This is a genomic window from Streptomyces sp. NBC_00286 (genome assembly GCF_036173125.1).
Taxonomy (GTDB): domain Bacteria; phylum Actinomycetota; class Actinomycetes; order Streptomycetales; family Streptomycetaceae; genus Streptomyces.
The window spans coordinates 9541212-9653707 of sequence record NZ_CP108054.1 but is presented as its reverse complement, the minus strand read 5'-3'; the positions used below and the strand labels follow the sequence as shown (position 1 = coordinate 9653707).

At 69.6% G+C, this 112496-nt stretch carries 105 protein-coding genes and 1 pseudogene (2 of these 106 cut by a window edge); 67 read left to right on the top strand and 39 right to left on the bottom strand.

Annotated elements, in window-relative coordinates; genetic code table 11:
- The 9 genes from OHT21_RS43580 to ligD form a co-directional block, all read left to right on the top strand.
- A protein-coding gene (locus OHT21_RS43580) for a hypothetical protein (protein ID WP_328773775.1) crosses the window boundary here: on the top strand, positions 1-574 show its 3' portion. It extends 20 nt beyond the left edge of the window; only the last 574 of its 594 coding nucleotides appear in the window; the start codon falls outside the window, past its left edge; the stop codon is at positions 572-574.
- A complete protein-coding gene (locus tag OHT21_RS43575) occupies positions 571-711 on the top strand; it encodes a hypothetical protein (protein ID WP_165344169.1) in 141 nt (46 codons plus the stop codon). The genes OHT21_RS43580 and OHT21_RS43575 overlap by 4 nt, the downstream gene beginning before the upstream one ends.
- On the top strand, positions 708-1688 hold the full coding sequence (locus OHT21_RS43570) for an aldo/keto reductase (RefSeq protein ID WP_328773774.1): 981 nt from the start codon (positions 708-710) through the stop codon (positions 1686-1688). Before OHT21_RS43575 ends, OHT21_RS43570 begins: the two co-directional genes overlap by 4 nt.
- Before the next feature lie 57 nt (positions 1689-1745).
- Positions 1746-2525 (top strand): HpcH/HpaI aldolase family protein, encoded by a 780-nt coding sequence (locus OHT21_RS43565; RefSeq protein ID WP_328773773.1) that lies wholly within the window; start codon positions 1746-1748, stop codon positions 2523-2525.
- Positions 2525-3715 carry a sialidase family protein gene (locus OHT21_RS43560; protein WP_328773772.1) on the top strand — a complete coding sequence of 397 codons (1191 nt, stop codon included), beginning with the start codon at positions 2525-2527 and terminating at the stop codon, positions 3713-3715. The genes OHT21_RS43565 and OHT21_RS43560 overlap by 1 nt, the downstream gene beginning before the upstream one ends.
- Positions 3712-4710: a phosphoglycerate dehydrogenase gene (locus tag OHT21_RS43555; protein WP_328773771.1), complete on the top strand. Its 999-nt coding sequence runs from the start codon at positions 3712-3714 to the stop codon at positions 4708-4710. The genes OHT21_RS43560 and OHT21_RS43555 overlap by 4 nt, the downstream gene beginning before the upstream one ends.
- Before the next feature lie 87 nt (positions 4711-4797).
- Positions 4798-6228, top strand: coding sequence for an Nramp family divalent metal transporter (locus OHT21_RS43550; protein WP_328773770.1), 1431 nt, complete (start codon positions 4798-4800; stop codon positions 6226-6228).
- Between the two features lie 84 nt (positions 6229-6312).
- On the top strand, positions 6313-6948 hold the full coding sequence (locus OHT21_RS43545) for a DNA polymerase ligase N-terminal domain-containing protein (RefSeq protein ID WP_328773769.1): 636 nt from the start codon (positions 6313-6315) through the stop codon (positions 6946-6948).
- Between the two features lie 6 nt (positions 6949-6954).
- The gene (gene ligD, locus OHT21_RS43540) at positions 6955-7989 is read left to right on the top strand and encodes a non-homologous end-joining DNA ligase (RefSeq protein ID WP_328773768.1); all 1035 of its coding nucleotides are present in this window, start codon (positions 6955-6957) and stop codon (positions 7987-7989) included.
- Between the two features lie 12 nt (positions 7990-8001).
- On the opposite strand, the gene OHT21_RS43535 is transcribed toward ligD, so the two are convergent.
- The 3 genes from OHT21_RS43535 to OHT21_RS43525 all read right to left on the bottom strand — a co-directional run bounded on the left by OHT21_RS43535 (position 8002) and on the right by OHT21_RS43525 (position 10091).
- Entirely contained in the window at positions 8002-9465 is a 1464-nt protein-coding gene (locus OHT21_RS43535) for an aminotransferase class I/II-fold pyridoxal phosphate-dependent enzyme (RefSeq protein ID WP_328773767.1), read from the bottom strand.
- Positions 9466-9520: 55 nt separating this feature from the next.
- A complete protein-coding gene (locus OHT21_RS43530; RefSeq protein ID WP_328773766.1) occupies positions 9521-9721 on the bottom strand; it encodes a hypothetical protein in 201 nt (66 codons plus the stop codon).
- A gap of 187 nt (positions 9722-9908) precedes the next feature.
- Complete coding sequence (locus OHT21_RS43525; protein WP_328773765.1) at positions 9909-10091, bottom strand: CsbD family protein; 183 nt, start codon at positions 10089-10091, stop codon at positions 9909-9911.
- Positions 10092-10340: 249 nt separating this feature from the next.
- On the opposite strand from OHT21_RS43525, the gene OHT21_RS43520 reads away from it, so the two are divergent.
- Complete coding sequence (locus tag OHT21_RS43520) at positions 10341-10670, top strand: ANTAR domain-containing protein (RefSeq protein ID WP_328773764.1); 330 nt, start codon at positions 10341-10343, stop codon at positions 10668-10670.
- Between the two features lie 286 nt (positions 10671-10956).
- On the opposite strand, the gene OHT21_RS43515 is transcribed toward OHT21_RS43520, so the two are convergent.
- Positions 10957-11754, bottom strand: a complete 798-nt coding sequence (locus OHT21_RS43515) for an RNA polymerase sigma factor SigF (RefSeq protein WP_328773763.1) — start codon at positions 11752-11754, stop codon at positions 10957-10959.
- Positions 11755-12104: 350 nt separating this feature from the next.
- Here OHT21_RS43515 and OHT21_RS43510 point away from each other — a divergent pair, with 350 nt between their 5' ends.
- From OHT21_RS43510 to OHT21_RS43500, 3 genes are all read left to right on the top strand, one after another.
- Positions 12105-12464, top strand: a complete 360-nt coding sequence (locus OHT21_RS43510) for a DUF6479 family protein (RefSeq protein WP_328773762.1) — start codon at positions 12105-12107, stop codon at positions 12462-12464.
- A gap of 46 nt (positions 12465-12510) precedes the next feature.
- Complete coding sequence (locus OHT21_RS43505; RefSeq protein ID WP_328773761.1) at positions 12511-12861, top strand: hypothetical protein; 351 nt, start codon at positions 12511-12513, stop codon at positions 12859-12861.
- A 68-nt stretch (positions 12862-12929) separates the two neighbouring features.
- Positions 12930-13556 (top strand): alpha-ketoglutarate-dependent dioxygenase AlkB, encoded by a 627-nt coding sequence (locus OHT21_RS43500; RefSeq protein ID WP_328773760.1) that lies wholly within the window; start codon positions 12930-12932, stop codon positions 13554-13556.
- Positions 13557-13592: 36 nt separating this feature from the next.
- On the opposite strand, the gene chvE is transcribed toward OHT21_RS43500, so the two are convergent.
- From chvE to OHT21_RS43485, 3 genes are all read right to left on the bottom strand, one after another.
- Positions 13593-14681 (bottom strand): multiple monosaccharide ABC transporter substrate-binding protein, encoded by a 1089-nt coding sequence (gene chvE, locus OHT21_RS43495; RefSeq protein WP_328773759.1) that lies wholly within the window; start codon positions 14679-14681, stop codon positions 13593-13595.
- Positions 14682-15066: 385 nt separating this feature from the next.
- Positions 15067-15855, bottom strand: a complete 789-nt coding sequence (locus tag OHT21_RS43490; RefSeq protein ID WP_328773758.1) for an aminoglycoside adenylyltransferase family protein — start codon at positions 15853-15855, stop codon at positions 15067-15069.
- Between the two features lie 181 nt (positions 15856-16036).
- Complete coding sequence (locus OHT21_RS43485; protein WP_328773757.1) at positions 16037-17281, bottom strand: FAD-dependent monooxygenase; 1245 nt, start codon at positions 17279-17281, stop codon at positions 16037-16039.
- Between the two features lie 188 nt (positions 17282-17469).
- Here OHT21_RS43485 and OHT21_RS43480 point away from each other — a divergent pair, with 188 nt between their 5' ends.
- The 3 genes from OHT21_RS43480 to OHT21_RS43470 all read left to right on the top strand — a co-directional run bounded on the left by OHT21_RS43480 (position 17470) and on the right by OHT21_RS43470 (position 20678).
- Entirely contained in the window at positions 17470-17745 is a 276-nt protein-coding gene (locus tag OHT21_RS43480) for a YkvA family protein (RefSeq protein ID WP_328774446.1), read from the top strand.
- Between the two features lie 212 nt (positions 17746-17957).
- Positions 17958-19520, top strand: a complete 1563-nt coding sequence (locus tag OHT21_RS43475; RefSeq protein WP_328773756.1) for a CAP domain-containing protein — start codon at positions 17958-17960, stop codon at positions 19518-19520.
- Positions 19521-19673: 153 nt separating this feature from the next.
- The gene (locus OHT21_RS43470) at positions 19674-20678 is read left to right on the top strand and encodes a cation diffusion facilitator family transporter (protein WP_328773755.1); all 1005 of its coding nucleotides are present in this window, start codon (positions 19674-19676) and stop codon (positions 20676-20678) included.
- A 19-nt stretch (positions 20679-20697) separates the two neighbouring features.
- Here OHT21_RS43470 and OHT21_RS43465 read toward each other — a convergent pair whose 3' ends face one another.
- Positions 20698-21129, bottom strand: coding sequence for a hypothetical protein (locus tag OHT21_RS43465; RefSeq protein ID WP_328773754.1), 432 nt, complete (start codon positions 21127-21129; stop codon positions 20698-20700).
- Between the two features lie 154 nt (positions 21130-21283).
- Between OHT21_RS43465 and OHT21_RS43460 the strand changes: the two genes are divergently transcribed.
- Entirely contained in the window at positions 21284-21718 is a 435-nt protein-coding gene (locus OHT21_RS43460) for a helix-turn-helix domain-containing protein (protein WP_328773753.1), read from the top strand.
- Positions 21719-21738: 20 nt separating this feature from the next.
- Here the strand turns inward: OHT21_RS43460 and OHT21_RS43455 are convergent, their stop codons facing one another.
- Positions 21739-22344, bottom strand: coding sequence for a ClpP family protease (locus OHT21_RS43455; RefSeq protein ID WP_328773752.1), 606 nt, complete (start codon positions 22342-22344; stop codon positions 21739-21741).
- Between the two features lies 1 nt (position 22345).
- The gene (locus OHT21_RS43450) at positions 22346-23017 is read right to left on the bottom strand and encodes a ClpP family protease (RefSeq protein WP_328773751.1); all 672 of its coding nucleotides are present in this window, start codon (positions 23015-23017) and stop codon (positions 22346-22348) included.
- Between the two features lie 288 nt (positions 23018-23305).
- On the opposite strand from OHT21_RS43450, the gene OHT21_RS43445 reads away from it, so the two are divergent.
- Genes OHT21_RS43445 through OHT21_RS43435 form a run of 3 tightly spaced genes read left to right on the top strand, consistent with a single transcriptional unit; the run spans position 23306 to position 26377 of the window.
- Positions 23306-24652 (top strand): extracellular solute-binding protein, encoded by a 1347-nt coding sequence (locus OHT21_RS43445; RefSeq protein WP_328773750.1) that lies wholly within the window; start codon positions 23306-23308, stop codon positions 24650-24652.
- A complete protein-coding gene (locus OHT21_RS43440) occupies positions 24642-25541 on the top strand; it encodes a carbohydrate ABC transporter permease (protein ID WP_328773749.1) in 900 nt (299 codons plus the stop codon). The genes OHT21_RS43445 and OHT21_RS43440 overlap by 11 nt, the downstream gene beginning before the upstream one ends.
- Positions 25538-26377 carry a carbohydrate ABC transporter permease gene (locus tag OHT21_RS43435; protein ID WP_328773748.1) on the top strand — a complete coding sequence of 280 codons (840 nt, stop codon included), beginning with the start codon at positions 25538-25540 and terminating at the stop codon, positions 26375-26377. Before OHT21_RS43440 ends, OHT21_RS43435 begins: the two co-directional genes overlap by 4 nt.
- Before the next feature lie 48 nt (positions 26378-26425).
- On the opposite strand, the gene OHT21_RS43430 is transcribed toward OHT21_RS43435, so the two are convergent.
- Both OHT21_RS43430 and OHT21_RS43425 read right to left on the bottom strand, forming a co-directional pair.
- Positions 26426-26713, bottom strand: a complete 288-nt coding sequence (locus OHT21_RS43430; RefSeq protein ID WP_328774472.1) for a hypothetical protein — start codon at positions 26711-26713, stop codon at positions 26426-26428.
- Positions 26714-26804: 91 nt separating this feature from the next.
- A complete protein-coding gene (locus tag OHT21_RS43425; RefSeq protein WP_328773747.1) occupies positions 26805-27965 on the bottom strand; it encodes an ROK family transcriptional regulator in 1161 nt (386 codons plus the stop codon).
- Between the two features lie 174 nt (positions 27966-28139).
- Between OHT21_RS43425 and OHT21_RS43420 the strand changes: the two genes are divergently transcribed.
- Genes OHT21_RS43420 through OHT21_RS43405 form a run of 4 tightly spaced genes read left to right on the top strand, consistent with a single transcriptional unit; the run spans position 28140 to position 32624 of the window.
- Complete coding sequence (locus OHT21_RS43420) at positions 28140-29093, top strand: carbohydrate ABC transporter permease (protein ID WP_328773746.1); 954 nt, start codon at positions 28140-28142, stop codon at positions 29091-29093.
- 18 nt (positions 29094-29111) lie between these two features.
- Entirely contained in the window at positions 29112-30032 is a 921-nt protein-coding gene (locus tag OHT21_RS43415; RefSeq protein WP_328773745.1) for a carbohydrate ABC transporter permease, read from the top strand.
- A gap of 10 nt (positions 30033-30042) precedes the next feature.
- On the top strand, positions 30043-31395 hold the full coding sequence (locus OHT21_RS43410; protein ID WP_328773744.1) for an ABC transporter substrate-binding protein: 1353 nt from the start codon (positions 30043-30045) through the stop codon (positions 31393-31395).
- Positions 31396-31421: 26 nt separating this feature from the next.
- Positions 31422-32624, top strand: coding sequence for a Gfo/Idh/MocA family protein (locus tag OHT21_RS43405; RefSeq protein WP_328773743.1), 1203 nt, complete (start codon positions 31422-31424; stop codon positions 32622-32624).
- Between the two features lie 55 nt (positions 32625-32679).
- Here OHT21_RS43405 and OHT21_RS43400 read toward each other — a convergent pair whose 3' ends face one another.
- A complete protein-coding gene (locus tag OHT21_RS43400) occupies positions 32680-33375 on the bottom strand; it encodes a L,D-transpeptidase family protein (RefSeq protein WP_328773742.1) in 696 nt (231 codons plus the stop codon).
- A gap of 246 nt (positions 33376-33621) precedes the next feature.
- Between OHT21_RS43400 and OHT21_RS43395 the strand changes: the two genes are divergently transcribed.
- The 3 genes from OHT21_RS43395 to OHT21_RS43385 all read left to right on the top strand — a co-directional run bounded on the left by OHT21_RS43395 (position 33622) and on the right by OHT21_RS43385 (position 36776).
- Positions 33622-34602, top strand: a complete 981-nt coding sequence (locus tag OHT21_RS43395; RefSeq protein WP_328773741.1) for an alpha/beta hydrolase — start codon at positions 33622-33624, stop codon at positions 34600-34602.
- An 81-nt stretch (positions 34603-34683) separates the two neighbouring features.
- Entirely contained in the window at positions 34684-35727 is a 1044-nt protein-coding gene (locus OHT21_RS43390; protein WP_328773740.1) for a helix-turn-helix domain-containing protein, read from the top strand.
- A gap of 95 nt (positions 35728-35822) precedes the next feature.
- On the top strand, positions 35823-36776 hold the full coding sequence (locus tag OHT21_RS43385) for an SGNH/GDSL hydrolase family protein (RefSeq protein ID WP_328773739.1): 954 nt from the start codon (positions 35823-35825) through the stop codon (positions 36774-36776).
- Positions 36777-36889: 113 nt separating this feature from the next.
- Here the strand turns inward: OHT21_RS43385 and OHT21_RS43380 are convergent, their stop codons facing one another.
- Complete coding sequence (locus OHT21_RS43380; RefSeq protein WP_328773738.1) at positions 36890-40543, bottom strand: LamG-like jellyroll fold domain-containing protein; 3654 nt, start codon at positions 40541-40543, stop codon at positions 36890-36892.
- A gap of 352 nt (positions 40544-40895) precedes the next feature.
- Here OHT21_RS43380 and OHT21_RS43375 point away from each other — a divergent pair, with 352 nt between their 5' ends.
- The gene (locus tag OHT21_RS43375) at positions 40896-41855 is read left to right on the top strand and encodes an MHYT domain-containing protein (protein WP_328773737.1); all 960 of its coding nucleotides are present in this window, start codon (positions 40896-40898) and stop codon (positions 41853-41855) included.
- 136 nt (positions 41856-41991) lie between these two features.
- Here the strand turns inward: OHT21_RS43375 and OHT21_RS43370 are convergent, their stop codons facing one another.
- The gene (locus tag OHT21_RS43370) at positions 41992-42474 is read right to left on the bottom strand and encodes a VOC family protein (RefSeq protein ID WP_328773736.1); all 483 of its coding nucleotides are present in this window, start codon (positions 42472-42474) and stop codon (positions 41992-41994) included.
- Positions 42475-43337: 863 nt separating this feature from the next.
- Here OHT21_RS43370 and OHT21_RS44875 point away from each other — a divergent pair.
- Both OHT21_RS44875 and OHT21_RS44870 read left to right on the top strand, forming a co-directional pair.
- Positions 43338-43832, top strand: a pseudogene (locus OHT21_RS44875) (transposase family protein); the annotation flags it as partial.
- 24 nt (positions 43833-43856) lie between these two features.
- The gene (locus tag OHT21_RS44870) at positions 43857-44147 is read left to right on the top strand and encodes a transposase (protein WP_443050702.1); all 291 of its coding nucleotides are present in this window, start codon (positions 43857-43859) and stop codon (positions 44145-44147) included.
- A 114-nt stretch (positions 44148-44261) separates the two neighbouring features.
- Here the strand turns inward: OHT21_RS44870 and OHT21_RS43360 are convergent, their stop codons facing one another.
- Complete coding sequence (locus OHT21_RS43360) at positions 44262-44801, bottom strand: TetR/AcrR family transcriptional regulator (RefSeq protein ID WP_328773734.1); 540 nt, start codon at positions 44799-44801, stop codon at positions 44262-44264.
- A gap of 171 nt (positions 44802-44972) precedes the next feature.
- On the opposite strand from OHT21_RS43360, the gene OHT21_RS43355 reads away from it, so the two are divergent.
- Positions 44973-45371 (top strand): PPOX class F420-dependent oxidoreductase, encoded by a 399-nt coding sequence (locus OHT21_RS43355; protein WP_328773733.1) that lies wholly within the window; start codon positions 44973-44975, stop codon positions 45369-45371.
- Between the two features lie 28 nt (positions 45372-45399).
- Positions 45400-46245: an SDR family NAD(P)-dependent oxidoreductase gene (locus OHT21_RS43350; protein ID WP_328773732.1), complete on the top strand. Its 846-nt coding sequence runs from the start codon at positions 45400-45402 to the stop codon at positions 46243-46245.
- A 122-nt stretch (positions 46246-46367) separates the two neighbouring features.
- Here OHT21_RS43350 and OHT21_RS43345 read toward each other — a convergent pair whose 3' ends face one another.
- Positions 46368-47648 (bottom strand): DUF6777 domain-containing protein, encoded by a 1281-nt coding sequence (locus OHT21_RS43345; RefSeq protein WP_328773731.1) that lies wholly within the window; start codon positions 47646-47648, stop codon positions 46368-46370.
- A 161-nt stretch (positions 47649-47809) separates the two neighbouring features.
- On the opposite strand from OHT21_RS43345, the gene OHT21_RS43340 reads away from it, so the two are divergent.
- From OHT21_RS43340 to OHT21_RS43330, 3 genes are read left to right on the top strand one after another with little or no spacing between them, the layout of a single operon-like run.
- Positions 47810-49090 carry a streptophobe family protein gene (locus OHT21_RS43340; RefSeq protein WP_328773730.1) on the top strand — a complete coding sequence of 427 codons (1281 nt, stop codon included), beginning with the start codon at positions 47810-47812 and terminating at the stop codon, positions 49088-49090.
- Positions 49091-49120: 30 nt separating this feature from the next.
- On the top strand, positions 49121-49819 hold the full coding sequence (locus tag OHT21_RS43335) for a class I SAM-dependent methyltransferase (protein ID WP_328773729.1): 699 nt from the start codon (positions 49121-49123) through the stop codon (positions 49817-49819).
- A 41-nt stretch (positions 49820-49860) separates the two neighbouring features.
- Positions 49861-50352, top strand: a complete 492-nt coding sequence (locus tag OHT21_RS43330) for a carboxymuconolactone decarboxylase family protein (protein ID WP_328773728.1) — start codon at positions 49861-49863, stop codon at positions 50350-50352.
- A gap of 150 nt (positions 50353-50502) precedes the next feature.
- Here OHT21_RS43330 and OHT21_RS43325 read toward each other — a convergent pair whose 3' ends face one another.
- From OHT21_RS43325 to mgrA, 11 genes are all read right to left on the bottom strand, one after another.
- Positions 50503-51297, bottom strand: coding sequence for an aminotransferase class IV (locus tag OHT21_RS43325; protein WP_328773727.1), 795 nt, complete (start codon positions 51295-51297; stop codon positions 50503-50505).
- A gap of 46 nt (positions 51298-51343) precedes the next feature.
- Positions 51344-52522 (bottom strand): FAD-dependent monooxygenase, encoded by a 1179-nt coding sequence (locus OHT21_RS43320; RefSeq protein ID WP_328773726.1) that lies wholly within the window; start codon positions 52520-52522, stop codon positions 51344-51346.
- Positions 52519-54087, bottom strand: coding sequence for a class I adenylate-forming enzyme family protein (locus OHT21_RS43315; protein ID WP_328773725.1), 1569 nt, complete (start codon positions 54085-54087; stop codon positions 52519-52521). The genes OHT21_RS43320 and OHT21_RS43315 overlap by 4 nt, the downstream gene beginning before the upstream one ends.
- Before the next feature lie 59 nt (positions 54088-54146).
- Positions 54147-55721, bottom strand: a complete 1575-nt coding sequence (locus OHT21_RS43310; protein ID WP_328773724.1) for an AMP-binding protein — start codon at positions 55719-55721, stop codon at positions 54147-54149.
- Positions 55718-57838, bottom strand: a complete 2121-nt coding sequence (gene pabB / locus OHT21_RS43305) for an aminodeoxychorismate synthase component I (protein ID WP_328773723.1) — start codon at positions 57836-57838, stop codon at positions 55718-55720. The genes OHT21_RS43310 and pabB overlap by 4 nt, the downstream gene beginning before the upstream one ends.
- Before the next feature lie 28 nt (positions 57839-57866).
- Positions 57867-58448 (bottom strand): antibiotic biosynthesis monooxygenase, encoded by a 582-nt coding sequence (locus OHT21_RS43300; RefSeq protein ID WP_328773722.1) that lies wholly within the window; start codon positions 58446-58448, stop codon positions 57867-57869.
- Positions 58449-58693: 245 nt separating this feature from the next.
- Positions 58694-59692: a serine/threonine-protein kinase gene (locus tag OHT21_RS43295; RefSeq protein WP_328773721.1), complete on the bottom strand. Its 999-nt coding sequence runs from the start codon at positions 59690-59692 to the stop codon at positions 58694-58696.
- On the bottom strand, positions 59692-61275 hold the full coding sequence (locus OHT21_RS43290; protein WP_328773720.1) for a hypothetical protein: 1584 nt from the start codon (positions 61273-61275) through the stop codon (positions 59692-59694). The genes OHT21_RS43295 and OHT21_RS43290 overlap by 1 nt, the downstream gene beginning before the upstream one ends.
- 5 nt (positions 61276-61280) lie before the next feature.
- The gene (locus tag OHT21_RS43285) at positions 61281-63623 is read right to left on the bottom strand and encodes an ABC transporter ATP-binding protein/permease (RefSeq protein ID WP_328773719.1); all 2343 of its coding nucleotides are present in this window, start codon (positions 63621-63623) and stop codon (positions 61281-61283) included.
- Positions 63624-63740: 117 nt separating this feature from the next.
- Positions 63741-64151, bottom strand: a complete 411-nt coding sequence (locus tag OHT21_RS43280) for a hypothetical protein (RefSeq protein ID WP_328773718.1) — start codon at positions 64149-64151, stop codon at positions 63741-63743.
- Between the two features lie 279 nt (positions 64152-64430).
- Positions 64431-65420, bottom strand: coding sequence for an L-glyceraldehyde 3-phosphate reductase (mgrA, locus tag OHT21_RS43275; RefSeq protein ID WP_328773717.1), 990 nt, complete (start codon positions 65418-65420; stop codon positions 64431-64433).
- A 120-nt stretch (positions 65421-65540) separates the two neighbouring features.
- On the opposite strand from mgrA, the gene OHT21_RS43270 reads away from it, so the two are divergent.
- Positions 65541-66440, top strand: a complete 900-nt coding sequence (locus OHT21_RS43270) for a LysR family transcriptional regulator (protein ID WP_328773716.1) — start codon at positions 65541-65543, stop codon at positions 66438-66440.
- 86 nt (positions 66441-66526) lie between these two features.
- A complete protein-coding gene (locus tag OHT21_RS43265) occupies positions 66527-67237 on the top strand; it encodes a dienelactone hydrolase family protein (RefSeq protein ID WP_328773715.1) in 711 nt (236 codons plus the stop codon).
- 6 nt (positions 67238-67243) lie between these two features.
- Here the strand turns inward: OHT21_RS43265 and OHT21_RS43260 are convergent, their stop codons facing one another.
- The 3 genes from OHT21_RS43260 to OHT21_RS43250 form a co-directional block, all read right to left on the bottom strand.
- On the bottom strand, positions 67244-68617 hold the full coding sequence (locus tag OHT21_RS43260) for a PI-PLC domain-containing protein (RefSeq protein WP_328773714.1): 1374 nt from the start codon (positions 68615-68617) through the stop codon (positions 67244-67246).
- 151 nt (positions 68618-68768) lie between these two features.
- Positions 68769-70334 carry a CocE/NonD family hydrolase gene (locus OHT21_RS43255; RefSeq protein ID WP_328773713.1) on the bottom strand — a complete coding sequence of 522 codons (1566 nt, stop codon included), beginning with the start codon at positions 70332-70334 and terminating at the stop codon, positions 68769-68771.
- Positions 70335-70370: 36 nt separating this feature from the next.
- Positions 70371-71729 (bottom strand): CitMHS family transporter, encoded by a 1359-nt coding sequence (locus OHT21_RS43250; RefSeq protein ID WP_328773712.1) that lies wholly within the window; start codon positions 71727-71729, stop codon positions 70371-70373.
- Between the two features lie 176 nt (positions 71730-71905).
- On the opposite strand from OHT21_RS43250, the gene OHT21_RS43245 reads away from it, so the two are divergent.
- From OHT21_RS43245 to OHT21_RS43225, 5 genes are all read left to right on the top strand, one after another.
- On the top strand, positions 71906-72832 hold the full coding sequence (locus OHT21_RS43245; RefSeq protein ID WP_328773711.1) for a LysR family transcriptional regulator: 927 nt from the start codon (positions 71906-71908) through the stop codon (positions 72830-72832).
- Between the two features lie 289 nt (positions 72833-73121).
- Positions 73122-74321, top strand: coding sequence for a CaiB/BaiF CoA transferase family protein (locus OHT21_RS43240; RefSeq protein WP_328773710.1), 1200 nt, complete (start codon positions 73122-73124; stop codon positions 74319-74321).
- 46 nt (positions 74322-74367) lie between these two features.
- A complete protein-coding gene (locus OHT21_RS43235) occupies positions 74368-75300 on the top strand; it encodes an HpcH/HpaI aldolase/citrate lyase family protein (RefSeq protein ID WP_328773709.1) in 933 nt (310 codons plus the stop codon).
- A gap of 81 nt (positions 75301-75381) precedes the next feature.
- A complete protein-coding gene (locus OHT21_RS43230) occupies positions 75382-77100 on the top strand; it encodes an IlvD/Edd family dehydratase (RefSeq protein ID WP_328773708.1) in 1719 nt (572 codons plus the stop codon).
- Between the two features lie 65 nt (positions 77101-77165).
- On the top strand, positions 77166-78011 hold the full coding sequence (locus OHT21_RS43225) for an aldo/keto reductase (RefSeq protein ID WP_328773707.1): 846 nt from the start codon (positions 77166-77168) through the stop codon (positions 78009-78011).
- A 34-nt stretch (positions 78012-78045) separates the two neighbouring features.
- Here the strand turns inward: OHT21_RS43225 and OHT21_RS43220 are convergent, their stop codons facing one another.
- Positions 78046-78384, bottom strand: a complete 339-nt coding sequence (locus OHT21_RS43220; protein ID WP_328773706.1) for a VOC family protein — start codon at positions 78382-78384, stop codon at positions 78046-78048.
- A gap of 375 nt (positions 78385-78759) precedes the next feature.
- On the opposite strand from OHT21_RS43220, the gene OHT21_RS43215 reads away from it, so the two are divergent.
- The 11 genes from OHT21_RS43215 to OHT21_RS43165 all read left to right on the top strand — a co-directional run bounded on the left by OHT21_RS43215 (position 78760) and on the right by OHT21_RS43165 (position 93433).
- The gene (locus OHT21_RS43215) at positions 78760-79812 is read left to right on the top strand and encodes a LacI family DNA-binding transcriptional regulator (RefSeq protein ID WP_328773705.1); all 1053 of its coding nucleotides are present in this window, start codon (positions 78760-78762) and stop codon (positions 79810-79812) included.
- Positions 79809-80840 (top strand): Gfo/Idh/MocA family protein, encoded by a 1032-nt coding sequence (locus OHT21_RS43210; protein ID WP_328773704.1) that lies wholly within the window; start codon positions 79809-79811, stop codon positions 80838-80840. The genes OHT21_RS43215 and OHT21_RS43210 overlap by 4 nt, the downstream gene beginning before the upstream one ends.
- Before the next feature lie 45 nt (positions 80841-80885).
- Positions 80886-82496, top strand: coding sequence for an acyl CoA:acetate/3-ketoacid CoA transferase (locus OHT21_RS43205; RefSeq protein WP_328773703.1), 1611 nt, complete (start codon positions 80886-80888; stop codon positions 82494-82496).
- Positions 82493-84892 (top strand): GMC family oxidoreductase, encoded by a 2400-nt coding sequence (locus OHT21_RS43200; RefSeq protein ID WP_328773702.1) that lies wholly within the window; start codon positions 82493-82495, stop codon positions 84890-84892. The genes OHT21_RS43205 and OHT21_RS43200 overlap by 4 nt, the downstream gene beginning before the upstream one ends.
- Entirely contained in the window at positions 84889-85686 is a 798-nt protein-coding gene (locus OHT21_RS43195) for an enoyl-CoA hydratase/isomerase family protein (protein WP_328773701.1), read from the top strand. Before OHT21_RS43200 ends, OHT21_RS43195 begins: the two co-directional genes overlap by 4 nt.
- A gap of 51 nt (positions 85687-85737) precedes the next feature.
- A complete protein-coding gene (locus tag OHT21_RS43190) occupies positions 85738-87234 on the top strand; it encodes an aldehyde dehydrogenase family protein (RefSeq protein WP_328773700.1) in 1497 nt (498 codons plus the stop codon).
- Position 87235: 1 nt separating this feature from the next.
- Positions 87236-88408, top strand: a complete 1173-nt coding sequence (locus tag OHT21_RS43185) for a glycoside hydrolase family 88 protein (protein WP_328773699.1) — start codon at positions 87236-87238, stop codon at positions 88406-88408.
- Positions 88409-88486: 78 nt separating this feature from the next.
- On the top strand, positions 88487-89773 hold the full coding sequence (locus tag OHT21_RS43180; protein ID WP_328773698.1) for an ABC transporter substrate-binding protein: 1287 nt from the start codon (positions 88487-88489) through the stop codon (positions 89771-89773).
- A 137-nt stretch (positions 89774-89910) separates the two neighbouring features.
- Positions 89911-90945, top strand: a complete 1035-nt coding sequence (locus OHT21_RS43175; RefSeq protein ID WP_328773697.1) for a carbohydrate ABC transporter permease — start codon at positions 89911-89913, stop codon at positions 90943-90945.
- Entirely contained in the window at positions 90942-91805 is an 864-nt protein-coding gene (locus OHT21_RS43170; RefSeq protein WP_328773696.1) for a carbohydrate ABC transporter permease, read from the top strand. Before OHT21_RS43175 ends, OHT21_RS43170 begins: the two co-directional genes overlap by 4 nt.
- Positions 91806-91816: 11 nt before the next feature.
- Positions 91817-93433 carry a GMC family oxidoreductase gene (locus tag OHT21_RS43165; protein WP_328773695.1) on the top strand — a complete coding sequence of 539 codons (1617 nt, stop codon included), beginning with the start codon at positions 91817-91819 and terminating at the stop codon, positions 93431-93433.
- A gap of 370 nt (positions 93434-93803) precedes the next feature.
- Here OHT21_RS43165 and OHT21_RS43160 read toward each other — a convergent pair whose 3' ends face one another.
- Positions 93804-95276 (bottom strand): beta-1,6-galactanase, encoded by a 1473-nt coding sequence (locus OHT21_RS43160; RefSeq protein WP_328773694.1) that lies wholly within the window; start codon positions 95274-95276, stop codon positions 93804-93806.
- A gap of 79 nt (positions 95277-95355) precedes the next feature.
- Between OHT21_RS43160 and OHT21_RS43155 the strand changes: the two genes are divergently transcribed.
- Positions 95356-95643, top strand: a complete 288-nt coding sequence (locus tag OHT21_RS43155) for a hypothetical protein (protein WP_328773693.1) — start codon at positions 95356-95358, stop codon at positions 95641-95643.
- Between the two features lie 135 nt (positions 95644-95778).
- A complete protein-coding gene (locus OHT21_RS43150) occupies positions 95779-96801 on the top strand; it encodes a TerC family protein (RefSeq protein ID WP_328773692.1) in 1023 nt (340 codons plus the stop codon).
- A 52-nt stretch (positions 96802-96853) separates the two neighbouring features.
- Here OHT21_RS43150 and OHT21_RS43145 read toward each other — a convergent pair whose 3' ends face one another.
- Complete coding sequence (locus OHT21_RS43145; protein WP_328773691.1) at positions 96854-97306, bottom strand: MarR family winged helix-turn-helix transcriptional regulator; 453 nt, start codon at positions 97304-97306, stop codon at positions 96854-96856.
- A gap of 366 nt (positions 97307-97672) precedes the next feature.
- On the opposite strand from OHT21_RS43145, the gene urtA reads away from it, so the two are divergent.
- The 5 genes from urtA to urtE all read left to right on the top strand — a co-directional run bounded on the left by urtA (position 97673) and on the right by urtE (position 102489).
- Complete coding sequence (gene urtA, locus OHT21_RS43140; protein WP_328774445.1) at positions 97673-98896, top strand: urea ABC transporter substrate-binding protein; 1224 nt, start codon at positions 97673-97675, stop codon at positions 98894-98896.
- Between the two features lie 98 nt (positions 98897-98994).
- Positions 98995-99891 carry an urea ABC transporter permease subunit UrtB gene (urtB, locus tag OHT21_RS43135; RefSeq protein ID WP_328773690.1) on the top strand — a complete coding sequence of 299 codons (897 nt, stop codon included), beginning with the start codon at positions 98995-98997 and terminating at the stop codon, positions 99889-99891.
- Between the two features lie 29 nt (positions 99892-99920).
- A complete protein-coding gene (gene urtC / locus OHT21_RS43130) occupies positions 99921-101015 on the top strand; it encodes an urea ABC transporter permease subunit UrtC (protein ID WP_328774444.1) in 1095 nt (364 codons plus the stop codon).
- The gene (gene urtD, locus OHT21_RS43125) at positions 101012-101797 is read left to right on the top strand and encodes an urea ABC transporter ATP-binding protein UrtD (protein ID WP_328773689.1); all 786 of its coding nucleotides are present in this window, start codon (positions 101012-101014) and stop codon (positions 101795-101797) included. The genes urtC and urtD overlap by 4 nt, the downstream gene beginning before the upstream one ends.
- Positions 101797-102489 carry an urea ABC transporter ATP-binding subunit UrtE gene (urtE, locus tag OHT21_RS43120; RefSeq protein WP_328773688.1) on the top strand — a complete coding sequence of 231 codons (693 nt, stop codon included), beginning with the start codon at positions 101797-101799 and terminating at the stop codon, positions 102487-102489. Before urtD ends, urtE begins: the two co-directional genes overlap by 1 nt.
- On the opposite strand, the gene OHT21_RS43115 is transcribed toward urtE, so the two are convergent.
- The gene (locus tag OHT21_RS43115; RefSeq protein ID WP_328773687.1) at positions 102479-103666 is read right to left on the bottom strand and encodes an RNA polymerase sigma factor; all 1188 of its coding nucleotides are present in this window, start codon (positions 103664-103666) and stop codon (positions 102479-102481) included. The two genes, urtE and OHT21_RS43115, sit on opposite strands and share 11 nt — an antisense overlap.
- Positions 103663-104016: a YciI family protein gene (locus OHT21_RS43110; protein WP_328773686.1), complete on the bottom strand. Its 354-nt coding sequence runs from the start codon at positions 104014-104016 to the stop codon at positions 103663-103665. Before OHT21_RS43110 ends, OHT21_RS43115 begins: the two co-directional genes overlap by 4 nt.
- A gap of 98 nt (positions 104017-104114) precedes the next feature.
- Between OHT21_RS43110 and OHT21_RS43105 the strand changes: the two genes are divergently transcribed.
- A complete protein-coding gene (locus OHT21_RS43105; RefSeq protein WP_328773685.1) occupies positions 104115-105158 on the top strand; it encodes an acyl-CoA dehydrogenase family protein in 1044 nt (347 codons plus the stop codon).
- On the opposite strand, the gene OHT21_RS43100 is transcribed toward OHT21_RS43105, so the two are convergent.
- Entirely contained in the window at positions 105142-105567 is a 426-nt protein-coding gene (locus OHT21_RS43100) for a hydrolase (RefSeq protein WP_328773684.1), read from the bottom strand. The genes OHT21_RS43105 and OHT21_RS43100 overlap by 17 nt on opposite strands.
- A 132-nt stretch (positions 105568-105699) precedes the next feature.
- Between OHT21_RS43100 and OHT21_RS43095 the strand changes: the two genes are divergently transcribed.
- A complete protein-coding gene (locus tag OHT21_RS43095; protein ID WP_328773683.1) occupies positions 105700-106152 on the top strand; it encodes an SPW repeat protein in 453 nt (150 codons plus the stop codon).
- A gap of 82 nt (positions 106153-106234) precedes the next feature.
- On the opposite strand, the gene OHT21_RS43090 is transcribed toward OHT21_RS43095, so the two are convergent.
- Entirely contained in the window at positions 106235-107002 is a 768-nt protein-coding gene (locus tag OHT21_RS43090) for an ArsR/SmtB family transcription factor (protein WP_328773682.1), read from the bottom strand.
- 117 nt (positions 107003-107119) lie between these two features.
- Between OHT21_RS43090 and OHT21_RS43085 the strand changes: the two genes are divergently transcribed.
- From OHT21_RS43085 to OHT21_RS43075, 3 genes are all read left to right on the top strand, one after another.
- Entirely contained in the window at positions 107120-107686 is a 567-nt protein-coding gene (locus OHT21_RS43085; protein WP_328773681.1) for a GNAT family N-acetyltransferase, read from the top strand.
- A 71-nt stretch (positions 107687-107757) separates the two neighbouring features.
- On the top strand, positions 107758-108021 hold the full coding sequence (locus tag OHT21_RS43080) for a GlsB/YeaQ/YmgE family stress response membrane protein (RefSeq protein WP_328773680.1): 264 nt from the start codon (positions 107758-107760) through the stop codon (positions 108019-108021).
- Positions 108022-108151: 130 nt separating this feature from the next.
- Positions 108152-109033 carry a GNAT family N-acetyltransferase gene (locus OHT21_RS43075; RefSeq protein ID WP_328773679.1) on the top strand — a complete coding sequence of 294 codons (882 nt, stop codon included), beginning with the start codon at positions 108152-108154 and terminating at the stop codon, positions 109031-109033.
- Positions 109034-109057: 24 nt separating this feature from the next.
- Here OHT21_RS43075 and OHT21_RS43070 read toward each other — a convergent pair whose 3' ends face one another.
- Entirely contained in the window at positions 109058-109837 is a 780-nt protein-coding gene (locus OHT21_RS43070) for a GNAT family N-acetyltransferase (protein ID WP_328773678.1), read from the bottom strand.
- Positions 109838-110037: 200 nt separating this feature from the next.
- On the opposite strand from OHT21_RS43070, the gene OHT21_RS43065 reads away from it, so the two are divergent.
- Both OHT21_RS43065 and OHT21_RS43060 read left to right on the top strand, forming a co-directional pair.
- Positions 110038-111186, top strand: coding sequence for an acyltransferase family protein (locus tag OHT21_RS43065; RefSeq protein WP_443050582.1), 1149 nt, complete (start codon positions 110038-110040; stop codon positions 111184-111186).
- A gap of 129 nt (positions 111187-111315) precedes the next feature.
- A protein-coding gene (locus OHT21_RS43060) for an alpha/beta hydrolase (RefSeq protein ID WP_328773677.1) crosses the window boundary here: on the top strand, positions 111316-112496 show its 5' portion. Its footprint extends 427 nt past the window's final position; 1181 of the gene's 1608 nt are visible here — the first part of the coding sequence; the start codon lies at positions 111316-111318; its stop codon lies beyond the right edge, outside the window.

Here is a 112496-nt window from a genome sequence, read left to right as displayed (position 1 = left end):
TCGTGTCCCCCCGCCGAGTCAGCCCCGCCGCCGCACCGTGCTGCGCTGGGGCGCCCTCGGCGGTGCGAGTGTCGCCCTCGGTCCGCTGTCCGCCTGCGCCGGACCCACCGGTGCGCCCGGGCCCGGCACCCTCACCCTCGGTCTGAACCGCTCCCTGGTGAGTCTCGACAACAAGCTGAACCAGTTCGAGGCGTCGGTGACCGTGCAGCGCGCCGTACGGCAGGCGCTCACCCGCATCGGCCCGGACCTGGAGCCCCAACTCGTCCTGGCCGACCGGTTCGAGATGACCGGGCCCACCGCGTGGACGGTGCGGCTGCGCGAGGGCGTGTGCTACGCGGACGGCAGCCCGGTCACCGTCGAGGACGTGTCCACGGCGCTGACCGGTACGACCGAGGAGGCCCGCGGCGTGGTACCGCTCGCCCGTTTCGGCGAATCGGGCTCCGCACAGCAGATCGTCGAGCGCCCCGCCGAGCCGTATACCCGTGAACTCCTCGCCGCCGTGCCCCGTGTGGGTACGTGGGACGAGGACAGCGACGGCCGGACCGAGCCCGTCGCGGAGGAGGCGGCGTCGTGACCGAACTCCCCACCACCACAAGGCCGGTACTCCTCTCCGTAGAGGACCTCGTCGTCGAGTACGCCACTTCAAGCGGCCCCTTCCGAGCCGTCGACCACGTCAACTTCTCCGCCGCCCCGGAAGGAACTCCCACGTGACCACCGGCATCACCGTGCCGAACATCCCCGTACCGCTCTCCCGGCTGGTACTCGGCACCATGACCTTCGGCGACACCGTCGACGCCTCCTCGGCGGCCGACATGCTCGATGCCGCGCTCGACGCGGGCATCACCGGCGTGGACACGGCCAACGGCTACGCGGGCGGCGAGAGCGAACGCATCCTCGCCGGACTGCTCCCGGGCCGCCGCGACCGCATCGTCCTGGCGACCAAGGCCGGTATCCCCCACCCCGACCAGGGCGACCACGCCCCGCTCTCCGCGGCCGGTCTGCGCGCCGCGCTGGAGGGCAGCCTCAAGCGCCTGGGCACCGACTCGGTCGACCTCTTCTACCTCCACCAGCCGGACCGCGCGACACCACTGGCCGAAACCCTCACCGCCGTCGCCGAGTTCGTGGCCGAGGGAAAGGTCCGCGCCCTCGGGGTCTCCAACTACGCGGCCTGGCAGATTTCCCAACTCATCAGCACCGCCGATGAGTTGGGAGCACCACGGCCGGTCATCGCCCAGCAGATGCACAACCTCCTCGCCCGCCGCATTGAGGAGGAGTACGTCGAGTACGCCGCGGTCACCGGCCTGCGCACCATGGTCTACAACCCGCTCGGCGGCGGCCTCCTCACCGGCCGCCACCGCTTCGAACGTCCCCCGGAATCGGGCAGGTTCGGCGACTCCAAGGTCGCTGAGATGTACCGCCGACGCTATTGGGACGAGCGCCTCTTCACCGCGGTGGAGCAGCTCTCCACCGTCGCGGAGTCCGCCGGCATTCCCCTCACGGACCTGGCCCTCCGCTGGCTTCTGGACCGCGACTCGACCGACGCCCTGCTCCTGGGCGGCTCCAGCACCGCCCATCTACTGGCCAACATCGCGGCCGCCGCCAACGGCCCCCTGCCCCCCGACGTCACAGCGGCCTGCGACGAGATCGGCAAGGCGCTACGCGGCCCCATGCCCGCATACAACCGCTGACAACCCGCACTCGGCGACGACCCCAACCGAGTCCGCCCACCCCCGGAGGCCACCCCCATGACCCCCACCACCTTCGCGACAGCGATACGCGCACGCGACCCGCTGGTCGGCTACTGGTCCGTCCTGGACTCCCCCGTCTCGACGGAACGAATAGCCCGCCTCGGCTACGACTATGTGGCCCTGGACGCCCAGCACGGCCTGATCGACTACGCGGGCGTACTCGCCTCGCTCACCGCCATAGACACCAAGGGCTCAACCGCCATAGGGCTGGTACGAGTTGAGGCCAACGACCCCATGCCCATCGGTAAGGCACTCGACGCAGGCGCGGCCGGCGTCATCGTCCCGCTCATCGACACCGCAGAGGACGCCGCCGCCGCGGTGGCGGCCGTACGCTACCCGCCGCTCGGCAAGCGCTCGTACGGCCCGATGCGCTCGGCCCTGCGCATCGGCCCCGACCCTGCCGACGCGCACGCCCAGACCGTGGTGCTGGCGATGATCGAAACCGCCGAGGGCCTCAAGAACGTAGAAGAGATCTGCGGCACCGACGGCGTCGACGGTGTCTACATCGGCCCCTCCGACCTGCGTATCGCGCTGGGCGGCGCCAGCTCCACCGACCCAAGGGTCGCGGACGAGTTCGAGGCGGCACTCGCCACCGTGCGCGAGGCCGCGGCCGCCGCCGGGATCGCCGCCGGTATCCACAACGCGGACGGCGCGACGGCCGCAAAGCGGCTCACCGAGGGCTTCACGTACGTCACAGTCGCGAGCGACCTGGTCCACCTGGAGCAGGTCGCCTACCGCCACCTCACCGCCGTACGCGCGACAGAGCAGGTCCAGTGATGCCGGGCCCGGCCGTCGCCGATGGCGTCGTACGCCCGCACCTCACCGAGACGGGCCGCTTCGAGTCATGGCTGTCCGCACCGGCGGTGCAGAACCATGCCGCCAATCTCACCGTGTTACCCGACGGTGAGCTGGGCTGTGTCTGGTTCGGAGGCACGCAGGAAGGCGTGGCGGACATCTCGGTGTGGTTCTCGCGGCTGCCCGCGGGCGGGGACACCTGGTCCCGGCCGGAGCGGCTCTCCCACGACGACACCCGGTCCGAGCAGAACCCGCTGCTGTTCACCGACCCGTCCGGCGACTGGTGGCTGCTGCACACCGCACAGCGGGCCGGGCGCCAGGACACCGCCGAGGTACGGCTGCGCGTCAGCCAGGACGAGGGAAAGACGTGGGGCCCTTCCCGCGTGCTGTTCGACGGCGGGGTCTTCATACGCCAGCCGGTGACCGTCCTCCCCTCTGGCCGCCGCCTTTTGCCCGTGTTCCGCTGCGTGGCCGCGCCGGGCGAGCGGTGGTCGGGCGACCGGGACTCCAGCTCGGTGATGGTCAGCGACGACGAGGGCGTGAGCTGGCGCGAGGTCGCGGTGCCGGGCTCGACCGGCCTCGTGCACATGAACGTCCGTCCGCTGCCGGACGGTTCGCTCCTTGCCCTGTTCCGCAGCCGCCGGGCCGACGCCGTGTACCGGAGCGTGTCGTACGACTACGGGGAGAGCTGGGCAGAGCCGCACCCACTGGACCTGCCGAACAACAACTCCTCGATCCAGTACGTCCCGTTGGCCGACGGCCGTCTCGCGCTGGTCCACAACCACAGCAGCGCGGCGGACGCCGTCGCCCGCCGTGTCTCGCTGTACGACGAGATCGACGACGACGGGCTGAGCGGGGACCACCGGCGGAACGGAGACGCGCCCGCCCCAGCTCCGACGACCGGAGCCGCCTTCTGGGGCGCCCCGCGCGCGCCGCTCACCCTCTCCGTCTCCTCGGACGGCGGTCTGACCTGGCCGGTGCGCCGCGACCTGGAGACCGGTGACGGCCACTGCCTCACCGACAACTCCCGCGACGGCCACAACCGCGAGCTGTCCTACCCGTCCGTCGTCCAGACCCCGGATGGCGCCCTGCACATCGCCTTCACTCACCATCGCCGGACGATCAAGTACCTCCGTCTGAGGCCCACTTGGGCGGACCGGGAGATCGCATGACCACCACATCCGTGAACAACACACCACTCGAGACGCCGACCTCCATGACCACGACCCTCATCACCACGCCCACCTTCTCCCGCTACTCCCCCGAGCCCTGGCAGATCCTGGAGCGGGCCGACGCGGGCCCCCTGCGCCCGTACGAGGACGAGGCACTGCCCGCCCACGAACTCCTCAAGCGGATCCCCGACATCGACGCCCTGATCGTCGGCATGGACCAGGTCACCGCCGAAGTCATCGACGCGGCGGACCGTCTCAAGGTCATCGCCAAGCACGGTGTCGGCGTGGACACCATCGACCTCGAGGCCGCACAGGCCCGCGGCATCCCCGTGGTGTGCGCGCCCGGCAGCAACTCCCGGGCGGTCGCCGAGTTCACCCTCGGTCTGATCCTGGACGCCACGCGCCGTATCACCGAGGCCAACCGGCGGCTGGTGGACGGGGAGTGGCCCAAGCTGTTCGGGCCCGAACTCGCGGGCAGGACCCTGGCCGTGATCGGCTTCGGGCGGATCGGACAGCTCGTGACCGGGTACGCGCGCGCCTTCGGCATGACGGTGCTCGCGTACGACCCCTATGTCGACTCTCAGCACATGTGCGCACTCGGCGCCCGTTCGGCCCCGCTGGACGACTGCCTGGCCCGCGCCGATGTCGTCAGCCTGCATCTGCCCGCCACCCCGGGCGCGGCCCCGTTACTGGACCATGCGCGGCTCTCCGCGATGAAGCCGGGCGCGCTGCTGGTGAACACCGCCCGCGGCGGTCTCGTCGACGAGGCAGCGCTCGCGGCACTTCTCGAGGACGGTCACCTGGGCGGCGCCGCGCTCGACGCCTTCGCCTACGAACCGCTGGGCGACAGCCCGTTGCGCAGTGCCCCGAACGTCCTGCTCACCCCGCACATGGCGGCCTGCGGCCAGGACGCCAACCGCATGATGGGCGCCATGATCGCCGAGGAGGTCGTACGCGTCCTCGCGGGCGAACCTCCACAGCACCCCGCCCCCTGACCTCCCTCTTCTCCTCAACGCCGCCCCCCAACTCCCCTCCCCCGCCCCCGAGTCCGGCAACGGAGCCGGACGTCCGAAGGATCCGCCATGGCGAAAACCACCATGCCGACGGCACCCGCGACCCCACCGACCGAGCCCGACCCGTACGCCCTGCGCGCCGAGGACGTCCGCGAGGCGCCCGGTACCTTCAGCGGGCGGCTGCGCCATCTCGGCCCCGGTTTCGTTCTGTCGGCCGCCGTGGTCGGCTCGGGCGAGCTCATCGTGACCACCTCGCTCGGCGCCGAGGCCGGGTTCGTACTGCTGTGGCTGGTCGTCATCAGCACCGCGGTGAAGGTGTGGGTGCAGATGGAGCTGGCCCGCTGGACGATCCTCAACGGCCGTACGGCGCTTGACGGTTACCGCGAGGTCGGACCCCGTATCGGCCGGGTGAGCTGGATCAACTGGCTGTGGATCGGCATGGACTTCGCCAAGATGTTCCAGCGGGGCGGCATCATCGGCGGTACGGCGGCGGCCTGTTCGGTGATGTGGCCGGTCACCGGGGAGGCGTTGAGTTTCCGTTCGCTGGCCGTGTGGACGGTGGTGGTCACCGCGCTGGCCGTGATCCTGCTGCGTACGGGCCGCTACAGCGTGGTGGAGCGGGTGTGCTTCGCCTCCGTCGTCGTCTTCACCCTCGCCACGGTGGCGCTGGCGCTCGGCTTGCCGATGACCGAATTCGGTTATGGGGCAGGCGATTTGGGCGGGGGCTTCAGCTTCCTCATTCCCGCGGGCACGGCCGGGGTGGCGCTGGCCATGTTCGGGATCACCGGGGTCGGCGCCGACGAGATGACGACGTACACCTACTGGTGCATCGAGAAGGGCTACGCCCGCTGGACGGGCCCGGACGACGGGAGCGAGGAACGGGCGCGGCGGGCCGAGGGGTGGCTGAAGGTGATGCGCCTGGACGTCGCCGCCGGCTGGCTGGTCTGCACCCTGTGCACGCTGTCCTTCTACGTCATCGGCGCGGCCGTGCTGCATCCGCAGGGCCTGGTCCCCGAGGGCAACGCGATGATCACCACGCTGTCGCGGATCTACACCGACACGATGGGTCCCTGGGCCGAGTACCTGTTCCTGATCGGCGCGTTCGCCGTCCTCTTCTCGACGCTGGTGGGGTCGACCGCCAGCGTGCCGCGGCTGTGGACCAACACGCTCGGGCTGCTCGGTGTCATCGACTGGCACGACGTGCGCGTACGGCGGCGCACGATCCAGATCCTGACGTGCTGCCTGCCGCCGGTCTGGGCGTCGTTCTTCCTCTGGGTGCAGTCGCCGGTCCTGATGGTGCAGATCGGTGGCATCGGCGGCGGTGTCTTCCTGCTCGCCGTGGTGATCGCGATCTGGCGGCTGCGGTCGACCGGCGTCGACAAGCGCTTCCGCGCCAACCCGTGGCTGACGGCGGCGCTGGCCGTCAGCAGCGCGGCGATCGTGTTCCTCGGCGTCTACGGCGTACTGGACGTCTTCGGCATCAGCCTCGCGGGGTCCTGAGTCGGGCGGGTGCGGGTGGGGTACCCGGGGGCTGCGAGACGGTGCCGGTCCGCGGGAGCCGCGGGCCGGGGGAAGGAGCCGGACGTGGTTGAGAAGGACCGGCTGCGGACCTACCGCGGCAAGCGCCACTTCGACCGGACCAAGGAGCCGCGGGGAACCGAGGACGCTCAGGGTGCCGAGGAACCTCGTGACCAGGAGGAGTCCCCGGACGACGGGCGGCATTTCGTGGTGCAGATCCATGACGCGAGCACCATGCACTTCGACTTCCGGCTGCAGGTGGACGACGTACTGAAGTCCTGGTCCGTGCCGAAGGGCCCATCGGCCGATCCGCAGGACAAGCGGCTCGCGATGCCCACGGAGGATCACCCGCTGGAGTACGAGGAGTTCGAGGGCGTGATCGCCGAGGGCGAGTACGGCGGTGGAACGGTCATCGTCTGGGACCGCGGTACGTACCGGCCCATGAGCCATGACCGGCGGGGACGGCCCGTGCCCTTCGACGAGGCGCTGGAGCACGGCCATGCCAGGTTCTGGCTCGACGGCTCGAAGCTGCACGGCGGCTACGCGCTCACCCGTTTCCGCGGCGGCGACCGCGAGGCGTGGCTGCTGGTGAAGACGGACGATGAGCGGGCCCGGCCCGGTGACCCTGGGACGCCCGATCCGCGCCGGGCCCGCTCGGTGCGCAGCGGGCGCACCCTGCGGCAGGTCGCGCGGGAGGAGTGAGCGGCGATGACCGACACCGACACCACCGGCCTCCTGGGCACGCTGTCCGCCGACGAGCGTCGGCGGCTGCGCGCGGCACGCCCCGGCGTGGAACTGGCCGACCGGCCGATGCTCGCCACGCTGAGCGACCGACGGGACTTCCCCGGCGGCTGGATCTTCGAGCGGAAGCTGGACGGCGTACGGGTGCTGGCGGTCCGCGAGGGCGGGCGGGTGCTGCTGCTGTCCCGTACGGGCAGGCGGCTCAATGACACGTACCCGGAGATCGTGGAGGCGCTCGACGAGCAGTCGTGCACGGACTTCACGGTGGACGGCGAGATCGTCGCGTTCGCGCACGGCCGGACCGACTTCGCCCGGCTACAGCGGCGGATGGGGCTCACCCGGCGGCGGGAGATCGAGGCGACCGGTGTGGACGTGACGTACTACCTCTTCGATCTGCTGCGGCTGGAAGGTACCGACACCACCCAACTCCCGTTGCGCACCCGCAAGTCGCTGCTGCGTCGCGCCCTGACGTTCCGCAGCCCGCTGCGGATGAGCACGCATCGCAACGCGGGCGGCCCCGAGTTGCTGGCCGAGGCCTGCGCCCACGGCTGGGAGGGGCTGATCGCGAAACGTGCCGACAGCCGCTACCAGCCGCGCCGTTCGCCGGACTGGCTCAAGCTGAAGTGCTCCCAGGGGCAGGAGTTCGTGGTCGCCGGTTTCACCGAACCGGCCGGCAGCCGCGTCGGGTTCGGTGCGCTGCTGCTCGGCTACTACGACGGAGACAGGCTGCGCTACGCGGGCAAGGTGGGCACGGGCTTCGACCATCGCACCCTGGTCGCACTACGGGAGCGCCTGGACGAACTCCACACCTCCGCCTCGCCGTTCGCCGACCGGGTACGGGAGCCGCGTACCCACTGGGCGGAACCGGAGCTGGTCGCGCAGGTCGAGTTCACCGAGTGGACGCGGGACGGCATGCTGCGGCATCCGCGGTTCCTCGGGCTGCGGGGCGACAAGGCGGCGCGTGACGTCGTCCGCGAGCGGCCCGCGGCCCAACTCCGCTGAGATTTAAGCGACTTATGCCACGACGCGGATCGTGCTCAGCTCCGGGTCCGAGGCGTCCGGGAGGTTCATGCCTCCCCGCAGGCCCGTCCGCAGGTAGCGCAGTACGGGCTCGGTGAGCCGTTCGCCCGGCAGGACGGCCGGGATGCCGGGCGGATACGGCGTGATCATCTCGGCCGCGACACGACCGGCCGCCCGCTCCAGCGGAACGGCCTCCGTGGGGCGGAAGTACGCGTCGCGGGGCCGGCAGGCCTGTTCGAGCCGCATGTCCTCGCCGCTCGGTACGTCGATGTCCGGCAGCCCGGCCGCCAGTTCCCCGGCGTGCTCGGCGAGATCGCGCAGGGCGTCGGTCAGCGGCCGGGTGGTGTCGGCCGAGTCGGCGTGGGTGAGCTGGGCGTTGATGCGCCGGTGGTCCGCGAGGTGTACGTCGATGTGGTGCTCGGTGCGCAGCCAGTCGGCCACGCGGTAGCCGCTCGTTCCGAGACCGCTGACGTCGATGACCGTGGGCAGCGGATCGAAGTCGACGGAGAGGCCGGGGCCCACGAGGTCGTCGTGGCCGAGGACGTTCAGGCCGGGGATCTCGTCGATGGTGCGGCGGACGTCCGCGGCGAGCCGCAGTGCGTCGTCCAGGAGGCGCTTGCCGTGGAGAACCATCTGGCGGCGCCAGGCGTCGAGTCCCGCGTGGATGAGGACCGAGGGGCTGGTGGTGCCGAAGAGGTCGGCGCGCGACTGCAGGGTGTTCGTCTCGATCAGGGAGCCCTGGAGGTGGTAGACGGAGCCCTGTTCCAGTCCGCTGCCCATCTTGTGGATGCTCGTGACGCAGACGTCCGCGCCGGCGTCCATCGCCCAGGACGGCAGGTCGGGGTGGAAGGGCAGATGGGCGCCCCATGCCTCGTCGACGACGAGGGGCAGGTCGCGCGCGTGAAGAACGTCCGCGATGTTCCGCAGGGCGGCACAACTCCCGTACGGGGTGGGGCTGGTGACGAGGGCGCCGCGCGCGTCCGGGTGGCGGTCGAGGGCCTCCTCGAATTCCTCCGGGCCGGGTGGGTGCGCGAAGCGTTGCTTGTCGTCCCATCGGGGATCGGCCCAGACCGGTTCGACGCCGGAGAGGATCAGTCCGGAGATCACCGACTTGTGGGCGTCGCGTCCCACGATGAGCTTCTCGCCCGGGCCCGCCACGGCGAGCATCGTCGCCTTCACGGACAGGGAGCTGCCGCAGGTGGTGAAGTACGTGTGCTCGGCGTGCACCGCGTCCGCCATGAGCCGCTCCGCACGCAGCAGCACATCACCTCTCGTACGCCGGTCGTCGAGGCCCCCGGATGCCAGCAGGTCGGAGGCATAGACGGCGTCGCCGAGGATGGCCCTGGCCTGCGGGTCGGCACCTCGGGCCTGCTTGTGGCCGGGCGGGCTGAAGGCGAGTTCGCCGCTCTCGTGATGGTGCCGCAGGGCCTCGAGTACGGGGGCTTGCGTGTGGTCCACGGTCGCGGTCTCCCTCGGGCGGGGACGTACGTACGGGGATGGGGCGGCGTGCCGCTCAGTCGGAGCCGTCCACTTCGGTGGCTTCGCGGTTCGCCCGCGTACTCGGGGTGATGGGGTCGCCCGGTCCGCGGTCCCGTCCCTCGCTGGTGTCCGTGTCGTCCTCGAGCCCCTGCTCCTTGACCTCCTCCAGGGCCTCTTCGGTCGCGGTGCGGGTCTCCTTCTGGCGCCCGGCGGGGCGCCGCATGATCTTGCGCATACGCGGCGAGTACCCGCTGGGGCGGTGGGCAGTCCGGTCGGCCGCCCGGGATGGCGTGGGCAGGTCAGCCACCCGTCCTGGCACCGGCGAGCCGACACGACGGACTGTCCCGAAAAAACGCCTCCGGCGACCGCACGGGCTGAGCCCGATACGGCCGCCGGAGGCTCATCGCGTCGGCGAGCCGGGCCTACCGGCCGGTCCTTTTCGCGCGGTCGGCGGGCTTCTGCGCGGCCTGCGCGGCTTCCTGCGCCTGGCCCGTCATCTGCTCGGCGCGGCCCTCGGCCTCCTGGGTCCGGTCGCCGGTGGCCTTGCCGGTGGCTTCCTTCATCTTGCCCTTCATCTGCTTGGCCTTGCCCTTTGCCTTCGCCATGATGATCCGTCCTTTGCGGGGAGTTGGACTGGCGTATCCACCCTGCGCCCGGGTCATCAACTTCGCAATTCGTGAGCGTTTCGCCACGGTGAGTGAGCACATGCACTCCCGGGTCGCCCGCACTGGCACACGGCTGGACAAGTGGCGACGATGGAGGAACACGTCAGCGCTCCGACCCCGGAGGGGACGATGACCTCACATACCCGTTCGGGAGCTGTCGAGCCGGCCGGTGGCCCTCAGGAGGCGACCGTGCCTGACGAAACGGCTCGGATCGTCGCGTTGCAGGAAGAGGTCGGCCAGTTGAAGGAGGCCGTGACCTCGCATGCCGTCGTGGATCAGGCGATCGGCATGATGGTCGCGCTGGGGCGGGTGACCCCCGCCGAGGGCTGGGCCGTTCTGCGGGAGGTTTCCCAGCACACGAACATCAGGCTGCGGAATGTGGCGGAGCTGATCATCATCTGGGGGCAGAAAGGCGAACTGCCACCGGATATTCGCGCCACGCTGGAGGATGCGCTCGACCGCTACGGCCCGACGCAGATTCCGGGAGAACCATCCCTTGAACCTGAACCGCCCTCTTGAACCACCCTTTGGAGAATCACCCCGCTCATCACGTCCGGAATCACCTCCAGAAATCGGCACGCCGACCCATCGATATTCTTCAACATTCCCCAACAACAGGGCAGAGCGGCCGCTTTGTTCGGACGGACCCGAAGCGTTTCGGATCCGTCCTCGTGGTTAGTTCGGACATTGGCGGCACGCTGACCAACCGCTCCCGGGAGGGTTCGGCAGTGAGCTCGCCACTCGGTCGCCCGGGCCGGGGACACCGGCACCGGGCGACCGAGTTCGTCTGCTCCGGGACACACGATCAGGCGACCTTCTCGGCGAGGGCCTTCTCCCTCAGTTCGGCGCAGCAGGCGCTGAGCAGCCGGGATACGTGCATCTGCGAGATGCCGAGTTGATGCGCGATCCGGCTTTGTGTCATCCCTCCGAAGAAGCGCAGGTAGAGGATGGTGCGTTCGCGTTCGGGGAGTTCCTGCAGACAGGGCTTCACGGCCTCGCGGTCGACGACCAGGTCGAACCCGGAGTCGGGTTCGCCGAGGACGTCTCCCAGTGCGTAACCGTCGTCGCTGCCCGGCAGTTCGGCGTCCAGCGAGAGGGCGGTGAAGCTGTCGAGAGCTTCGAGACCGATTCGTACGTCGTCCTCGCTCATCCGCGCGTACTCGGCGATCTCGCTGACGGTGGGCCGACGGCCGGACGATGTCTGTGACAGGTCCTTCGCGGCCGTACGGACCCGATTGCGCAGGTCCTGGACCCGGCGCGGTACGTGAAGGACCCACATATGGTCCCGGAAGTGGCGCTTGATCTCGCCGGTGATCGTCGGGATCGCGTAACTCTCGAAGGCGCAGCCACGATCCGGGTCGTAACGGGCGACCGCCTTGACGAGGCCGAGTGCCGCGACCTGGCAGAGGTCCTCAACCGACTCGCCACGCCCCCGGTACTGGGCGGCGATGCGGTCGGCCATGGGAAGCCAGGCGCGGACGATCTCGTCGCGCAGGGCGTCGCGTTCGGGCCCCTCTGGCAGGGCGGCGAGCCTTTCGAAGGCCTCGGCCGTGTCGGGGGCGTCGTCGTGCGGGTGTTGCTTCGATCTGACGGTGACTCGCATGGTGCGTCGCATCTCCCTCAGAAGGTGCCGAGACAGTCACCATGGGAGAAGGCACACACGGACCGTTCGGAACACACCCGCGATCTGGCGGACCAGCCCCCACGGACGTGCCTCCTGTCCGAAGCACTTATGAGGCATTTGCCCGCTATTCACTCACTCAAACGCAATCGTTCAAACTCGGCCGGTGGAACTCGTTTGATCTACGAGTACGGGACTGGCGTGACGCCGAGCCATCGATCGGCTCCGAAATGTGACGAGCCCAGCGGAATACCCGGAATTAACGGCCGGGCCATGCCGAACGGGAGCCACAAGCCGCTGTTTCGCTCAGCCGCGCCGGGTACTCGCAAGTGATGGACATCGTCACGACACGACTTGCCCTCGATTCCGCGGTGGCAGGCGGCGTGGTGCCGTTCCTGGTCGGGCTCATCGTCGTCGGCGGCCTGATCTGGGCCGTGGTACGCGGCCGGCGGATCCGCGCCCGCGAGCCCGCACCGCCACGCCCGGAGGATCAGCCGAGGCTGCCCGACTCCGGCCCGGTGCACGAGGTCCGCGAGCGGCGCGAGCCCGCCGAGGTACCCCGCGGCCGCGACCGGACAACTCCGCACCGACTACGGGGACACGGCACCCGCCGTGCCGCGGACCAGGAGCCGCCGAAATGGGACGAGAACTCCAGCGGAGGCTTCGGCAGCGGCGGCCCGGGCCGGACCTGATCCCGCAGGCGAGCCGCGCCCGGAAGGAACGGGAAGGAACACACCCATGAGCCACACCGACCGCGACACCCTCCCCCTGCCCGACTACGACCACCTGCCACTGGGCGGCCTACGGACCCGCATCCGCTCACTGTCCACGGACGAGGTCGAGCAGATACTGGCCTACGAACGCGCACACGCGCACCGCACGCCGGTGATAGAGATGATCAAGGCCCGCCTGTCCGAACTCGCCTCCGGCGCGGAACCCACAGGCGGCGACCCCACAGCCGTACGCCCCGAACAGTCCCCGCACCGCGCAGGCCGGACGGTCTCCCCCGCCACCGCCGCGGAGGCGATTCACCCACCCCCGCACGGGACTCCGGACCAGCGCGGCAGGCCGAAGGGCAACCAGACCTGAGGCTCAGCCCGCCCGGCGCCGAGACACCATACCGTACAAGCATTCGAATACTGGCGTAACCTGGACCCATGTCCACCCACCTCCAGGGCTCGCTCTTCGACCAGGCCGACGACATTCGCCTCGGGTCGCTGGACGGGCTGCGCAGGACCCGGCTCGGGGACGGGGCCTGGATCGATCTGCTGCCGGGGTGGCTGAGTGGGGCCGGTGAGCTGTTCGCGACGCTCGCCGCCGAGGTGCCATGGCGGGCCGAGCGGCGGCAGATGTACGAGCAGACGGTCGACGTTCCGCGGCTGCTCGCCTACTACGGTGCCGACGACCCACTCCCGCATCCCGTTCTGGACGAGGCGCGGGATGCCCTTTCCTCGTACTACGACGGGGAGTCGGGGGAGCCGTTCGTCACCGCCGGGCTCTGCTACTACCGGGACGGCAGGGACAGCGTGGCCTGGCACGGGGACCGGACCGGGCGGGGTGCGCGGGAGGACACGATGGTCGCCATTCTGTCCGTGGGCGCGCCGCGCGATCTGCTGCTGCGGCCCCGGCACGGCGGCAGCACCGTACGGCGTGCGCTCGGGCACGGGGACCTGCTCGTGATGGGCGGCTCTTGCCAGCGGACCTGGGAACATGCGGTTCCCAAGAGCACGCGGGCGGCCGGACCCCGGATCAGCATCCAGTTCCGGCCGCACGGCGTGCAATGACGGGACGCTCAGGCCCGGGCCCTCACATCCATGACCTCAGCGGAGGTCGCTTTCCTTGAGGTAGTCCGAGCCGATGAGCACCTTCTTGTAGTTGCTCTTGTCGACGCTCACGGGTTCCAGCAGGTAGGCGGGCACGACCTTCTCGCCGTTGTCGTACGTGGCGTCGTCGTTGATCGCCGGCCGCTTGCCGTTGACCACCGCGTTGACCATGTACGAGGTGATCAGCGCGAGTTCGCGGGTGTCCTTGTAGACGGTCTGCGTCTGTTCACCGGCGATGATCGACTTGATGGAGGGGATCTCGGCGTCCTGCCCCGTGATGAGGGGCAGATCCTTGCCTCCGTCGCCGTAGCCGTGCGCCTTCAGCGCTTTGACGATCCCGAGGGATATGCCGTCGTACGGAGAGAGGACCGCGTCGACGCGCTCCGTCTCGTAGTGGGAGTCGAGGAGTTCGTTCATGCGCTTCTCGGCCCGGACGCCGTCCCAGCGCAGGGTCGTCATCTTGTTCATCTCGGTCTGCCCGGATCTCACGACGAGTTGGCCGCCGTCGATATAGGGGTCCAGAACCTTCATCGCGCCGTCGTAGAAGTATTTGGTGTTGTTGTCGTCGGGCGAACCGGCGAACAGCTCGATGTTGAAGGGGCCCTTGGCGGTGCCGTTGACCAGGCCCAGCTGCTCGACGAGGAAGTCGGCCTGGAGCTGGCCGACCTGCTCGTTGTCGAAGGTGGCGTAGTAGTCGACGTCGGGGGTGTCCAGGAGCAGGCGGTCGTAGGAGATCACCGGGATTTTCGCCGACTCGGCCTTGCCCAGCACTTCCTTGAACGCGCGTCCGTCGACCGCCGCGATGACCAGGGCGTCCACACCGTCGTCGATCATGGCCTGCACCTGCTCGACCTGGGTCTGCGGGTCGTCCTCGGCGTACTTCAGGGTGGCGCCGAAGCCGAAGCCCTTGACCTGGTCGACCATGTTTTTGCCATCGCCGATCCACCGCGGGGACTTCGTGGTGGGCATCGCTATGCCGACGATTTCGTCTCCTGAACTGCCCACGTCTCCGCTCTCCCCGCAGGCTGCGAGGGACAGGGACAGGGCTACGGACAGGGCCGCGGCTACGGTGATGCGGACGCGCATGGTCTTCTTCCTCACAGAGTGACAAGTCACCGCACCGGACGCGTTCGTACGGCTCGGACGTCCGGCGGGTGCGCCAGGTGAACCGGCGCCCGGGAGCGGTGAGCTTCCGGGGTCGGCTTGCCTCACCAGGACCCCGGTGAGGCGGTGCGACGGCAGACCGTTCGGTATGTGTCTCGGAGCGGTTTTCCGTTGAACCCGCACACGAGCAGGCCGGGGTGACCGGCCCCCACGCGCGCGGACTCGAACGTGGGGCGACGGGAGCGTATACCGACAGAGACGCTCTGTGGTCGACTTTCGTCACATTGGTTGCGTCAGCGCACGACCAACGAGCAAACGTGCAACAGAAAGCGTCCCGATCCGAACGCGAACCAGCCTACAACTCGGCTTACTCTGGGGTCAGTTGGGCAACCAAGTGCTCGGCGAGCGCGCGGACCTGCGGCATCAGCCCGTCCCAGGACTCCACCTCGTCCCCGAGATAGATCGACCGGGCACGGGCCAGTACGGGCCGGTGCCGTTCCGGCAGGCGTTCGAGTGCCCAGTCGGCAGCGGCATCCTTGGACGTGATCGCTCCGGTTTCCAGCGTCGTCCAGATACGGGCGAGCGTCAGCAGGACGTTACGGGTGTCCGACTCCAGCTCGGCGAGCAGCTCCGGCACACCGGCGACGATCGCCCGCCGCAGGTCCTCGTGCGGGACGGGATCGAGAACGTCCGCGGGCGGCGGGCCGAACAGCGGGGCGTTCCCGAGCAGCACCATCGTGATCAGCGGCGCAAGATCGGGCGCGGGCGCCGGAACGGGCACCACCCCGCGCTCGAACTCGTCGCGCAGCCACTCACCGTAGAGGAACTCGCATCGGGGCGGATAGCGCCAGGGGCGGACGTCGTCCCGGGCCACGACGGTGAGTTCGACGGGACGGCGTCCGGTTCCGCTCGGGGCTTGGCGCACGGAGACCTCGAGGAGTCCGTGGACCAAGGCCCGCCGCTCCCGCTCCGTCGTTCCCCGTCGTGCGACGACGAACAGGTCGAGATCGCTGCCCGGCCGCAGTCCGCCGAGTACGGCGGAGCCGTGCAGGTAGACGCCGACGACGTCCGCGCCGAGTACGCGGTGCACCAGGCGCAGGACGTCAGCGGTCTGGGAGTCGGGCAGGGGGTCGGAAGGAGGCGTGCGGTCGTTCACGGTCGGGATCGTAGGGTCAGAGCCCCGCGTCGCAGCACCCCTCCCGACGCATCTCCGGTACGCGGCAGCGACCATAGGAGGTTCTGGATCTCGGCGATCAGCCGGTCGCCGCCGGGCGGCGAGGGTCGCGGAGCGCGTGAGCAACAGCGCCATCCAGCCAAATGGGTTGCCTCTCCAGCGGTCAGACGCGCTTCGCGTGCAGGGTGCGCGCGAGCCGGGGGCCGAGCCAGCGCTTCAGTCTGCGCAGCGCCTGGAGTTGGTTCGCCGCGCGGTCGATCCGGTAGTAGAGCTGCGGAGGGACGTACGGCAGGAGCGGCGAGTGCCGCTGGCCGAGGAGCGCGAACATCCGGTGCGGTGGGAGGTGGATGTATCGCGGCAGGTTCTCGTACCACTGGGCGCTGAGACGGGCCGCGCTCTGTACGGAGAGCAGGGCCGACTTGCGTTCCATCTCGTACGAGGCGAGGGCCGGGGCGAGTTGGGACTCTCCCGGTGCGGCTTCGCGCAGGGCGGCGGCCAGGGCGATGGCGTCCTGGAGGGCGAGCGTGGTGCCCGCGCCGATGGAGTAGTGCGTGGTGTGGGCGGCGTCGCCGAGCAGGACGAGGTTGCCCCGGGACCAGGTGCGGTTGGTGAGGGTGGGGAAGTTGCGCCACCGAGCGCTGCCGCCAGGGTCTGTGCGGCCGGAGTGTGCACGGCCTGGGTATGTGCGGCCGATCAGCCGGTGTCCGTCGAGCAGTTGGGCGAAGAGTTCTTCGAGGAGTGCGAGCGCTTCGGCCTCCCCCGCCCGGTCGAGGCCGAGCCCGGTCCAGGTCTGGGGCGAGCACTCGACGACACAGGTGCTGGCGTCCCGGCTGAAGCCGTACGCATAGCACCAGATCCAGCCGTGCGGTGTCTCCACGAAGGCGAACGTGAACGAGTCGAAGACCTTGGTGGTGCCCAGCCACAGGTACTTGTTCCGGCCGAAGGCGACCTCCGTGCCGAAGTGCCCGGCGTGCCGCTCACGCACCACGCTGCGGACGCCGTCGGCGGCGACCACCACGTCGGCTTCCGGCAGTTCCGCCCCGCCCGCGATCTCGTGCCCGAACTCAAGGCGTACACCGAGGGATTGGGCCCGCTCGGCGAGGAGGTCCAGCAGCCGGCGGCGGCCGATGCCGTAGCCCTCGTCGCCGTGGTGCCTGGTCGTACGGTCGCCGATGTGCGCGACCCCGTCGCTCCAGCGGACCGAGCTGTCGCGGATGGCGCGTGCCGACTCCGGGTCGCCGGCGTGCAGTTCGCCGAGCAGATCTCCCCAGTACGTGACGCCCCAGCCGTACGTGGCGCCGGCCGGGTTCCGTTCGTAGACGGTGATGTCGTGCGACGGGTCCTGCCGCCGCATGAGGATCGAGAAGTACAGGCCGGCCGGACCGCCGCCGACGCAGGCGATCTTCATGGGCACCCCAAGGGTTCGCTGGTTCTCTCCAGGTGATCAATCGACAGCACAGGGTAGGAACGAGGCAGGCGACGCGCCGGGCGCACCACGCCGCGTGGCGTGCCGCCGAACCGGGAAAGGTGAACCGGAAGAAGCGCACGAAGAAGCGCACGAAGACGCGCACTCCGGGACGAGCCGAGGCAGGACGCATGGACACCAGTACGTGGGTTGTGATCCTCCTGGTCGCCGCCCTGCTGGCCGCGGTTCTCGCGGCGGCGGTCGTATTCCTCGTACGTCTGGTCCGGACCCGGCGTGCACTCCGGCGCGCGGGGCTCCCGACGGGCTCGCCCTGGGTCTTCTGGGGCGCCGTCGCCTACGTCGTCCTGCCGACCGATCTCGTGCCCGACCCGGTCTACCTCGACGACATCGGCGTACTGCTCCTGGCCCTGAGGTCTATGCGTGCTTCCGCGGACCCGCAGCGCTGACGGGGCCGCCCATCTGCTTGGCTGGACCCGGCAGTTGGGAGACCTCTAGGTCAGGGTGATCATGCAGGCGGAACTGGCGTCCTGACGGCACGGGCCGGGAACCCGCGGTCGGCGGTGGGACGTTGTCCGGTCAACGTCCCTCGGGGCGCGGACAGCGAATGAGGGTCTGACCTGCTGGACAGGCCCTGAGCATCCCGACAGATGGCGGCACGATGAGCGAGTTGGTTCCCGGAGGCAATCTGGCCTTGCCCGGTGGCGCCCTGACGCTTCAGGTGCCGGGGCCGTTCGACGTGTCCGCGCTGATCACCGATGACGGCGGCAAGGTGCGCTCGGACGGCGACTTCGTGTTCTACAACCAGCCGAGCGCGCCTGGTGTGCGCCTCACCGGCGGGACGCTCGGCGTCGACCCGCCCGCGCTGCGGCCGGGGGCGAGCCGGGTCACCGTGGTCGTCTCTCCCGCCGAGCCCGGCACTCCGCTGGGCCGGCTGCCGGCGCCGAGCCTGCGCGTGACCGGGCCGGGTGGCCGTGTCCTGGCCCAGTTCAATCCCCCGCGGCCCCAGCAGGAGACCGTGCTGCTGCTCGCCGAGATCTACCGCCGGGGTACGGCATGGAAGATCCGCGCACTGGGTCAGGGGTACGCGGACGGACTGGCAGGCATCGCACGGGACTTCGGCGTGGAGGTCAGCGAGGACGCCGACGCGGGCGGGAGCGCGGGCTCACCGGTTCCTGGAGGATCCCCGGGGTCGGGCCCCAGGGGCACAGGTGTCGCGACGGCCTTGAGCGTCGCCCGTGCCGGGCTCGACCGGCTGCGCGGCGCCGGGCGTACAGCGGCGGGACGTACCCCGGGCGGACGCACACCGGCGGGACGCCCGGGCACGGCACCAGCACCGACACCGACGCCGGGACCAGCACCGGCACTCGCACCCGCACCCGCACCCGCACCCGCACCGAGCGCTCGTATCGCACCGTCCGCACCGGCCGGAAGCCCTCGCGCCGCAGACCCCGACGGCTTCCTCGGCCTGGTCAACTCCGCGCGCGCCGCCGCCGGTTCACCGTCCGTCTCCCGCGATGCCCGGCTCGACGCCGCCGCCCGGGCCCACGCCGCCGGTATGGCCGCGCAGGGGCGTCTCGGCTCCGAGGGCGCGAACGGGCTCTCCGTGTACCAGCGCGTCACCGCGGGCGGGTACGCGTATCTCACCGTCGGCGAGCACCTCGTCTCCGGCCCGCGCACCCCGGCCGAGTTCGTGGAGTACTGCCTGTCGAACGAGCAGTCCCGCAGCACGCTCCACAACCCGGCGTTCACCGAGACCGGCGTGGCGTACGTCCCTGACAGCCGCTCCGGCACGCTGTACTGGACGGCGCTGTGGGCCCGGCCCCTCACCCCCGGCGGGCTCGCGCAGACGGCCGCCGACGTCATCGCGCTCACCAACGCCGAGCGTGCCTCGGCCGGACTGCCGCCCCTCGCCCCGGACCCCCTGCTCACCGCGGCGGCACAGGCGCACAGCGCGGACATGGTGGGCCGGGCCTTCTACTCCCACACCTCCCCCGACGGCAGCGAACCCTGGCACCGCGCCGCCGCCGCTGGCAGCACCCGTCGCACCATCGGCGAGAACATCGCCTGCGGCCAGCGCTCCCCCGCCGAGGTCGTACGAGGCTGGATGAACAGCCCCGGCCACCGCGCCAACATCCTGAAGCCGGCCTTCACCCACATAGGCATCGGCTTCGCGGGCGGCGGCTCGGCAGGCACGTACTGGACGCAGCTCTTCGGCGCCTGACCGCATCACAACGACCGCATCCACCGATTTGCATCTACGCAGGTCAGAGGCCTGTTATCGATGATGACAACGGTCACCGATGCAGCCTTTGCCGATCTCCGCAAGGTGCGCTTCACTGCGTGAGTCAGCCATTGAATCGAGGGGGTACAAAAGATGAGCAGCGCGCAGCATGCACACGGGCCGGGCGGGGCCGCCGGGCACGAGGGGCACGCGCACGGAGTGGCCGCGGACGCGGACCGCCGCTGGCTCGGGATCGCGCTGACACTGATCGCCTCGTTCATGGCGATCGAGGTCGTCATCGGCATCGTCGCCCAGTCGCTCGCCCTGATCTCGGACGCGGCGCACATGCTCACGGACGCCGTGTCCATCGTGCTGGCGCTGATCGCGATGCGGCTGGCCGCGCGCCCGGCCCGCGGCGGTTTCACCTACGGTCTCAAGCGGGCCGAGATCCTGTCCGCGCAGGCCAACGGGCTCACGCTGCTGCTGCTCGGCGCGTGGCTGGCGTACGAGGCCGTGCACCGCCTGATCGATCCGCCCGAGGTCGAAGGCGGGCTGGTGCTCGCCACAGCCCTCGCCGGGATCGTGGTGAACATCGCGGCGGCCTGGTGCATCTCGAAGGCCAACCGCAGCTCGCTCAACGTCGAGGGCGCCTACCAGCACATCCTCAACGACCTGTTCGCGTTCATCGGCACCGCGGTCGCCGGTCTGATCGTGCTGCTCACCGGGTTCGCGCGGGCCGACGCGATCGCCACCCTGGTCGTGGTGGCCCTCATGGTCAAGGCGGGCTACGGGCTCGTACGCGAGTCCGGGCGGATCTTCCTGGAAGCGGCTCCCGCGCACCTCGATCCGGACACCATCGGGGACCGGCTCGTCGCGCACAGCACCGTGACCGAGGTGCACGACCTGCATGTATGGACCATCACCTCGGGGCAGCCCGCCCTGTCCGCGCACATCCTGGTCGACCCCGGCGCGGACTGCCACACCGTGCGCCGGGAGCTGGAGCGGACCCTGCACAGCGACTACGGGATCAGCCACACCACGCTGCAGGTCGACCATGCGCCCGCGGAACTCCTCGAAGTCCGTGCCGGCGCCTTCGACGACGCCCACTGCGAGCGGCCGCACGGCCCCGTCCACCGCGACGAGCCGCACCCCCACTGACCGGCTACGGCCCGGACGACTACCCGCTGGTGCCGCTCAACTTCCGCAGTTCCCCGCCGACATCGGCGCGCAGCTTCTTCAGGAGCGCGGGCTTGGCGCCGCCGATCGCCCACTGCGGGCCCACGAGGTACGTACCGCCGTACACGGCGGCGGCATCCAGCCAGGTCTCCTTGTACTTCTCCTGCGGGAACGTGGTGATGGTCCAGTTGCCGCGCTCGGTTCGGCAGACGCCTTCGCGCAGTTGGTCCGCCTCGATGCGGATCTTCGGCTTGCAGTCCGACAGTGACGCGATGACCTCGACCTTCGCCGGCGCCGCCACCGGAGCCCGGGAAGCCGTACTCTGGCTCGGCTTGCTCGCCGGTTCCGCCGAGTCGGCCGCACACCCCACGAGCAGGGTGGTCGACAAGGCCGCCGCGACGATGCACAGGGGGCGGAGGCGGGATCTCGTCACCGTGGTTTCCTTCCTGGACTTGGGCCTGCAGTTGGGCCTCGAGAGGGACCGGTTGTGCCAGGAGATACGAGACGTGGTGGCGGGACGTTCAAGATTCGCCGAGGGCAGAACGCGTTCCCCTTCCCGTCACGCGTCACGCTCCTAGGCTGGAGCGGTGAGCAGCCACGCGCCCGAAGAAGCCCGCGTCATTCCCCTGCGACCGCGACCGGTACCGGCGGAGCCGGCGGATCCCGCTGTGCCCGCTCCTGCTGTGCCCGCCGAGCCGGCGCGCAAGGAGCCGCTGTGGCGGGACGTCGTGGGTGATGTCCTGCGACGTGAACGGCTCGCTCAGGAACGTACGCTCAAGGACGTCGCCGACGCGGCGCGGATCTCGATGCCGTACCTCTCCGAGTTGGAGCGCGGCCGCAAGGAGGCCTCGTCCGAGGTCCTCGCGGCCGCCGCCCACGCCCTCGGACTCGGCCTCGCCGACCTGCTGGCCCGCGCCCATCGCCAACTCGTCCGGCCGGCCCGGCCGCTCAGGTCCCGCCACGGGCACCGGCCCACCCAGGCGCAGTCGCGGTTCGGCGAGGTACGTCTTCTCGCGGCCTGAGCCCGAGCGCACCGGCTCCGTTACGCCGCCGCCAGCATCCGCCTGCTGAGCACCTCGTCCGCGAGCCCGTACGCCACGGCCTCCTGCGCCGTGAACACCTTGTCGCGGTCCATGTCCGCGCGCAGGGTCTCCACGGAGTGATGCGTGTGCAGGGACAACACTTCCTCGACCTGGGAACGGATGCGCATCATCTCCTTGGCCTGGATGCTGAGGTCGGCGGCCGTTCCCCGGGCGCCGCCGCTCGCGGGCTGGCCGAGCAGCACCCGGGCGTGCTCCAGGACGAACCGCCGTCCGGCGTCTCCCCCGGCCAGGAGCACCGCCGCTGTCGAGGCGGCCTGCCCGACGCAGCACGTCGAGATGGGCGCGTTGACGTAGCGCATCGTGTCGTAGATCGCCATCAGCGAAGTGTTCGAGCCGCCGGGCGAGTTGATGTAGACGGAGATCTCCTGCTCGGGAGCCGACGACTCCAGGTGGAGCAGCTGGGCGATGACGACGTTGGCGACGCCGTCGTCGATCTCGGTGCCGAGGAAGATGATCCGCTCGGCGAGCAGCTTGCTGTAGATGTCGTACGCGCGCTCTCCCTGCGGGGTGCGTTCGACGACGTTGGGGATCGTGTACTGGCTCATGTCAGAGTCCCATCCGTCGCTTCGAGGTGGCAGGGCGCACGTCGTCGAGGGACTCGACGACGCGGTCGACCATTCCGTACTCCCGTGCCTGCTCGGCCGTGAACCAGCGGTCGCGGTCGCCGTCCCGGGCGATCGTCTCCGCGCTCTGGCCGGTGTGCTCGGCGGTGATCCGTTCGACGGTCTTCTTGGTGAACTCGAGGTTCTCCGCCTGGATTTGGATGTCGGCGGTGCTTCCGCCGATGCCGCCCGAGGGCTGGTGCATCATGATCCGCGCGTTGGGCAGCGCATAGCGCTTGCCGGGCGTTCCGACGGTGAGCAGGAACTGCCCCATGCTCGCGGCGAAGCCCATGGCGAGGGTGGCGACATCGTTGGGGATCAGCCGCATCGTGTCGTAGATCGCCAGGCCCGCGTTCACGGATCCGCCCGGGCTGTTGATGTAGAGGCTGATGTCGGTGCGCGGGTCCTCGGCGGACAGGACGAGCAGTTGGGCGCAGACCCGGTTCGCGGAGACCTCGTCGACCTGGGTGCCGAGGAACACGATGCGCTGGCCGAGGAGTTGGGCGGCCAGGTGGTCGTCGAACCGTGACGGAGGTGTGTCGCCCTCCTCGGCTCGGGGTGTCAGTGCTGGGGACCAGCCGGTCGCCAGGGACCGGCCGGTGCTGAGCGGTGCCATCGCTCCTCCTTGTGGTGACTGCCGCATTGCCGCGGTGCTTCCACCCTCGGCCCGAGGTGAGGCGTGACGTAAGGGATCTCGGCCCGCAGCAGATTCGCCGACAGCAGAGCGAGCGGTGCCGGTCAACTGCCGGGCAGCTCCTGCTACTTGGAGCGCTATCCCACCCGGGGGTCTGGGCAGCCGCATGCCCCTTTGGTACGGTCCACAGCCACGTCAGCGACTCCCAGCCAGCGCCTCCGAAGGGGGTTGACGCACCGGTCCGCCCGACGAGACCACGCAAGGAGGCCGATGATGAAGAGCACGCGGCGCTTACGTCCTCGTATCGCCCGGGCGGCCTGCGCCCTCGCCCTCACGCTGCCGCTCGCCGCCTGCGATGCCCTGACTCCCGGGAGTGCGGCCACGGTCGAGGGGCCGCGCAGCGTTCCGTCCTCGACCGCCGTGCCGGAGGGCGACGTCACTCTGCGGATCCAGTTCGCCGACGCCCCGCCGATGGTGGACGCGCTGATCGCCGCATTCGAGAAGGGCCATCCCGGGATCAGCGTGGAGCCGCAGTACAAGACGTTCACCGACTACGTGCAGAACCTCAAGCTCACCATGACCTCCGACTCCGCCCCCGACATCGCGCAGTACGCGGTCGGGATGACCGACCTCGCTGAGGACGGCCACATCCTGGACCTGGCGCCGTACCGGGAGGCGTACGGCTGGGACGAGTCCATTCCTCCGGTCAGCCTCGATCAGCTCACGGCGGGGCAGCAGAGCGAAGCCACCGGCGGGCGGGCCCTGTTCGGGGTCCCGGCCGGTCTCTCGATGACCGGTATCTACTACAACAAGGAGCTTGCCGAGAAGGCCGGGATCGACGGTCCGCCCAGGACCCTGGCCGAGTTCGAGGACCAGCTTGCCGCCGCGAAGGACGCGGGACTGACGCCGCTGGGCGTCGGCGGCCTGGACACCGGAGGCCTGCACCTGTGGGCCGCGCTCCTCAACCAGACCATGCCCACGGACGATTACTGGGACTGGGTCAACGGCAGCAAGGGCGCCACCGTCGAGAACGAGGCCGGGCTCACCGCCAGCGAGCTCGTCGTCGAGTGGGGCCGTAAGGGGTATTACAACGAGTCCGCCAACGGCACCGCGCAGATCGACTCCACCGCCCAGTTCGCCCAGGGCGACAGCGTCTTCCTGATCAACGGCAACTGGGCGGCCGGGCAGCTGGCGACCACCATGGCAGACAACGTCGGCTTCTTCCCGATGCCGGGCGAGGATGCCGGCGATCCCACGGTGGCCTCGGGCTTCAGCGTCGCCTACGCCGTCTCGTCGCGGACCGAACACCCTGAGGCGGCAGGCGCGTTCCTCGACTTCCTGACCACGCCGGAGGCCGGCCAGATCATCAGTGACAACGGTTTCCTGCCGCCCAACCCAGAGGCCGTCGCGAAGCCGGAAGGCGTGCTCGCCGATGTCGCGGAGGGCCATCGGAAGGCCGTAGGCGATGACGGGATCACGACGTTCCCCGACTTCGCCGCGCCCGCCATGCTCGACCGGCTGCGCTCCGGAGTGCAGAAGCTCATCGCGGATCGTGTCGAGCCCGCGGACTACCTCGACTCACTTCAGGACGAGTGGGAGGAACACCATGCCGAGTAGGCCGCCGGTCCGGCCTCCGGGCACCCGCGGGCGAAGTCCGTGGCGCGGCTATGTGTACGTGCTGCCCGCATTCCTCGTCTACGTCGCCTTCGCGGTGCTGCCCGCCCTGCACACGGCGTATCTGTCGCTGTTCGAGTGGGACGGCGTCACGCTGGGCGAGTGGGTCGGCCTCGGCAACTACCTGGAGATCCTCCAGGACTCCGTACTGCGCCGGTCCGTGTTCAACGCCCTGGTGCTGGTGGTGTTCTTCTCGTTCATCCCCATCGTGCTCGGCCTGGCGATGACCGGGCTGCTGGCCCGCTACCGGCGCCCCGGCATGGGGGCGTACCGCTTCCTGTTCATGCTGCCGCAGGTCATCCCGCTCGTCGCGGTGGGTGTCACCTGGCGCTGGCTGTACGGGGACGACGGGCTGGTGAACCAGGCGTTCGGCGCGGTCGGCCTGGACGGGGTGACGCGGGCGTGGCTGGGTGACTTCGGCGCCGCGCTGATCGCCGTGGGCCTGGTCGGCACCTGGGTGCTGAGCGGCCTGTGCATGATGCTGTTCCTCAGCGGGGTGCAGAAGGTGGACCCCAACCTGTACGAGGCGGCCCGGATCGACGGGGCGGGCCCGGTCCGGGAGTTCGTGTCGGTCACCCTGCCGCATCTGCGCGGCGAGCTGGCCGTGGCCATGACGGTGACGACGGTGGCCGCGCTGGCCAGCTTCGACATCGTGTACGTGACGACGAACGGCGGCCCCGGCGAGCAGACGACCGTTCCCGGCCTTCTCGTGTACCGGCTGGCGTTCTCCGAGGGCAAGGTGGGACTCGCCGCGGCGCTGGCCGTCGTCCTCGGCCTGCTGATTCTCGCGATCGTCTATCTCATCAACCGTCTGTCGAGGACTGAGACATGAGCGGCGACGTGAGCACCGCCCCGCGTTCGGAACGCTGGTCCGGCTACGCGCTTCTCACGGTCATGGCGATCGCCGTCGTGCTCCCGTTCCTCAGCGTTTTCCTCGCCTCCGTGCAGCCTGCGGGCACACCGGTGGTGGGGCTGACCTGGCCGGAGCGGTGGAGCTGGGCCAACTACGAGCAGGCGTGGTCGGTGGCCGGGTTCTCCGACCTGATCCGGCACAGCCTCATCATCGCCGTCGGTGTCGTCCCCGCCTCGCTGGTGCTCGCCACGCTGGCGGGCTACGCGCTGGGCACGATGCGGCTGCCGGGCGGCAACGCGGTCGCGGCCTTCTTCATCGCCGGCCTCACCATCCCGGTCGAACTGATCGTGGTCCCGCTCTACTTCGACCTTCGGGGCCTCGGTCTGACCAACTCGTTCCTGGGCGTGATCCTGGTGGAGATCGCGCTGTTCCTCCCGTTCAGCGTGTTCTGGATGCGTACGCACTTCCAGTCCACGCCTCAGTCGCTGGTTGAGGCGGCCCGGATCGACGGCGCCTCGCCGGCCACGATCCTGCTGCGGATTCTGCTCCCGCTGGCCCGGCCGTCCCTCACGACGCTCGGTCTGCTCGTCTTCATGTGGTCGTGGAAGCAGTTCCTGCTGGTGCTGGTCCTCATCCAGGACACCACCCGGCACACCGCCCCGGCGGGTCTCGGCTTCTTCGTGGGTCAGAACACCACGGACATCCCCACACTGGCGGCGGGCACGATCATCGTGATGCTGCCGATCCTGGTCCTGTTCGTGATCTTCCAGCGCAGCTTCATCGTGGGGCTGCTTCAGGGGGCGATGAAGGGATGACGAAGCGGGGTGACGAGGCGGAGAGGAGACAGGCGGCGGGCCGCCCGGTCAAGCCGCTTCCCGCGAGTCCGCGGGCGGGTGGGACCGCGCGGACTCCGGGGTGAGCGAAGAGCACTCAGCGGACTGCGGAGCGTGCGACGAGCGCTCGGCGGACTGCGGGGTCTGCGAGGCGCGTTCGTAGGCGGCGGCCCACTCCAGCACCAGCCGCTGGTACTCCTGCCGCTGCTCGCCGCTGAGCGTGCCACCGGTCCGCAGCCACAGGGCGCGGATCTCCTCGTTGACCTCGGCGGCCGAGCGCCCGCCGGCGTTCGGAGCACGATGTGGAGTGGTGGACATAGCGTGAATCATACGGGCCTCTCTGTGAAGGCCAGGTGAGTGGTCGCTGTCAGCACGGCTACTCGCAAGTAGCGGCTTCGGTGCCCTGACCTCACGCTTCGACGCCCCCGAGCACCAGCACCTGGATCGCCAGTACGGCCGCTCCGCGTGCCCAGTCGTGGAAGTCGGACACCTTGGTCTCGAGGTTGACCGGCTCAGCCCGAGGGTGGCGGTTGGCGCGGATGGTCTCCTCGATCACCGGGGCCGCCACATCGACCAGGCCCACACCCTCGCCGGCGAGGAGGATCTTCTGGGGCATGGCGAAGTTGGCGATCTGCGCGACAAGGGTGCCGAGGGCGCGGGCCGCCTCGTCGATGACGCGGGAGGGCATGGGGTCACCTGCGGCAGCGAGGGTGAGGATCTCGTCGTACGACAGGTCCTGGCCGGTGGCGGCCTGGACCTGGTAGCGGATGTTGGGGATCGTCAACAGGGAGACAGCGCTGCCGCGTTGGCCGTCAGGGGTGAGCGGGCCGTTGGGGTTCACGATCCAGAAGCGGCCGTAGCCCACTCCGTCCTCCGCGGTCGCGACGCGCTTGCCGCCGATCACCAGGGCGTACCCGATGCCCGCGCCGATGGTGAGGACCGCGAACCGTTCGAGGCCCCGGCCTGCGCCGAACCAGCTCTCGGCCTCGACGAGCGCGGCCACATCGTTCTCGACGACGACGGGCAGCCCGGTGCGCTCTTCGACGAGTCGCCCCAGGGGCACGTCGTGCCAGTCGAGGAAGGCCGACTCGTCGACGACGGACCGGTCGTGGGCACGGCCGCCCAGGCCGATCCCGATCCCCGCGAGGCCTGGGAAGTCGCGCGCGAACTCGTCCGTCAACTCCCGTAGTACGTCGACGATTTCATCCGGGTCGAGGCCGGCGAGCGGACGGTCGCGGCGGGCCACGATGTCGCTCCTGAGCGTGGTGACGACGCCGTACACCATGTCCTGCGTGATCTTGAAGCCCACGAACCTGCGCGATTCGGCGACGATGTCCAGGGGTTGGGAGGGGCGGCCCTGGCGCACCTCGGCGAGCGTGGCGCCCTCGGCGACCTCGACCAGCAGGCCCGACTCGATGAGCGGCTTCGTCAGCCGGGTGACGCTGCCCGCGGAGAGGTCGAGCCGCCGCGCGAGTTCGCTGCGCGACAGCGGGCCGTGGGTGAGTACCTCGATGGCCACGGCACGCTCGCCGGGACTGAGCGGCAGCCAACTGGCGGCAAGTGTGGTCATGACCGCATCCTCCCACTTTTTATTTTGCTACGGAAGCAATAAGGAAACGTTAGAGCCAGCAGCAGGCCGGAAGCCGCGCCCCGAGAAGATGCATGCACGAGTCTTGACGTACAGATTATTCCGCATCGAAAGTAAGTGAGGCCCGAGGACGAGCCGCAGACAGGGAGTCCCCCGATGACCGTCGCCTCCAGCAGCCCACCATCCCGACTGCCTCTGGGCGCCGCCGAGGCGGTGGCGCCCGTCAAGAAGGCCAAGTCCCGCCCCGGAGGTGACGGAGCCCTCGCGGCCCTCTTCATCGCCCCGGCCATGCTGGGCTTCCTGGTCTTCCTGCTGTGGCCCACGCTGCGCGGCATCTGGCTGAGCTTCACCGACTTCAACCTGCTGACGCCGGCGGAGTGGGTGGGCCTGGACAACTACGTCCGGATGGTCAACGACCCGATTTTCTGGAACTCGTTGTGGGTCACCGTCGAGTACGTGGTCCTCAACATCGGCGTGCAGACGGTGGCGGCGCTCGCCATCGCCGTACTGCTGCAGCGGCTGACGCAGTCGTCGGTGCTGCGCGGGATCGTGCTCGCGCCGTATCTGATGTCGAACGTCGTCGCGGGCATCGTCTGGCTGTGGATCCTGGACACCCAGCTCGGCATAGGAAACGAGATCATCGCGGGGCTCGGCGCCGATCGCATCCCGTTCCTGGCCGACGAGACCTGGGCGATCCCGACGATCGCCATGATCAACGTCTGGCGGCACGTCGGCTACACCGCGCTGCTGCTGTTCGCGGGGCTCATGGCCATCCCGAACGACATGTACGAGGCCGCCAAGGTGGACGGCGCCGGCGAGTGGCGGATGTTCTGGCGGATCACGATGCCGCTGCTGCGTCCGGTGCTGGCGGTCGTGCTGATCATGACGGTGATCGGTTCGTTCCAGGTGTTCGACACGGTCGCGGTAACGACCGACGGCGGACCGGCCAACGCCACCAATGTGCTCCAGCTCTACATCTACGACTCCGCCTTCGGCCGCTTCCAGTTCGGCTACGCCTCGGCGATGTCCGTGGCCCTGCTCGTTGTACTGAGCGCGATCACCATCCTCCAGTACCGGCTCACCCGGGCCGGCCAGACCGATCTCGGCTGACGGAAGGGAGACGCCGACATGGCTGCCGTGGCAGAAACGACGACGACCGTACGGCCCGAACGGCGCAGGCCCTCCTTCGGGCGGGTCGTGGCCTGGACGGTGATGATCGCGATCGTGCTCATCACCCTGGTGCCGTTCTACTGGATCCTGCGCACCGCCCTCTCCTCCAACCCGGGGCTGAACGCCCAGCCGGCCGATCCGCTGCCGGTCGACCTGACCCTCGGCGGCTTCGAGCGGGCGCTCGGCCTGCAGTCCGCCGAGGAGGCGGTCGCGCAGGGCGGCGCGGGCGGCGGGCTGAAGTTCTGGCGCTATCTGCTCAACTCGGTGTTGGTCTCGACGCTGATCACCGCCTGCCAGATCTTCTTCTCCGCGATGGCCGCCTACGCCTTCGCCCGGCTGCGCTGGCGGGGCCGGGACACGGTGTTCGCCCTGTTCCTGGCCGGGTTGATGGTGCCGACCATCTTCACGCTGCTGCCCAACTTCGTGCTCATCAAGGAACTCGGCCTGGTGGACAACCTGCTGGGCATCGCGCTGCCGACGATGTTCATGACGCCGTTCGCGGTGTTCTTCCTGCGCCAGTTCTTCATGAACATCCCCAAGGAGGTCGAGGAAGCGGCGCTCCTCGACGGTGCCGGCAAGGTGCGCATCTTCTTCCGGGTGCTGTTGCCGATGGCGTCCACGCCGGTCATGACGCTGGCCGTGCTGACGTACATCACCTCGTGGAACGACTACTTCTGGCCGCTGATGGTCTCCTACAGCGACAGTTCGCGCGTGCTGACCGTGGCGCTGGCCATCTTCCGGGCACAGACCCCGCAGTCCGGCATCGACTGGTCGGGGCTCATGGCGGCGACGCTCATCGCGGCCCTGCCGATGATCGTGCTGTTCGGCTTCTTCGCGCGCCGCATCGTCAGCTCCATCAGCTTCACCGGGCTCAAGTGAGGGAATGGTCATGCGATTTCGATTCCGTACGGTCGGGGCGCTGGCCGGGGCCCTGGCACTGTCCCTGGCGACCGGTTGTGCCCAGGGCGATGGCACCGGCTCGTCCGCGAAGAACACGGTGACGTACTGGCTGTGGGACGCCAACCAGCTGCCCGCCTACGAGGCCTGCGCCAAGGGCTTCGAGAAGCAGAACCCCGGACTGAACGTCCGGATCACTCAGATGGGCTGGGACGACTACTGGACCAAGCTCACCGCGAGCTTCATCGCGGGCACCCAGCCCGACGTCTTCACCGACCACATCCAGAAGTTCGGCCAGTTCGCCGACCTGCAGGTGCTGGAGCCGCTCGACGACCTCGGCATCAACGACTCCGACTACCAGCCGGGTCTGGCCGCCAACTGGCTCGGCCAGGACGGCCACCGCTACGGCTCCCCGAAGGACTGGGACACCGTCGCCCTCTTCTACAACGAGAAGATGGCGCAGGACGCCGGCCTCAGCGCCGAGCAGCTCAACACCCTGTCCTGGAACCCGAAGGACGGCGGCACCTTCGAGAAGGCCATCGCCCACCTCACGATCGACAAGAACGGCAAACGGGGCGACGAGCCCGGCTTCGACAAGAACAACGTCAAGGTGTACGGCCTGGCGTCCAAGGGCGGTGGCTACGCCGACGGCCAGACCCAGTGGAGCAGCTTCGCCGCCTCCGCGGGCTGGGACTACACCGACAAGAAGCGGTGGGGCACCGAGTACCAGTACAACGACAAGACCTTCCAGTCGGTCATCAAGTGGTACTTCGGCCTGGCGAAGAAGGGCTACATGGCACCCCTGTCCGACTGGAACTCCCAGTCCAACGAGGGCAACGTCCAGGTGGCCGCGGGCAAGGCGGCGTCCTCGCTGGACGGGGCGTGGATGATCTCGACGTACGCCGGCTTCAAGGGCATGAAGATCCGCACCGCCCTCACGCCCGAGGGTCCCACCGGCAAGCGCGCCACGATGATGAACGGCCTCGCCGACTCCATCAGCAAGAACGCCCGCAACAAGGCGGGCGCCAAGAAGTGGGTGAAGTACCTGGCGTCGAACGAGTGCCAGACGACGGTGGGCCGTTACGGCATCGTCTTCCCGGCCACGCCCGACGGCACGGACGCCGCGGTGGCGGCATACGAGAAGAAGGGCATCGACGTCTCGGCGTTCACCGAGCCGGTGGCCGACAAGAAGGACTTCACCACCTTCTCCTACCCGATCACCGGCTATGCGGCGGACGTGCAGGCGCTGATGGAGCCCGCCATGGAGGACATCTACGGCAACGGCAAGCCGGTGAGCAGCCTCGACGAGACCAACGACCAGATCAATCTCATTCTCGACCAGTAACTCGACCAGTGAAGGGCACCCCCTACATGACGTTCTCCCTCGGCATCGTCGGTGCCGGACAGTTCTCGGGCCAGTTCGCCAAGCTGTTCCTCGCCCACCCCGGCGTAAGCGACGTCTACATCACCGACCTGCTCCCCGAACGGGCCGAGCAGCTCGCCGCGGCCGAAGGCCTGACCGGCACCTTCCCGTCGTACGAGGCGATGCTGGAGTCACCGGCGGTCGACGCCGTCGCGATCTTCACCCAGCGCTGGACGCACGGCCCGCTGGTGGTACAGGGGCTGAACGCCGGCAAGCACGTGTACTCGGCGGTGCCGATGGCGATCAGTACGGAGGAGATCGCGGCGATCATCGATGCCGTACGGGCCACCGGTCTGACGTACATGATGGGCGAGACCAGCCAGTACAACCCAGCGACCGTGCACGCCCGCAACCAGATCGCCGAGGGCGCCTTCGGGCGGCTCTTCTACGCCGAGGGCGACTATGTGCACGACATGGACCTCGGGTTCTACGAGGCCTATCAGTACAGCGGCGGCGAGGACTGGAAGTCCACCGCCAGCTATCCGCCGCTGCTGTACCCGACGCACTCGGTGGGCGGGGTGCTGGGTGCCTGGCAGACGCATGCGGTGAGCGTGTCCGCGATCGGCGTCAAGGACGATCGCGGTGACGGGGTCTTCGACCAGGAGGTCAGCCAGTTCGGCAACGACTTCTCCAACGCGACCGCGCTGTTCGAGGTCGCGGGCGGCGGTTCGTTCCGTACGAACGAGTTCCGGCGGGTGGGCTATCCCTCGCACATCCGGGAGTCGCGGTTCCGGTTCTTCGGTACGGACGCCAGCATGGAGCAGCTCGCCACGGTGGCCTTGTGGCAGGACAAGAAGGGCGTGAAGGACATCAGCGAGCTGCTGGAGCCCAAGCCCACCATGTCTCCTGACGATCCGTCACTCCAGCACATCGCGCCGGACCTCAGGGCCGCCTTCACCTCCGGTTCGGCTCCGGTGCACGACCGCTCGCGGCTGCCGCGGGAGTTCGACCATCTGCACAACGGCCATGAGGGCAGCCACCACTTCCTGGTGGACGACTTCGTGACCGCGGTGAACACGCGCACCCTGCCGTCGGTGAACGCGTGGGTGGCCGCCCGCTACACCCTGCCGGGCATCATCGCGCACGACTCGGCGCGACAGGGCGGGGCGAGGCTGGAGATACCGGACTTCGGGGACGCGCCCGAGGTGTGACCGGCCCTGAACGGACTGCGGCCCGGCTGCCCTTCGGGGCGGCCGGGCCGACGACTCAGGTGCCCGGCTTGCGGCCGTACACGAAGACGTCGTCGTTCTTCCTGAGGAGCGACCAGTACTTCTTGGCGTCGGTCTTCGTCATGTTGGTGCAGCCGTGCGAGCCGGGCGGGTTCCACATGCTCACGCCCGCGGAGTGGAAGGCCTGGCCGCCGTCGAAGAACTGGCTGTAGGGCATCGGCACGTGGTAGATGGTCGAGACGTGGTCGATGTTCCGCCAGTAGATCTTCTTCAGGCCGGTGCGGGTCTCGTATCCGTTGCGTCCGGTACGGACCGGAACGGGGCCGTAGACGAGCCTGTTGCCGTCCTGGATCCAGCTGAGCTGCAGCGTCAGGTTCACGCAGGCGATGCGGCCCTTGTTGACCGGGCACTTGCCGTCCCTGTTGGGGTTGTTGCCGACGGCCTTCTGCTTCTTCATCAGGTCCATCACGCCCCAGGTGACCGACCCCGCGTACCCGATGGTCGGCGTGATGCCGTGCTTGGTCTGGAAGGCCTTGATCGCCCGGCAGTCGGCGGCGGACTGCCTGCCGTCGACGGTCCGGCCGAGGAACCTCTCCACCTGCTTCTGATGCGGACCTGCCTGCGTGCTGCAGCTCGCCGCCTGCGCCGGCGCCGCGCCCAGCGCGACGGTCAGCGGCGCCATCAATCCGGTGATGCCCAGTACGACGGCTCCCCGTCTGCGTATGTCCCCCATGGCGGGCCTTTCCCTTTCCTCGACCTGCGTGGTGCACTCTGTGCCAGCTAGACAGGCGTGGGTGGGGGTGGGTTGTGGAGCTGCCCGCGCTGAGACGAAACGGTTACGCAGCCTGCCGTCACCGAGATGAAACGGTTACGCAGCCCGCCGTTCTGCGGGAGACTTCCGCCGGACGGCGGGACCCGCTGTCACTCGGGGAAGGTGAGTATCGGCGTCAGGCAACGACGCCGTACCGAGGAGGACCCGATGACCACCACTCCCCCGCCGCCCTTCGACCCTGAGCTGGCCGCCGCGCTCGCCGTGATGGGCGAGCAGGCGCCCACCACCCTTCTGCCGGAGTGGATCCCGATGGTGCGGGGGCTGGGCGACGACGGCCCCTTCGACCTGCCGACGAACGAGGAGCTCAGCCGGGACGGCGCCTTCGAGGTCGAGGAGCGTACGGTGCCCGGTCCCGAGGGCGCACCCGACATCTCCCTGCTGATCTGCCGGCCCACCGCCGCGCCCGGTCCGCGGCCGGTGCTCTACCACTCGCACGGCGGCGGCTTCGTGCTGGGCAACAACCGGCTCGGCCTCGGCGTGACGATGGAGTGGGCCGCGGAGCTGGGCCTGGTCGTGGTGTCGGTGGAGTACCGGCTCGCTCCGGAGCACCCGCACCCGGCCCCGGCGGAGGACTGCTACGCGGGCCTGCTGTGGACGGCGGAGAACGCCAAGGAGATCGGCGGCGACCCGGACCGCATCATCCTGGCGGGCGGCAGCGCGGGCGGCGGGCTCAGCGCGGCACTGGCTCTGCTGGCCCGTGACCGGAAGGGACCGCGTGCGATCGGCCAGATGCTGCTCTGCCCGATGCTCGACGACCGCAACGACACCCCGTCCACCTATCAGATGGCCGGTCTCGGTGTCTGGGACCGTACGGCGAACGAGACCGGCTGGGGCGCGCTGCTCGGTGAGGCACGCGGCACCGTGGACGTGTCTCCGTACGCGGCTCCGGCCCGCGCCGAGGACCTGTCCGGGCTGCCTCCGGCCTTCATCGACGTCGGCTCGGCCGAGACCTTCCGCGACGAGGACGTCGCCTACGCGTCCCGGATCTGGCAGTCGGGCGGCCAGGCCGAGCTGCACGTATGGCCGGGCGGCTTCCACGCCTTCGACGATCTCGCCCCGCAGGCCGCGCTGTCCCAGGACGCCAGGGCGGCCCGGCTGCGGTGGCTGCACCGACTGCTCGGTGAGTGACACGTCACTCACCGGCGCTCGTCACATGGTGACGCCGTGACTCATGGCACCAAATGGTGATTCCTGAACGAGAATGAGCAGATGGAAGAGCTGGCTGGCCGCCTGGCCGCGCTCGACCCGGACGCCGGAGCCGCCGTCCAGGTCATCGCCTACTTCGACCGGTTGGTCGAGGGGCGCGCCGGGCTCGAGGCTCTTGTGCGCGGTGCGGCTGTGCTGTCCGGCTGCCCCGCGCGGCTCGTCGACGAGGCGAGGCACGTACGGGTCCGGGTCGAGCCCGACGGGCGGCGGCGCGACGAGAACGGGCCCGTGCGTCCCGAGTGGCCTTCGGTGCCGCTGATCCCGGGTGGGGCGCCCGCGGTGTGGCTGGAGCGCACGGGACCACGGACGGTGGTCGACGCCATGGTGCTGGAGCGGACCGCGAGCGCCGCCCGGCATGTCCTGGACCGCACCCGGGGGCGGGCGCCGGTGCACGGCCCGGCCGACGATCCGGCCCTGCTGGAGACGGTGCTCGACCCGACGGCCGCGGAGGCCGCCCGGCTGCACGCGGCGCGCGGGCTCGGCCTCGACCCGGACGGCCGGGCTCGCGCGATCGCACTCCGCGGCGGCCCCCAGAAGCAAGCCTCTCTGAGCCTGGCCTCCGGCGAGCGGGCCCTCGTCCAGCCGGACCCCGGACCGGAGTTCACGGACGAGAGCCGGCGCGGTGTGGGCCCGGCGGTCCCCGTACTGGAACTGCCGCGCTCCTGGTCCGCCGCCCGCACGGCCCTGCGTTTCACGGCCGAGGGCACCGACCAGGACCCGGGCCCCCGCATCGTCCACTCCGACGACCTCGGCACGCTGGCCCTCCTGGCGGCCGTGATCACCCCGGGCACGGAACCACCGCCCGACGTACGCGCCCTCGACCAGGCAGCCGCGGCGAGCCCATGGCTCCTGCCCACCCTGTACGCCGTCATCAACTCCCCGAGCCGCCGCACAGCCGCCACCGAACTGAACGTCCACCACTCCACGCTCCAGGACCGCCTGGCCCACGCGGAGTCCCTGCTCGGCTGGCCGGTACGCACTCCGGAGGGCCATCTGCGGCTCCAACTCGCCCTGGCGGCACGGCTGCTGACGCGAAACCAGCTCTGAAGCCAGGGGAGCTTGGCTACCCGGGTACTTCCCCCCGGGGGTCCCGCTGTGCTTGTCTGGGGGCCGTTTTCGGTGGCTGGGGCGGGAGTTGCCGCATGGGCAGGACGTGGGCCGGCGGGGTGCTGGCGGGTTTGCTGCTGCTCGCAGCATGCGGAGACCCCTCCTCCGGGCCCGGGACAGCGCCGCCCGAGCGGCCGGCGTCAGCCACACCGGCGGCGAAGGATCCCGGCCCGTCGCCGTCCTCGACCACACAGCAGCAGCGGCCACCAGCCTCCGCTGCGGCCGACGCTGAGGCTGAAGTGCCTGCGAAGCGGCCCACTGTGCTGTACCTCGGTGACTCGCTCGCGATGGAGAACCAGAAGGTGCTCGGCGAGCTCCTCCAGGACGAGTTGAAGGCGCGCTACACCAGCGCCCCGTACTCCGGGACGACGCTCTGCGACTACCTGCAGGGCACCGGCGAGAAGTCGCTCGTCCCGGACAGGGACAAGGCCGCCGCCCTGGTGCGTTCCCTGCGGCCGGACTTCGTGGTGCTGCAGTTCTGGGCCAACGCCTGGGACTACACGTGGTGCATGGACGGGATCACGCACGGCAAGGATCCGGCAACGTACTTCGCGCGCTTCACCTCCGACGCCCGCAAACTGACCGACCAGATCACGAACGCGTCGGGCGCGAAGCGGACGAAGGTCGTATGGGTGCTCCAGGGCCCGGACCCGATCACTCCCGACCGGGTCCGCCGCGTCAACGCGATCTACGAGCAGCAGGCCGAGGCTTCCGGCGGCCTGGTCGCGGACGCCGGCAAGGAGGTCGGCCCGGCCGACGCCCGCTACACGTGGGTGCAGCACCTGCCGTGCACGGCGTACGAACGTGACCACCCGGCGTACTGCACTCAGCCGTCCGGCAACCGGACCGCCCTGCACCGCGACGACGACTACCTGCACTTCTGCCTGGCCCCCACCACCGCGAAGTCCAGGCCCTGCCCGGTCCCCTCTCCCGGCATCCTGCGCATGACCCGGGCGATCACCAAGACGCTGGCCGCCGCGGTGAATTGACAGAGCCGTACACAGCAGGTGCCCGGGTCCGCCGACCTCTCGACGGACCCGGGCACCCGCGTGGGTACCGGCGGCGCGGCGCCCTCATCGCCGCGCCGCCGGTGGTCATGGCGTCATCGGGTCTCCTTCGCGTACGGGGCGACGGTGATCCGGTCGATCAGCGGCGCGTAGCGGGAGCGGAGCAGTACGCCGGGGAAGGTGTCCGAGGCGTACGAGGTGCCGTCGAAGTTCGGCAGCTCCTCGGAACGGAAGGCGATCGTGTTCTGCCCCTTCTTGAGCTGGACGGGGATGGTCAGCTCCCAGAAGTTGTTCTGGTGGAAGCTGTGCGGGAAGCTCACTCGCTGCACCTTGCCGCCGTTGATGCTGATGTCGGCGTGGCGGGCGAGCGGGTCCGGGTTGTAGTGGGTGGCCTCGGACTGCTCCGGGTTGGAGTAGCGGACCCGCAGCGCGTGCAGTCCGGATCGGTCGGCCTTGACGGTGAACGTCGCCGTGTTGCCGTTGCCGGGATCACCACCGATGTCGGTGATCGCCGTGCCGTCGGTGGCCAGGGAGAGCTCTGCGAGCTTGGCCGAGCCGGCGAGTTTGGCGTCGCCCGCCTCGTACGTACGCGCCGGAAGTGCGCCCTCGGTGGGCGTGACCCGGAGGCGGTCGACGAGGGTGGTGGCCGAACCTCCGGTCACCGTCACCTTGTTGACGCCGCCGGTCAGGGAGACCGCGGCGCTGCCGCCGCCCTTGCCCAGGCGCAGGACGTCGTGCCCGTTGACGGACATCCGGGCGCCCGAGCCGGCGAGGGTGTCGACCTTGAGGGTGGCCTCGCGGTCGGCGGGTGAGTAGACCCAGAACGTGGCGGTCCCGTTCTTCGGGATCCTGACCGCGCCCGAGCCGGTGGCGGGCCGCTTCGGAGTGGTGTAGACGGGCTCCGCGCCGCCGCCCAGCCAGGCCAACTCGCCTTCGTACACCTGGGTGTTGGCGGACGCCTCGGGGAGCGAGAGCGTGAGGCGGTCGACGATGGCGTCGCCCTTCGTGGCGCCCTTGCCGTCGGCGCTCTTCGCGGCCAGCGTGATGGTGTGCTTGCCCTTGGTGAGCTTGACCTTGGTGTCGGTGTGGTCCCACACCACCCACTTGTAGCCGAGCGGCAGATGCAGCTCCTGCTCGCTGTCCGCCTTGCCGTCCACGCGCAGGAAGACGTTGGTCGGGCCCTGCTCCTTCACTCTGTCGAAGGTGTTGAGGGAGTTGGCGAAGACGCTCAGGTCGTAGGTGCCGTCCTCGGGCACGTCCACGGTGAAGTCCAGCGTGACGTCCGAGCCGGTGCGCAGGCCGCCCACGTCGTAGCCGCCGGAGGTGTAGAACTTCGACACGTCACGCGGCGAGCCCTCCGGGCCGTTCTTGGTGTAGCCGGACCCGGTGTGGGCGGCGTCCTCCGCCTCGTACGAGTCCTTCCAGCGCACGGGCGGGGACTGCGTGTCCTTCGCCTTCCCGGCCGGGCTGAGGACGATCTCGTACGACGAGGACTCCTTCAGCTTCGGCAGCGCGCCCTCGCCGAAGTCGACGACGACCTTGCCGTCGGCACCGACCTTGAGGTTCTGCTCGGCGAGCAGCTTCGGACCGGAGTTGTCGCCGACCTGCCCGCTCCACTCGATCTCCTTCACCCAGGCGTGCACGCGGTCACCGAAGAGCTTCTTCGGGACGTTGTCGAAGGTGATGTGGCCCTTGCCGTCGGAGCCGCCGAAGATCAGCCGGGACTGCTTCTTCTTCTCGTCGAGCGTGGCGACGCCCTGCATGGTGTAGTTCTCGCCCGGGAACGGCGGGGTCACCTTCACCGTGTGCCCGCTCATCGAGGCGTACGAATTCAGCAGCCACCACTGGCCGTTGCCGCGGTTGGACTGCACCGCGGAGTCGGAGAGGTTGCCGTCGATGTTCCAGTACGCGATGTCGGCGTCCACCTTGGACTCCTCGATCGCGGACACCCACTGGATCATCTGGCCGGGGACCGAGGTGTGGTAGTTGAAGGCGTACTCGTTGATGTTGATGGGGAGTTGCTTGCCTTCGCGTTCCGTGCCCTTGAAAAGGTCCTTCTCCCATTCGCGGTACTTGGCGACGCTGTCGCGCACGGCCTCCGGGTGGCTCAGCTCGTGCCAGCTGATGACCTCGGGGAGGGTGCCGGCCTCCAGGGTGTGGGTCAGGAAGCCCTTCACCTGGTCGTAGAGGACGCTGGTGTTGGGGCCTGCGATGCGGGCCTCGGGCAGCTTGCCCTTGATCAGCTTGTAGAAGTCGTCCCAGGTGGCGAAGAAGTCGTCGGGGTCGTTGAGCCAGCTGACCTTGTTGTAGCTCCACTCGCCGGTGCCGAACATGTTGCCCTCGGGCTCGTTGAACGGCACGAAGACGATGTTGTCCTGGTACTCCTTCGGCAGTTTCAGGACCTGGTCGACCTGCTTCTCGACCTTCTCCCGGTAGAGCTTGACCTTCTCCTCCGGGGTGTCGCCCGGCCACTGGTACGGGAAGCCGCGGTGGATGTCCGTCATGTAGATGTACACGTCACCGTCGGTGGAGTCCGCCAGCGGCTTCACCACCTCGAGCGCGTCGGCACCGGGGTGCTGCGGACCGTCCTGCGCCTTGGTGGAGACCGTGCGCAGGCCCATGCCCTCGATGAGGTTGTTGGTCGGGATGTCCGGCCCGTACACGCCGTAGAGGGTGCCGGAGGCGCCGCCGTGGAACTTGCCGGTGTCCGAGCCGAGGTCGACGGTGAGCTGGCCTTCGCGGACGACCGTGACGGTCGCCTTCACCTCGCGCCCGGCTGCCTTCCCGGCCACCGTGAACGTCCCGGGCTGGGCGTACTCGTCGGCCGGTATCTCGTCCCAGGTGATCGGGGTGTCGCGGTCGTAGCCGTCGGAGTAGGTGGAGCGGACGGCGGCGGGGAGGGTCGGGGCGGTCCCGTTCGTCGTACGGGCCTCGAAGGACGTCTTCGACAGCTCCTCGAGGGTGGGGGTGTTGCCGACCAGACCGGCCACCTCCTCGGAGCTGAGCGCCGCATGCCACACGGTGAAGTCGTCGACCGCGCCTTTGAGCAGCGGGTCCGGCCAGAGGGACTTGCCGATGTAACCGGCGGCAGTCGCCGAACTCTCCAGTACGTCCTTGGCCTTGATGTTGGTCTCGGTGGAGGAGACCGCGACTCCGTCGAGGTACGTGGTGAGCCGGCCGGCCGAGGTGTCGAGGGTGACGGTGACGGTCTGCCACTTGTTCGCGGGGAGCGGTGCGTAGCCCTTGACCTGGTTCTCGGCGCCGCCTCCGCCGGTGGTCACGGAGGTCTGCATGACGCCGTCGCCGTTGTACGGGGTGGCGAAGAAGTACTTGGTGGTGTTGGTGCCCAGGTCGAAAATCCGCTGCCAGGACGACTTGTCGCCGCTCCACTTCACGCGGGCGGAAACCGTCAAGTCCGTTGCGTCGCCGACGATTCCGCGCGGCAGGCGGACGTACGCCCCGTCGGACGTGTCCGCCCCGCCGGGCAGGGCGAGCGCCTTACCGCCGTCCGTGCCCTCGACGGACTGTGCGGTGGAACCGTTCACCAGGTCCGCCGTCAGTCCGTTTCCGGAGCTGTCGGTGATCTTGCCGGAGGCGAGGTCGTCCTGGTCGAAGGTGTAGCGGGCGGTCGGCTTGGGCGGCTCGGCCGCTTGCGCGGGCCCGGCCGGTGCGGCCAGCAGGCCCGCGCCGAGGGCCAGCGCCACGGCGGCCGGGGCTCTGCGCCGCGCGCCTCTGTCAGCGGATGGCATGGATGACGTCCTTTCAGGAGGGCCGTCGCCGTCGAACCGGTTCGACGGCGTGGCCGTCCTCAACTCGGCCCAGGTGTACGGAATTTCGAACACAGTTCGTAGCGTCGGCGGCACCGTAGGGGTGTGATCGAGTCACGGTCAAGACTTTGCGCAACACTGGCAACGGCAGGATCACGCCAGTCGCGTTCGCGACAGATCCACATTCCAACCGGTCGGATTGCGCCACTGATCGCAGAAATCGAGTCAGCCCGCACCGACACGGTCGAGTACCGACGGTAAGGGCTTGCTACGGCGGCGTCTCGGACGCGAACCTTCCCCTTCCAAGTAGCCAGGCCTCGGGGGGAATTGGCATATGCAAGGCACAGTGGACGGCTTCAGCTACGGCGCTGTCACTCCGGTGGCCGCCTACCTCATGGCCTGCCTCGGCGGGGCGTTGGGACTGCGCTGCATCGTCCGGACCCTGTTCAACAACAAGCAGTCATGGAAGCCGGGTTGGCTCGCGCTCGGCGCGGTGTCGATCGGGTGCGGCATCTGGACGATGCACTTCATCGGGATGATCGGCTTTCAGGTCGAGGAGACTCGTCTCAGTTACGACGTGGGGCTGACCGTGCTGAGTCTTTTAGTGGCGATTGCGGTGGTCGGCGTCGGCGTCTTCATCGTCGGGTACGGCGGCGCCTCCGGCGGCACGCTGTCCATCGCGGGGATCGTCACCGGGCTCGGCGTGGCCGCCATGCACTATCTGGGGATGGCGGCGATCCAGATGGACGGGAGCATTCATTACGCACTGGGCACCGTTGCGTTGTCGATTGTCATCGCCGTTGTCGCCGCGACCGCCGCGTTGTGGGCGGCTGTCTCGATCCATGGGTTCTTTACGAGCCTGGGGGCCAGCCTGGTGATGGGTGTGGCTGTGAGCGGCATGCATTACACGGGGATGGCCGCGGTCAGTGTGCATCTGCACGACACGACTGGTGGCGCGCGGGGTGGGGATTCGCCGTTGTCGCTGTTGCTGCCCATGCTGCTGGGGCCGGTCATCTTTCTGGTGCTTGCGGGAGCGATCGTTATGTTCGATCCGCTCCTGGTTACGGGGGACGGGAATGAGGGGCGGTCCGTCTCGCGTCGTGAGCGGGGTGCTGCCGGGGCCGGGGCCGGGGCCGGGAGCGAAGGTGGCGCGGCCGCGGCGGGGGGCGGTTCGCTCTTCGAGGGCGGCGAGGGGCGACGGGGGTTTGGGGGTTCCGAGGTGCCGCCCGGATCCGCGGAACGTCGTCGTGGGCAGTACGAGTACGAGGCCTCGAAGTCCGCCTACGAGTGGTGAGTTGGCCTTTGCGGCGGCGCACGGTGGGCGGCTCGCGCCGCGGTGGTGTGCGGCCGGGCCGACCGCTGTGGGCGGGGCGGCCGCTGTGGGGCGGGCGGCCGCTGTGGGGCGGGCGGCCGCCGTGCGCCGCTGCGGGTTACTCGCCTGCGACGGCCTTCTCGAGGGTCGCGATGTCCAGCTTCGACATCTTCATCATCGCTTCCATCGCCCTGGCCGCCTTCTCCTCGTCGGGGTCGCCGATGAGCTCGAGGAACCTGGTCGGGACGACCTGCCAGGAGACGCCGAACTTGTCCTTCAGCCAGCCACAGGGGCCCTCCTGTCCGCCGTCCTCGGTGAGCTTGTTCCAGTAGAAGTCGACCTCGTCCTGGTCGTCACAGCGGATCTCGAAGGAGATGGCCTCGTTGAACTTGAACTCGGGGCCGCCGTTGAGGGCGACGAACTTCTGTCCGTTCGCCACGAACTCGACGGTCACGACTGTGCCGGCGGGGCCGGGGCCGGCCTTCGTGTAGCGGAGGACTCGGCCGAGTTGGGAGTTCTTGAAGACGGACACGTAGAAGTTCGCGGCGTCTTCGGCTTGGCCGTCGAACCAGAGGCATGTGGTGAAGCCGTTGGTGGTCATGGGGACCTCCTGGTGGGGTGAGCTGTCACCTGTGTCGACTGGTCCCCGTCGGGAAACTCATCGCTCTGGGGTGGGTTTGTTTTCGGCTGCGGCGCCGTTGCGGCTGTTCGCGCCCACGCGGGGTGCCTCCGGCGGTTGGGCGGCTGACGGTTCGTCGTGGCTGGTCGCTCCCCCACTCTCGGCTGCGCTCGAGCGGGGGGACCCCCATCGCGGCGGAGCCGCATATGTCACAGTCTCGCGCCGTTTGGGTTCGTGGTGGGTGCGGGGCCGCGTCGGGGGTGTCCGTCCTCGGACCGGCGCGCGTTGCTGTTGGCTGGTAGGGGGTGCCGGTGTTGGCGCGCCGGCCGCTGCGGGCGCACACCCCCGCCCCGTCCCCTTGCCGCCGTGGGCGGCTGCGGGGCCATGGGGGTGCGGGCTCCCTCCGGGCGGGCCGTCCGGACCGCGGGCTTGCCCGGGGCGCGGGCTCCTTCCGGGCACGGGCTGCTCGGGTGCGGGCGCCTTCCCGGCCGCGGGCAGTCGCAGGCTTTTGCCTTTAGGGGCGCGGGGAACTGCGCGACCAGCCACAACGCACCCGCAGCCGCGACACGACATGTCACCCACCACCCCCTGGCGGGGGCCTGGGGCGCAGCCCATCACGCGGCGGAGCCGCAAATTGTTACAGCCGGGATGGGGCGGGATTGGGGAACTTCACGGCTCTGGCCGCAGTTCCGTGAATCCCCAGCTCAGCGAGGGGAACGGGGGATCGTTTCGGCAGGGTGTTTCCTGCCGTGGCGAGCAAGACGGTCGAGGATTTGCTGTTCCCAGAGATCGGTGTGCGAGTGGAGCACGTCAGCGACTCCTCAGACGGTCTGGTGGTGGAGGCGATGGCCACCGGTCAGCCGGGCCGGTGTCCGGACTGCCGGAAGCGGGCGAGCCGGGTGCACAGCTCGTACCAACGCACCTTGGATGAGCGGCCGTTGGGTGACCGGCGGGTCATGGTCCGGCTCCGGGTACGGCGGTACTTCTGCGACCACAGGAGCTGTGCCCGCCGCACACTCGTGGAGCAGGTCGGTGGTCTGACCGAACGGCACCGCCGGTCGAGCGTCGGCCTGACGGGCTGGCTGCGGTCGATCGCAGCTGAGCTGGGCGGTCGTGCTGGTGAGCGGCTGTGCCGAAGGATACGGCTGGCGGTGGGCCGGAGTCGGCTGCTGGGGCTGTTGGAGGCGCCGCCGGTGCCGGACCGGGCTCCGCGGGTGCTGGGGGTGGACGAATTCGCCTTCCGCAAGGGCTGCACCTACGGCATCGTGCTGGTCGACGTCGAAGCCGGCCGGGTCGTGGACGTCCTGCCCGACCGCACCTCCGAAACGTTCGCGGCCTGGCTCAAGAACCATCCCGGCCCGGACATCACCCGGGCCTGCGCCCTCGCCCGCGCCTTCGCCGATCTCGTCCGTCACCGGCGTGGATTTCTGCTGCTGGAGTGGATCCGCCAGGCCGAACAGGACGCCCCGAAGCCGATGCAGGGTTTCGCGGGCTTCCTCCGCCAGGACCTCGACGCCGTCACCGCCGGCCTCACCCTCCCGTGGAGTTCAGGGATTGTAGAGGGCCACGTGAACCGGGTGAAAACGCTCAAGCGGGCCATGTACGGCCGAGCCTCGTTCGAACTCCTCCGAACCCGGATCCTCACCCAGCCATGACCTTCACCCGACCCCGGTCGCAGCCTCTGAATGGTCATCCGACGCTCGGGGCGGCCCGGCTGGTCGGCTGATCCCGCGTCCGTGAACCGGTCGGCCGTGGCTGGGCCGGCCGCGTCAGGTGGCGCCGAGTCCGGTGATCAGGGACTGGGCCACCATGTCGGCTCCCTGGGCGGGGGACAGCTCCGGCATCTCGTGTGCGGCAATGTTGGTGAGGTGGACGAGTAGGGAGCGGGCCCAGCGGTCAGGAAGACCGGGCCGGATGACACCCTCGCGGACCGCGCGGTCCATGAAGGCGTCGAGTTGCTCGAGCAGTCGCTGGAGGCGGGCGGCCATCGCTTCGTCGTGCACCTGTTGGACGTCCACGGGCCACCGCCTGCTGACGGTGATGATGCCCTCCGCGTACCGGTGCAGTGCCACCGCCACGGGGGCCTCGGTCAGCCGTGCCTGGGCGACGACCTTCTCGCAGGCGTCGAGCTTGGCCACGTAGACGGCGGTCATCAGTGCCTCGCGGGTCTTGAAGCGGCGGTAGACGGTACGTCGGTCGAGGCCCGCTGCCGCTGCGATCGCCGCGATGCTCGTGCTCGGGTTGTGTGCCAGCAGACGTGCTCCGGTCTGCAGGACCGCGTCCAGGTTGCGTGCCGCGTCAGCTCTCATCGTCACCAAAGCATACGCAAGAGTGAGGCTGATCACCCAGTTGATAGCACATGGGTATTGCAAATCGCCAATTAAGTGTCACATAGTTGTGGCTCTTCGTCGGCTCGGCGTGCCTGTCGTCAGGTCATCTCACCCATCTCACCCCAGGAGTCATACGTGAGCCCGGTCCACATGTCCGAGAAGTTAAAGGAAGTCCTCGACTCCAGGGTCTTCGTCACCGTGGCGACCCTGCAGCCCGACGGCAGTCCGCACCAGTCCGTGGTCTGGGTAGGCAGGCAGGGAGACGACCTGCTCTTCGTGACCGGCGTGGACAAGGTCAAAGTGCGCAATCTGCGGCGCGACCCTCGGCTCAGCGTGGCAGTCAACCCGCCGGACGATCCCTACGGATACGCGGTGATCAGCGGCACCGCCCGATTCGAAAGCGTGGGTGCCCGCGAACGCATGGACGAACTGGCGGTCAAGTACACCGGCAAGACCTACGCCGAACACAACCCGCAGTCGTACGCCACGCTCCCGGAACTGGTCACCATCCACGTCACCCCGGAAAAGATCGCGGCCCGGTTCCTGTGAGCCACCGCAACGACGAAGGAGCAGGGCGATGAAGACCCACGTCGTCACCGGCGGCACGGACGGAATCGGCAAGGCCGTCGCCCACCACTACCTGGACAGAGGACACGAGGTAGTGGTCGTCGGACGCAACGCGGAAAAGGGCAAGGCATGGCTGGACGCCGCGCGGCAACGAAGTGCGGCCGAGCGAGCACACTTCGTGAATGCCGACCTCAGCCTGATAGCCGAGACCAGAGCAGCGGCTGACAGCGTCCGGTCGTCTTTTGCGAGGGTTGACACCCTGGTGCTGTGCGCCCGGCATTTCCGGACCAGCCGCCTGGTCACGGCCGAAGGCTTCGAGAACACCTTCGCGCACTTCTACCTGAGCCGCTTCGTGCTGAGCCATGGGCTGGTGGACCTGCTCGAAGCCGCTGACACCCCAGTCATCCTCAACGTCGCGGGCCCCGGCGGCCAGGCTCAAATCCATTGGGAAGACCTGCAACTAGCCCGGGAGTACGACGGGCAACGGGCGCTCATGCAAGGCGGTCGGCTCAATGACCTGCTCGGCGTCGACTTCGCGGACCGTCGACCGGACACCAACGTGCGGTATGTGCTGCTCAACCCAGGAACGGTCAACACCAGCTTCTCGGGGCAGTACGCCTCGGACATCATGGCGCACATCGAGGTCATCCGCCGGTCCGCCCAGTCGGTCGAGGAGGCCATAACGCCGATCCTCAAAGTGCTGGACGATCCACCCACCGCACCGCTCAGCGCCTTTGCGCAGGGCGAGCCGCTCAGTCCACACGGGCCCGGGTTCACCATCGAGGAAGCACGGCGGCTGCACCAACACACCCAGAAGTTGTTGGCTGCTTCAGCAGCAAGGACGGCGAGAGGCTGAGACAGCAGACCTCAGCTCCTCCACACTTGCTGATCCTCCGGCCAGCCTGACGAGTGCCACTCTCGTCCACTGGGCGAAGCGAAGTCACCTGTCGATTCACGGAACCGCAGACAGAGCCAACTTCACGTGCTCGGGACCGGCTCGGAGCCGTTGGCCGGGGCCTCCGGGGAGCCCTGGTCGGGTGGTGAATCGGCGGGGGCCTCTTCCTCCGGGGCGGGCTCGTCGGGTGGAGGCTCGGAGGTCTCGGGCTCCGGCTCGGACTCCGGGGACGTCTCCTCGTCCGGAGACGTCGTTTCCGGGGTGGGCGTGGACGGGGTGGCCGGTGACGTCGTCGGGCACCTGGTGGTGCCGTTCGTCTCCGTGGCCTCTTCGCCGGGCGGGCAGGACGGCGGGAGCGAGCTCTCGGACGGGGTCGGGCGCTTCTCGGGGGGCTTGGTCTTCTTGTCCTTGGTGCCGGTGTCACCCTTGTGGCGTTCGATCCACTCGTCGTTGTCGGGGTCGTAGAGGACGAAGATGTTGACGACCTGGGTCGCGGGCGCGACGACCACGACGTTCGACGAGCTGTACGAAGGCCACGAGTCGCCCGTCCTCTTCGGCGTGCCCTTAAGGGCGACCGGCGGTGTGAGCGGGTTGCCGCAGGCGCAGCGGACGCGAGGTACGCCCCGGTCGTCGACCAGGACGGCGGTGCCGGACTGCAGGACGGCTTGGTAGCTGGTGGCGGCGCCGTCTCGGTAGCCGTGGTTGGTGACGCGGGTGTCCATGCGCAGCTGTACGGGGGTGAGCGAGCGGAGATAGCCGGGGACGCCGGAGGGGTCGAGGCCCAGGACGGAGGCGAAGGCCTTGTTCTTGGCCGGGGACTCCTGGAGGTAGTCGATCTGCTGCTCCACGTCGCAGCTCGCCTTGTTGCGCGTACCGCCGTACAGGCCGGGGGCCGAACCGTCCACGCCACGCGTCACGTTGGCGCCGTCCGAGGTGGGCGTCGGCGAGGGTGTCTCGGGGAGGGTTGTGTTGTCCTCCGCCGTCGACTTCGTGAACGGGTCGGGGCCCGACTTGCCCGCGGCCTGGAGGAAGACTTCGCCGCCGGAGCCCGAGGTGCCGCCGTCGGGGCGGGTGAAGACGACGGCCAGGACCACTGCGGCGACGGCCACGAGGGCGATGACCGCGACGCGGGGCGCGGACCTCCACCACGGCCGGGCGGGTCCGTCACCGGGGCCTGGCTCGGCCGGGCCGAGCGGGCCGCTGGGGCCTGAAGGGCCGCCGCCTCCCGGACCTCCGGACTCTGAGCCGCCGCCCGACGGACCCAGGGGGGCGCGGTCACCCGGTGGAGGAGGCTGGGACGGTCCCGAGAGCGGGCCCGAAGGGGGTCCGGTGGGGCGGTCGGAGGACGGGGGTTCGGCGCTCACGAGCTCTTCTTCCCTGCGTAAGGGGTCACGGGATTTCGTATAGTTCACAACTATTTGTCCGTGATGCATCCATTGTGTGTTCCCCTCCCGTATCGCTCGCAAGCTGACGCGGTCGGCCCTCTCGGCAGGCGCCGTGCCGGAGGCCTGCCTAGCGTGGCAGCGTGAGGACGCAATCACGCGCTGAGCAGGCAGTTGCCCGCCATGGCTGGGCCGAGGCCGTCGTGACGGTCCTCGCGGGGGTGATCGTCATGCTCATGGTCGCCGCGCTCGGGCTGTGGGCGGCCGGGGCGACGGATCTGCCCGAGGGCGCGTTTCCACGGGTCGTTCTGGCCACCGTGGTGGCGGCGGTCGGCGGTTCGGTCGAGTTCGCGGGCAACGCCGGAGCCCTCGCCGAGACCCAGGCGAATCTGACAGTGCTCCCCCTGTCGGTGGCCCTCGCCGGAGTGCTGGTCGTCGCCGCCGGGTTCCTGCGGCCGTTGCGGCATCGGGCTGTGGCCGGGGCACCGGAGCTGGCGGGGTGGGCCGCCCGTGTCGCCGTCGTGTGGCTCGTCGCGCTCATCGCGCTCTCGGTGCCGGCCCGGCAGACCTTCGACATCTCGCTCGGGGAGGACGGTCTTGGTGATCTCGGCGACCTGTTCGGGGAGGTCGCGTCGCCCCGGGTGGGGTTCGAGGCCGAGGTTCCGGTGACGGTGTTCTTCGGGCTGCTGTGGCTCGCGGGCGTCATGATTCTGGCGCTGGTGGTGTCGCGGAGGGCGCCGCTTCCGGCGCGGTTGCTGCGGTTCCAGGAGTCGGTGCGGCCTGCCGCGTTCGCGATGGTCGTGTTGCTTCTCGCGTACGTCGTCCTCGGGCTCCTCATCGCTCTGGTTGTGGCGGCGACGCGTGGGCATGCCGTCGAGACCTTTGCCGTGATCCTTCTCGGGCTGCCCAATCTCGTCTGGCTCGTCTTCACCATTGGCCTGGGTGCCTCGTGGGAGGGGCGCGTGGACGGGCCGTTCGGGCTGCCCATGCCACGGTTGCTGGACCTGGTGATGCGTACGCCGGACATCTCGAGGATCGATCTGCGCTCGCTGTCCGAGCACGACGGCAGGGTGTGGTGGCTGGTCGTCGTCAATGCCGTGCTGCTGATCGGCGCCGCGTTCCTGATGGCCGCGCGCTCACCGGCCCGGACGCGTCTTTGGCAGCACGCGGTGCACATGGCGGTGGCGCTTGTGCTCACGGTGCTCGCCGTCTGCCTGGTCGGCAGGATTCACGCGCACTACGGACTGTCGCTCCTCGGCATCAGTGACCTGGGCGGCGGGCTGTCCGGTGATCTCCTGCTGCGGCCTCGGCTGTGGACCGCGCTGGGGTTCGCCGCGCTCTGGGGGCTGGTGACCGGTTTCCTGGGCGGGCTGCTCGCCTGGCGTGTGCACCGGCGGGGCGAGGTGGCCAGTACGCGACCGTGATGTCAGTGCGGCGTACTACGGTACGGGTCCATGATCGAACCCGACTTCCTGCACGCCACTCGCACGGGGTACGACTCCGTAGCCGCCCGTTATGCCGAGGCGTTCGCCGACGGGCTCGAGGACTGGCCTCTCGACCGGGCGATGCTCGCCGCGTTCGCCGAGTTCGTGCGGGCGGACGGCGCCGGGCCGGTCGCGGATCTTGGCTGTGGGCCCGGCCATGTGACGCACTTGCTGCACGCGCTGGGGTTGTCCGCGTTCGGCGTGGACCTGTCGGCGGAGATGATCGCCATCGCCCGTGAGGCGCATCCGGAGCTGCGGTTCGATCAGGGCTCGATGACCGCGCTGCCGCTCGGCGACGGTGAACTCGGCGGGATTCTCGCCCGGTACTCGATCATCCACACGCCGCCGGAGCGCCTGCCGGAGGTGTTCGCCGAGTTCCACCGGGTGCTGGCGCCGGGCGGCCATGTGCTCCTCGCGTTCCAGGCCCTCGACGATCCCTCTCGGCTCGCCGAGGCCTTCGACCACAAGGTGGCGCTCGCCTACCGATGGTCGCCAGGACCCGTCGCCGACCTGCTGCGCGCGAGAGGGCTCGTCGAGGTGGCGCGTCTGGTGCGGGAGCCCCACGAGGACGATGAACGGGGCTTCCATCAGGCCCATCTGCTGGCTCGTAAGGGCGAACCGGCGGCTTTTCGACGGCCGTTGCCCACGAGGCGGAAGAATTCCGTCTGATTCCCCGGCACGGCATGTCATTACGGGGTTAGAGTCGCCTCATGTCCCACAGCGATGCCATAACCCGCGTGTCCCTCAAGAGAATTACCCCCGACGTCTCCGGAGCGATGGGCGCTCTGCATGGTGCCGCCGTTTCCGCGGCGCGCGATGCCAAGGTCGAGCCGGAGCTGCTCGAGCTGCTCAGAATTCGCGCGTCCCAGATCAACGGCTGTGCGTTCTGCCTCGACATGCACACGAAGGACGCCCGCGCGCAGGGCGAGACCGAGCAGCGCATCTACGCGCTGAACGCCTGGCGGGAGACCCCGTTCTTCACCGAACGGGAGCGCGCCGCACTGGCGTTGACGGAGGCAGTGACGCTGGTGCACGACGGGCATGTCCCGGACGCGGTGTACGCGGAGGCTGCCGAGGTCTTCGACGAGGAGCAGATCGCGGCACTGATCTGGGCGGCCACCGTCATCAACGCGTACAACCGCATCGCCATCGCGCAACGTATGGCTCCAGGGTCTTATGAGCCCAAGCAGAGGGCCAACTGAGGCCTTAGAGAAGGGTCCCGGATGTGAATCCGGTCTGAATTCAGAAATGGGTCGAGGGCGCCGGGCGATTTCATTCGTCCGGCGCCTTCTTCGGTTTCGATGTGCTGTCTTTTGTCGCGGGTCGCAGAAGCATCCCCTCGCACGTCGATTTCAGGTGACCGGCAACGGCTCCATGATGTCGTCCAGCCATTTTCTCCATTCCTCTGCCCGCAACGCCGGGCCCGCCTCCAGCGGTCTGCCCTCCCACGCGACCACCGGACGGATCCCGTGCAGGGCGTTCACCAGCCACACCTCGCGGCCCTCCAGTTCCTCCACGGTCCGCTCGCGGTGGGCGAGTTGGATGCCGGTGGCCGCGGCTCGTTCCTGGATGAGCCCGAGCGTGACGCCCGGGAGCAGGGGCAGCCGTGTCGGGGGCGAGCAGAGGGTGTCGTCCTCCCACCACAGGAGGCTGGAGCTCGATCCCTCCAGGACGAGGCCCGAGGGCGCGATGAGTACGGCTTCCTGGGCGCCCTGTCCGGCCGCCCGCTGCCTGACCCGGGCCAGGACGTCGAGGTCGGGGCCCTTGCGGCGGGGCACGGTCCGCGGGTCGAGCTGGCCCGCCGCCCACACCCGTACATCTGGGGCCAGTTCGGGGGCGTGCCGCAGCAGGAGTCTCAACTGCAGGGATCCTCGGACGAGTTCGACGCGCGGAAACCAGGCTCCCGTTCGGGGCAGGGCCGCGGTCATGTCCCGCCAGAACTCGGTGAGTCGTCCGGGCAGTGGGGCGCCGCAGTCGGCGCAGGCGCGCTCGAAGCGTGCCCGGTGCCGCTCGAAGCCGCGCACCAGTCCGTCGCGCAGCAGCCACGAGTCCGCGGCCAGCAGTCGGGTGTCGGCCGCCAGCCCCCGGGTCAGACCACTGCCCGGGTTCCAGGCCAACAGGCCCTCTGCGGTTGCGGGTTGCGTCATAGAGACTCCTCTCATTACCTCTGTCATTGCGTGTCTCCTCAGGGGCCTAGTACTTTCGGCCGGCGCTTGCCGGTGAGCCGTTGCGGGGCCCGTACGGAGCGTGCTCCAGCCAGGCTCCGCACCACGGCAGTACGGGGGCGAGTGCCGCTGCCGCGCGCTGTTTGGCCCGTACGATCCGCCGGCGGGGCCGTAGATGGTCCAGTGCGGTGCCGGCGGCGGCGCTGTTGAACAGGGCCGCCGCGCGCCGGGCCGCGGCGAAGTGGGCGACCGCTTCCGGCACTCCGGTGGCGATGGCCTCCGCTGCCGCCGCCGCGTCGGCGATTCCGCTGTTCATGCCGCGTGCGCCGAACGGCGGGAAGAGGTGCGCCGCCTCGCCGACGAGCAGCACCCGGTGGTGCGGGTCGGTGAAGCCGGCGGCGACCTTGCGCAGGAATCGGTACGTCGACACCCACAGGATCCGGTCGGCGTAGCCCTCCCCCACCACGGCCGGCAGCCAGCCTCGTACGGACTCCTCGGTGCCGTACGCCTCCTGCCGGTCGTCGTCGCGGCACTGGAGGTCGAGCTGGAAGCCACCGGTGAACGGCACGCGCATCACGCTGCGTCCGCCGACGCCCGGATGCTCGTAGTGGAAGACCCGCTCCAGCGGGAGTTCCGCGCCCGGGATGTCGGCGACGTCCACGACGACGTGGAAGCCGTTCGCGTGGCCGCCCTCCAGGGCGATGCCCAGTTCGCGCCGCAGCGCCGAGCGGGCGCCGTCGGCGGCGACGACGTGGCTGCCGGTCCAGGTGCGGCCGTCGTCGTCGGTCAGGGTGACGCCGGTCGGGCCGGTGCGTACGCCCACCACCTCGGCGCCCCACACGAATTCGACTCCGGCATCCTTGCAGGCGGCGAGCAGGAAACGCTCGGTGTCCACCTGGCGCAGGCTGGTGAATGGCGGTGGTCCCGAGGGCGGCGGGAAGGTGCGGGAGTAGACCTCGCGGCCCCGGTACAGGGTGCGCTTGGTCTGCCAGGTGCTTCCGTACGCGGTGATCTCCTCGGCCAGTCCCGGTCGCATCGACTCGAGCAGGTGCAGGGTCTCCCGGTGGACGAACAGGGCGCGGCTGCCCGGCCGTTCGCGGCCCTCGGGGTCGGCTTCCAGGAGGGTGACCGGCAGGTCGCGGGCGCGCAGGGCGAGGGCGGCCGACAGGCCCACGGGTCCCGCGCCCACCACGATGACGGGGCTCATGTGCGGGTGCCCTCGGTCAGCATGCGGGTGATCTCCACCCGCTTCACCTTCCAGGTGGCGGTCATCGGCAGCTCCTCGAAGCGCCACTGCCGGGGTTCCGCCATGGCGGGCAGGTCGTCGGTGGCCTTCCGCCAGCGCTCCATGTCCAGGGGCACGTCGCCGCGGACGCATACGACCGGCACGGGTTCGCGGTCGGCGCCTCGCACGATGACGACCTCGCGCAGCTCCTCCAGTCGGGACATCAGGGTGTCCTCGACCTCCAGGTTGCTGTGCACGGAGTCGATCTGGTCGATCTCACGGTCGATCAGATACAGGGCGCCCAGGCGGCTTTGGTAGCCCATGTCGCCCATCTGCCACCAGTCACCGTCGAGTTGGCGCAGGTACTGCTCCCGGGCACCGAGGTAGGTGAGGATGCGGCCCCTGGTGCGGGCCTCGATCGGTCCGGGTGTTCCGGGCCTGGCCCGCCCGCCGGAGCCGTCGGCGATGCGTACCCGTGTGAAGCCGGGGATGCCGATGCCGACCCGGCGGCCGTCGGCGCGGGCGGCGCTGCGCCGGGTGAACCACTGGAAGGCGACCGGGCCCGTCTCGCTCTGCCCGTACAGCTGGATCAGATACGGCGAGCGGCGCTTGGAGGCGTCCAGCAGCCGCCGCACGGTCCGCGGGTGGATGGCGTCGAAGGTGGAGCCGTACGAGCGGACCCGGGACAGCGGCGCTCCGGGGGCGTCGGCCAACTCCTCCCACAGTACGAAGGTGTTGGGGTGCGTCTCGACGATGCCGGGGCGGTGGCGGGTGAGCAGGGGGCCGACCGAGGCGGGTTCGGGGTGGGTGATGAGCACCAGTGGGCTGCCGAAGTGCAGCAGCACGCCGAGCAGGTGGTAGAAGCGCGAGTGCACGAACGACATGTGCAGTGCCGCGATTTCGCCGCGGGTGGGCCAGCCCATCGCCTTCTGCGGTACGAGCCGGTTCCACATGCTGTTCGGGCAGTGCACGGCGAGCTTGGGGACGCCGGTGGTGCCCGAGCTGTGCGTGATCAGGGAGGGTTCACGGGGGTGGAGCCGTACGGGCGCGGGTGGCTTGCTGCCGGCGTACCGCTCCAGGGGGACGGCTCCGGGTGCGTCGTCCACGGAGAGCGTCTGCCGTACGAGTGTGGGGAGTTCGAGGTCCTTGAGCGGTCCTTCCAGCTTGGCCCGGTCGGTGATCAGCCAGGGCTTGTGGAGGCGTTCGAGGAGTTGTCCGGCCACCGGGCCCGCCAGGGCGGGCGCGAGCAGCGCGGGTACGGCGCCGATCCGGGAGACGGCGCAGGTCAGCAGCATGATGTCGACGTTGTCCGACTTGTGGATGACCACCTCCTCCGACGGCCTGACCCCGGCCTCCCACAGCCGGCCGGACAGCTCGTCGACGAGGTCCGCGAGCACGGTGTAGCTGAGGTAGACCCCGAGGTCGGGGTTGACGTCCAGCGGCCGGTCGAGCGTGACGAAGGCCGCTCCGTGGCGGTCGGCCGCCTGCCGGAACATCGGGCCCAGATAGAAGCCGCGATCGGGGAGCAGGGGCTGCTGCTGTGGCATGCGCCCAATCCTTTCTGCAGTGGTACCTGAGGCCGGGTTCGACGAGTCGGCGCTCATGGTCACCACGCGCCCTGGCGGACGAGGTGGCGGCGGAGTTTTCCGGTAGAGGTGCGGGGCAGGGTGGGGACGAAGCTGACGCTGCGGGGGACCTTGAAGGCGGCGAGGCGGTCACGGGCCAGGGCGATGAGTTCGGCTTCGAGGCCGGCCGGGATCGGGGTGACGGGGACGACGAAGGCGCGTAACCGGTTGGCGCCGCTGCGGTCGGTGACGGCGGCGACGGCGATCTCCTTCACCGCGTGGTGGGTGCGCAGTACGGCCTCCACCTCCAGCGGGGAGACGGTGATGCCGCCGACCATCTCCATGTCGTCCGCGCGGCCCAAGTGCCGGATCGTGCCGTCGGGTTCGCGGCGCGCCCGGTCCCTCGTGGCGAGCCAGCCGCCCACCAGGGTGCGTTCGGTCTCCTCGGGCCGGTTCAGATAGCCGGGCGTCAACGTCGGTCCGCGGACCCACAGTTCGCCCGCTGTGCCGTCGGACACCGGGCGTCCGGCGCTGTCGCGCACCTCGACCTCGAAGCCGGGTACGGGGCGACCGACGGTGCCCGGGTGGTTGTGCTGGAAGCTGTTGGCGCAGAAGGCGTGTCCGGCCTCGGTGGAGCCGATCTGTTCCAGCACGGGTGCGCCGAGGAGTGCGGTGATCTGTTCACCGAGCCCGGCGGGCATGCCTTCACCGGCCGAGATGGCTGCGCGTACGGAGGCGAAGCAGGCGGTGTGGCCGCCTGCCCGGTCGGCCACGAGGGCGGCATACGCCGACGGCACGGAGTAGAGCATGGTCACCCGGTGCCGTACGACGATCTCGTCGATGGCCGCGGGGGTCGGGCGCCGGTCCACCAGTACGGCGGAGGAGCCGGAGAACAGCGGGAAGGCGAAGGTGTTGCCGAAGCCGTAGGCGAAGAACAGCTTCGACACCGACAGGGTGACGTCCTCCGGGGTGATCTTCAGCAATCGCCGGCCGATCAGGTCGTGGTAGGTCTTCGGGTCGCCGTGGCAGTGCACAACTCCCTTGGGGCTGCCGGTGGTTCCGGAGGTGTACTGGATGTAGAGCGGGCTGTGCGTGTCGACCGGGTGGGCCTCGGCGGTCGGCTCGGCGGTCCGGGTGAGCGCGACCAGCTGGTCGGCGCCGAGGCGGGCGCGGTCCGCGAACCTGTCCTCGAGGCCGGGGCCGGTCACGCACAGCGCGGCGCGGGTGTCCTCGGCCATGAACTCGTGCTCGGGGGCGGTGAGTTCGGGGTTGACGAGCACCGCGACGGCTCCGAGCCGGGCGGTGGCGAGGAAGGCCGTCACCCAGGCGACGGAGTCGGGCAGCGCGATCAGCACCCGGTCGCCGGGACCCACGCCGTGGTCGGCGAGCACGGTGGCCGCGCGGGCCGCGAGGTCGTGCACCTCGCCGTGGGTCCAGGACTGGTGGCCCTGGTGGAACGCGGTCCGCCCGGTCCAGTCGCGCCGCTCGGCGAGCGCGGCCAGGTGGGCGGCGAGGTTTCCGGGGGCGCCCGCGTCGGTGAAGGTCCGCGTGGCCTGAAGGGTCGTCAGGCTGGGCGTGGACTGCGCGGTCGGCCGGTCTGTGTGTGTGGTGGTCATCGGGTCGGCTCCTCGGCGGTGGCGGGGACAGCGGTGTGCTCCTGGTGGACGGCCCGCATCTGTGCCGCGGTCTTCAGCAGCATTTCGTCGTACTCCGCGGCCGGATCGGAGTCGAGGACGATCGCGCCGCCGGCCCCCAGGTGCATCAGGCCGTCGGTGAACACGGCGGTGCGGATGACGATGCTCAGGTCCGCGCCGCCGCCGCACCCCAGGTAGCCGAGGGCGCCGGAGTACACGCCGCGGGCCTCGGTCTCGAGGGAGTCGATGATCTCCATGGTGCGCATCTTGGGCGCGCCGGTCATGGAGCCGCCGGGGAAGCAGGCGCGTACGCAGTCCACCGCGTCCGTGCCCTCGCGCAGCCGTCCCTCGACGGTGGAGACGAGTTGGTGGACGGTGGCGTACGTCTCGGTGGCCATGAGTCGGGAGACCCGAACCGAGCCGGTTTCGCAGACCCTGCCCAGGTCGTTGCGGAGCAGGTCGACGATCATCAGGTTCTCGGCGCGGGTCTTGGGGTCCGCGGCCAGGTCGTCCCGTAGCCGGGCGTCCTCGTCCGGGGTGCCGCCGCGGGGTGCGGTGCCCTTGATGGGCTTGGCCTCGGCGATGCCGTCCGGGGTGATCCGCAGGAAGCGCTCGGGGGACGAGCCGGCCACGTCGAGGTCGCCGAACCTCAGGAAGGCCGCGTAGGGCGCGGGGTTGACGCGCCGGAGCACCCGGTAGAAGTCGTACGGGTCGGGCGGTGCGGGTAACCGGGCGGCGTTGGTCAGGCAGATCTCGTAGCTGGTGCCTGCCCTGAGTTCCCGCTGGCAGGCCTCGATGTCCGCGAGGTAGGTCGCCCGGTCGCGGACCAGCCAGGGTTCTGCGGCTTCGAGGTCCGGCTCGGAGGTGACGGGCAGCGGCGGCTTGTCCGTGGAGACGAAGCTGAGCTGGGCCATCGCGCTGTCGAGCCAGTCGGTGGCTTCGCGGGTGGCCTGCGGGGTGGCCTCGGCCAGGCAGACAGCGTAGGTGAAGCCCTCCTCGTGGTCGACGGCGATCAGCCGGTCGGCGAACAGCCAGCAGGAGTCGGGGGTTTCGGCCCGGTGGCGGTTCTCCGATCCGCAGTCGGCCTTCAACTCGTAGCCGAAGTAGCCGACATAGCCGCCGGTGAAGTCGAAGGGCAGTCCTGTGCCGTCGACATGACGGGTCGCCAGCTGCCGCTTCAGATAGTCGAAGACGGAGGAGCGGACCTTGCGCAGGGGCCGTCCGGGTCGCTCGACTTCGCAGAGGCCGGTGTCGACGTCGTAGCGGACGAACTCGGCGAGCGGGCCCCTGCCGTCCCCGAAGAACGAGAAACGCGACTGCCCCTCCTCGACACGGGAGCTGTCCAGCCAGAACGCCCGCGGGGCGTCGGCGCACATCCGGGTGAAGGCGGCTTCGGTGTCCACGGCGGTGGCGATGCGGCGGGTGTGCAGCCGGTGGGCGGGGCGCGGGGCGCGTCGGGGGCGGGGGATCGCCGCCGCGGCCGGGGTGACCGCGGTGTTCTTCGTACGCGGCCTGTGGTCCCGTTCCGCGGTGAGGTTGCGGAAGTTCACCAGCATGCGGTGGCCGTAGTCGGTGAGTACGGACTCGGGGTGGAACTGCACGCCCCACAGGGGCCGGGTGCGGTGCCGCAGCCCCATCAGTACGCCGTCCTCGGACCATGCGGTGGCTTCCAGGGTCTCGGGCAGCGGCTCGCGCACGGACAGCGAGTGGTAGCGGACCACGGTGAACTGCTGCGGCAGCCCCTGGAACAGGTCCTCGCCGTCGTGCCGGATCGTGGAGAGGTGGCCGTGCCGGGGCTCGGGGGCGGCCTCGACCAGTCCCCGCTCCCCCAGTGCGATGCCCTGATGGCCCAGGCAGACGCCCAGTACGGGGATTTCCGCCTCGGCGAGGATCCGGGCGGCGATGCCGAAGTCACGCGATTCGGCGGGGTGTCCCGGGCCCGGCGACACCACCACATTGTCGAATTCCCCTAGATCCGGGATTTCGCCGGCCGGGGTGTCATTGAGGATCACCACCGGCTCCTCGCCGTTGACCTCGGCGATCAGCTGGAACAGGTTGTACGTGTACGAGTCGTAATTGTCGATGAGCAGGGTCTTCACCCGCCCACCTCCTTTGTCGTTCACGAGCCTATGCGGCCCGACGTTTGTGCCGCCCGCGGAGCATCGTCTGAATCGGCGGGTACAGCCATTTCTTGAAGAAACGCTGCAGCCGTGGCATGAGAATCCAGGTGACGATGGCCGTCACGCAGAGACACAGCAGCAGAGTGCGGAGCAATGGGTTGAGGTCGCCGATATAGGGCAGCACGAGGAGATTGAATAAGAGCACCGGCGGAAAGACCGCGCTCATATTGATCAGCCACAGCTTCCATTTCGGTGGCGGTCGCGGGGTGGCCGGCGTGGCGGCCTGGGCTTCGAACCATGCTCTGGAGCCCTGCACGCTGCGGCGTCCGGTCTCCCGTGCGAGTCCCTCCGCCTGGGCAGCCCACTGAGCCCGGGTGGGCGAGTTCTCCCAGGTCCGGGCCGAATCCTCGCTGTCAAAGCGGTAGACCACATGCCAATCAGCCTCTCCGTCGACGAGCACGCCACCCCCGAGAAAGCCCGGCTCACGCGCACACGCGCGCAGCGCTGCCCACCCCCAGCGATGGAAGGCGGACTCACAGCCCGGCACCACGTGATACGCCACGGTGACGGTAACGGGATTCCTGGTCACTCCTCCGGGTACGGAAAGAAACCCCGGCACGCTCAAATCTTCAACGAGGTTTTTCAAGCTGTCCGATACGCACGCTTAAGTCACTCTTTCGCGCACCTTGACAGCATTTGCCGACGGGTACCCCGGGGTAACGATTACGGAATTCTGACGGTTCCCTTGAGAGCGCTTGCACGGCGAGCCGAAAAATGGGCACGATCGCTATTCTGCCTACCGCTGCTTACCGAAAACAGCGGCCACGCAAACCATTACCCGTGGAATACCGGCAGGGCCCAGTGCGGCGGTTCAGGGGGCAGACCCGGATTCTCCATCGCTCCGACCCCGGCCACCCGGAGATCCACCTGAGTCGGCGGGTGACCTGTCGGTGTGGTCCCGGTCGCCGCCGCCCGCAGCGCGGCGACAAAAGCACGACAGGATTCGTAACGATCCTCCGGGCTTTTCGCGAGCGCCTTCGCCAGTACACCGTCGACGGGGGCGGCGATATCGGGGCGCGACTCGGTCAGGCGGGACGGCTCGTCGAACTGGTGCGCCCACAGCAGGGCCATGTCGTCGTCGCGTTGGAAGGGCGGTTTGCCGGACAGGGTTTCGTGGGTGACGCAGGCGAGGCTGTAAACGTCGCAGCGTCCGTCGACGGGGCGGCCGGAGATCTGCTCGGGGGCCACATAGTCGAGTGTGCCGACGAACTGACCGACCGTCGTGAATCCGGTCAGCGACAGCGACTTCTTCGTGAGGCCGAAGTCGGTGAGGTAGACGTGCTCCGGGTGATCGCTGTCGGTGCCCTGGGCGACCAGGATGTTGCCGGGCTTGACGTCCCGGTGGACCAGACCGTGGTCGTGCGCGGCGTCCAGCGCGGACGCCACCTGACCGATGATCCGCGCGGCCACTTCGACGGGCAACGGACCGTCCCGGTCCAGCAGATGACGCAGGTCGCGACCGGAGACGTACCGCATCGCGATGTACAGCACGCCGTCGGTCTCGCCCGCCTCGAAGATCGGCACGATGTGAGGGTGGTCGATGGCGGCGGCCACCCGGGACTCGTGCGTGAAGCGCTGCCGAAAGGTGTCGTTACGGGCGAGCTCGGGCCCGAGCAGCTTGAGCGCCACGGTCCGCTCCAGCCGCAGATCCTTGGCCCGGTACACCACGGCCATCCCACCGCGCCCGATCTCACACTCGATCCGGTACCCCGCAATCTGCCGGCCGATCAGCTCGGAGGGACGCCCCGAGTAGGGGTTCGCGTCGGGCGACATCAGGGTTCACCGTCGCTCGTGACGATGCGGGTGGGGGCGTGACGGGGGTCTCCGATGGCTTGGGTCGCGTCCGGGTCTGCGGCTTCTGGGGACGCTTTGCGGTCGACCACGGCTTGGGGCGCCTCGGGGTCGTCCACGACTCGGGTCTCCTCCCGGTCGCCCACGACTCGGGTGTCCTCCCGATCCGGCACGAGCTGCGTCGGCTCGGGGGCGTCCACGACCCGCGTGGGTTCCGGTCCGGCGACACCGTCGGTGGCGTCCACGACCTGCGTCGGCTCTGCCGTAGCAGCGCCGCTGGCATCTGCGACGACCCGCGTCGGATCCCCATCGGACCCCACACCGGCCTCCCCCACGCCAGGGGTCTGCTCCACCCCAGACGCGCGGGCGTCCACCACCCGCGTCGGCTCAGGGGCGTCCACGACCCGCGTGGGTTCCGGTCCAGCGACACCGTCGGTGGCGTCCACGACCTGCGTCGGCTCTGCCGTAGCAGCGCCGTTGGCATCTGCGACGACCCGCGTCGGATCCCCATCGGACCCCACACCGGCCTCCCCCACGCCAGGGGTCTGCTCCACCCCAGACGCGCGGGCGTCCACCACCCGCGTCGGCTCAGGGGCGTCCACGACCCACGTGGGTTCCGGTCCAGCGACACCGTCGGTGGCGTCCACGACCTGCGTCGGCTCTGCCGTAGCAGCGCCGTTGGCATCTGCGACGACCCGCGTCGGATCCCCATCGGACCCCACACCGGCCTCCCCCACGCCAGGGGTCTGCTCCACCCCAGACGCGCGGGCGTCCACCACCCGCGTCGGCTCAGGGGCGTCCACGACCCACGTGGGTTCCGGTCCGGCGACACCGTCGGTGGCGTCCACGACCTGCGTCGGCTCTGCCGTAGCAGCGCCGTTGGCATCTGCGACGACCCGCGTCGGATCCCCATCGGACCCCACACCGGCCTCCCCCACGCCACGGGGCGGCTTCGCCCCGGACGCGCCGCGCGCGTCCACCACCCGCGTCGGCTCCGCCGCCCCCGAGGCGGGCCGCTCCGGCCCGGCCGGGGGAAGCGACTCCCGCCCGGCCGAGGCACCCGGCTCCCCCCGTTCCGTCGCCGGAGGCGCCGGTGTCGCGTACGTCGTCAAGTGCGTGCCGTCGCAATAGACCCAGCGCTCGTGTTCCGCCTCGTACAGCCATACGGACTCGCCGTCGGCCACGATTCCGATCCGTAGGCCCTGTGTGCGGGCGTGGAAGGTCTCTCCGTTGAGGCGGCCCGCGGTCAGGTCCTCGACCGCTTGGCGGTAGCGGCCGACAGCCTGTTCCACGCGCGTGAGCAGTGGGCGTGGGTCCGCTGTGCGGGCGAGTGGGTGGGCGGCGGCGGGCGGTTCCTGGGGTACCGCGATCAGGAGGCGGCCGTCGACCCATGCCGACCAGCCGTTGGCGCAGACGATGTGGCCCCAGTCGCCGCGCCGGTCGACGAGGCGGACCGGGAGCAGCGCGTCGAGTGGCACGGTGGGGCGGGCGGGGTCGGGGGCATCCCAGGCCGGCATGCCGTCTCGAGGGACGACGTGCGTGGGGTGGAAGCCGGGAGTCGTCATCGCGCCTACTTCCGCATGACCTCGGGTTCGTGCCGCCTGAGCAGCCGGGCGACCAGGTATGCGAAGACCAGCGACAGAGCGACGAGCATGCCCACGTCGAGCAGCCATACGTGCGTCTCGTGCCGGAACAGGGGGTCGGAGGTCAGGTCGCCCGGGGAGAGCCGGGCCAGTTCGACGGTGCCCGCCATCGCGCCCAGCGCCCACCGCGACGGCACCAGCCACGCCAACTGTTCGATCCCGGGCACCCCGTCCAGTTTCAGCAGCGCACCGCAGAACACGACCTGCACGATGGCCAGGAGCACGAGCAGGGGCATCGTCACCTCCTCCTTGCGCACCAGCGCGGAAACGAGGAGGCCGAGCATCATCGCCGTGAACGCGAGCAGCGCGACGGCGACCGTGATCTCGGCGAGGGGCGGCATGAGGACTCCTTCGCCGCCCGGCGCGTTCAGATCGACGCCCAACAGTGCCACCAAGGTCAGTACGACGGCCTGCAGGACGGTGATCGTGCCGAGGACGACGACCTTGGACATCAGATACGCCGATCTGGACAGGCCGACGGCGCGCTCGCGCTGGTAGATCACGCGTTCCTTCACCAGCTCCCGTACCGCGTTGGCCGCGCCCGTCAGGACTCCGCCCACACACAGGATGAGCAGCGTGTTCAGCACGGACTCCCGGTCGAGCCGGCTTCCGGCGAGCGCCCGGGCCATCGCGCCCATCACGAACGGCAGCGCGATCATGATGGCGAGGAAGGTCCGGTCGGCGGACAGCGCGGCCGCGTACCGGCGCACCAGCGTGCGCACCTGCGCGCCCCAGCTCTGCGCCTTCGGCGGCGGCCCGACGACCTGACCGCGGGCGCGCACCGGACGATGCGGCTGCGCGCTGGAGTGGGTGATGTACCGCCGCTGGAACGGCGACGCCCGGTAGTCCCGCGCCCAGTCCCGGTCACGATCCCGCTCGAAGGCCTCGAATGCCTCGGGCCAGTGCTCGAAGCCGAAGAAGGCGAGGGCGTCATCGGGCGGCCCGTAGTAGGCGATCCGGCCGCCGGGTGCGAGCACGAGGAGCCGGTCGCAGACGTCGAGGCTGAGGACGCTGTGCGTGACGACGATGACGGTGCGCCCGTCGTCGGCGAGGCCGCGCAGCATGTGCATCACAGAGCGGTCCATGCCCGGGTCGAGCCCGGACGTCGGTTCGTCGAGGAACAGCAGCGACGGCTTGGTCAGCAGTTCCAGGGCGACGCTGACGCGCTTGCGCTGGCCGCCCGAGAGGCTGTGGATGCTCTGCCCGGCGCGCTGCTCGAGGCCCAGCTCACGGATCACCTCGTCGACCCGTTCGCGGCGTTCGGCCTTCGCAGTGTCCTGCGGGAACCGCAGTTCGGCGGCGTATCCGAGGGCTCGGTGCACGGTCAGCTGGGCGTGCAGGATGTCGTCCTGCGGTACGAGGCCGATGCGCTGGCGCAGCTCGGCGTAGTCGCGGTACAAGTCGCGGCCGTCGTACAGCACCGTGCCCTTGTCGGCGGGGCGCTGCCCGGTCAGCGCGTTCAGCAGCGTGGACTTGCCCGCGCCGCTGGGACCGACGACCGCGAGCAGGCACTTCTCGCCGACAGGGAAGGACACCTGGTCCAGAAGCGTCTTACGGCCACGGTCCACGGCGACCGTCAGATCCTGTACGTCGAGCGAAACCTCACCGGTGTCGACGTACTCCTGCAACTGGTCGCCGACCAAGCAGAACGCCGAGTGGCCGATCCCCACGATGTCGCCCTCGGAGATCAGGGCCCGTGCCACGGGCTGCCCGTTGAGGAACGTTCCATTGTGGCTGCCGACGTCGACGATCTCGTACGTACCGTCCGCGTGGGCGCGCAGTTCCGCGTGCCGTCGGGAGACCACCAGGTCGTCGACGACCAGGTCGTTGTCGCCGCCGCGGCCGATGCGGACGGTACGGGAGGGCAGCGGGCGTACGGTCGTGGGCTGCCGGAAGGTGCCGGTCGCGGCGGGCACGGAGACGGCGGACGGGCGCTCGGCGGGCTCGGCGGCTGGCGGGGGCCTGCTGGTGAGTACGGCGCGCGGGCCGTCGGCGGGGTGGCCGAAGCGCAGAACACTCCCGGCGCCGACGTCCCACGCGTGGACCCGGCGGCCGTCGGCGTATGTGCCGTTCGTGCTGTTCTCGTCCTCGAGCTTCCAGTGACCGTCCTCGGGCCGCAGCACCGCGTGATGCCAGGACACCCGGGCATCGTCGATGACGATGTCGCTCAGTGGGTCACGCCCGACGTGATAGGCCCGGCTCGGGGTCATCACCATGGAGCCCGTCTCGGTCTCGAGGACGAGCTCGGGCGCAGTGAACCGCTCTCCCATGCCCGGATTCTATCGATTCGCTCATATATGCGCCTGATCGGAGACGGCCCCCGGGCCGCGGGCCGAGGTCACACGACCAGGCAAGGCGACCAGGCAGGACGGCCAGGCAGACCGAGGTCAGGCGGCAGGAACGGTCAACAGGGGAATCGTCCGCTGCATCCGCAGCGCGTCCACCGACTCGGCCAGCAACTCGTACTCGGTGGTGTCGTCCCGCGTGGCGATGCGGACCAACTGCCCGGCGGCCAACAACTCAGCGGCTAAGTCCTGTTGGGCCATGTCACCGCACCAGAAACGCAGCATGCCGGGCACATCGGGCGTCGTGTCCGCGACCGGCGCGACCGAGTTCGGCGGGTAGTACGGGGCCTCGGGATCCGGATCGAGCCGCTCGGCGATCCAGGAGGCCCGGTCCCGTAACCACCACATCGCTAACGCCAGGGTGGGCGCCCGATAGGTTCCCAGGGGTACGCCCACCCGGCGCCCGCCGCATATTCCGTACGCCGTGACATGGCAAAGGAACTCGTCGTGCACGATCTCTCCCCCGTTGCCCGGCCTGCCGCCGGTTCCGGCCTCTCTTTCCTTGCGTTGTGCGGGTTGTGCACGATGGGGCTGATCGGCCTGTGGCCGAAGGAGCTCAGGGTGCGAGTACTCGGGATGCGAGTGCTCGCGCGATGCGGGTACTCAGAGTCCGAGTACTCCGTGTACTCAGAGTTTCAGTATCGTCACTCCTGACCCTCTGTCACTACGCCATTTCAGCCAGTCTCTTGGCATATTCAAGGCGCACATTGGCTTGAACGCTGCGGAATCGCCTCACGAGTTGACAATGGCGTCGATTCTGACCAACTCGTCCTCGGCGAATTCGAGATTACGGGTCGCCGTCACGCTGTCCTCGAGCTGCTGAGGGCTGCTCGCGCCGACGAGCGCGGACGTGACGCGGCCGCCGCGCAGCACCCACGCCAGCGCCATCTGGGCCAGGGTCTGGCCGCGCGACTTGGCGATCTCGTCGAGGGCACGCAGTTGCTGTACGAGGTCCTCGGTGACCGTGTCGGCGTTCAGGAAGGGGCTGTCGCTCGCGGCTCGCGAGTCCTCCGGGATGCCGTTGAGGTAGCGGCCGGTGAGCAGGCCCTGCTCCAGCGGCGAGTAGGCGATCGACCCAACCTGCAACTCGTCGAGCGCGTCCAGCAGTCCGTCCTCCGGACGCCGGTCGAGCATCGAGTAGCGCGGCTGGTGGATCAGCAGCGGGGTGCCCAACTCGCCCAGGATGCGGGCGGCTTCACGCGTCTGCTCCGGCGAGTAGTTGGACACGCCGACGTACAGCGCCTTGCCCTGCTGGACCGCCGAGTGCAGCGCCCCCATCGTCTCCTCCAGGGGAGTGTCCGGGTCGGGGCGGTGCGAGTAGAAGATGTCCACGTAGTCGAGACCCATCCGGTCCAGGCTCTGGTCGAGCGAGGACAGCAGGTACTTGCGCGAGCCCCACTCCCCGTACGGGCCCGGCCACATCAGATAGCCGGCCTTCGTGGAGATGACGAGCTCGTCGCGGTACGGCGCGAAGTCCGCCGTCAGCGCCTCACCGAGTGCCGACTCCGCGGCGCCGGGCGGCGGACCGTAGTTGTTGGCCAGGTCGAAGTGGGTGACGCCCAGGTCGAAGGCGCGGCGCAGGATCTGCCGTTGGGTGTCGACCGGCCGGTCCGGGCCGAAGTTGTGCCACAGGCCGAGCGACAGCGCGGGCAGTTTCAGACCGCTGCGTCCGGTGCGCCGGTAGGGCATGTCCGTGTAGCGGTCGGGGTGTGCGGTGTACACGCGTACTCCATTGGGCCGGGAAGGAAGGAAAAGGGCAAAGACGGCTCTACTCTCGCGCGGGCACCGAGCAGTGGTCCAACAGAAGAATCGGATGGAATTCAGCGGATACGCTTCTCAATCATGGAACTGCGCCACCTACAGCATTTCGTCGCCGTCGCCGAGGACCAGCATTTCACCCGTGCCGCGGAGCGGCTGATGGTGTCGCAGTCGGGCCTGTCCGCCTCGATCCGCGCCCTGGAACGTGAGCTGCGGGCCCCGCTGTTCGTCCGCACCACCCGCCGCGTCACGCTCACGGAGGCCGGTCGCGCCCTGCTGACCGAGGCCGAGCGGATCCTCGCCCAGGTCAGGGCGGCCCGGGACGCCGTGGCCGCCGTACAGGGCGTGCTCCGCGGCACCCTCTCCCTGGGCACCGAACAGTGCATCGCCGGAGTGTGCGTGGCCCCGCTGCTCGCCGCGTTCCGGCGGCGCCACCCCGATGTCGAGATACGGCTGCGGCAGGCGGGGTCCGGCGCGCTGGCCGAGGAGGTCGCGGCCGGCCGCCTCGACCTGGCCTTCGCGGTGACTACGCAGGCCGACACCGACCAGCTCCGCTGTCTGCCCCTGACCAGCGAGCCGATGACCGTGCTGTGTCATCCCGCGCACCGACTGGCGGAGGGCGGCGCGGTCACGCCTCAGGAACTGGGCGGCGAGGACTTCGTCGACTTCCACCCCGACTGGGGCCCCCGGCGCACCACGGACTCGGCCTTCGCGGCAGCGGGCGTGCACCGCACGGTCGCCCTCGAGGTCAACGACGTACACAGCCTCCTCGATCTGGTCCAAGAGGGCCTCGGCATCGCGGTCGTACCACGCCACTTCGGCCATAAGCGCGAGGCGTCGGCCCTCACCGCACTCCCGCTGAAGGACGCCGCCGAGACCTCGTACGAGACGGTCGCCATGCTTCCGCCGCCGGACGCGACCAGCCCGGCCGCGCGGGCGCTGATGGAAGTGCTCGAATCGGAGGCCACGGCTGAGGGGACGTGAGCCCGCCCGGGCAGGGGCCCGCCCACTGTCGCTTCGTACGCCTCCTGCATGCTGGGGGCAAGATCGAGTGACAGGAGTGACGCACCATGTCCGAGACACCCAGGCCGACCGGGGCTCCCGCCCATCAGAACGTGACCTTCCCGAGTGCCGGGACCACCGCGCACGGCTATCTGGCGCTGCCCCCGTCGGGTCAGGGCCCGGGCGTGATCGTCATCCAGGAGTGGTGGGGCCTGACCGACCACATAGCGGATGTCGCCGACCGGCTGGCGGCGGAGGGTTTCGTGGCGCTCGCTCCCGACCTGTACGGCGGGAATGTCGCGCACGACAGCGGCGAGGCCCTGCGCATGATGCAGGACCTGCCGGTCTCCCGCGGCGTCGAGCTGCTCTCCGGCGCGGTCGACCATCTGCTCTCGCTCGACGCGGTCACCTCGGACTCCGTCGGCTCGGTCGGCTTCTGCATGGGCGGCGGCTTCGTCCTCTACCAGGCCGCCGTCGACCCGCGCGTGAGCGCTGCGGTTCCCTTCTACGGCGTCATCCGCGGCGAACTCCCCGACTTCTCGGGCCTCAAAGCCGAGGTCCTCGGCCACTATGGCGAACGCGACGCCGCCATCCCGGCCGAGAGCCTCGACACCCTCCGCGAGACGATCCGGCAGCAGTCCGGCATCACCCCCGACCTCCGCGTCTACCCCGCCGACCACGCCTTCTTCAACGACGGCCGCCCCGAGGTCTACGACCCCGAGTCGGCAGCCCTGGCCTGGAGCAGTACCGTCGAGTTCCTGCACGCCCGGCTGGGCTGAAGTCCCTTAATACGTATACGAGTTCAAGGTGGCCACCGCCGACGCAGGCGAGCCGAGGTCGTAGCGGTCCACCGCGAGGAAGTTGGGCTTCTTGCGGGCGGCCGGCTGGCAGAACCGCTGGGCGCGGTCGGTGAGTTTGGTGTTGTCGGTTGTTGCCGTGCCCGCGATCGGTACGTCGCGGAAGTGGTTCATGACGAAGAGCGGGCGGAAGGGCGGCGCCGTGCGGGTCAGCGGGATGTTGGTGTTGGCGTCGTACCAGCGGCTGTGGCAGGACCAGTCGGAGCTACCGAGGCCGGATCCCATGGTCCAGTAGTTCTCGACGGTCCACTCACGCTGGTACATCACGCCGAAGCTGTCCCGGGTGAGGCCTGCGGCCTGGTCGGCGGAGCGGCTGTGGTCGCTGAAGATGAGCAGGCGGTCGTTGTCGGCGATCAGGTCCGCCATCCGCGGCCAGCCGTTGGTGCGTACGCCGGTCTGGTCCGGGCGGTAGAGGACGTCGGACAGGCCGTTCACGCGGGCCAGTTCACCGCGCAGGACGCCAGGATCGACGTAGTCCTCGAGGAACACGGTGATGAACTGACTCGGGTTCTGCTTCAGGAAGTCCACCATGCGCTGCAGGTCGACCCACAGCGCGACCGGGCTGCCGACGAGCGTGCAACTGTTGTGGCACAGGATCGCGCCGTCCGGCGTCTGGTGGATGTCCAGCATGAACCCGCGTACGCCGTCGGTGAGTTGCTGGTTGATGCCGCGGGTCTGGTTCGGCACGAGGTTCACGAAGGGCGGGGCGAAGCCGCCGTCGACACCGTTCGCGTACGCGTTGTGCGAGGTGAGGAACGTGACCTGGTCCAGGGTGCGTTGGTCGGGCGGCGGCATGGGAGCGGTCGGTGAGGTCACCGGGGTGAGGTACCAGTTGGCCAGTCCGCCCGCCGGGCCCACGGCAAGCTGGGCGGGGTAGTTGGCCCCGGAGGGCTTGGCACCGACCGTCAAGTAGCGCTCGGCGCCGGGGACTTTGAGCCGGTACTGGTCGGCTCCGTTCGGTCTCACCTCCCAGGGGGCGTCGGCGCTCGCGCAGCCGACGGTACGGGCCTGATCGCCCGAGCGGCCCAGACAACTGCCCGCCGTATCCGTGCTCTCCAGCACATACGAGGCACCGCTGGGCCGGAGCGTCCACTGCTGCCGGTCCTCGTTGCCCTTGGGGTTGCGCTGGACGACCGCTCCCCCGCTGTCGGCCGCGTTCAGCCCCGTGGTCGCGCTCTGGACGTAGTACGCGCCGACGCCCGGGACTTCGGCGGCGGGGGCGGACGAGGGGGCGACGAAGACGGTGGCCAGCGCCGCGCCCGCGGTGGTGGCGGCGAGCAGGGGGCGACGGTTCCGGAGCATGGGGGGGTCCTTTCCGCTGCACGAGGGTGCGGCCGCATACCGATCAATTCCGGTACACGGCCGCACAGTTGGCGATCGGCGACGCCAACGCTGGTGATCCTCGTGGTTCGGGCCGACATAGTGCCGTATCCGGTCGGCCGGTGCTAGAGCCTCAGCGCGTCCTGACCGTGAGACGCAGCGTGGAGCCGGCCGCGCCGGTCCGCACGGAGACCCGGCCCGCGGGTACGTCGGAGTCGATCTGCGGATAGTCGTCGCTGGAAACGCGCAGCGTCAGCCGGTGGCCGGCGGCGAGCCGGTAGTGCACCGGCCAGATGTGCACACCGAGTGCGTACGTGGTTCCCGGCTTCACCGGGGACAGCCGGGTGTGCGTGTGGCGGTGGCTCGCCTTGAGCCAGCCCTCCGTGATCCGGGTGCTGGTGCCGTCGGGCGCCTGGTCGTACATCACGGCCGCGATGTTGCCGTCGGCGGCGGTGAACGAGGCGCGGATGTCGGCCAGAGCGTCTCCCGCGAGCACCAGGTCGTGGCGCAACGGGGCTGTGCTGAAGCGCAGTTGCTGATGCTCCGCCGGGGGTGCGGTGCCGGTGTTGACGTCGAATGCCGCCACGCGGGGGGCTGCCGCTCCAGGGTGCAGTGTTCCGTTCCGTCCGAGTCGGAGAGTGAGCTCCCGGGCGTCGCGCGGTGGCCACTGCTCGAACTGCTGCCAGCCCTTGCCCGCTCCGGGACCGGGCACTTCGTAGGAAGTGACGTGGGTGGCCGGCAGCGGCGCGCGTCGGTCGCGGGCCAGCCAGTGGTCCCACCAGGCGAGATAGGCGCCACTGCCGATCCCCGCGTACTGACCTTCGGGCGCGCCGTGCTCCCAGGGCCCGGACACCATCCAGACGTTGTGCGGGCGGGCCCGGTAGTTCTTCACCATGCCGTCGCGGTAGCGGTCGTACCAGCCGTTGATCTCGAGCGTGGGGACGGTGAGGTTCTCCCAGCGGGACATCACGCTGCGGCCCCGCCAGTAGTCGTCGTAGAGGGGGTGCTCGGCGTAGGTGCGGAGCGTGCCGGGGGCCACCGTCTGCTGCCATTCGCGGATGCGCGGGGAGTAGATGCCGCCTCGGTAGATGGTGTTCTCGTACCAGTCATGGATGCCGTTGACCGGGATGACTGCCTTCAGGTGGGGCGGTCGGTTCACGGCAGCCAGGAGCGTGGTGTGGCCGCCGTAGCTCACGCCCATCTGGCCGATGCGCCCGGTGGAGGCGGGGTGACGGGCGAGCCACTCGATGACGTCGAAGTTGTCGCGCTGCTCCTGAGGACTGAACGCGTCGACGGTGCCCGGCGATTCGCCCGATCCCCGAACCTGACAGACGAGGGCGTTGTAGCCACGGCGCACGAAGTAGGCGGCGCCTTCGCCGAAGGCCTCGGCGCTCTCCGCGTACGCCGTGTACTCGTACACGATGCCGGGGAAGGTGCCGACCGCGGGCCGTCCGGCGGAGGTTCCCGGCCGGTACAACTGGCCTACCAGGTAACTGCCGTCGCGCAGGGGCACCTTGACGTCCTCGCGTACGACCTCGTACTGGGCGGGGCGGTCGTAGGCGAAGAAGGGGTCGGGCGGGAGTCCGGGCCCGCTCGCGGCGCCTGCCGGTGAGGGCAGTACGGCGGCCAGGGGCACCGTGAGGCCCAGGGAGCACAGGGTTCGCCGGGACAGCCACCGATTGTCTCGCTGTGGGTTCATGCGCACGCGCTCCTTGGCACCGGGTCCAAAGGGGGGTCAGAGGGAGAAGGCGCCGGTGATGAGCGCGCCGACGGTCATGACCAGGGTGGTGGCGAAGGCCCAGCGGAAGATGAAGCGCTGGTGCTCGCCAAGTTGTACGCCGCTCATGCCGACGAGGATGAAGGTGGAGGCGGTGAGCGGGCTGAGCGGGAACCCTGTCGTCATCTGGCCGAGGATGGCGGCCCGGGCGACCTCGGCCGGCGGCACACCGAAGCCGTCGGCGGTCTCGCCGAGGACCGGGAGTACCCCGAAGTAGTAGGCGTCCGGGGTGAAGACCAGGCTCAGCGGCATGGACGTGACGGCCACCAGGACGGGCAGATGCCCACCGAGCCCGTCCGGGATGACGTTCACGAGCGACTCGGCCATCGAGTCGATCATCTTTGTGCCGGTGAGGACACCGGTCAGCACACCGGCCGCGAAGATCATCGTCGTGACCAGGACCACGCTCTTGGCGTGCTTGTCCAGCAGAGCCTGCTGCCGCTCCCACGTGGGGTGGTTGACCAGCATGGCGATGGCGAAGCCGAGCACGAACAGCACGGGGAGCGGCATCACTTCGAGGATCAGGCTCACGAGGAGAGCGATGGTCAGCACCAGGTTGAACACGGTCAGCCAGGGCCGGGCGGGCGCCGGTACACGGACGGTTCCCGGCCCGTCCCCCGTGCCCACCGCAGGACGCGCGTCCGCTTCCGTACGGCCCTCGACGCCGCCCTCCGTGGGGTCGGCGGGGTCCTTCGCGTCGAGCTGACCGAGGCGGCGACGCTCCCGACGGCCGATCAGATACGAGGCCACCAGCACCCACGCGATACCGAACCCCATCGCGGGCAGAACCGGCGTGAAGACCTCCGAACTCTCCAGCTTCAGCGCCGCCATGGCCCGTACGGTCGGACCGCCCCAGGGAATCATGTTCATGACTCCCGCGCCCAGGCAGACGACTCCGGACAGCACCAGCGGGCTCATGCCGAGCCGCTTGTAGACGGGCAGTAGGGCGGAGACGGTGATGAGGAACGTCGACGCTCCGTCACCGTCCAGCGCCACGCACATCGTGAGTACGGCCGTGCCGACCGTGATGCGCAGCGGGTCGCCCCCCGCCACCCGCAGGATGCCGCCGATCAACGGATCGAAGAGGCCCGCGTCCACCATCAGGCTGAAGTACAGGACGGCGAAGGCGATCATGATGCCTGTGGGGGCCACCGTGGTCAGCCCCTCCAGGATCAGATCGCCCAACTCGCCACCGAAGCCGCCGGCCAGTGCCGCAAGCACCGGGAGCAGAACCAGGGCGACCAGGACCGAGACGCGCTTGGTCATGGTCAGCAACAAGAAGAGGCCGATCGTGGTGAAGCCCAGGGCTGCCAGCATGGAGTCGGCTCGCTTTCTCGGAGTACGGCTCCTGGCGGCGGGAAAACGAGGGCCTGGAGCATCGGTCTGTCGCGGGAGAGTTTCCGAGCGGCAACAGATCGGTGTCCAGCATCGAACCGGGATCAACTCATGCGATCTCCGCATCAATTGCGGAGGCAACCGCCTATCCTCCGGCCATGGATGCCACCTTGCGCCAACTCGCGGCCTACGCGGCCGTCGCCCGGGCGTCGAGCTTCACCGCCGCCGCCGCACAGATGCACGTATCGCAGTCGTCGCTCAGCCGTGCCGTGGCGGATCTTGAGCGACTGCTCGGCGCGCAGTTGCTCGAACGCGACACGCGCAACGTGCAGTTGACCGCCGCGGGCGTCGAGGCCCTGCGCATAGCCGAGCAGATCGTGAACGCGCATCAAGCCGGCATGAAGGAACTACGACGCTTCCTGCTGGGCGAGTCGGGAACGGTAGCGGTGGCCACCCTGCCGTCCGTAGCCGCCGTGCTGCTGCCGCAGGTGATCTCCCAATTCCGCACGCAGCACCCGCAGGTGGCCGTACGCATCCTCGACGGCCTGGAGCGCTCGGTACTGGACCGGGTCCTGACCGGCGACGCGGACTTCGCGATCACCACGGTGGGCAGACCGTCGGACCAACTTGAGCAACGCCCGCTGGTACACGACCGTTTCGTGGCGGTACTCCCGCCACACCACCCACTCACCGAGCACCCCGAGGTCACCTGGGAAGACCTGGCCCGCGAACCCTTCCTCGCGGTGGGCCGCGACTCAAGCGTCCGAAGACTCACCGACGCAGCCTTCGCCCAGGTAGACGCCCACGCGGAACCGGCGGCAGAGGCAGGCAGCATCGCCACGGTAGGCGGCCTGGTAGCAGCAGGCCTGGGAGTGTCGGCCCTTCCGGCCCTGGTCCTGCCCCTAACAGGCACAGCCCAGGTAACCTGCCGCCCCCTCATCGCCCCCGTGATCGACCGCCGCCTGGACATAGCCCTACGAGCCCGCCGAACCCTCCCAAGAGCGGCCCATCACCTCCTGGAAACCCTGGACGCACTACGAGCCCAGGGCCACGAGTTGCCGGACGGGGTCGTATGGTCGGAGTAGCGCGCCCCATAAGGGACGCGGTCCTGTATCAACTTGCGGCTCCCCTACGGGCCCCGTAAGGGGCGCGGGGAACTGCGCGACCAGCCACAACGAACCCGCACCCGGGTACGAACCCGATCAGGGGGTCTGGGGCGCAGCCCCAGGAACGGGACGGGACGGGAAGGGGCGGCGGGGGCGAAAACAACCCCCATTCATGCACAACCCGCATGGATTGATCGGCTTCCTTTGCTGGACAAGCATTTCTCCGCTTCGGCACGCTGATTCCCCGAGACCCAACAAGGGAGAGCGGATGACCGGCGGACAGGGCCAACTACGAGGGCTGAAGGTCGTAGAGTTCGCCCACGTGGTAGCCGGCCCCCTGGCCGGCTCGATGCTCGCCGACCAGGGCGCAGACGTCGTACACGTAGAACCCCCCGGCACCGGCGACGCCGCCCGAGCAATGGGCCCCCAACGAGACGGCACCCCCCTGTGGTTCAAGGTCGCCGCCCGCAACAAGCGCTCGGTGACCCTGGACCTGCACCACGAGGCGGGCCGCTCAGTCGCCCACCGCCTGATCGCCTGGGCAGACGTCATCATCGTCACCCTGCGCGCAGGCCGCCTACGCACCTGGGAACTGGACTGGGAGTCCGTACACCGCATCAACCCCAAAGCAGTACTGCTCCAGATCTCCGGCTTCGGAGCAACCTCCTCGCAGGCCGACGCCCCAGGCTTCGGCAAGATGGGCGAGGCCCGCAGCGGCGTCGTACACCTGACTGGCTTCCCCGACGGCCCACCCGTCCACACCGGCTTCTCCCACGGCGACGCCGTGACCGGCCTGATGGGGGCATACGCCGTACTCGCCGCCCTCCACCGCAGGGACCACGACCCCGACTTCGACGGCGAATGGATCGACCTCGCCCTCTTCGAGCCACTGTTCCGGCTCGTCGAATGGCAGGTCATCGTGCACGACCAACTGGGAGAGGTACCCGAACGCGCCGGCAACCAGCTGGCGGTCGCCCCCGCCGCGGTGATCAACACCTACCGTTCCCGAGACGACGAGTGGATCACCGTGACCTCCGCGACGCCACGCTCGGTGCGCAATGTGGCCCGACTGCTCGGGCTGCCCGAGGAGGAGTTCGCCACGACGCGCCAACAGCACGCGCGGCGCGGCGAGTTGGACGAGGGACTGCGCACCTGGATGGCGGAGCACTCGACCGCCGAGTGCCTGGAGGAGTTCGCCCGCAACGAGGTGGTGGCCTCACGGGTGTTCAGCGCCGCGGACATCGCCGACGACCCCGTGTACGCGGAACGCGGCGACATCGTCACCGTCGACGATCCCGACCTGGGCCCCGTACGGATGCAGGCGGTCATCCCGCACTTCCGCCAGGCCCCGGGGCGGGTCTGGCGCACCGGGCCCGCCCTGGGCCAGGACAACCACCTCGTCTACCGCGAGTGGCTCGGCCTCGACGAGAAGGAACTCAGCGACCTTGAGAAGCAAGGTGTCGTGTAAGCCGGGAGGCTGGGTGTCGTACGAGCCGGGACACCCAGGAGGCAGGGTGTCGTACAGCCCGGAAGCGCGGCCGCCGGACCGGCCCCCGCTGCGCTCCCTGCTCTTCGTCCCGGCGAACCGGACGGAATGGCTGCCCAAGGCACGGGCAGCCGGTGCCGATGCCGCGATCCTCGACCTGGAGGACGCGGTGCCGCAGGAGGCCAAGACCGGCGCCCGTGCCGGGGTGGTGGAGGCCATCGAACAGGCCGCCGCGGAGCCGAGCGGCAGCACCGCGCTGTTCGTCCGGATCAACCCGCTCGACGGCTGGACGGGCGCCGAGGAGCTCCGCGCGGTCGCACGCCCTGGCCTGTCCGGCATCGTCCTGCCCAAGGTGACCGGCACCGAGGACGTACGGCTGGCCGACCGTCTGCTCACCTGGTGCGAGGACGAACAGGGCCTGCCTCAGGGCCAGTTGACGCTCGTACCCCTACTGGAGACGGCCCGAGCCCTGCGCGAGGCTCACGACATCGCCGCGGCCGCCCCGCGAGTCGCCTACCCGGGTGCCCTCACCGCACCCGGAGGCGACGTAGAACGCGCCGTCGGCTACCGCTGGACCCCGGAAGGAGCCGAAACCCTCGCACTCCGCTCCCGCGTCCTGCTGGACGTCCGGGCGGCGGGATCCCCCCACCCGGTCACCGGCCTCTGGACCCGCCTCGCGGACCTGGACGGCCTACGCGCCTTCGCCGAACAGAACCGCTCGCTCGGATACGAGGGCATGATGGCCATCCACCCCTCCCACGTCCCCGTGATCAACGACGTCTTCTCCCCCGGCCCCGAGGAACTCGCCCGCTGCGCCCGCCTCATCGCCGCTGTGGAACAGGCCCAGGCACGCGGTCAGGGCGCGGTCTCCTTCGAGGGCCAGATGGTGGACGAGGCCATGGCCGCGACGGCACGGCTGGTGCTGGAGCGGCACAGCTCGGACGGGACGGCCACACCCTGACGCTGTTCAGTGCCCCTTGCACTGAGTTAGCGTGAACCGCTCCACACTCACCGCCCGCGAGCGTGCCGGAGGGACGACCGGATGGCCCCTGAACTGCGAAGCGCACAGTGGTACGCGGGAACGGGCCGCAACGCCTACATCCACCGGGCATGGATGCGGCGCGGCCTTCCCCGGGACGCCTTCTCCGGCAGGCCGCACATCGCCATCGCCAACACCGCGTCGGACCTGACCCCCTGCAACGCCCATCTCGGCGAGGTCGCGAAGTCCGTACGGGACGGTGTGCACGAATCCGGCGGCATTCCCCTGGAGTTGCCGGTGGTCTCGCTCGGCGAGACCCAGATGCGGCCCACCGCCATGCTCTGGCGGAACATGGCCGCGATGGCGGCGGAGGAGATGTTCCGCGCCAACCCGATCGACGGGGTCGTACTCCTCGGGGGGTGCGACAAGACGATCCCCGCGCTGCTCATGGCTGCCGCATCCGTGGGCCTGCCCGCGGTCGTCGTCCCCGGCGGCCCGATGCTCACCGGCACCTTCCGCGGCAAGCCGCTCGGCTGCGGGACGGACGTCTGGCGGCTGAGCGAGGAGGTCCGCGCGGGGACGCTGTCGCAGGAGGACTTCGCCCGTTCCGAGTCGTCCATGATCCGTAGCCGGGGGCACTGCAACACGATGGGTACGGCGTCGACGATGGCCGTCGTCGCGGAGGCGCTCGGCATGACGCGGCCCGGGCTCGCCGGAACGCCCGCACCCGACAGCCGACTGCTCGAAGCCGCTTACGAGACAGGGCAGTTGGCCGCCGAGCTGGTGGCCGAGCAGCGGACACCCGCCGACGTCATGACGGCCGCTTCCTTCCACAACGCGATCGTCGCGCTCGCGGCGACCGGCGGGTCCACCAATGCCGTCGTACACCTGCTGGCCATCGCCGGCCGGCTCGGCGTACCGCTGAGCCTGGACGACTTCGACCGGATCGGATCCCATGTCCCGCTCCTGGTCAACCTGTTGCCGGCGGGCACCCACCTCATGGACGACTTCCACCGCGCGGGCGGACTCCTCGCGGTGCTCCGCGAAGTACGCGACCTGCTCGACCCCACGGCGATCACCGTCACCGGCCGGCCCCTCGTCGACTTCCTTGACGACGCGGAGAGTTGGGACCGGGAAGTGATCCGCCCGCGCGAGACGCCGCTGCAACCGGACGCGGGCATCGCCGTGCTGCGCGGCAACCTGGCCCCGAGCGGAGCCATCATCAAGCCCGCCGCCGCCTCGCCCGGACTGCTCCAACACCGGGGCAGGGCGGTGGTGTTCGACCACATCGAGGACTTCCACGCCCGCGTCGACGACCCAGAGCTGCCGGTCGACGCGGACTCCGTACTCGTACTGCGCGGCTGCGGCCCCAAGGGCTACCCCGGCATGCCCGAGGTGTCGAACATGCCCCTGCCGCGCAAGCTGCTGGAGCAGGGCGTACGCGATATGGTGCGGATCTGCGACGGCCGGATGAGCGGCACGGCGTACGGAACGGTTGTCCTACACGTCGCCCCGGAAGCCGCCGCCGACGGCCCGCTGGCGCTGGTACGCGACGGCGACTGGATCACTCTCGACGTTCCCGCACGCACCCTCACCCTCGAGGTCGACGACGCCGAACTGGCCCTGCGTACGCCCAACAAGAAGACCCTGGACGGCTTCGCGAACCCCCGACGCGGCTGGGAGCGCCTGTACGTGGACCATGTGACCCAGGCGGACACCGGCGCCGACCTCGACTTCCTGACCGGTTCTTCCGGGTCGGCCGTGAGCCGTGAATCGCATTAATCCAGGCGATGTATCCCAACTGCGCTGTTAGCGTGGCCTCTTGACTGAGGAGGCGGACACAGCAGTTGACATCGACCACGTTTCGCATCGGCGGGGATCTGGACGTACGACGGCTCGGTTTCGGGGCCATGCACTTGCCGACCGAGCCCGCCCCGGATCGTGAAGCATCCGTCGCGGTCGCCCGGCGGGCCGTCGAGCTGGGCATCACCCTGATCGACACGGCCCATATGTACGGCGCAGGAGCCAACGAGGAGCTGCTCGCCGAGGCCCTGCACCCCTACCCGCCAGAGCTGCTCATCACCACCAAAGTGGGCGTCTGGCGATCCGTCGAGACGGGCGAGTGGGGGCTCGACGCGAGGCCCTCCGTACTGCGCACCCAGGTCGACGACGCCCTGCGCCGGCTGCGCGTCGAGCGGATCGAGCTGCTCCAGCTGCACCGCATCGACCCGGAGACGCCCCTGGCCGACCAGCTCGGCACGCTGCGGGAACTCCAGACCGAGGGCAAGATCGGCCACCTCGGGCTGTCCGAGGTCACCGTCGCCGAACTCGAAGAGTCACGGAAGATCATCGAGGTCGTGAGCGTGCAGAACCGCTACAACGTGCTCGACCGCGAGCACGGGCCGGTGCTCGCGGCTTGCGAGGCGGCGGGGATCGCGTTCCTGCCGTGGCGGCCCGTCGCATGGGGTTCGTCGGGCGAGCGGGCCGAGATCTCCGCTGTGGCGAACGAGCTCGACGCCAGCCCTACGCAGGTGACGCTCGCGTGGCTGCTCGGCCACTCGCCGGTCATCCTGCCGATCCCCGGCACCGCCAAGATCGACCACCTCGAGGAGAACCTCGCGGCGGAACACGTCCAGCTGACCTCATCCCAACGCGACCGCCTCGACCAGCTGGCCAAGCAGGCAACGGCGTAGGCCCAAGGCAGCCAAGCCGCGGCTGGGGCCGTGGCTAGGAAGGGGCTCCTCCGAAGCCGATCTCGTTGCCGTCGGGGTCGCGGTACAGCGCCTTGCGCACGCCGTTGGAGTAGGTCTCGCGCTTCACGGGCTCGATGCCGCGCTCGGCGATCTGCGCAACGCGGTCGTCGAAGTCATCGACGAAGATCGTCTGAATGCCGTGCCCTGCGTGCTCGGCATTCTGCTCGATGGCCACAAACCGGCTCTCGGCCAGCTCCCACACGGCTTCCGTCTCGGATGCGACGTAGGTCGGCTCCCCCAGCAGCCGCGCGTACCAGTCCTTCGCGGCCTCGTAATCGCGGACGTACATTCCGGCGAAAAGGTCGAGTGACATCCGGTCATGCTAAGGGCCGGTCGAGTGCCCGGCGACACGAGCCCGGTCTGATGGGCGAGAGTCTCTTGATCACAGCCGCGCTGCCCTCCTTCTTCACCCGGCGCTGCCCATCCTCGGTACAGCCGGCCGACTGCGCGCTGGTGATCGGCACCATGTACGTGGCCACCTAGAACGCGACAGTTGTTGGATCGATATACCAGCCCTGACCTCCACGCTGATGCGAGCAAGCGTTGCCTGTCAAGACATCGACCAGCCGTTCCTTGGGCAGTTGGGCGCTTTCTCGAAAACTTTCGCCCGACATCTTGACGCCACCCCGCAACTAGGTCGACGCTCTTCGGCATCAGCTAGTAGACCGATCTAACAGGCGGTGCAGAGGTGCCAAGAGTCACCCTCAGCGACATCGCCGCGGCCTGCGGCGTCTCGAAGGCCACGGTGTCACTCGTGGTGCGGGACAGCCCCCGGGTGTCCGCGGCGACCAAGGCGCGGGTCCGCGAGGCCATGGAACAGCTGGGTTACGTGTACGACCGGCGGGCGGCCAACCTGCGTGCCCAGCGGTCGATGACGGTGGCCCTGGTGGCGACCAACGTGCGCAACCCGTACTTCGCCGAGCTGACGATGGCGATCGAGCGGGTGCTGTACAAACGCGGCTACACGCTGCTGCTCGGCTACAGCCACGACGACCAGGAGCGGCAGACGCGGCTGCTGGAGGCGATGCGTGAGCACCGGGTGGACGGGCTGCTGCTGGTGCCGTCGTACGACACAAGCGCGGCGATGCTCCAGAAGTCGCTCGTCGCGTCCGCCACTCCGCATGTGCTGGTCACCCGTCATGTGCCCAGTCACCAGGCGGACTACATCGGCGTGGACAACCGCGCGGCGGGGCACCTGCTCGGCGATCACCTCGTGCGGTCGGGGCGGCGGCACGTCGCCTTCCTCGGCGGCCCGCCCCGGTCGACCGCGCGGGTGGAGCGTGAGGAGGGCCTGCGCACCGCCCTGGAGGGTCACGGGTGTGCCCTCGACCCTGCCCTGTCGGTCGCCACCAGCGCCGATCGCGGCGGGGGCGAGCGCGCGGTCGAACTGCTCGCCGAGACCGGCCGGCCGTACGACGCCATCGTCTGCTACAGCGACGTGGTGGCCTTCGGCGCGATCTCGGCCCTCCGAGCACTGGGCATGGAACCCGGCCGGGACGTGGCCGTCGCCGGCTTCGACGACGTACCGGACGCCGTCCTGCAGCATCCCTCACTCACCACGGTCGCCACACATCCCGACCAGACCGGCGCCGAGGCGGCGGAGCTCCTGCTCCGCCGGATCGAGGAACGGGACCGGCAGCCGCACACCGTGCTCCTGACCCCGGAGCTGAAGGTGCGCGAGTCCACACGGCGTGAGGACGGGGCGACGGACGCCGACTCCGGACGGGCGGACCTCCGATGAGGACCTCGGCCCGCACACCCCGCTGGGGACTGATCGGGGCCAGCGACATCGCGGCGACCCGCATGGTCCCGGCCATGCGTCGGCTCGGCCACGGCGTCACCGCCGTCTGCGGCTCCTCGGCACCCCGCACCACCGCCTGGGCGGCGGCGCATGGCGTCCCGCACGCCACCACCAGCGTCGAGGACCTGCTGGCCCGCGACGACATCGACGCGGTCTACATCAGTACGACCAACGAACTGCACCTGCCCCGCACACTCGCCGCGGCCGCCGCCGGCAAGCACATGCTGTGCGAGAAGCCGCTCGCGCTCTCCCTCGCCGACGCCTGGTCGATGGTCGACGCCTGCAAGGCCGCGGGCGTGGTGCTGGGCGTCAACCACCATCTGCCCGGCGCCGCCACCCATCGCCGTATCCGCGAACTCGTCGCGGCGGGCGCGGTGGGGAGGCCGCTGGCAGCCCGGGTGTTCCACGCGGTGGCGCTGCCCGAACGGCTGCGCGGCTGGCGGCTGCGCGATCCGGGGGCCGGTGCGGGGGTCGTACTGGACATCACCTGCCATGACGCCTCCGTCACCAACGCGCTGTTCGGTACACCCGTCGAAGCCACGGCTCTGACGGTGCGTCAGGGACCGTGGGAGGCGGCGGCCGAGGACGCCGCGATGAGCGTCGTCCGCTACGGCGACGGCGTCCTGGCCCAGACCCACGACGCCTTCACCGTCGCCCATGCCCCCACCGGCCTGGAGGTGCACGGCACCGACGGGTCGATCAGCGCGGTGGACGTGATGACGCAGGACCCGGTCGGCACGGTCCACCTGCGGGACGCCGCCGGGTCCCGGGAGATCGACGTACCCGGTCGGCGCGACCTGTACGAGGTGGTCCTGGAAGCGTTCGGCCACGCGGTCCGCGGCACGGGCGAGCCTGCGGTCACCGGCCCGCAGGGAGTGCACGCGCTCGCGGTCGCCCTCGCCGTCCAGGAGGCCGCCCGCACCGGGCGCACCACACCCGTCGTCCTCTCCCCCGCCGCGGCGCGCTGACCCGTCGTCCGAGAGATCGCCGCACGTTCGAAGGAAGGCATACCCATGCGCACAGTGCCCGCGGTCACCGCTGCCGAGGCAGCCGAAATGATCCCGGACGGAGCGGTCGTCTCGGTGAGTTCCTCCTCCGCGCTGGGCTGCCCGGACGCCGTCCTCGCCGGTATCGGTGAGCACTTCGCGCAGACGGGGTCGCCGCGCGGGCTGACCACGGTGCACCCCATCGCGGCCGGCGACATGTACGGCGTTCCGGGCATCGACCACCTGGCACGCCCCGGGCTGCTCTCTCGGATCATCGCCGGTTCCTATCCCAGCGGGCCGTCGTCCGCCGAACCGCCGCGCATCTGGAAGATGATCGAGGCCGACGAAGTGGAGGCATACAACCTCCCCTCCGGCGCGGTCTTCCAGATGCACCGCGCGGGCGCCGTCCGGCAGCCCGGGGTCCTCAGCGACGTCGGACTCGACACCTTCGTCGACCCCCGGCACCAAGGCGGCCGGATGAACTCCGCCACCGGCGAGGACCTCGTCACCCTCGAGCAACGCGACGGCCAGGAATGGCTGTTCTACCCCGCGATACGTCCCAATGTGGCGATCATCAGGGCGACCACGGCCGACGAGTGCGGCAACCTCACCTTCGAGGACGAGGGCTCCACTCTCGGCGCCCTGGACCAGGCGTACGCCGCGCACAACAACGGCGGTGTCGTCATCGCCCAGGTCAAGCGGATCGCCGCGGCGGGCACCCTGGACCCGCGGCAGGTACGGGTGCCCGGCATCCTCGTCGACGCCCTGGTGGTGCACGAGGAGCAGTGGCAGACCACGCAGACGGTCTACGATCCCGCGATCAGCGGCCAGATACGCCGCCCGCTGGAGGTCGTCGAACCGGCGCCTTGGGGGCTGGAGAAGATCATCGCCCGGCGGGCCGCACAGGAACTGCGCGAGGACGACACCGTCAACCTCGGCTTCGGCATCTCCGCCCTGATCCCCCGAGTCCTCGTCGAGGAGGGCCGTGCCGATGCCGTCACCTGGGTCATCGAGCAGGGTGCCGTCGGCGGGGTGCCGCTCACCGGGTTCGCGTTCGGCTGCGCGCTCAATCCGCAGGCCCTGATGCCCAGCATCGACCAGTTCACGCTGCTGCAGGGCGGTGGCTTCCAGCGCGCCATGCTCTCCTTCCTGGAGATCGACCGGTACGGCGACGTCAACGTGCACCACCTGCCGGGCCGCCGCCATGTCACCGCAGGCGTCGGAGGCTTCGCCGACATCACCTCCGCGGCCCGGAACATCGTCTTCAGCGGCAACTTCACCGCCGGGCGGCGCGACATCGCCGTCGAGGACGGACGGCTGACCATCCGTCAGGACGGGGCGGTGCCCAAACTCGTGGACCGCGTCAGCGCGGTCACCTTCTCCGGCCGCCGGGCCCTCGCCCAGGGCCGCTCGGTCCGCTATGTCACCGAGCGCTGTGTGCTCGAACTCCGCCGGCAAGGCCTCACCGTGATCGAGATCGCGCCCGGTGCCGATCTTCAGATGGACGTACTCGACAAGGCCGCCTTCCCGCTCGCCGTCGCAGACGATCTGCGCGAGATGGACGGGCGGCTGTTCCGCCCGGAGCCCGTCGGCCTGGCACTGGACACCCCGCACCACACCAAGGCAGGTATGCGATGACCACCTCCTCCCCGTCGTCCGGCGCGGCCCGCACCGCGCTGACCGCCACCGAGGCGCGCGTCGCCGACGCCTTCTTCGAACGGCTCTTCCCCGCCGACGAGCACGGTCCTGGAGCCCGCGCCATCGGCGTCCTCGACTACGTCGACCGGGCCCTCGCCGGTCACGACAGCCGCCTCGTCCCCCTCTATCAGACCGTCCTCGCGGCCTTCGACGCCTCGGCCCGCGGCACCTTCGGCCACGGCTTCGCCGAGTTGCGAAGCGACCAACAGGACGCGCTCGTGCAGCACTTGAGCGAGGGTCGGCTCGGCAACGCACTGTCCGGCGAGGCAAAGGCTGGTGACGCGCCGCCCGGCGACGGGCTGTCCGGCGACGCACTGTCCGGCGAGGCAATGCCCGGTGACGCGCCACTCGGCGAGGCACTGCTCGGCGCCGAAGAGCAGCAGCTCGCCTTCGCCCAGCTGCGGGCTCATCTGCAGGAAGGGCTGTTCGCCGACCCTGCCCACGGCGGCAACCGTGACGCTGCGGGCTGGCGGCTGCTCGGCCACCCCGGCGTCTGGCTGGAGAACTCCGCCGAGGAGAACCTCTCCCCCGAGCCGGTGACCAAGGGCGGAATCGTCCGTACCCTCGCCGACGTCGTGGACGCGCTGCCGCACGACGAGGCGGAGGAGGCGTGGACGCGGGAGGCGTACCGCAACGCCGTGTCGCCGAAGGCGACCGACTCGGCCGACGAGGTGGACGTCCTACTCGTGGGCGTCGGAGCCATGGGCGGGCTGGTCGCGCAGACCTTCGCCGAGGCCGGCCTCACGGTCGTCGGCCTGGAGGCGGGACCCTGGCGCGGCAAGGACGACTTCCGGCCCGACGAACTCGGCGACGCGTACTACGCCCGCGCCGGGCTGGGGCCCAAGTTCCAACAGGAGACGCCTCGTTGGCGCCAGGACGCGGACGACGCCGGGAGCCAGGAGGCGACGTTCTCGCTCGGCCGGATGGTCAACGGCGTCGGCGGCTCGGCCGGTCACTACGGCGCCTGGCTGCGCCGCTTCCACCCCTGGCACTTCCGGCCGCTCACCCGCATCACCGAACAGTACGGACGGGACATCCTCCCCGAGGACTGCACTCTCGCCGACTGGCCTGTCACGTACGAGGAGTTGGAGCCGTACTACACGCGCCTGGAGCACCTGATCGGTGTGGCCGGCGACGACTCCAACCCGTACGTCGAGCGCAGCAAGCCGCTGCCCATGCCCCCGATGCGGCCCTTCTCCCTCGGTGAGCGGTTCCGCACGGCGACCGAGGCCCGGGGCCTGCATCCGCATCCCGTCCCGGTGGGCCTCAACACCGTGGAGTACGGCGGCCGGCCCGCGACGACCTACTCGGCGTGGAGCAACGGGCTCGGCACCAGCAGCGGAGACCGCTGGCACCCGGGGCTCGGCCCCGTGCCGCAGGCCCTGCGGACGGGCAGGTTCGAGCTGCGTACCCATTGCCGGGCCATCCGTGTGCTGCTCGACTCCACCGGGGCCGCCGTCGGAGTCGAGTACCTCGACCCGCACGGCAGGGTCCGTACCCAGCACGCCCGCGCCGTGATCCTGTCCGCCTACACGTACGAGAACCTGCGGCTGATGTTCGTCTCGGCGGACGGCAAGCACCCGGACGGGCTGGGCAACACCACCGGCCAGCTCGGCAAGCACTACATGACCAAGATGTTCGCCCACGTCAACGGCTTCCTCCCCGACGTGTACCTCAACCGGCACACCGGACCGGCGGCCCAGGGCATGGTGCTGGACGACTACGTGGCCGAGCGGTTCGACTTCGCCGCGCACGGATTCGTCGGCGGCGCCACGCTCGGCGCCGAGCAGCAGTTCCTGCCGCTCCAGATCAGCCGGGAGTGTCTGCCGCCCGATGTCCGCCCGTGGGGCAGGTCCTACCGCGCCCATCTGCTGCGCTGGCAGCACCAGGGCGTCGTGCGGATCCAGCCGGACGCGCTCCCGTACGCGGGCCACTTCGTGGACCTCGACCCCCGGCACCGCGACCGCTCCGGCGTCGGCATGCCGGTGGTCCGGGTCACCTACCGGCTGCGCGAGAACGAGCGGCGGCTCGCGGCCTGGATGGGCGAACAGGCCGCCGGGATCCTGCGCGAGATGGGCGCCGCCACCACGTGGGAGGGCCCGCACTTCACGGGCGTCGGCTCCAGCCACGACCTGGGCGGCTGCCGCTTCGGCGAGGATCCCGCCGACACGGTCCTCGACCCTTGGCTGGCCGTTCACGACACCCCCGGCCTGCATGTCTACGGCGGTGCGGCGTTCCCCAGCTGCCCCGGCATCAACCCGACGCTCACCATCTGGGCCGTCGTGTTGCGCGCCGCCGAGAAGCTGGCCGGCGACCTGGGCGGGAGCGTCGTATGAGCATCGATCAGATCGCGCCGCCTGAGGGGACGGTACGGGCCGAGACCGACGGCGACGTCGCCACACTCGTCCTCGACCGGTCCGCCAAGCTCAACGCGCTCACTCCCGAGATGCTGGACGCCCTCGAAGCGGCACTCCGCGCCGTCGCCGCCGGTGACGCCCGGGTGGTCGTGGTGCGCGGCGCCGGCCCGAAGGCGTTCTGCGTCGGGGCGGACATCAACCGGTTCGCTTCCCTCAGCTCCGTCGAGATGTGGCGGGAGTGGACCGCCCGCGGCCATCGCGTCTTCGACCTGCTGGCCTCGCTGCGCCAGCCGACGGTCGCCGTGGTGCACGGCGTGGCGGCGGGCGGCGGCCTGGAGCTCGCGCTCGCCTGCGACTTCAGGATCGTCACTACGGATGCCCGGCTCAGCCTGCCCGAGGTCGGCCTGGGCACAGTGCCCGGCTGGGGCGGCACCGAGCGGCTCACCGAGCTGGTCGGCCGGGCCCGTGCCAAGCAGATCGTCCTGGCCCGGCAACAGGTGGACGGGCCGACCGCCGCCGCCTGGGGCCTGGCCACCGAGTGCCCCGCTCCGGACGCCGCCGAGGAAGCCGTGACGGACCTCGTCGACCGGCTGAGCGGCGGCTCACCCATAGCCGTCCAGATCGCCAAACAGCTGATCGACGCCGCGGCCGAGGGCGCCCCCAGCCGCGTACTGGAGGCCCTCGGGGGCGGCCTGGCCTCGGCCACCGAGGACCTCATCGAAGGGATGCGCGCCTTCCACGAGCGGCGCGCCCCGCACTTCCGCGGGCTCTGACCGGTACGGCCGCCAAGGAACCACCACTCGCACGAGATCGAGGTAATGGAAATGACCGCCCATCAGATCACTGCCGTCGAACGGCTGATGGTCATCGACGGCAAGGACGTCGGGGCCGCCGGCGACGAGTGGTTCGAACGGGAGAGCCCCGCGCACGACGTCGTCGTCGGCCGCTACCCCCGGGCCCGGGCCGCCGACGTGGACAACGCCGTGCGGGCCGCCCGCCGCGCCTTCGACGAGGGCCCCTGGCCTCGCCTGTCCGGTGCCGACCGGGCGCGGCGGCTGCACAAGGTCGCCGAGCTGATCCGCCGCGACGCCGAGCAGCTCGCCCGCACCGAGGTACTGGAGAGCGGCAAGCCGATCAGCCAGGCCCGCGACGAGATCGAAGGCAGCGCAGGACTGTGGGAGTACGCCGCCACCCTCGCCCGGCACTCCTACGGTGACGCCCACAACCAGCTCGGCACGGACGTCCTCGCGCTCGTCGTCCATGAACCGGTCGGTGTCGTCGGGGTGATCACGCCCTGGAACTTCCCCCTGCTGATCGTCAGCCAGAAGCTGCCCTTCGCGCTGGCCGTCGGCTGCACCGCCGTGGTCAAGCCCAGCGAGCTCACCCCCGGGACCACCGTGCACCTGACCCGGCTGCTGCTGGAGGCGGGCATCCCGGAAGGGGTCGTCAACACCGTGACGGGCGCCGGAGAGACAGGGGCGGCCCTGACGTCCCACCCCGGCGTCGACCTGGTCTCCTTCACCGGTTCCACCGCCGTCGGACGCATAGTCGCCCGCACCGCGGGCGAGCAGCTCAAGCGCGTCGAACTCGAACTCGGCGGCAAGAACCCGCAGATCGTCCTCCCCGACGCCGACCTGGACGCGGCGCTGGACGCGATCGTCTTCGGCGTCTGCTTCAACGCCGGGGAGTGCTGCAACTCCGGAAGCCGCGTCCTCGTACACCGTGACATCGCCGAAGAGCTGCAGGCGGCGGTCGTCGAGCGCTCGCGCCGGGTCCCGGTCGGCGACCCCCTCGACGAGGCGACCAAGGTCGGCGCGATCGTCAACCAGGAGCAGCTGGACACCATCGAACGCTACGTCGGCGAAGGCAGGGCCGACGGCGCGCGGATCCTGCTCGGTGGCGACCGGCTCGCCCTGCCCGCCGGGACCGGCCGCTTCTACCGTCCGACCGTCTTCACCGGCGTCACCGAGGACATGTCCATCGCCCGCGAGGAGATCTTCGGCCCGGTCCTGTCGCTGATCACTTTCGACGACCTGGACGACGCGATCCGCATCGCCAACTCCACCATGTACGGGCTGTCCGCCGGCATCTGGACCCGCGACATCGACGCGGCGCTGACGGCCGCCCGCGGTATCCGGGCGGGCACCGTCTGGGTCAACCGCTGGATGGACGGCTACCCCGAACTGCCCTTCGGCGGCTACGGCGCCAGCGGCCTGGGCCGCGAACTGGGACGGCAGGCGATCGCCGCGTTCACCGAGACCAAGACGGTTCAGCTCCAGGTCGGCCCACGCACCGCCCGCTGGCTTCCCGAGGAGGCGTGACATGGCGACGTACCCGATCCTGCCCGAGCCCCTGCCGCTCGCCCTCCCGGACGGCTGGACCGTTCCCGCGTCCTTCGCCCCGGCGGCCGACCTGGCGTGGCGGACGGCCGAGGCAAAGGTCCGTGCCCTCGTCGAGCGCCATCCCGACCGGTTCCCCCTCTACACCCAGGGCGGTGCCTGGGCCGTGGACGCCGAGGCCTGGACCAACTGGTGCGAGGGCTTCCTCGGCGGGCAGTTGTGGATGCTGGCCGACCACACCGGCGAGGCGTGGTTCCGGGAACGGGCCGAGCACTACAGCCGGCTCGTCGAACACCGCAAGGACGACCGCGCCGTACACGACCTGGGCTTCGTGTTCTGGTCCACGTGGCGCCGCTGGTACGAGGCCACCGGCGACCCCGCCCGCGACGACGTCGTCGTGTACGCCGGGCGCACCGCCGCTTCCCGCTTCGTCGAGCGGGGCCGCTACCTGCCAAGCTTCCTCGCCCCCGACAGCCTCTTCATCGACGTCATGATGAACGTCGGGATCGTCTTCCACGCCGCCCGCCGCACCGGAGACCCCGACCTCGCCCGCATCGCCCACGAGCACTGCCTGACCACCCGCCGGGTGCTGATACGCGGCGACGGCAGCGCCTCCCACGAGGGGATCTTCGACCTCGCCGACGGCCGGTTCCTGCGGCAGACCACCCAGCAGGGCTACGCCGACGACGGGTCCTGGGCCAGAGGCCAGGCCTGGGCCCTTTACGGCTTCGGCACCGCCTACCGGCACAGCGGCGACCGCCGCTTCCTCGACACGGCCCGCGCCTGCGCCGACTTCTACATCGAACGCACCGGAGACCGGCTCGTACCGCCCAACGACTGGGAGGAGCCGGACCCCCCACGCCGCTACGAGTCGTCCGCCGCCGCGGCCGCGGCCGGCGGGCTGTGGCAGCTGGCCGGGCTGGAACAGAACAGCGCCCGTGCCCGCGGCTACGCCGACTACGCCGTACGCATCCTCACCCGGCTGTGCGAGGGCGACTTCCTCGCCCACGACGACCCGGCATGGGAGGGCGTGCTCAAGCACGCCAGCTACCACGAGGCCAAGGGCCTCGGCGTCGACGAGTCCGTGATGTGGGGCGACTACTGGTTCCTCGACGCGATCGCCGCCGTCGACGCCTTCGCCCGTCCCGGCGACTGACCCAGCTCTACCGCGAACCGACCCCCCACTGCTCGGAGTTACGAACGCCCACAAGCCATGACCCAGGAGAGCCGCACCATGAGACACCGCATACCCACCTACCTGACGGCCGCCACCGTCACAACCGCCCTGCTCACCCTGTCCGCCTGCGGCGGCGGGAGCAGCTCCGCCGGAGGAGGAAGCGGCGCGACGGCCGCGAACCAGCTCGAAGTCTTCTCCTGGTGGACCTCCGGCTCGGAGGACGCCGCGCTCAAGGAACTGATCGCCGGATTCAAGAAGGGGAACCCCGGCGTCGAGGTCGTCAACGGAGCGGTCGCCGGCGGAGGCGGCGGCAACGCCCAGGCCGTCCTGCAGACCCGGCTGCAGGGCAGCAACCCGCCCGACACCTGGCAGACCCACCCCGGAGCGGCCATCGGCGAGTACATCAACTCCGATCTGCTCGCCGACCTCAGCTCGGTGTACGAAAAGGACGGCCTGAGCAGCGCCATCCCCAGGGACCTGGTCACCTCGGTCAGCAAGGACGGCAAGATCTACGGCGTCTCCACCGGCGCCCACCGGGGCAATGTGCTCTGGTTCAACAAGAAGCTCACCGCCGAGGCGGGCGTCGAGCTGAGCGCGTCCACCACACCGGACCAACTCGTCGACGCCCTCGGCAAGCTCAAGGCCAAGGGCATCACACCACTGTGTCTGGGCGGCAAGGACGCCTTCGCCACCGCCGAACTCTTCGAGAACATCCTCCTGGGCGTGGTCGGCCCGAGCGGCTGGGACTCCCTGACCTCGGGAGAGACGGCCTGGACCGACGCCGAGGTCAAGCAGGCCGCCGAGCTGTTCGCGAAGATGCTCCCGTACGCGGATCCGGACGCGTCCGCGCTCACCTGGGACCAGGCCACCAAGCGGCTCGCCGCGGGTGACTGCGCCGTGGAGAGCATGGGCGACTGGGCGTACGGCGAACTCGTCAAGGACGGCGCGAAGGACGGCACCGACTTCGGTTACATTCCGCAGCCGGGCACCAACGGCAGCTTCGTGACCGTGGTCGACACGTTCGTGGTCGCCGAGAACGCCAAGCACAAGGATCTCGCGCTGAAGTGGGCGTCCGCGATCAGTTCGCCCGACGTCCAGCTGGCCTTCAGCAAGCACAAGGGCTCGACGCCGATCCGTGGCGACGTCCCCACCGACTCGCTGCCCGCCTATCAACAGCAGGCGGCGACGTCCTTCAGGGGCGACGATCTCGTGCAGTCGATCGTGCACGGCGAGGCCATGAGCCCGCAGTTCCAGCAGTCCTTCTACGACGCCGTCACGCAGTTCGTCCAGTCCAAGGACGTGGACGCCTTCGTCAAGGCCCTGGACGCCGCAGCAAAGGGTTAGGGCCTGTCCTTCGGATCTTCGGATCACGCCTGGGCCGAGGCGTCTGGCACGCACTCCCCCAGGTCCTCACCCCGTCCCACTCGGGTCCCGGCGGCGGGCCCGGCCCACGCTCCCGCCGCCCTACCCAGGAGGTCCCCATGCCGGTACTGACCCGGCCCGCCGCACCGGCGCCCCACACCACGAAAGAGCCGCCCGCAAAGCCCTCGCCACGGGCCGCGTGGTGGCGGCGGCACCGCTTCGGCATCGCCATCCTGACGCCCAGCCTGATCATGGTCGGGATCTTCGTCTACGGCTTCATCGGATACTCCGTACGCGTCTCGGTGTCCAAGTGGCAGGGCCTGAACCCCGATCTGTCGCCCCGCGACCCGCTGTACCAGACCTACGACGACATGTTCCACACCCCGCGCTTCCAGGCGGACCTGCGGAACGTCACCGTCTTCACCTTCCTCTTCCTCACCCTGGCCGTCGTCGTGGGACTGGTGCTCGCCCTGCTGGTGCACAACGCGCTGGCCGGACGGACGTTCTTCCGGGGGGTCTTCCTCTTCCCGTACGCGCTGTCGTTCATCGTCACCGGCGTGGTGTGGCGGTGGATCTTCACCCCGTCGACCGGGGCGAACCTGATCCTCCAAGGGCTGGGCGTCGAACACGGGCCCAAATGGATCACTGACCCGGCGGTCGCCGGCGACGTGTCCGGGGCCCTTGAACCGGTCCTGCCGGGCGGGCACTTCATCCAGGTCGAGCTCGGCATCCCGCTCGCCCTCATCCCGGTCGTCATCGCCGCGTCCTGGCAGCTCGGCGGCTTCGTGATGGCCAACTTCCTCGCCGCACTGAGCGCCCTGCCCGAGGAACTGCGCGAGGCGGCCGCTCTCGACGGCGCCGGAACCGTGCGCTACCACTGGCACATCGTGCTGCCATGGCTGCGTCCGGTGGTGGTCGTCGTGCTCATCATCCTCGGACACATCAGCCTGAAGTCCTTCGACCTCGTCTACGCCATGGTCGGCCAGGGGCCCGGCTTCGCCACCGACGTGCCCGGCATCTTCGTCTTCGAGCAGACCTTCCGTGCGCTGCGCTACAACACCGGCGCCGCAGCCTCCGTCGTGATGTTCCTGTTGTCGGCCGCCGTCATCGTGCCGTACCTCTACCGCAGCGTCATCAGGGAGAAGACCCGATGAGTACCGCCCGTATCACCCTCCCGTCACGGCGCCGCCGTATCCGATACCCGGGGACGGGGCCGCTCGCCGGAACCGTCGCACTGGTCCTGCTCGCCGCACTGTTCCTGATTCCGGTCTACGTGATGGTGATGGCCGCCCTGAAGCCTCCCGCCCAGGCCGACGCCGTCCATATGTGGGAACTGCCCAAGAGCCTCGACTTCAGCGGCGTCGAGCAGGCGTGGAACGCCCTGTCTCCCAACGTCCGCAACAGCCTGCTGATGGTCCTGCCCGCCACCGTCGTCTCCTCGCTCGTCGGAGCGCTCAACGGGTACGTGCTGGCCAAACTCCCCTTCCGCGGCTCGAAGGTGCTGTTCGCCGCGATGCTGCTCGGGATGTTCATCCCGTACCAGGTGATCCTCGTCCCGCTGGTCCGCTTCCTCCAGTCGGTCGGCATGTACGGGACCCTGCAGGGGCTGATCCTTGTCCACATCATCTACGGCATCCCGATCACCACGTTGATCTTCCGCAACTACTTCAACCAGCTACCCCACGAAATCGTGGAAGCGGCCCGTGTCGACGGCTGCTCCAACGCGGCGATCTTCCTCCGGGTGATGCTGCCGCTGTCCCTGCCGGGGTTCGTGGTCTGCGGGATCTTCCAGTTCACCAACATCTGGAACGACTTCCTGTTCGGCATCACCGTCGTCCCGGACCCGACCCAGCAGCCCGTGACCGTGGCGCTCAACAACCTGTCCGGGAACTTCTCCGTGCAGTGGAACAGCGTCATGGCCGGCGCGCTGCTCGCCGCGGTCCCCACCGCCCTCGTCTATATCCTGCTGGGCCGGTTCTTCGTCCGCGGTCTGACCGCCGGCTCGGTGAAGTGAGGTGAAGTGACATGAGCGGCACCTCCGGAGCCTCGGGAGACTCCACGGCTTCTGACGCCTTCGGCGCCTTCAGCGCTTTCGGGCCGCGTTCCCCACGCGTCGTCGGGCCACTGGACGACGACCTCGTGCGGTGCGACGTGGCCATCCTCGGCTCCGGCATGGGCGGGGCCACCCTCGCCCACGCCCTGCGGGACTCCGGCGCCCGGGTCCTGGTTGTGGAGCGCGGTGACTTCCTGCCCCGCGAGGACGCCAACCGGTCACCGACCGAGGTGTTCGTCCACGGCCGCTACAAGAACGCCGAGCCCTGGTTCGACGCCGCCACCGGCCGGCCGTTCCGGCCGGGCGTCCACTACTACGTCGGAGGCAACACCAAGGTCTTCGGCGCCTGCCTGCCCCGCTTTCGCGAACAGGACTTCACCGCCGTCGAGCACGACGACGGCATCTCCCCCGCCTGGCCGGTGACGTACGCCGACCTCGAACCGCACTACGCCGAAGCCGAACGCCTCTACCGGGTCCACGGCGAGACCGGCCAGGACCCGACCGAGCCGTGGCGCTCGGGCGGCTTCCCCTACCCGGCGCTGCCGCACGAGCCGCCCGTCGCCCGGCTGGCCGAGGCGATGTCCGCGCAGGGACTGCGGCCGTTCCTCATGCCGGTCGGCGTCGACCTGCGGGAGGGCGGCAGCTGCGTCCGCTGCCGTACGTGCGACGGCTTCCCCTGCCCGTACGGGGCCAAGAGCGACGCCGAGACGTGCGCCATGCGGCCCGCGCTGCGCAGCCCCACCGTACGGCTGCTCACCCGGACCACCGTCCGGCGGCTGCTCACCTCGGCCGACGGGCGGCGCGTCACCGAGGCGGTCGCCGAACGCGACGGCCGCCGGATCCGCATCCGGGCCGACCGCTTCGTCCTGGCCTGCGGTGCCGTCAACTCCGCCACCCTGCTGCTCACTTCGGCCTCCGAACGCCATCCCGACGGCCTGGCGAACTCCTCCGGTCTGGTGGGCCGGAACTACATGGTGCACAACAGCACCTTCCTGCTCGCCGTGGATCCCCGGCGCCGCAACCCGGTCTCCTTCCAGAAGACCCTGGGCCTCAACGACTGGTACGACGCCGGACCCGGCACGCCCCACCCCCTGGGAAACCTGCAGATGCTCGGCAAGATCCAGGGGCCGATGGTCAAGGGCGCCCGGCGCTTCGTACCCCTGCCGGTACTGGACTTCATGACCAGCCGCAGCATCGACCTCTACCTGACCACCGAGGACCTGCCCGACCCCGGCAACCGCATCGCCGTCGGCCCTCAGGGACGGATCGAGGTGCACTGGCGGCCCAACAACCTGCGGCCCCACCGCGAACTGGTGCGGCGGACCATCCGCATGATGCGGCGTGCCGGCCACCCACTCGTCTTCACCCAGCGGATGGGCATCGAGACCAACTCACACCAGTGCGGCACCGCCGTGATGGGCGCCGATCCGGCGCACAGCGTCCTCGACCCGGACTGCCGCGCCCACGACGTCACCAACCTCTGGTCGGTGGACAGTTCCTGCTTCCCCTCCTCCGCCGCCCTCAACCCCGCTCTCACCATCGCCGCCAACGCCCTGCGCGTCGCCGCGAAAGGAGGGATCACGGCGTGAACGCCGCACGTGGTGAGCCCGGCCGTCGCCGTTCACTCCGGCACCACCTGCTGCTGCGCCTGTACGCGGTGACCGAGTGGCGGGGAGCCTCGGGCGCGAGGAGGAGTACAGGAAAAATCTTGATTTGGGGGGTTCCGTATGCTATGGACCGCGCTACACTGAAAGTGCCTACGGGACGAGCGAGGGAGTTCGACCGGAGTAGCCGACTTCGGCGGAGAGCTTCGGCTTCCGCTCGGGCCGACTGCGACTGTCGGGCTGAGAGGCTGAAAGGTCGAGAGACCGGACGGCGACCCCTAGAACCTGATCCGGACAATGCCGGCGCAGGGAGCCCGTCTCGTAGGTCTTTTGTGTGCCCTGCGCCGGCAGCACCTCACACCGCCACGCCCTCCACCTGAAGCGTCTGCACCGAGCCCGCCGCGAACGGCACCCTCACCAGCTTGCCGCTGAGGTACGTGTCCGCGCGTTCCGTGTAGAGGTCGCCGCCACCTCCAGTGACCGTGTTCCAGCGGCGGACCAGGCCGCCCGTGCCGCCGGTCACCGTGCCGAAGCGGGAGAGGTCGAAGGTGAGGGTCTGGGCCGCGCCCGTGTTGACGGCCACGATGACCAGGCGTCGGGCCGCCGCGTCCAGGGCGGCCACCGCGTAGCCGACGCCTGTGTCGAGGATCGTCATGCCGGGGCGGATGTGGCGGCTGAACTGGGCCATCACGTAGTACTTGGTCTGGACGGCGCCGGGCTGGAGCGTGCTCTCGTTGTAGTGGATCATCGCCCAGCCGGCGGACGGATCCATGACCTGCCAGTAGCACCAGGCCGTGGGGTGCAGCCAGCGGAAGTCCAGGCACAGGTTGCTCGCCATGGTGAGGCCGGTGCCGTCGCTGTCGCCGTACTCGGAGTTCCACAGCTGCTTTCGTGCCGTGGTGACGACGTCGGTGTAGAGGAGGTCGCGTCGGCCGCCGGAGCCCTGGTAGCCGTGCACGTTGACGCGGCCCACCAGCCCCTTGGTGGACGCGCTGAACGAGTTCCAGGTCGTACGCGCGAGGTCGTAGCTGGTCTCGTCGGAGGCGGAGATCCGCGTACCGGTCAGTCCGCGCTTGTCGAGTTCGCTGCGCAGATGCGGGAGGACGGCCGACTGGACCGTGGCATCCATGTGGCAGCCCTCCTGGCGTCCGGTGGCGGTCCACCAGTTGGAAGAGGGCTCGTTGAACGGGTCGACGGTCGCGAAGTTCACGCCCCAGTTGTTCTTCGCGTACAGGGCGGTGGCCGCCAGGTGGGAGGCGTGCTGGCGGTAGTTCCAGGACTGGAGGTTGTTGCCGCCGTCGGCAGCGCCCGACGGGTTGTGGTTGAGGCACATCCACCACATCGGGGAGTTGGCGAACAGCTCGCTGACCGCGCCTCTGCTGGTCGCCTTGACGAGCGCGGCGCGCTGGGCGGCGTCCGCGGACCACTTCCATGCGGAGGACGCCGGGTCCTCGTTGTTCCAGTCCTGCCAGAAGCCCTCGATCTGCTTGAAGCGGGGGATGTTGGGCGAGGCGACCATACTCTCGCCCTCCACGCTGTTCCAGCTGCACGCGCCGAGGTTGTAGCGGGCGATGTTCAAGCCCAGACCCGGCAGCGTACGGCCGTTGTAGGCGACGGACTTGGTGGTGAAGAAGGCGTCGGCGAAGTCGTCGCGCGCCCCGAACACGTTCGCCCACCAAGCCAGGGAGGTGCCCCAGCCGTCCCAACGCCCGTACGTCGTACCGGGGTTGACCGAGATGGTCGCGTCGGCCCGTGCGGTGCCCGTCGCCAGGGCACTACCGAGGACCGTACCGCCCGCCGCGGCCAGCAGTGATCTGCGTCTGATCATGGAGAAGCCCCTCTCCTGTCGCGCTCATGCCACGCGTCTGCTGAAGGATGAAGTGCGGTTGCAGGGCTTGTCGAGAGTCATGACAGCGCTTTCCATGCGCCTCGTCGGCCGGGACATCCGCGCCAAGTACCCGAACGCGGTCCTGTTCGCGATGCAGACACTCAAGAAACGCTACGTCTCCGAGACCAAGGCGGCCGTCAGCGCCCGCAACAACTCCGGTGATTCCAGGGTCCATTACGTCGACACCACGGGCTGGCTCACCGATGGCGCCGACCACGAGGACGACAACGGGCGACCCCGCGAGGCGGGTCACAGCAAGTTCGCCAGTCGCCTCACGCCGGTCATCGCGGCCAGGATCGGCGACTGACGGACGGAACAAAGAGGGCAGAGAGCCTCAAGTCGCAGCAATGCGCCACCCGTTCCGAAGGATGAGCGGGGCGTTGCCAAAACGCCCCGCTGGTGAGAATGATTCTCACGAGCAATTCTCCGGAGGAACGAAACCGTGCATGTCACTTTCAACGTCTGGTTGCTGACCGTAGTAGCCCTGTGTGTGCTCATCGCCGTGGATTTCTTCATCGGGCGCAAGCCGCACGAGGTGTCCATCAAGGAGGCCGGCATCTGGTCGGCGGTGTGGATAGCCCTCGCCGTGGCCTTCGGGCTCGGCGTGGCGGTGTTCGGCGGTGGTCAGCCGGCCGGTGAGTTCTTCGCGGGGTTCATCACGGAGAAGTCGCTGAGCGTCGACAACCTCTTCGTCTTCGTGCTGATCATGGCGAAGTTCTCGGTGCCGACGCAGTACCAGCAGCGAGTGCTGATGATCGGCGTTCTGATCGCGCTGGTGCTGCGTACGATCTTCATCGCGGCCGGCGCGGCGATCATCTCGACGTTCTCCTGGGTCTTCTACATCTTCGGCGCCTTCCTGATCTGGACCGCCTGGAAGCTCGTCCAGGACGCCCGCCACGATCAGCACGACGAGGAGTACGAGGAGAACAAGCTGCTCAAGGCCGCCGAGAAGCGCTTCGGCGTCGCCGACCGCTATCACGGCACCAAGCTGTTCATCGTGGAGAACGGCAAGCGCGTGATGACTCCGATGATGGTCGTCATGCTCGCGATCGGCTCCACGGACGTACTGTTCGCGCTGGACTCGATCCCCGCGATCTACGGTCTGACCGAGGACCCGTACATCGTCTTCACCGCCAACGCGTTCGCACTGATGGGCCTGCGCCAGCTGTACTTCCTCATCGGGGGCCTGCTCAAGAGGCTGGTGCACCTCAGCTACGGCCTGTCGATCATCCTCGGCTTCATCGGCGTCAAGCTGGTCCTGCACGCGCTGCACGAGTCCGGCGTGCACGTACCCGAAATCTCCATCCCGTTCTCGCTCGGCTTCATCGTCCTGGTCCTCGCCGTGACTACGGTGACCAGCCTGCGCGCCTCGAAGAAGCAGGCGCTTGCGGAGGAAGCGGCGACGGCGGCTGGGCCGAAGGCGGACGACTCCGACACCGCGGGTAAGCCGGACCGCACGGCCTGAACCGGTGACGCCCTGGGCCGCGTGCCGGAAGTCGTTTCCTGAGCCTCGCGGCTCAGGCCGGCCGCGGCTCCGTCTCCGCCGCCGTGTCCAGCGTGGCCACCAGCCGCCGCAGCAGAGCCTCCAGCAACTCGTCGTCACCATCGCTCAGTACGGGCCACCGGTCGCGGACCGCGCGGTCGATGCGGCGCCAGTACGTCTCGCCGCGTGGCGTGAGGTGGGCGAGGATGCGGCGTCGGTCGAGGGGGTCGACGCGACGGTAGACGTGGTTCTGGTCGACGAGGTGGTCGACCAGCTTGGTGAGGGTCGGCGGCGGTAGGAAGGCCGCTTCGGCGACGGCCGTCATGGGGTGGCCTTCGCCGTCGGAGAGCAGGGAGAGAACGCGCCAGGCGTCGAGTGAACAGCCGTGCTCCTCGAGGACCTCCTGGAGCCGGCGCGCGGCCAGCCGCTCGGCCCGCGTCAAAAGGTGCGTGAGGTCCTCAGACCGACGCGGAGGTGGGCTCGGCATCCTTCTCCTCGCTCCCGGGGGCGGTGCCATCGTACAAGTCCCGTTCCGCGGAAGGATGTTCCCGCCTGCAGCCGCAGGCTCCGGCTGGATCTTCACGATTTACGGCCTTGACATGACCGCGCCTTCGCGAAGATACTTCCCGCTGGAAGTATCTAGAATGCCTTGAGCGAACTGTGAATTCATGTGCAGAATTTCGCCCGGGGCATTTTTTGTTTCCGCCGAGAGCTGGAAGATACCGCCGGGAAAGTCAAGGGAAACACCTTGGAAACGCGGCGACTTGAAGCTGTGGACCGCACTTCACGAGCTTGTCCTTCATGGGACGAGGAGGTCCATTTGTCCAGCGGTTCCAGTATTTTCCGACGCCGGATGGCGGCGGCCGCCGCCGCACTCGCGGCTGCCGTCGCGCTGTCCGCGTGCGGCGCCAAGACCGACGCGGGCGGCTCGTCCGACAAGGCGGCCAAGGCGGACACCAGCGGTGACACCGTCAAGGTCGGCCTGCTCAACTCGCTGTCCGGCACGATGGCGATCAGCGAGGTGACCGTACGCGATTCGCTGAAGCTGGCGATCGACGAGATCAACGCCAAGGGTGGTGTGCTCGGCAAGAAGATCCAGCCGATCAGCGAGGACGGCGCCTCCGACTGGCCCACCTTCGCGGAAAAGGCGAGCAAGCTCATCCGCGAGGACCGGGTCGTGGCCACCTTCGGCTGCTGGACCTCCGCGAGCCGCAAGGCCGTAAAGCCCGTCTTCGAGAAGAACAAGTCCCTGCTGTTCTATCCCGTGCAGTACGAGGGACTTGAGGAGTCCCCGTACATCTTCTATACGGGAGCCACCACCAACCAGCAGATCGTGCCGGGGCTCGACTACCTCAAGAGCCAGGGCAAGAAGTCGATTTACCTCGTCGGCAGCGACTATGTCTTCCCGCGCACCGCCAACAAGATCATCAAGGCTTACGCGAAGGCCAACGGCATGAAGGTGCTCGGCGAGGATTACGCGCCGCTGGGCTCCACAGAGTTCAGCACGATCGCGAACAAGGTGAAGGCGTCGAAGGCCGACGCGGTCTTCAACACGCTCAACGGCGATTCGAATGTGGCCTTCTTCAAGGAGTACAAGTCCGCGGGCCTGACCGCCGCGAGCATGCCGGTGGTCTCGGTGTCGATCGCCGAGGAAGAGGTCAAGTCGATCGGATCGCAGTATCTGGCGGGCCAGTTGACGGCCTGGAACTACTACCAGACGACGGCGGGCGCGGCGAACGCCGAGTTCGTGAAGGCGTACAAGGCCAAGTACGGCCAGGACAAGCCGACCAGCGACCCGATGGAGGCCGCGTACACCTCGGTCTATCTGTGGAAGGCGATGGTGGAGAAGGCCAAGTCCTTCGACCCGGAGAAGGTCAAGGCGGCCTCGGACGGCATCACCTTCGACGCCCCTGAGGGCAAGGTCACCGTCGACGGCGCGTCCCAGCACATCTACAAGACCGCCCGGATCGGCAAGATCGGCACGGATGGGCTGATCGAGCAGGTGTGGGACTCCGGAAAGGCGATCAAGCCGGATCCGTATCTGAAGGGCTACGACTGGGCCTCCGGCCTCTCCTGACGATCCCTGTCTGTCCGCCACGCGGGGCCCCGCTTCGAGGAGTTGAAGACTTCGAAGCGGGTGCCCCGTGCCCCGCCGCCGTCTCCCGGAGCCGCCGTATGACCGTGATCCTCGGTCAGACCTTCACCGGCATCAGCATCGGTGCCGTCCTGCTGCTCATCGCGCTCGGTCTCTCGCTCACCTTCGGCCAGATGAACGTGATCAACATGGCCCACGGCGAGTTCATCATGGCCGGCGCCTACACCACGTACGTCCTCCAGAAGTCCATCACCAGCGCCGGTCTGTCGCTGCTCGTCGCGTTGCCCGTCGCCTTCCTGGTGGCGGGAGCCCTCGGCGCGCTGCTGGAGTGGCTGCTGATCCGCCGCCTGTATCTGCGCCCGCTCGACACGCTGCTCGTCACCTGGGGTGTCTCGCTGATGCTCCAGCAGCTCGCCCGGGACATCTTCGGCGCGCCGAACGTGCAGACCCGCGCGCCCGACCTGCTCACCGGGAACATCACGCTCATCGGCGGCGACGATCCGCTCACGGTCGCCAACAGCCGCCTGTTCATTCTGGGGTTGGCGATCGCGGCGGTCGTCGCGTTGTCGCTGACCCTGCGGCTGACCCCGCTGGGCCGACGGATCCGCGGCGTCGTGCAGAACCGCGATCTTGCCGAGGTGTCCGGCATCTCCACCGAACGCGTGGACCGGACCGCGTTCTTCATCGGGTCCGGGCTCGCCGGAATCGCCGGAGTCGCGCTGACGCTGGTCGGTCCCATCGGTCCCACGATGGGCACCAACATCATCATCGACGCCTTCCTGGTGATCGTGGTCGGCGGCATCGGACAGCTCAAGGGCACCGTGATCGTCGCCTTCGTCCTTGGCGTCCTGCAGTCCGTCCTCGAGTACTCCACCACCGTCAGCGTCGCGAAGGTGCTCGTCCTCGTGGGCATCGTCGCGTTCCTCCAGTGGCGGCCCCAAGGGCTGTACACCCTGCGTACGAGGAGCCTCGTATGACCGACTCTCGTATGCCTCTTCTCACTCGTATGCCCCTGCTCAAGGGACACTCCGCGCGGGCGCGCGCAGGTTTCGCCGCGGCCGCCGTGGCCCTCTTCGGACTGGCGCCACTGGCCCTCTCCGACTTCCGGCTCGGGCTGCTCGCCAAGTACCTGTGCACCGCGATGGTAGCGGTCGGCATCTGCCTGGCATGGGGGCGCGGCGGGCTGCTCACGCTCGGACAGGGTGTCTTCTTCGGGCTCGGCGGCTACGCCATGGCGATGCACCTGAAGATCGCCGACGCCGGGCCCGGCAACCTCCCCGACTTCATGCAGCTGTACGGCACGGCCACCGAACTCCCTTGGTGGTGGCGGCCGTTCGAGAACCCCGTCTTCGCGCTCGCCGCGACCGTACTGCTGCCGATGCTGGTCGCCGCGCTGCTCGGTTCGTTCATCTTCCGCCGCCGGGTCAAGGGCGCGTACTTCGCGATCCTCAGCCAGGCGCTCACCGCCGCCTTCGCGATCTGGCTCATCGGCCAGCAGGCCACCACCGGCGGCACCAACGGACTCACCGACATCCAGGGCTTCTTCGGCTACGACCTCAACGACCCCGTCAACCAGCGGATGGTGTACTTCGTCATCGCCGCCGCCCTGCTGCTCCTGATGGCGCTCGCCCGGCAGCTGATCCACAGCCGGTACGGCGAACTCCTCGTCGCCGTACGGGACTCGGAGGAGCGGGTGCGCTTCCTCGGCTACGACCCGGCGAACGTGAAGCTCGTCGCGTACGTCGTGGCAGCGGGCATGGCGGGACTGGCGGGCGCTCTGTTCGTCCCGGCCGTCGGCATCATCTCGCCCGCGATGATCGGGATCGTGCCGTCCATCGAGTTCGTCATCGGCGCTGCGGTCGGCGGCCGGGCGAGCCTGGCCGGCGCGGTACTGGGCGCGATCGGGGTCGCCTGGGCCAAGACGGCGTTGTCGGAGGAGTTCCCGGCGGCCTGGACGTACTTCCAGGGGCTGTTGTTCATCGTGGCCCTGGCCTTCCTGCCGGGCGGTCTGGCCTCGCTGGTGGGGATGGTACGGCGGCGCAGGGCGTCGCATGCGAGTGAGGAACCGTCACCTGCCCTTCCTGTGGGAGAAGCAGCATGAGTGAACTCTCAGGCCTTCGGATACGGCAACTGCGGGTCTCCTTCGACGGGTTCAAGGCCGTCGACGGCGTGGACCTGGACGTACAGCCGGGCGATCTGCGCTTCCTCATCGGGCCGAACGGCGCGGGCAAGACGACGCTCGTCGACGCCGTCACCGGTCTGGTGAAGGCGGAGGGTTCGGCGCTCTTCGGGGATGAGGAGCTGCTCGGGCGCAGCGTCCACAAGATCGCCCGGTCGGGCATCGGCCGTACGTTCCAAACGGCCACGGTCTTCGAGGAGTTGACCGTCCTTCAGAACCTGGACATCGCGGCGGGCGCAGGACGCGGGATGCTGACGATGCTGCGGCGCCGCAAGGGCGTTCCGGAGTCCGTGGCACGGGCGCTGGAGACGGTGGGGCTCGCGGAGCTGGCCGACAGCCCCGCCGGGACGCTCGCGCACGGGCAGAAGCAGTGGCTGGAGATCGGCATGCTGCTCGTGCAGGACGTACGGCTGCTGCTGCTCGACGAGCCGGTCGCGGGGATGAGCCATGACGAACGGCAGGCCACCGGCGAGCTGTTGGAACGGATCAGCGAGGAGCGGACCGTGGTCGTCATCGAGCACGACATGGACTTCATGCGGTCCTTCGCGCGCAGCGTCAGCGTGCTGCACGCGGGCAAGGTGCTGAGCGAGGGAACGGTGGCCGAGGTGCAGGCGGATCCCAAGGTGCAGGAGGTGTACCTCGGGCACGCTGCCGCCGGGGACGCACTCGACACCGCGGCCCCCGCGGCCGTACAGGAGGCGTGATGCTGGAGATCGACGACGTCCGTGTCGGCTACCACCGCAGCAGCGTCCTGCACGGGGTGTCGGTCGAGGTGCCGAAGGACGGCGTGGCCGCCGTGCTCGGGCACAACGGTGCCGGCAAGAGCACCCTGCTGCGGGCGGCCGTCGGACTGCTCACCCCGTCCAGCGGCGCGGTCCGCTTCGACGGCGAGGACGTCACGCGCCGCAAACCGCATGAGCGTGTGGCGCGCGGCATGGCGTACGTACCGCAGGGCCAGCAGGCATTCCCCCACCTCACGACCGCCGAGAACCTTCAGCTGGTCGCGGACGGGCGCAAGCGCGGCAAGGCGGCGATCGCCGAGGCACTGGACCTGTTCCCGGCGCTGCGGACGCTGTCGAACCGGCGGGCGGGGCTGCTCTCGGGCGGCCAGCGGCAGCAGCTCGCCATCGCCCGGGCCCTGGTCACCGAGCCCCGGCTGCTGCTCCTGGACGAGCCGACCGAGGGCATCCAGCCGTCGGTCGTGGCCGAGATCGAGGAGACGATCCTGGCGCTGGCCGCCCGCGGCGGGCTCTCGGTGCTCCTGGTCGAGCAGCACGTGGGCTTCGCGATGCGGGCGGCGCAGCGGTACTTCGTCCTGGAGGCCGGGCGGGTCACCTCGTCCGGTGCGGGCGGGAAGGAGTCGGTGGCGGCGGTGCGGGAGGCGCTCAGCGTGTGAGTTCCCTCCGGCGACGGTCGAGGAACGCACGTTCCGCCGCGCTCTCGGTGAACGCGATGGCCGCCTCGTACTCCCGCACGGCCTCCGTGTCGCGGCCCAGGCGGCGCAGCAGGTCGGCGCGGACGGCGTGGAGGACGCCGTAGTCGTCGAGGTCGAGGGCGTCCACGAGGCCGAGGGCCTGCCGCGGGCCCTCGGTCTCGGCCACGGCGACGGCCCGGTTCAGGGCCACGACCGGGCTCGGGGCCAGATCCAGGAGCTGGTCGTAGAGGCGCCGGATCTGATTCCAGTCCGTGGCGTCTCCGGTCGGAGCGTCACTGTGGACGGCTTGGATGGCGGCCTGGATCTGGTACGGGCCCGGTTGGTTCCGGCGCAGGCAGCGGCGGACGAGTTCCTGCCCCTCGGCGATCAGGTCGCGGTCCCAGCAGGTGCGATCCTGCTCCGGCAGCGGCACCAGCACGCCGTCGTCGTCCCGCCGGGCATCCCGGCGCGACTCGACGAGGAGCATCAGCGCGAGCAGGCCAGTTGCCTCGGGCTCGTCCGGCATGAGCTCGGCGAGGAGGCGGCCGAGACGCAGAGCCTCGGCGCACAGCTCCTCCCTACCCTCGTACCCCTGGTTGAAGATCAGGTAGACGACGGCCAGCACTCCGGTGAGCCGGTCCGGGAGGTCGGCGTCGCGCGGCACCCGGTACGGGATCCCCGCGTTGCGGATCTTCGCCTTGGCCCGGACGAGCCGCTGGGCCATGGTCGGCTCGGGTACGAGGAAGGCGCGCGCGATCTGGGCCGTGGTCAGCCCGCCGAGCAGCCGCAGAGTCAGGGCGACCCGGGCCTGGAGGGCGAGGGCGGGGTGGCAGCAGGTGAAGACGAGGCGGAGCCGGTCGTCGCGCACGGGGCCCTCCTCGGGCGGTGCGTCGGGGGCGTGCAGCAGGGCGGCCTCGGCGTGCCGGGCCTGCCGGGAGGACTCACGGCGCAGCCGGTCGATCGCCCGGTTGCGGGCGGTCGTGACGATCCATCCGGCCGGGCTGGGCGGCACGCCGGTCTCCGGCCAGCGCAGCATGGCCGTGGTGAAGGCGTCCTGGACCGCTTCCTCGGCGAGGTCGATGTCGCCGAGGAAGCGGACGAGGACGGAGACGGCGCGGCCGTACTCCGCGCGGAACACGGCCTCGATGTCCATGGTCATCCGTCGGCTTCGCCCATGAAGGGCCGCACCTCGATCGGCAGGGTCGTCGCCAGGGCCGCCTTGCGTCCCCACTCCAGGGCCGCGTCCAGGTCGGGCGCCTTGATGAGGCAGATCCCGCCGAGCATCTCCTTGCCCTCGGCATACGGGCCGTCGGTGATCAGGACGTCACCGTCGCGAGGCCGCAGCACGGTGGAGGACTCCGGGCCGTGCAGTCCCCCGGCGAACACCCAGGCATCCGCCTCCCGCAGCTCCTGGTGGAAGACGTCGAGGTTCTTGCCGATCTCCTCGAGGACCTCGGGGGCGGGCATGCCCCCGACCGGTTGCATCACGCTGAGCAGGTAGTACTTCATCACGGCCTCCTTGGCGTCGTGGTGTCCTTCCACCTCCTACACGAACGGCACACCCCCGATTCGACACCCCGTGCCGCCCTGCCGCGAGAATTTCTCCCATGACCACCGCACCTCATCCCCTCGTCGCCCGTGCCCACCGGCTCGCGCACGACCTTCTCGCCCCGCATGCCGAGCGGGTCGACCAGGAGACCGTGCCCGCGAGCCACATCGACGCGGTCAGGCGGTCGGGGCTGCTCGGAGTGGGCGCGCCGACGGAGTACGGCGGGGCGGGGGCGTCCGCCGCGGTGGCGCGGGAGACCGCGGAGATCCTGGCCGGGGCGTGCTGCTCGACGTGGTTCGTGCAGACCCAGCACCACACGCCCGTGAAGGTGCTCGCCACCTACGACTCACCTGTACGGGAGAAGCTGCTGCGTCCCCTGGCCACGGGCGAGCTGCTGGCGGGGATCGCGTACGCCCATGTCCGTGCCTTTCCCCGGGTTCTCGTACGGGCCGTGCCCGAGCCCGGAGGCTGGCGGTTCGACGGCACCGTGCCCTGGTACACGGGCTGGGGGCTGAACGACGTGATGCTGCTCGCGGGCGTGACGGACACGGCCGAGGTGGTGTTCGCCTTCACCGAGGCACGCGAGCAGCCGGGGCTGCGCCCGTCACCGCCGATGCGGCTCGCGGCCCTCACGGCCGCCCGCACGGTGTCCATGGAGCTGGACGGCCTGCGGGTGCCGGAGGAGGCGGTCGCCCTACGGGTACCGTACGAGCGGTGGTCCGTGACCGACCGCACGAAGACGGTGAACGCCTCACCGGCGGTGTTCGGCATCACCGAGGCGGCCCTCGCTCTGCTGGACGACGACACCGCCGCTCCGCTGCGCACCCGCCTCGACGAGGTACGCCGCCGGTCCTACACGCTGGCCGACCACCCGGTGCCGCACGAGCACCTGGACGAACGACTGGCTCTGCGCACCCAGGCCTACGACGTGATGCGCACGGCCACCACCGCGGCAGTGGTGACGGAAGGCGGGCGCGCGATGGCCCTGACCAGCAAGGCCCAACGCCTGGCCAGGGAGGCGATGTTCCTGCTGGTGCAGGGCCAGACCGCCGAGTCGCGGGCCGCGCACCTCGCCTCATTGACGTTCAGCGCATCCGCTTGAAGCCGAGCAGGGTCCGGTACCGCTCCCGTGCGGCGAACTCCGCCATGCTCCACACGGCGGGGCGCCCGACCTCGGCGCACAGGTGAAGGATTTGGCCCTCCCCCACGACGACCCCTACGTGCGCGCCCCACGCTTCGTCGGTGGCGTTGAACAGAACCAGGTCCAGGGGCTGAGCGACCGCGACGCGGCGCGTCAGCCTGGTATCGGCCCACAGGTCGCTGGAGCGCCAGGCAGCGGGTTCCAGGCCGAATACGCCGAACAGTTCGAGAACCGCGTACGCGAACAGCTGGCAGTTGGCGCCGTGGGCGAGGCCCGGCCGGTCGCGTACCGCCGCGGATCCCGGAAACCGCGCACCGGCGTACGGGGTCGCCCACATGTCCGCGGGTATCCGCGCCAGCACGTCAGCCACCGTTGCTCCCTCCCCTCCAGTCCCGCCGACCACTACACATAAAGAAAAAATAAGCGCAGAATGAACGTACGCGGCGCTTACCGCATACCACACCAGAGCGGTCGGGCCTGCAGAGAACAAAGGAGACGAGTCATGGCCGACGTCTCACGCACCAGAGGTGACATCACCACTCACCCAGACGTAGGCGAAATGCGGGATCGGTACGCCCGCATGCTTGGTGGTCGCGATGTGGCGCTCGTGGACGGACCGGTGTTCCTGCTCGGTCTGTACTGCGCTGCATCCCCGTGGATTCTCCACTTCACTACAAGCCAGCCCGCACTCGTGACGCACAACCTCATCATGGGCATCGCTATAGGCCTGCTGGCACTCGGATTCACCAGAGCCCCGGAACGGATGTACGGCCTGAGCTGGGCGATGTCCGCCATAGGCGTGTGGCTGATCATCTCGCCGTGGGTGGTGGGCGAGAGCCCCGACGCGGGCGTCATCGTCAGCAACGTCATCATCGGCGGCCTCGCCGTCGTGCTGGGAGCCGTGTGCGCGGCCGCATCGGCGAAGAGCACACCGAAGGCGTACGAGCAGCGGTAGGAGGACGTCTGCACGGATGAGGGCGGTCGGCCGGTCCGCGCGTACACGTCGCGGGCCGGCCGACGCACGTACGCGGCCGCCCTCAGCCGGTGGGCACGGTCCACGGCTCCACCGGCAGCGGGCTGCCAGTCTCGAGGAAGGACTTGAGGTTGGACAGCACCGCAGGCCAGCCGGACGACACATCGGCCAGCATGGCCTCGTCGGTCAGATCCTCCTCGGTGACAGTGAGCCGAACGATGTTCTCGTGCTTCTGAATATCGAAGGTGATCCGGGAGTACTTCTCCTCCTGCCCCTCGTCCTCGGGTGCGACCCCGGTCAGCACCAGGCGCGTGGGCCGCTCGCTCTCCACGACGGTGCCGACCGCGTCGGCGATGCCGGAGCCGTCCGTACGGCGGTGCTCCCAGCGGGAGCCGGGCCGCCAGTCCGAGACGTTGCTGTGGCCCCAGTACGTGGCGGTCAGGTCGGCGTCGGTGAGCGCGTCCCAGACCTTCTCGGGCGTGCTCTGGATGTAGGTGACGTATACGTATGACGGCTTGTCGGTCATGTCTTCCTCGGCTCGTCGCTTGAGTGCACTCAGCGCACGTAGGCGCGGGCGCTCGAACTTGTCGATCCACCGCTCCTGGATCTCGTGGAGCGGTACGGGGTTGAGGTAGTGCAGCTTCTCCCGCCCCCGCCACACCGTGCTGACCAGGTTGGCGGCCTCCAGAACGGCCAGGTGCTGGGTCACCGACTGACGCGACATGTCGATCCGGGCGCACAACTCCCCCAGCGTCTGCCCGTTGTGCTCGTGCAGCCTGTCGAGCAGCCGTCGGCGCGTCCCGTCCGACAGCGCCTTGAAGACCTGGTCCATCGCCTTACCTCTCCCCGCTTGCCCACTCAACGTTATGCAGGCAATTACTTGCATGTCAACGGGTGCCTTGAAGGTGACGCCCTTGGCCGCCCACGCGGCGTGCGGCATGATCCACGCATGGACATCCGACCGTCGCTTGCCCTGCCGCCACAACTCCGCCTCGAAGGGGACGGGATCCGGCTCCGCGAGTGGTCGGAGGACGATGTGCTCGCTCTGGTCGAGCTGTACGACGACCCGGAGATGGCCCGCTGGACGCCCGTGGCCTCGCCGTTCGACATCGCGGCGGCTCATACGTATCTCGCCGAGGCGTTCGCGGCGCGTGCTCAGGGGCGCAAGGTGCAGTTCGCGATCACCACGGACGGTGTCGTTCCGCGCGGCGAGGTCCTGCTGTTCCGCAACCAGAAAGACGAACGGGACGTCGAACTCGCCTATGGCGTCGGCGCCGCCCACCGCGGCCAGGGCCTGGCCTCCAGAGCCGTGCGCCTCGTAGCGGACTACGCACTGCGCCACATCGACGCCCGGCGCGTGGTCCTGTGCATCGAGGAGGGCAACACGGCGAGCAGAGCGGTCGCGCAGGCCACCGGCTTCACCCTCGTCGACACCGACCCGGTCCTGCGCATGTCGAGGGGACGGGAGGTCCCCTTGCAGACCTGGGCGCGCCTGAACCACAGGGATGGCCCGTAGTCGGAGCCGGGAGTGCACTCACCGTTACGGGGCACTCATAGCGGTAGGGAGTATGACGAAGAGAGGCTGAGATGGAGATCTCGGGCATCATCAGTGCCATCGTGATCGGCATCATCATTGGTGTGCTGGGCCGGCTCGTCGTCCCGGGCCGTCAGCGCATCGGCGTCCTGTGGACCATCCTGGTCGGTATCGCGGCCGCGCTCGTCGGGTCGGGCATCGCCTCGGCCTTCGACGTGGCGGAAACCGAAGGGGTGGACTGGATCGAGTGGCTGATCCAGATCGGCCTCGCGGCGGTGGGCGTCGCCGCGCTGGACCGGTCCAAGGTACGCCGCTGACCACAACGGCCTGCCGCACAGAATCAGCGTCAGCGCAAAACCTGTTGCACGCCGGTCCCCGTCACGGTTGGCTCCTGCGGGATCCCTGAGGGACTTCACCCCCCCCGTAGGCCACAGTGACGGAGACCCCGTGCCGCCTCGCATCACCGCGCTCACCGACCCCGAACCCACCCCGTCCAGCCGGCGGCCGGCCTGGCTCGCGGCCGACGATGAGGGGGTACCAGTCGGGTCCGCCTTTCTGCGGCTCTTCCTGAAGGAGGGGCAGCGGCATCTCGCTGAGCTCGAAGTCACCGTGCACCGGGCCGAGCGGCGCCGGGGCGTGGGCAGCGCTCTGCTGGACGCGGCCGTCGCGGCGGCGCGCAGCGAGGGGCGGCGGTCGGTTCTCGCACAGGCCGAGGAGGGCTCGCCAGGGGATCTGTTCCTGTCGGCGCGCGGCTTCCGCCGGGTGCTGACGCTGACGTACGCCCGGCTGCCGCTGGCCCACGCCGACCTCAGCCGGATCGACGCGATCGCCGAACAGGCGCATGACGACTACCGGTTGATCGAGTGGGAGGGCACCGTGCCGCCCGAACTGGCGCGGACGTACGCCGATTCGCGGCGGGCCATGGACGACATGCCGATGGAGGGCACCGACTACGGCACGGTGGTGTGGGACGTGGACCGCGTGGTGTCGGCGGCGGAGGCGATCGGCAAGCGCGGCGATCTGCTGCACACCGTGGCCGCGGTGGACACACGAGACGGTGCGGTGGTCGGTTTCTCCGAGCTGGTCGTGCCCGGCGACGGGCGGGGCGACGGCCAGCACTACGGAACCGCCGTACTCCCCGAGCACCGCGGACACGGCCTCGCCCGCTGGATGAAGGCCCAGTCGATCCGCCTGGCCCGCCGACGGCACCCGGAGCTCGGCGGACTGCTCACCGACACGGCGGACAGCAACACGCCCATGCGCCGCGTCAACGACACCCTCGGCTATCTGCCCACACACAAGGCCGTGGAGTGCCGGCTCGATCTGTGAGGCGCCTCCCGTCTGTCACCGTGTTCAGCGCGGGTCGTACACGTACGGCGTCGTCGTGGTCAGCGGTACGAAGCCGAGTCGTCCGAGGATGGGGCGGCTCTGGTCGGAGGCGTCGACCTGGAGGTAGCGGTAGCCGCGGTCGGCGGCGATGCGCGCCCGGTGGGCGACGAGGGTGCGGTAGATGCCACGGCCACGCCAAGCCGGGACGGTGCCGCCGCCCCACAGGCCCGCGAACCGGGCGCCCGGCGTGAGTTCCATGCGGGCCGAGCTCACCGGTACGTCTCCGGCGAGGGCGACGACGGCGACGACCGTGTCCAGGTCCGCGTCGAGCTGGGCCAGCAGCTGGTGGCGGAGCAGGGAGCTGTCCGTGCCGAAGGCCTGCTCGTGTACGTCCACCATGAGGTCGACGCCCGCGCGGTCGGTGACGGGGCGGAGTTCGATGCCCTCCGGCGGCTCGGCGTCGAGGCGGAGCTCGCCGCACTCGGCGATCATCAGCGTCTCCTCCGGCTCGGGGGTGAACCCGGCCGCGCACAGCCGCCCGCCCAGGTCCGCCGGCCGGTCGTGCCCGTACAGCTTCCACTCGAACCCGCGGCCGAGGCCTGTGAAATACCGCACCTGCTCGGTGATCGCCGCGTCCACGTCGGCTGCTTCGAGTCGAGACCAGAGGATGCCGTTCCAGCCCTGCTCGGCGCCGACCTGCCGTACGACTGATTCGGCGCGCTCCACCACGGCTCCCGGGCCGTCGGGCCGCGCGCCTTCGCGCATGTCACGGTCGAACAAGGCCAGTACCTCCGCATGATCCATACCGGCACGACACCACGCTGGGGCCGGCCGGGCAACGGAATTACGTGCGACTTCCGAGGCCGCTTCGAACGGGCGGGCCAGGGCCCACGGTTTCAGCCACCCGTGCCTGCCGAGCCGGATGTGAACGTCTCGCACGACCGCGCCGTATGTGACAGTGGCGGGCGGGAGGAATCAGTTTCACGTAGTCGAGGCTTGGAGACATGGTGGCGCAGGACTTGTCGGCCCCCGCACCCGTGGCGGTGTCGGAGCCGCCGACCAGAACGCCGGACAAGCCTCCGCAGGCCCGTCGGGACCCGTACTTCGACAACGCGAAGTACCTCACCATCGTGCTGGTGTGCTGCGGTCACGCCTGGGAGCCGCTGACGCACAGCGGCAGGTTCGCGACAGCGGCGTACCTGATGGTCTACGCGTTCCACATGCCCGCGTTCGCGCTGATCTCCGGCTACTTCTCGCGGAGTTTCGACATGGCGCCGGGCCGGGTGCGCAGGTTGCTGACGGGTGTCGTCGTGCCGTACCTGGTCTTCGAGTGCGCGTACACGATCTTCTACCGCTGGGCGCAGGACGACTGGACCTATCCGTTCAGCCTGCTGGATCCCTGGTATGTGATGTGGTTCCTGGTCGCGCTGTTCATCTGGCGGCTGACCACTCCCGTATGGCTGGCGCTGCGTCGTCCGGTGCCGATCGCGGTGGGGCTCGCCGTGTTCGCCTCGGTCTCACCGGATCTCGGCGGGGACATCTCGATCCAGCGGACCCTGCAGTTCCTGCCCTTCTTCGTGCTCGGCCTCACGCTCCGCGCCGAGCACTTCGAGCGGATTCGTACGCGGCGCGTACGGCTGATGGCGCTGCCGGTGGGCGTGGCCGCGTGCGGGGCGGCGTACGCGGTGGCGCCCTGGTTCGACGCCAAGTGGTTCTACCACCGCAGCAGCGTCGCCAGCCAGGGTGTGCCCCACTGGGCGGGCCTGATCACCACGCCGGCGCTGCTCGCCCTGGCACTGGTGCTGACCGTCTGCTTCCTGGCCTGGGTGCCCAGGCGGCACATGTGGTTCACGGCGCTGGGCGCGGGCACGATGTACGGCTACCTGCTGCACGGCTTCGTCATCAAGTCGTCCCGCTTCTTCGACTGGTACGACCGCCCGTGGCTGCATTCCCCGCTCGGCGAGCTGGCGGTCACGGTGGCCGCCGTCGCTCTCATCACGTTCCTGTGCTCGGGTCCGGTTCGCGCCGTCTTCCGCTTCGTCGTCGAGCCACGGATGGCATGGGCCTTCGGCGAACCGAGAGACACCAAAGAGAAGGCCACAAAGGCCACAGCACCCACAGAGGTCACAGAGGCCTCGGCGCCGACGCGCTGAGCGCTTCGATGCGGAGGATAAGCGCCCTGCGTACGTCACGCTCGCCCAGAGGCGTGGTCGCAGGTGGGCCCTTATCGTGAGCCAGGGGGAATCCCCGGTCCTGGACCGGGGCGTCCCTGGAGGCTTCCCATGCTGTTCACGCACCACCGCTGCGCTTTCGCCGGCGCTGTGACGCTGGTCCTACTGGGAGCCGCGTTGCCGCCACAGGCTCTGCTGGGAGCCGGGGTGCGGACGGTGACCGCGGCCGACCGGCCCGATCAGCCCGAGCTGTCCCGCTTCTACGACCAGAAGATCGACTGGGCCAAGTGCGAGGACGCCGGGATGGGAGTGCCCGAGGATCTGCAGTGCGGCAAGGTGACCGTTCCGCTCGACTACGCGAAACCGGACGGCGAAACGCTCGACATAGCCATGGCCCGCTTCAGGGCGACGGGCGATTCCAGGGGCTCCGTACTGCTGAACTTCGGCGGCCCCGGCGCCTCGGGAGTCAGTGAACTCACCGCAGGCGGCGACGACTTCATGGGCCTGACGAACGGCTACGACGTGGTGACCTTCGACCCGCGCGGCGTCGGCAGAAGCTCACCGGTCAGCTGTGGTGACGGCATGGCCCCGCCACCGGATCCAACGGACGGCCCCACCGAGAGCCCCCAACCGGACAGCGACAATCCGCAAGCCGCGCTGAAGCTGCTCAGGAAGTCCGCCGACGCCTGCGAGAAGCATTCCGGGCCCGTGCTGCCGCACATCGGCACGGTCAACGTCTCCCGGGACCTGGACATCATGCGCGATGCCCTCGGCGACAAGAAGCTCAACTATCTCGGATTCTCGTACGGGACGCGGCTGGGCGCTGTCTACGCGGCCCAGTTCCCGGACCGGACCGGCCGCTTGGCGCTCGACGGCGTGGACACCCTCACCGAGCCGCTCAGTGAGCAGGCCCTCGCCAACACCGAAGGACTGCAGACCGCGCTGGACGACTTCCTCACCTGGTGCACCGACGACATCAGCTGCGCGTTCGGCCAGGATCCGCGCACGGCCAGGGAGCACATGGTCGACCTGGTCCGCTCGCTGGACGAGAACCCCCTGCCCACGGAGTTCGGCACCCCCTTCTCCGGCCAGGACCTCGCGGGCGCCCTCGGACAGGCCCTCTACAGCAAGGAGTTGTGGCCGGCGCTCTCGCAGGCGCTCAGATCGCTGATCGAGGACGGCGACCCGCGGGGGCTCCTGCGGTTCACCGGCGGCGGCATCGCGGCGGCCCGCAACGGCGGGCTCGTCGACGAGGCGGACATCCCCATGGACAACCTCCAGTCCGCGCTCAT

Excerpts from the sequence above, each read along its gene's own strand:
- OHT21_RS43155 (WP_328773693.1), top strand. The coding sequence starts at position 95,356 with ATGACAGCGCTTTCCATGCGCCTCGTCGGCCGGGACATCCGCGCCAAG.
- OHT21_RS43455 (WP_328773752.1), bottom strand. The coding sequence starts at position 22,344 with ATGAGCCAGTACACGATCCCCAACGTCGTCGAACGCACCCCGCAGGGA.
- OHT21_RS43380 (WP_328773738.1), bottom strand. The coding sequence starts at position 40,543 with ATGCCATCCGCTGACAGAGGCGCGCGGCGCAGAGCCCCGGCCGCCGTG.
- OHT21_RS43560 (WP_328773772.1), top strand. The coding sequence starts at position 2,525 with ATGCCGGGCCCGGCCGTCGCCGATGGCGTCGTACGCCCGCACCTCACC.
- OHT21_RS43410 (WP_328773744.1), top strand. The coding sequence starts at position 30,043 with ATGCGATTTCGATTCCGTACGGTCGGGGCGCTGGCCGGGGCCCTGGCA.
- OHT21_RS43085 (WP_328773681.1), top strand. The coding sequence starts at position 107,120 with ATGGACATCCGACCGTCGCTTGCCCTGCCGCCACAACTCCGCCTCGAA.
- OHT21_RS43530 (WP_328773766.1), bottom strand. The coding sequence starts at position 9,721 with ATGCGCAAGATCATGCGGCGCCCCGCCGGGCGCCAGAAGGAGACCCGC.
- OHT21_RS43090 (WP_328773682.1), bottom strand. The coding sequence starts at position 107,002 with ATGGACCAGGTCTTCAAGGCGCTGTCGGACGGGACGCGCCGACGGCTG.
- OHT21_RS43185 (WP_328773699.1), top strand. The coding sequence starts at position 87,236 with ATGGCGACGTACCCGATCCTGCCCGAGCCCCTGCCGCTCGCCCTCCCG.
- OHT21_RS43440 (WP_328773749.1), top strand. The coding sequence starts at position 24,642 with ATGCCGAGTAGGCCGCCGGTCCGGCCTCCGGGCACCCGCGGGCGAAGT.
- urtD (WP_328773689.1), top strand. The coding sequence starts at position 101,012 with ATGAGTGAACTCTCAGGCCTTCGGATACGGCAACTGCGGGTCTCCTTC.
- OHT21_RS43080 (WP_328773680.1), top strand. The coding sequence starts at position 107,758 with ATGGAGATCTCGGGCATCATCAGTGCCATCGTGATCGGCATCATCATT.
- urtB (WP_328773690.1), top strand. The coding sequence starts at position 98,995 with ATGACCGTGATCCTCGGTCAGACCTTCACCGGCATCAGCATCGGTGCC.
- OHT21_RS43415 (WP_328773745.1), top strand. The coding sequence starts at position 29,112 with ATGGCTGCCGTGGCAGAAACGACGACGACCGTACGGCCCGAACGGCGC.
- OHT21_RS43510 (WP_328773762.1), top strand. The coding sequence starts at position 12,105 with ATGGACATCGTCACGACACGACTTGCCCTCGATTCCGCGGTGGCAGGC.
- OHT21_RS43170 (WP_328773696.1), top strand. The coding sequence starts at position 90,942 with ATGAGTACCGCCCGTATCACCCTCCCGTCACGGCGCCGCCGTATCCGA.
- OHT21_RS43375 (WP_328773737.1), top strand. The coding sequence starts at position 40,896 with ATGCAAGGCACAGTGGACGGCTTCAGCTACGGCGCTGTCACTCCGGTG.
- OHT21_RS43295 (WP_328773721.1), bottom strand. The coding sequence starts at position 59,692 with ATGTCGCCCGACGCGAACCCCTACTCGGGGCGTCCCTCCGAGCTGATC.
- OHT21_RS43180 (WP_328773698.1), top strand. The coding sequence starts at position 88,487 with ATGAGACACCGCATACCCACCTACCTGACGGCCGCCACCGTCACAACC.
- OHT21_RS43390 (WP_328773740.1), top strand. The coding sequence starts at position 34,684 with ATGGAAGAGCTGGCTGGCCGCCTGGCCGCGCTCGACCCGGACGCCGGA.
- OHT21_RS43175 (WP_328773697.1), top strand. The coding sequence starts at position 89,911 with ATGCCGGTACTGACCCGGCCCGCCGCACCGGCGCCCCACACCACGAAA.
- OHT21_RS43565 (WP_328773773.1), top strand. The coding sequence starts at position 1,746 with ATGACCCCCACCACCTTCGCGACAGCGATACGCGCACGCGACCCGCTG.
- OHT21_RS43445 (WP_328773750.1), top strand. The coding sequence starts at position 23,306 with ATGATGAAGAGCACGCGGCGCTTACGTCCTCGTATCGCCCGGGCGGCC.
- OHT21_RS43190 (WP_328773700.1), top strand. The coding sequence starts at position 85,738 with ATGACCGCCCATCAGATCACTGCCGTCGAACGGCTGATGGTCATCGAC.
- OHT21_RS43395 (WP_328773741.1), top strand. The coding sequence starts at position 33,622 with ATGACCACCACTCCCCCGCCGCCCTTCGACCCTGAGCTGGCCGCCGCG.
- OHT21_RS43205 (WP_328773703.1), top strand. The coding sequence starts at position 80,886 with ATGCGCACAGTGCCCGCGGTCACCGCTGCCGAGGCAGCCGAAATGATC.
- OHT21_RS43250 (WP_328773712.1), bottom strand. The coding sequence starts at position 71,729 with ATGCTGGCAGCCCTGGGCTTCACCACGATCGGCCTCTTCTTGTTGCTG.
- OHT21_RS43245 (WP_328773711.1), top strand. The coding sequence starts at position 71,906 with ATGGATGCCACCTTGCGCCAACTCGCGGCCTACGCGGCCGTCGCCCGG.
- OHT21_RS43500 (WP_328773760.1), top strand. The coding sequence starts at position 12,930 with ATGTCCACCCACCTCCAGGGCTCGCTCTTCGACCAGGCCGACGACATT.
- OHT21_RS43240 (WP_328773710.1), top strand. The coding sequence starts at position 73,122 with ATGACCGGCGGACAGGGCCAACTACGAGGGCTGAAGGTCGTAGAGTTC.
- OHT21_RS43220 (WP_328773706.1), bottom strand. The coding sequence starts at position 78,384 with ATGTCACTCGACCTTTTCGCCGGAATGTACGTCCGCGATTACGAGGCC.
- OHT21_RS43420 (WP_328773746.1), top strand. The coding sequence starts at position 28,140 with ATGACCGTCGCCTCCAGCAGCCCACCATCCCGACTGCCTCTGGGCGCC.
- OHT21_RS43515 (WP_328773763.1), bottom strand. The coding sequence starts at position 11,754 with ATGCGAGTCACCGTCAGATCGAAGCAACACCCGCACGACGACGCCCCC.
- ligD (WP_328773768.1), top strand. The coding sequence starts at position 6,955 with ATGACCGACACCGACACCACCGGCCTCCTGGGCACGCTGTCCGCCGAC.
- OHT21_RS43265 (WP_328773715.1), top strand. The coding sequence starts at position 66,527 with ATGTCCGAGACACCCAGGCCGACCGGGGCTCCCGCCCATCAGAACGTG.
- OHT21_RS43200 (WP_328773702.1), top strand. The coding sequence starts at position 82,493 with ATGACCACCTCCTCCCCGTCGTCCGGCGCGGCCCGCACCGCGCTGACC.
- OHT21_RS43290 (WP_328773720.1), bottom strand. The coding sequence starts at position 61,275 with ATGACGACTCCCGGCTTCCACCCCACGCACGTCGTCCCTCGAGACGGC.
- OHT21_RS43555 (WP_328773771.1), top strand. The coding sequence starts at position 3,712 with ATGACCACCACATCCGTGAACAACACACCACTCGAGACGCCGACCTCC.
- OHT21_RS43505 (WP_328773761.1), top strand. The coding sequence starts at position 12,511 with ATGAGCCACACCGACCGCGACACCCTCCCCCTGCCCGACTACGACCAC.
- OHT21_RS43310 (WP_328773724.1), bottom strand. The coding sequence starts at position 55,721 with ATGACCACCACACACACAGACCGGCCGACCGCGCAGTCCACGCCCAGC.
- OHT21_RS43400 (WP_328773742.1), bottom strand. The coding sequence starts at position 33,375 with ATGGGGGACATACGCAGACGGGGAGCCGTCGTACTGGGCATCACCGGA.
- OHT21_RS43165 (WP_328773695.1), top strand. The coding sequence starts at position 91,817 with ATGAGCGGCACCTCCGGAGCCTCGGGAGACTCCACGGCTTCTGACGCC.
- OHT21_RS43355 (WP_328773733.1), top strand. The coding sequence starts at position 44,973 with ATGTCCGAGAAGTTAAAGGAAGTCCTCGACTCCAGGGTCTTCGTCACC.
- OHT21_RS43110 (WP_328773686.1), bottom strand. The coding sequence starts at position 104,016 with ATGAAGTACTACCTGCTCAGCGTGATGCAACCGGTCGGGGGCATGCCC.
- OHT21_RS43450 (WP_328773751.1), bottom strand. The coding sequence starts at position 23,017 with ATGGCACCGCTCAGCACCGGCCGGTCCCTGGCGACCGGCTGGTCCCCA.
- OHT21_RS43320 (WP_328773726.1), bottom strand. The coding sequence starts at position 52,522 with ATGAGCCCCGTCATCGTGGTGGGCGCGGGACCCGTGGGCCTGTCGGCC.
- urtC (WP_328774444.1), top strand. The coding sequence starts at position 99,921 with ATGCCCCTGCTCAAGGGACACTCCGCGCGGGCGCGCGCAGGTTTCGCC.
- OHT21_RS43435 (WP_328773748.1), top strand. The coding sequence starts at position 25,538 with ATGAGCGGCGACGTGAGCACCGCCCCGCGTTCGGAACGCTGGTCCGGC.
- OHT21_RS43230 (WP_328773708.1), top strand. The coding sequence starts at position 75,382 with ATGGCCCCTGAACTGCGAAGCGCACAGTGGTACGCGGGAACGGGCCGC.
- OHT21_RS43145 (WP_328773691.1), bottom strand. The coding sequence starts at position 97,306 with ATGCCGAGCCCACCTCCGCGTCGGTCTGAGGACCTCACGCACCTTTTG.
- OHT21_RS43285 (WP_328773719.1), bottom strand. The coding sequence starts at position 63,623 with ATGGGAGAGCGGTTCACTGCGCCCGAGCTCGTCCTCGAGACCGAGACG.
- OHT21_RS43470 (WP_328773755.1), top strand. The coding sequence starts at position 19,674 with ATGAGCAGCGCGCAGCATGCACACGGGCCGGGCGGGGCCGCCGGGCAC.
- urtA (WP_328774445.1), top strand. The coding sequence starts at position 97,673 with ATGGCGGCGGCCGCCGCCGCACTCGCGGCTGCCGTCGCGCTGTCCGCG.
- OHT21_RS43070 (WP_328773678.1), bottom strand. The coding sequence starts at position 109,837 with ATGGATCATGCGGAGGTACTGGCCTTGTTCGACCGTGACATGCGCGAA.
- OHT21_RS43475 (WP_328773756.1), top strand. The coding sequence starts at position 17,958 with ATGAGCGAGTTGGTTCCCGGAGGCAATCTGGCCTTGCCCGGTGGCGCC.
- OHT21_RS43325 (WP_328773727.1), bottom strand. The coding sequence starts at position 51,297 with ATGACGCAACCCGCAACCGCAGAGGGCCTGTTGGCCTGGAACCCGGGC.
- OHT21_RS43160 (WP_328773694.1), bottom strand. The coding sequence starts at position 95,276 with ATGATCAGACGCAGATCACTGCTGGCCGCGGCGGGCGGTACGGTCCTC.
- OHT21_RS43255 (WP_328773713.1), bottom strand. The coding sequence starts at position 70,334 with ATGAACCCACAGCGAGACAATCGGTGGCTGTCCCGGCGAACCCTGTGC.
- chvE (WP_328773759.1), bottom strand. The coding sequence starts at position 14,681 with ATGCGCGTCCGCATCACCGTAGCCGCGGCCCTGTCCGTAGCCCTGTCC.
- OHT21_RS43550 (WP_328773770.1), top strand. The coding sequence starts at position 4,798 with ATGGCGAAAACCACCATGCCGACGGCACCCGCGACCCCACCGACCGAG.
- OHT21_RS43095 (WP_328773683.1), top strand. The coding sequence starts at position 105,700 with ATGGCCGACGTCTCACGCACCAGAGGTGACATCACCACTCACCCAGAC.
- OHT21_RS43105 (WP_328773685.1), top strand. The coding sequence starts at position 104,115 with ATGACCACCGCACCTCATCCCCTCGTCGCCCGTGCCCACCGGCTCGCG.
- OHT21_RS43260 (WP_328773714.1), bottom strand. The coding sequence starts at position 68,617 with ATGCTCCGGAACCGTCGCCCCCTGCTCGCCGCCACCACCGCGGGCGCG.
- urtE (WP_328773688.1), top strand. The coding sequence starts at position 101,797 with ATGCTGGAGATCGACGACGTCCGTGTCGGCTACCACCGCAGCAGCGTC.
- OHT21_RS43525 (WP_328773765.1), bottom strand. The coding sequence starts at position 10,091 with ATGGCGAAGGCAAAGGGCAAGGCCAAGCAGATGAAGGGCAAGATGAAG.
- OHT21_RS43315 (WP_328773725.1), bottom strand. The coding sequence starts at position 54,087 with ATGCCACAGCAGCAGCCCCTGCTCCCCGATCGCGGCTTCTATCTGGGC.
- OHT21_RS43195 (WP_328773701.1), top strand. The coding sequence starts at position 84,889 with ATGAGCATCGATCAGATCGCGCCGCCTGAGGGGACGGTACGGGCCGAG.
- OHT21_RS43430 (WP_328774472.1), bottom strand. The coding sequence starts at position 26,713 with ATGTCCACCACTCCACATCGTGCTCCGAACGCCGGCGGGCGCTCGGCC.
- OHT21_RS43065 (WP_443050582.1), top strand. The coding sequence starts at position 110,038 with ATGGTGGCGCAGGACTTGTCGGCCCCCGCACCCGTGGCGGTGTCGGAG.
- OHT21_RS43480 (WP_328774446.1), top strand. The coding sequence starts at position 17,470 with ATGGACACCAGTACGTGGGTTGTGATCCTCCTGGTCGCCGCCCTGCTG.
- OHT21_RS43270 (WP_328773716.1), top strand. The coding sequence starts at position 65,541 with ATGGAACTGCGCCACCTACAGCATTTCGTCGCCGTCGCCGAGGACCAG.
- OHT21_RS43405 (WP_328773743.1), top strand. The coding sequence starts at position 31,422 with ATGACGTTCTCCCTCGGCATCGTCGGTGCCGGACAGTTCTCGGGCCAG.
- OHT21_RS43350 (WP_328773732.1), top strand. The coding sequence starts at position 45,400 with ATGAAGACCCACGTCGTCACCGGCGGCACGGACGGAATCGGCAAGGCC.
- OHT21_RS43425 (WP_328773747.1), bottom strand. The coding sequence starts at position 27,965 with ATGACCACACTTGCCGCCAGTTGGCTGCCGCTCAGTCCCGGCGAGCGT.
- OHT21_RS43115 (WP_328773687.1), bottom strand. The coding sequence starts at position 103,666 with ATGACCATGGACATCGAGGCCGTGTTCCGCGCGGAGTACGGCCGCGCC.
- OHT21_RS43485 (WP_328773757.1), bottom strand. The coding sequence starts at position 17,281 with ATGAAGATCGCCTGCGTCGGCGGCGGTCCGGCCGGCCTGTACTTCTCG.
- OHT21_RS43385 (WP_328773739.1), top strand. The coding sequence starts at position 35,823 with ATGGGCAGGACGTGGGCCGGCGGGGTGCTGGCGGGTTTGCTGCTGCTC.
- OHT21_RS43210 (WP_328773704.1), top strand. The coding sequence starts at position 79,809 with ATGAGGACCTCGGCCCGCACACCCCGCTGGGGACTGATCGGGGCCAGC.
- OHT21_RS43370 (WP_328773736.1), bottom strand. The coding sequence starts at position 42,474 with ATGACCACCAACGGCTTCACCACATGCCTCTGGTTCGACGGCCAAGCC.
- OHT21_RS43335 (WP_328773729.1), top strand. The coding sequence starts at position 49,121 with ATGATCGAACCCGACTTCCTGCACGCCACTCGCACGGGGTACGACTCC.
- OHT21_RS43330 (WP_328773728.1), top strand. The coding sequence starts at position 49,861 with ATGTCCCACAGCGATGCCATAACCCGCGTGTCCCTCAAGAGAATTACC.
- OHT21_RS43360 (WP_328773734.1), bottom strand. The coding sequence starts at position 44,801 with ATGAGAGCTGACGCGGCACGCAACCTGGACGCGGTCCTGCAGACCGGA.